Annotated in this window: 111 protein-coding genes, 3 pseudogenes, 1 riboswitch and 1 other annotated feature (1 of these 116 running past the window's edge); of the genes and pseudogenes, 95 read left to right on the forward strand and 19 right to left on the reverse strand. The window is 45.0% G+C overall.

From position 1 onward, the window contains the following. Positions 1–76 precede the first annotated feature (76 nt). Positions 77–679: a TetR/AcrR family transcriptional regulator gene (locus AC3WTJ_RS16645; protein ID WP_492522716.1), complete on the reverse strand. Its 603-nt coding sequence runs from the start codon at positions 677–679 to the stop codon at positions 77–79. Between the two features lie 128 nt (positions 680–807). Here AC3WTJ_RS16645 and AC3WTJ_RS16650 point away from each other — a divergent pair, with 128 nt between their 5' ends. The 15 genes from AC3WTJ_RS16650 (at position 808) to AC3WTJ_RS16720 (ending at position 15781) form a co-directional block, all read left to right on the forward strand. Then, positions 808–1998 (forward strand): MFS transporter, encoded by a 1191-nt coding sequence (locus AC3WTJ_RS16650; RefSeq protein ID WP_492522717.1) that lies wholly within the window; start codon positions 808–810, stop codon positions 1996–1998. Between the two features lie 110 nt (positions 1999–2108). Further along, on the forward strand, positions 2109–3008 hold the full coding sequence (locus tag AC3WTJ_RS16655; RefSeq protein WP_492522718.1) for an SDR family oxidoreductase: 900 nt from the start codon (positions 2109–2111) through the stop codon (positions 3006–3008). A gap of 84 nt (positions 3009–3092) precedes the next feature. Continuing rightward, positions 3093–3821, forward strand: a complete 729-nt coding sequence (locus AC3WTJ_RS16660; protein ID WP_492522719.1) for a carboxylesterase family protein — start codon at positions 3093–3095, stop codon at positions 3819–3821. Next, positions 3818–4405: a DUF2441 domain-containing protein gene (locus tag AC3WTJ_RS16665; protein ID WP_492522720.1), complete on the forward strand. Its 588-nt coding sequence runs from the start codon at positions 3818–3820 to the stop codon at positions 4403–4405. Before AC3WTJ_RS16660 ends, AC3WTJ_RS16665 begins: the two co-directional genes overlap by 4 nt. A gap of 88 nt (positions 4406–4493) precedes the next feature. After that, the gene (locus AC3WTJ_RS16670; RefSeq protein ID WP_492522721.1) at positions 4494–5453 is read left to right on the forward strand and encodes an alpha/beta hydrolase; all 960 of its coding nucleotides are present in this window, start codon (positions 4494–4496) and stop codon (positions 5451–5453) included. Between the two features lie 84 nt (positions 5454–5537). Then, entirely contained in the window at positions 5538–6038 is a 501-nt protein-coding gene (locus tag AC3WTJ_RS16675; RefSeq protein ID WP_492522722.1) for a CBO0543 family protein, read from the forward strand. Positions 6039–6104: 66 nt separating this feature from the next. Continuing rightward, positions 6105–6184: riboswitch (ZMP/ZTP riboswitch) on the forward strand. Between the two features lie 49 nt (positions 6185–6233). Beyond that, entirely contained in the window at positions 6234–7310 is a 1077-nt protein-coding gene (locus AC3WTJ_RS16680) for a GNAT family N-acetyltransferase (protein ID WP_492522723.1), read from the forward strand. A gap of 74 nt (positions 7311–7384) precedes the next feature. Continuing rightward, complete coding sequence (locus tag AC3WTJ_RS16685) at positions 7385–8482, forward strand: Gfo/Idh/MocA family protein (RefSeq protein WP_492522724.1); 1098 nt, start codon at positions 7385–7387, stop codon at positions 8480–8482. Positions 8483–8504: 22 nt separating this feature from the next. Further along, positions 8505–8867, forward strand: coding sequence for a hypothetical protein (locus AC3WTJ_RS16690; protein WP_492522725.1), 363 nt, complete (start codon positions 8505–8507; stop codon positions 8865–8867). A gap of 230 nt (positions 8868–9097) precedes the next feature. Beyond that, positions 9098–10174: a metallophosphoesterase family protein gene (locus AC3WTJ_RS16695; RefSeq protein WP_492522726.1), complete on the forward strand. Its 1077-nt coding sequence runs from the start codon at positions 9098–9100 to the stop codon at positions 10172–10174. 103 nt (positions 10175–10277) lie between these two features. Then, positions 10278–11300, forward strand: coding sequence for an ROK family transcriptional regulator (locus tag AC3WTJ_RS16700; RefSeq protein WP_492522727.1), 1023 nt, complete (start codon positions 10278–10280; stop codon positions 11298–11300). Positions 11301–11424: 124 nt separating this feature from the next. Continuing rightward, positions 11425–12822: a spore germination protein gene (locus AC3WTJ_RS16705; RefSeq protein ID WP_492522728.1), complete on the forward strand. Its 1398-nt coding sequence runs from the start codon at positions 11425–11427 to the stop codon at positions 12820–12822. Continuing rightward, a complete protein-coding gene (locus tag AC3WTJ_RS16710) occupies positions 12819–13979 on the forward strand; it encodes a Ger(x)C family spore germination protein (protein ID WP_492522729.1) in 1161 nt (386 codons plus the stop codon). The genes AC3WTJ_RS16705 and AC3WTJ_RS16710 overlap by 4 nt, the downstream gene beginning before the upstream one ends. Further along, positions 13976–15067 (forward strand): GerAB/ArcD/ProY family transporter, encoded by a 1092-nt coding sequence (locus tag AC3WTJ_RS16715; RefSeq protein WP_492522730.1) that lies wholly within the window; start codon positions 13976–13978, stop codon positions 15065–15067. The genes AC3WTJ_RS16710 and AC3WTJ_RS16715 overlap by 4 nt, the downstream gene beginning before the upstream one ends. Before the next feature lie 123 nt (positions 15068–15190). Then, complete coding sequence (locus tag AC3WTJ_RS16720; protein WP_492522731.1) at positions 15191–15781, forward strand: TetR/AcrR family transcriptional regulator; 591 nt, start codon at positions 15191–15193, stop codon at positions 15779–15781. 72 nt (positions 15782–15853) lie between these two features. On the opposite strand, the gene AC3WTJ_RS16725 is transcribed toward AC3WTJ_RS16720, so the two are convergent. Next, a complete protein-coding gene (locus AC3WTJ_RS16725; protein WP_492522732.1) occupies positions 15854–16285 on the reverse strand; it encodes a MarR family winged helix-turn-helix transcriptional regulator in 432 nt (143 codons plus the stop codon). A gap of 165 nt (positions 16286–16450) precedes the next feature. On the opposite strand from AC3WTJ_RS16725, the gene AC3WTJ_RS16730 reads away from it, so the two are divergent. Then, positions 16451–17416, forward strand: a complete 966-nt coding sequence (locus AC3WTJ_RS16730) for a quinone oxidoreductase family protein (RefSeq protein WP_492522733.1) — start codon at positions 16451–16453, stop codon at positions 17414–17416. 218 nt (positions 17417–17634) lie between these two features. Then, a complete protein-coding gene (ppsA, locus tag AC3WTJ_RS16735) occupies positions 17635–20238 on the forward strand; it encodes a phosphoenolpyruvate synthase (protein ID WP_492522734.1) in 2604 nt (867 codons plus the stop codon). Positions 20239–21151: 913 nt separating this feature from the next. Here ppsA and AC3WTJ_RS16740 read toward each other — a convergent pair. After that, positions 21152–21955: a hypothetical protein gene (locus AC3WTJ_RS16740; protein WP_492522735.1), complete on the reverse strand. Its 804-nt coding sequence runs from the start codon at positions 21953–21955 to the stop codon at positions 21152–21154. Between the two features lie 93 nt (positions 21956–22048). Here AC3WTJ_RS16740 and AC3WTJ_RS16745 point away from each other — a divergent pair, with 93 nt between their 5' ends. Continuing rightward, on the forward strand, positions 22049–22885 hold the full coding sequence (locus AC3WTJ_RS16745; RefSeq protein ID WP_492522736.1) for an aminoglycoside phosphotransferase family protein: 837 nt from the start codon (positions 22049–22051) through the stop codon (positions 22883–22885). Positions 22886–22938: 53 nt separating this feature from the next. On the opposite strand, the gene AC3WTJ_RS16750 is transcribed toward AC3WTJ_RS16745, so the two are convergent. After that, positions 22939–23847 (reverse strand): LysR family transcriptional regulator, encoded by a 909-nt coding sequence (locus AC3WTJ_RS16750; RefSeq protein ID WP_492522737.1) that lies wholly within the window; start codon positions 23845–23847, stop codon positions 22939–22941. A 151-nt stretch (positions 23848–23998) separates the two neighbouring features. Between AC3WTJ_RS16750 and ilvB the strand changes: the two genes are divergently transcribed. From ilvB to AC3WTJ_RS16765, 3 genes and pseudogenes are all read left to right on the forward strand, one after another. Continuing rightward, entirely contained in the window at positions 23999–25744 is a 1746-nt protein-coding gene (gene ilvB, locus AC3WTJ_RS16755; RefSeq protein ID WP_492522738.1) for a biosynthetic-type acetolactate synthase large subunit, read from the forward strand. Next, positions 25741–26016: pseudogene (ilvN, locus tag AC3WTJ_RS16760) on the forward strand (acetolactate synthase small subunit); the annotation flags it as partial. The gene ilvB and the pseudogene ilvN, both read left to right, overlap by 4 nt. Positions 26017–26021: 5 nt before the next feature. Beyond that, on the forward strand, positions 26022–26222 hold the full coding sequence (locus tag AC3WTJ_RS16765; protein WP_492522739.1) for a hypothetical protein: 201 nt from the start codon (positions 26022–26024) through the stop codon (positions 26220–26222). A gap of 56 nt (positions 26223–26278) precedes the next feature. Here AC3WTJ_RS16765 and AC3WTJ_RS16770 read toward each other — a convergent pair whose 3' ends face one another. Beyond that, a complete protein-coding gene (locus tag AC3WTJ_RS16770; RefSeq protein WP_492522740.1) occupies positions 26279–27190 on the reverse strand; it encodes a LysR family transcriptional regulator in 912 nt (303 codons plus the stop codon). A 277-nt stretch (positions 27191–27467) separates the two neighbouring features. On the opposite strand from AC3WTJ_RS16770, the gene AC3WTJ_RS16775 reads away from it, so the two are divergent. The 9 genes from AC3WTJ_RS16775 (at position 27468) to AC3WTJ_RS16815 (ending at position 36631) form a co-directional block, all read left to right on the forward strand. Beyond that, on the forward strand, positions 27468–28451 hold the full coding sequence (locus AC3WTJ_RS16775; RefSeq protein WP_492522741.1) for an SLAC1 anion channel family protein: 984 nt from the start codon (positions 27468–27470) through the stop codon (positions 28449–28451). 47 nt (positions 28452–28498) lie between these two features. Continuing rightward, a complete protein-coding gene (locus tag AC3WTJ_RS16780; RefSeq protein WP_492522742.1) occupies positions 28499–29407 on the forward strand; it encodes a hypothetical protein in 909 nt (302 codons plus the stop codon). A 25-nt stretch (positions 29408–29432) separates the two neighbouring features. After that, the gene (locus AC3WTJ_RS16785) at positions 29433–29765 is read left to right on the forward strand and encodes an ArsR/SmtB family transcription factor (protein WP_492522743.1); all 333 of its coding nucleotides are present in this window, start codon (positions 29433–29435) and stop codon (positions 29763–29765) included. Positions 29766–29857: 92 nt separating this feature from the next. Next, positions 29858–30111 (forward strand) — a binding site (T-box leader). Positions 30112–30180: 69 nt separating this feature from the next. Continuing rightward, entirely contained in the window at positions 30181–31866 is a 1686-nt protein-coding gene (locus AC3WTJ_RS16790; protein WP_492522744.1) for a glutamine--tRNA ligase/YqeY domain fusion protein, read from the forward strand. Positions 31867–31907: 41 nt separating this feature from the next. Next, complete coding sequence (locus tag AC3WTJ_RS16795; RefSeq protein ID WP_492522745.1) at positions 31908–32747, forward strand: helix-turn-helix transcriptional regulator; 840 nt, start codon at positions 31908–31910, stop codon at positions 32745–32747. Between the two features lie 105 nt (positions 32748–32852). After that, positions 32853–33848 carry a quinone oxidoreductase family protein gene (locus tag AC3WTJ_RS16800; protein ID WP_492522746.1) on the forward strand — a complete coding sequence of 332 codons (996 nt, stop codon included), beginning with the start codon at positions 32853–32855 and terminating at the stop codon, positions 33846–33848. A gap of 157 nt (positions 33849–34005) precedes the next feature. Beyond that, the gene (locus AC3WTJ_RS16805; RefSeq protein ID WP_492522747.1) at positions 34006–34953 is read left to right on the forward strand and encodes a 5,10-methylenetetrahydrofolate reductase; all 948 of its coding nucleotides are present in this window, start codon (positions 34006–34008) and stop codon (positions 34951–34953) included. A gap of 163 nt (positions 34954–35116) precedes the next feature. After that, positions 35117–36028: an SDR family oxidoreductase gene (locus tag AC3WTJ_RS16810; RefSeq protein ID WP_492522748.1), complete on the forward strand. Its 912-nt coding sequence runs from the start codon at positions 35117–35119 to the stop codon at positions 36026–36028. 15 nt (positions 36029–36043) lie between these two features. Then, positions 36044–36631, forward strand: coding sequence for a TetR/AcrR family transcriptional regulator (locus tag AC3WTJ_RS16815; protein ID WP_492522749.1), 588 nt, complete (start codon positions 36044–36046; stop codon positions 36629–36631). A 57-nt stretch (positions 36632–36688) separates the two neighbouring features. On the opposite strand, the gene AC3WTJ_RS16820 is transcribed toward AC3WTJ_RS16815, so the two are convergent. Beyond that, on the reverse strand, positions 36689–37300 hold the full coding sequence (locus AC3WTJ_RS16820) for a TetR/AcrR family transcriptional regulator (protein WP_157322199.1): 612 nt from the start codon (positions 37298–37300) through the stop codon (positions 36689–36691). A 121-nt stretch (positions 37301–37421) separates the two neighbouring features. On the opposite strand from AC3WTJ_RS16820, the gene AC3WTJ_RS16825 reads away from it, so the two are divergent. The 6 genes from AC3WTJ_RS16825 (at position 37422) to AC3WTJ_RS16850 (ending at position 46620) form a co-directional block, all read left to right on the forward strand. Further along, complete coding sequence (locus tag AC3WTJ_RS16825; protein ID WP_492522750.1) at positions 37422–37988, forward strand: cysteine hydrolase family protein; 567 nt, start codon at positions 37422–37424, stop codon at positions 37986–37988. Positions 37989–38038: 50 nt separating this feature from the next. Continuing rightward, positions 38039–39250 carry a multidrug efflux MFS transporter gene (locus AC3WTJ_RS16830; RefSeq protein WP_492522751.1) on the forward strand — a complete coding sequence of 404 codons (1212 nt, stop codon included), beginning with the start codon at positions 38039–38041 and terminating at the stop codon, positions 39248–39250. Positions 39251–39269: 19 nt separating this feature from the next. After that, positions 39270–39923 carry an MBL fold metallo-hydrolase gene (locus tag AC3WTJ_RS16835; RefSeq protein WP_492522752.1) on the forward strand — a complete coding sequence of 218 codons (654 nt, stop codon included), beginning with the start codon at positions 39270–39272 and terminating at the stop codon, positions 39921–39923. 533 nt (positions 39924–40456) lie between these two features. Further along, positions 40457–41110, forward strand: coding sequence for a SurA N-terminal domain-containing protein (locus tag AC3WTJ_RS16840; RefSeq protein ID WP_492522753.1), 654 nt, complete (start codon positions 40457–40459; stop codon positions 41108–41110). Positions 41111–41116: 6 nt separating this feature from the next. Continuing rightward, on the forward strand, positions 41117–45091 hold the full coding sequence (locus AC3WTJ_RS16845) for a beta-L-arabinofuranosidase domain-containing protein (RefSeq protein ID WP_492522754.1): 3975 nt from the start codon (positions 41117–41119) through the stop codon (positions 45089–45091). Positions 45092–45117: 26 nt separating this feature from the next. Continuing rightward, positions 45118–46620 (forward strand): cohesin domain-containing protein, encoded by a 1503-nt coding sequence (locus AC3WTJ_RS16850; RefSeq protein WP_492522755.1) that lies wholly within the window; start codon positions 45118–45120, stop codon positions 46618–46620. Positions 46621–46746: 126 nt separating this feature from the next. Here the strand turns inward: AC3WTJ_RS16850 and AC3WTJ_RS16855 are convergent, their stop codons facing one another. Genes AC3WTJ_RS16855 through AC3WTJ_RS16865 form a run of 3 tightly spaced genes read right to left on the reverse strand, consistent with a single transcriptional unit; the run spans position 46747 to position 51162 of the window. Further along, the gene (locus AC3WTJ_RS16855) at positions 46747–47721 is read right to left on the reverse strand and encodes a sugar ABC transporter substrate-binding protein (protein WP_492522756.1); all 975 of its coding nucleotides are present in this window, start codon (positions 47719–47721) and stop codon (positions 46747–46749) included. After that, complete coding sequence (locus tag AC3WTJ_RS16860) at positions 47705–49354, reverse strand: response regulator transcription factor (RefSeq protein WP_492522757.1); 1650 nt, start codon at positions 49352–49354, stop codon at positions 47705–47707. The genes AC3WTJ_RS16855 and AC3WTJ_RS16860 overlap by 17 nt, the downstream gene beginning before the upstream one ends. Next, a complete protein-coding gene (locus AC3WTJ_RS16865) occupies positions 49351–51162 on the reverse strand; it encodes a cache domain-containing sensor histidine kinase (protein ID WP_492522758.1) in 1812 nt (603 codons plus the stop codon). Before AC3WTJ_RS16865 ends, AC3WTJ_RS16860 begins: the two co-directional genes overlap by 4 nt. Positions 51163–51426: 264 nt before the next feature. Here AC3WTJ_RS16865 and AC3WTJ_RS16870 point away from each other — a divergent pair, with 264 nt between their 5' ends. From AC3WTJ_RS16870 to AC3WTJ_RS16925, 12 genes are all read left to right on the forward strand, one after another. Further along, a complete protein-coding gene (locus tag AC3WTJ_RS16870; protein ID WP_492522759.1) occupies positions 51427–52461 on the forward strand; it encodes an ABC transporter substrate-binding protein in 1035 nt (344 codons plus the stop codon). An 81-nt stretch (positions 52462–52542) separates the two neighbouring features. Continuing rightward, positions 52543–54051, forward strand: coding sequence for a sugar ABC transporter ATP-binding protein (locus tag AC3WTJ_RS16875; RefSeq protein WP_492522760.1), 1509 nt, complete (start codon positions 52543–52545; stop codon positions 54049–54051). A 5-nt stretch (positions 54052–54056) separates the two neighbouring features. After that, positions 54057–55088, forward strand: a complete 1032-nt coding sequence (locus tag AC3WTJ_RS16880) for an ABC transporter permease (RefSeq protein ID WP_492522761.1) — start codon at positions 54057–54059, stop codon at positions 55086–55088. Beyond that, positions 55078–56049, forward strand: coding sequence for a galactofuranose ABC transporter, permease protein YjfF (yjfF, locus tag AC3WTJ_RS16885; protein ID WP_407867506.1), 972 nt, complete (start codon positions 55078–55080; stop codon positions 56047–56049). The genes AC3WTJ_RS16880 and yjfF overlap by 11 nt, the downstream gene beginning before the upstream one ends. Before the next feature lie 141 nt (positions 56050–56190). Beyond that, positions 56191–57258, forward strand: coding sequence for an ABC transporter substrate-binding protein (locus tag AC3WTJ_RS16890; protein WP_492522762.1), 1068 nt, complete (start codon positions 56191–56193; stop codon positions 57256–57258). A gap of 117 nt (positions 57259–57375) precedes the next feature. Further along, entirely contained in the window at positions 57376–58827 is a 1452-nt protein-coding gene (locus AC3WTJ_RS16895; protein ID WP_492522763.1) for an MDR family MFS transporter, read from the forward strand. A gap of 163 nt (positions 58828–58990) precedes the next feature. Beyond that, positions 58991–59380, forward strand: a complete 390-nt coding sequence (locus tag AC3WTJ_RS16900) for a zinc ribbon domain-containing protein (protein WP_492522764.1) — start codon at positions 58991–58993, stop codon at positions 59378–59380. A 118-nt stretch (positions 59381–59498) separates the two neighbouring features. Next, on the forward strand, positions 59499–60212 hold the full coding sequence (locus AC3WTJ_RS16905; protein WP_492522765.1) for an FHA domain-containing protein: 714 nt from the start codon (positions 59499–59501) through the stop codon (positions 60210–60212). A gap of 18 nt (positions 60213–60230) precedes the next feature. After that, positions 60231–61523: a UDP-N-acetylglucosamine 1-carboxyvinyltransferase gene (gene murA / locus AC3WTJ_RS16910; RefSeq protein WP_492522766.1), complete on the forward strand. Its 1293-nt coding sequence runs from the start codon at positions 60231–60233 to the stop codon at positions 61521–61523. Positions 61524–61678: 155 nt separating this feature from the next. Continuing rightward, the gene (locus tag AC3WTJ_RS16915) at positions 61679–62131 is read left to right on the forward strand and encodes a MarR family winged helix-turn-helix transcriptional regulator (RefSeq protein WP_492522767.1); all 453 of its coding nucleotides are present in this window, start codon (positions 61679–61681) and stop codon (positions 62129–62131) included. Positions 62132–62156: 25 nt separating this feature from the next. Then, complete coding sequence (gene paiA / locus AC3WTJ_RS16920; RefSeq protein ID WP_492522768.1) at positions 62157–62675, forward strand: spermidine/spermine N(1)-acetyltransferase; 519 nt, start codon at positions 62157–62159, stop codon at positions 62673–62675. 78 nt (positions 62676–62753) lie between these two features. Beyond that, complete coding sequence (locus tag AC3WTJ_RS16925; RefSeq protein WP_492522769.1) at positions 62754–62906, forward strand: hypothetical protein; 153 nt, start codon at positions 62754–62756, stop codon at positions 62904–62906. Positions 62907–62946: 40 nt separating this feature from the next. Here the strand turns inward: AC3WTJ_RS16925 and AC3WTJ_RS16930 are convergent, their stop codons facing one another. Then, positions 62947–63489 (reverse strand): NAD(P)H-dependent oxidoreductase, encoded by a 543-nt coding sequence (locus AC3WTJ_RS16930; protein ID WP_492522770.1) that lies wholly within the window; start codon positions 63487–63489, stop codon positions 62947–62949. 249 nt (positions 63490–63738) lie between these two features. Between AC3WTJ_RS16930 and AC3WTJ_RS16935 the strand changes: the two genes are divergently transcribed. Further along, positions 63739–64101, forward strand: a complete 363-nt coding sequence (locus AC3WTJ_RS16935; RefSeq protein WP_492522771.1) for a winged helix-turn-helix transcriptional regulator — start codon at positions 63739–63741, stop codon at positions 64099–64101. A gap of 67 nt (positions 64102–64168) precedes the next feature. On the opposite strand, the gene AC3WTJ_RS16940 is transcribed toward AC3WTJ_RS16935, so the two are convergent. Then, positions 64169–64597: a MarR family winged helix-turn-helix transcriptional regulator gene (locus AC3WTJ_RS16940; protein ID WP_492522772.1), complete on the reverse strand. Its 429-nt coding sequence runs from the start codon at positions 64595–64597 to the stop codon at positions 64169–64171. A 120-nt stretch (positions 64598–64717) separates the two neighbouring features. Between AC3WTJ_RS16940 and AC3WTJ_RS16945 the strand changes: the two genes are divergently transcribed. Beyond that, entirely contained in the window at positions 64718–65305 is a 588-nt protein-coding gene (locus AC3WTJ_RS16945) for an NAD(P)H-dependent oxidoreductase (RefSeq protein WP_492522773.1), read from the forward strand. Positions 65306–65325: 20 nt separating this feature from the next. Here AC3WTJ_RS16945 and AC3WTJ_RS16950 read toward each other — a convergent pair whose 3' ends face one another. Then, positions 65326–66753: a hypothetical protein gene (locus AC3WTJ_RS16950; RefSeq protein ID WP_492522774.1), complete on the reverse strand. Its 1428-nt coding sequence runs from the start codon at positions 66751–66753 to the stop codon at positions 65326–65328. 427 nt (positions 66754–67180) lie between these two features. Here AC3WTJ_RS16950 and AC3WTJ_RS16955 point away from each other — a divergent pair, with 427 nt between their 5' ends. Continuing rightward, a complete protein-coding gene (locus tag AC3WTJ_RS16955; protein ID WP_492522775.1) occupies positions 67181–67870 on the forward strand; it encodes a YjgB family protein in 690 nt (229 codons plus the stop codon). 66 nt (positions 67871–67936) lie between these two features. Here the strand turns inward: AC3WTJ_RS16955 and AC3WTJ_RS16960 are convergent, their stop codons facing one another. Next, positions 67937–68215, reverse strand: coding sequence for a hypothetical protein (locus AC3WTJ_RS16960; protein WP_492522776.1), 279 nt, complete (start codon positions 68213–68215; stop codon positions 67937–67939). A 251-nt stretch (positions 68216–68466) separates the two neighbouring features. Between AC3WTJ_RS16960 and AC3WTJ_RS16965 the strand changes: the two genes are divergently transcribed. The 21 genes from AC3WTJ_RS16965 (at position 68467) to AC3WTJ_RS17065 (ending at position 92148) form a co-directional block, all read left to right on the forward strand. Continuing rightward, on the forward strand, positions 68467–69417 hold the full coding sequence (locus AC3WTJ_RS16965; RefSeq protein WP_492522777.1) for an AEC family transporter: 951 nt from the start codon (positions 68467–68469) through the stop codon (positions 69415–69417). Between the two features lie 97 nt (positions 69418–69514). Then, positions 69515–70087, forward strand: coding sequence for a TetR/AcrR family transcriptional regulator (locus AC3WTJ_RS16970; RefSeq protein ID WP_492522778.1), 573 nt, complete (start codon positions 69515–69517; stop codon positions 70085–70087). Between the two features lie 17 nt (positions 70088–70104). Then, complete coding sequence (locus tag AC3WTJ_RS16975; RefSeq protein WP_492522779.1) at positions 70105–72792, forward strand: phosphoenolpyruvate synthase; 2688 nt, start codon at positions 70105–70107, stop codon at positions 72790–72792. Between the two features lie 13 nt (positions 72793–72805). After that, complete coding sequence (locus AC3WTJ_RS16980; RefSeq protein WP_492522780.1) at positions 72806–73231, forward strand: NUDIX hydrolase; 426 nt, start codon at positions 72806–72808, stop codon at positions 73229–73231. 232 nt (positions 73232–73463) lie between these two features. Further along, positions 73464–74420 (forward strand): ABC transporter permease, encoded by a 957-nt coding sequence (locus AC3WTJ_RS16985; protein WP_492522781.1) that lies wholly within the window; start codon positions 73464–73466, stop codon positions 74418–74420. Between the two features lie 18 nt (positions 74421–74438). Continuing rightward, the gene (locus AC3WTJ_RS16990; protein WP_407867484.1) at positions 74439–75314 is read left to right on the forward strand and encodes a carbohydrate ABC transporter permease; all 876 of its coding nucleotides are present in this window, start codon (positions 74439–74441) and stop codon (positions 75312–75314) included. Positions 75315–75424: 110 nt separating this feature from the next. Next, positions 75425–76249, forward strand: coding sequence for a hypothetical protein (locus tag AC3WTJ_RS16995; protein WP_492522782.1), 825 nt, complete (start codon positions 75425–75427; stop codon positions 76247–76249). A 33-nt stretch (positions 76250–76282) separates the two neighbouring features. Further along, entirely contained in the window at positions 76283–77845 is a 1563-nt protein-coding gene (locus tag AC3WTJ_RS17000) for an extracellular solute-binding protein (protein ID WP_492522783.1), read from the forward strand. Between the two features lie 22 nt (positions 77846–77867). Next, the gene (locus tag AC3WTJ_RS17005; protein ID WP_492522784.1) at positions 77868–78785 is read left to right on the forward strand and encodes a hypothetical protein; all 918 of its coding nucleotides are present in this window, start codon (positions 77868–77870) and stop codon (positions 78783–78785) included. 100 nt (positions 78786–78885) lie between these two features. Further along, on the forward strand, positions 78886–81183 hold the full coding sequence (locus AC3WTJ_RS17010) for a helix-turn-helix domain-containing protein (protein ID WP_492522785.1): 2298 nt from the start codon (positions 78886–78888) through the stop codon (positions 81181–81183). 20 nt (positions 81184–81203) lie between these two features. Further along, positions 81204–82259 (forward strand): tartrate dehydrogenase, encoded by a 1056-nt coding sequence (locus AC3WTJ_RS17015; protein ID WP_492522786.1) that lies wholly within the window; start codon positions 81204–81206, stop codon positions 82257–82259. Between the two features lie 59 nt (positions 82260–82318). Then, entirely contained in the window at positions 82319–83539 is a 1221-nt protein-coding gene (locus AC3WTJ_RS17020) for a mandelate racemase/muconate lactonizing enzyme family protein (RefSeq protein WP_492522787.1), read from the forward strand. 183 nt (positions 83540–83722) lie between these two features. Continuing rightward, complete coding sequence (locus AC3WTJ_RS17025; RefSeq protein WP_492522788.1) at positions 83723–84052, forward strand: PadR family transcriptional regulator; 330 nt, start codon at positions 83723–83725, stop codon at positions 84050–84052. 16 nt (positions 84053–84068) lie between these two features. Continuing rightward, positions 84069–84935: a pentapeptide repeat-containing protein gene (locus AC3WTJ_RS17030; RefSeq protein WP_492523265.1), complete on the forward strand. Its 867-nt coding sequence runs from the start codon at positions 84069–84071 to the stop codon at positions 84933–84935. A 12-nt stretch (positions 84936–84947) separates the two neighbouring features. Then, positions 84948–86192 (forward strand): serine hydrolase domain-containing protein, encoded by a 1245-nt coding sequence (locus AC3WTJ_RS17035; RefSeq protein WP_492522789.1) that lies wholly within the window; start codon positions 84948–84950, stop codon positions 86190–86192. A 39-nt stretch (positions 86193–86231) separates the two neighbouring features. Next, positions 86232–86987, forward strand: coding sequence for a cyclase family protein (locus AC3WTJ_RS17040; RefSeq protein ID WP_492522790.1), 756 nt, complete (start codon positions 86232–86234; stop codon positions 86985–86987). Between the two features lie 266 nt (positions 86988–87253). Next, entirely contained in the window at positions 87254–87364 is a 111-nt protein-coding gene (locus tag AC3WTJ_RS17045) for a hypothetical protein (protein WP_492523266.1), read from the forward strand. A 190-nt stretch (positions 87365–87554) separates the two neighbouring features. Then, a complete protein-coding gene (katG, locus tag AC3WTJ_RS17050) occupies positions 87555–89747 on the forward strand; it encodes a catalase/peroxidase HPI (protein WP_492522791.1) in 2193 nt (730 codons plus the stop codon). Positions 89748–89939: 192 nt separating this feature from the next. Next, the gene (locus tag AC3WTJ_RS17055) at positions 89940–90455 is read left to right on the forward strand and encodes a DinB family protein (RefSeq protein WP_492522792.1); all 516 of its coding nucleotides are present in this window, start codon (positions 89940–89942) and stop codon (positions 90453–90455) included. 113 nt (positions 90456–90568) lie between these two features. Beyond that, positions 90569–90919, forward strand: a complete 351-nt coding sequence (locus tag AC3WTJ_RS17060; RefSeq protein WP_492522793.1) for a YciI family protein — start codon at positions 90569–90571, stop codon at positions 90917–90919. After that, complete coding sequence (locus AC3WTJ_RS17065; protein ID WP_492522794.1) at positions 90916–92148, forward strand: RNA polymerase sigma factor; 1233 nt, start codon at positions 90916–90918, stop codon at positions 92146–92148. Before AC3WTJ_RS17060 ends, AC3WTJ_RS17065 begins: the two co-directional genes overlap by 4 nt. Before the next feature lie 66 nt (positions 92149–92214). On the opposite strand, the gene AC3WTJ_RS17070 is transcribed toward AC3WTJ_RS17065, so the two are convergent. Continuing rightward, positions 92215–93099, reverse strand: a complete 885-nt coding sequence (locus AC3WTJ_RS17070) for an AraC family transcriptional regulator (protein ID WP_492522795.1) — start codon at positions 93097–93099, stop codon at positions 92215–92217. A 196-nt stretch (positions 93100–93295) separates the two neighbouring features. Between AC3WTJ_RS17070 and AC3WTJ_RS17075 the strand changes: the two genes are divergently transcribed. The 10 genes from AC3WTJ_RS17075 (at position 93296) to bshB2 (ending at position 99399) form a co-directional block, all read left to right on the forward strand. After that, positions 93296–93634 (forward strand): hypothetical protein, encoded by a 339-nt coding sequence (locus tag AC3WTJ_RS17075; RefSeq protein ID WP_492522796.1) that lies wholly within the window; start codon positions 93296–93298, stop codon positions 93632–93634. A 38-nt stretch (positions 93635–93672) separates the two neighbouring features. Continuing rightward, the gene (locus tag AC3WTJ_RS17080) at positions 93673–94842 is read left to right on the forward strand and encodes an MFS transporter (RefSeq protein ID WP_492522797.1); all 1170 of its coding nucleotides are present in this window, start codon (positions 93673–93675) and stop codon (positions 94840–94842) included. Positions 94843–94945: 103 nt separating this feature from the next. Continuing rightward, positions 94946–95257, forward strand: a complete 312-nt coding sequence (locus AC3WTJ_RS17085; RefSeq protein ID WP_492522798.1) for a DUF1806 family protein — start codon at positions 94946–94948, stop codon at positions 95255–95257. Continuing rightward, a complete protein-coding gene (locus AC3WTJ_RS17090; protein ID WP_492522799.1) occupies positions 95254–95979 on the forward strand; it encodes a PIG-L family deacetylase in 726 nt (241 codons plus the stop codon). Before AC3WTJ_RS17085 ends, AC3WTJ_RS17090 begins: the two co-directional genes overlap by 4 nt. Positions 95980–96076: 97 nt before the next feature. Further along, complete coding sequence (locus AC3WTJ_RS17095; protein WP_492522800.1) at positions 96077–96838, forward strand: SDR family oxidoreductase; 762 nt, start codon at positions 96077–96079, stop codon at positions 96836–96838. Positions 96839–97053: 215 nt separating this feature from the next. Then, positions 97054–97419, forward strand: a complete 366-nt coding sequence (locus tag AC3WTJ_RS17100; RefSeq protein WP_127450574.1) for a DUF2089 domain-containing protein — start codon at positions 97054–97056, stop codon at positions 97417–97419. An 11-nt stretch (positions 97420–97430) separates the two neighbouring features. After that, positions 97431–97862: a hypothetical protein gene (locus AC3WTJ_RS17105; RefSeq protein ID WP_492522801.1), complete on the forward strand. Its 432-nt coding sequence runs from the start codon at positions 97431–97433 to the stop codon at positions 97860–97862. Positions 97863–97867: 5 nt separating this feature from the next. Then, a complete protein-coding gene (locus tag AC3WTJ_RS17110; protein WP_492522802.1) occupies positions 97868–98212 on the forward strand; it encodes a hypothetical protein in 345 nt (114 codons plus the stop codon). 164 nt (positions 98213–98376) lie between these two features. Further along, complete coding sequence (locus tag AC3WTJ_RS17115) at positions 98377–98721, forward strand: YojF family protein (protein WP_407867462.1); 345 nt, start codon at positions 98377–98379, stop codon at positions 98719–98721. 21 nt (positions 98722–98742) lie between these two features. Next, complete coding sequence (gene bshB2 / locus AC3WTJ_RS17120; RefSeq protein ID WP_492522803.1) at positions 98743–99399, forward strand: bacillithiol biosynthesis deacetylase BshB2; 657 nt, start codon at positions 98743–98745, stop codon at positions 99397–99399. 83 nt (positions 99400–99482) lie between these two features. Here bshB2 and AC3WTJ_RS17125 read toward each other — a convergent pair whose 3' ends face one another. Further along, the gene (locus AC3WTJ_RS17125; protein ID WP_492522804.1) at positions 99483–99842 is read right to left on the reverse strand and encodes a MerR family transcriptional regulator; all 360 of its coding nucleotides are present in this window, start codon (positions 99840–99842) and stop codon (positions 99483–99485) included. Positions 99843–99946: 104 nt separating this feature from the next. Here AC3WTJ_RS17125 and AC3WTJ_RS17130 point away from each other — a divergent pair, with 104 nt between their 5' ends. Next, positions 99947–100657: an SDR family NAD(P)-dependent oxidoreductase gene (locus AC3WTJ_RS17130; protein WP_492522805.1), complete on the forward strand. Its 711-nt coding sequence runs from the start codon at positions 99947–99949 to the stop codon at positions 100655–100657. Positions 100658–100751: 94 nt separating this feature from the next. On the opposite strand, the gene AC3WTJ_RS17135 is transcribed toward AC3WTJ_RS17130, so the two are convergent. The 3 genes and pseudogenes from AC3WTJ_RS17135 to AC3WTJ_RS17145 form a co-directional block, all read right to left on the reverse strand. Continuing rightward, a complete protein-coding gene (locus tag AC3WTJ_RS17135) occupies positions 100752–101840 on the reverse strand; it encodes a M24 family metallopeptidase (protein WP_492522806.1) in 1089 nt (362 codons plus the stop codon). A gap of 107 nt (positions 101841–101947) precedes the next feature. Further along, positions 101948–102235 (reverse strand): annotated as a pseudogene (locus tag AC3WTJ_RS17140) (helix-turn-helix domain-containing protein); the annotation flags it as partial. Further along, entirely contained in the window at positions 102231–102524 is a 294-nt protein-coding gene (locus AC3WTJ_RS17145) for an AraC family transcriptional regulator N-terminal domain-containing protein (RefSeq protein ID WP_492522807.1), read from the reverse strand. The pseudogene AC3WTJ_RS17140 and the gene AC3WTJ_RS17145, both read right to left, overlap by 5 nt. A 152-nt stretch (positions 102525–102676) precedes the next feature. Between AC3WTJ_RS17145 and AC3WTJ_RS17150 the strand changes: the two genes are divergently transcribed. The 4 genes and pseudogenes from AC3WTJ_RS17150 (at position 102677) to AC3WTJ_RS17165 (ending at position 105563) form a co-directional block, all read left to right on the forward strand. Further along, positions 102677–103660 carry an oxidoreductase gene (locus tag AC3WTJ_RS17150; RefSeq protein WP_492522808.1) on the forward strand — a complete coding sequence of 328 codons (984 nt, stop codon included), beginning with the start codon at positions 102677–102679 and terminating at the stop codon, positions 103658–103660. Positions 103661–104147: 487 nt separating this feature from the next. Beyond that, positions 104148–104940, forward strand: a pseudogene (locus AC3WTJ_RS17155) (aldo/keto reductase). After that, entirely contained in the window at positions 104856–105038 is a 183-nt protein-coding gene (locus AC3WTJ_RS17160) for a hypothetical protein (RefSeq protein ID WP_492523267.1), read from the forward strand. The pseudogene AC3WTJ_RS17155 and the gene AC3WTJ_RS17160 overlap by 85 nt, the downstream one beginning before the upstream one ends. 39 nt (positions 105039–105077) lie before the next feature. Continuing rightward, positions 105078–105563 (forward strand): DUF1572 family protein, encoded by a 486-nt coding sequence (locus AC3WTJ_RS17165; protein WP_492522809.1) that lies wholly within the window; start codon positions 105078–105080, stop codon positions 105561–105563. A gap of 113 nt (positions 105564–105676) precedes the next feature. Here AC3WTJ_RS17165 and AC3WTJ_RS17170 read toward each other — a convergent pair whose 3' ends face one another. Then, the gene (locus tag AC3WTJ_RS17170; RefSeq protein WP_492522810.1) at positions 105677–106576 is read right to left on the reverse strand and encodes a LysR family transcriptional regulator; all 900 of its coding nucleotides are present in this window, start codon (positions 106574–106576) and stop codon (positions 105677–105679) included. A 143-nt stretch (positions 106577–106719) separates the two neighbouring features. Between AC3WTJ_RS17170 and AC3WTJ_RS17175 the strand changes: the two genes are divergently transcribed. The 8 genes from AC3WTJ_RS17175 to AC3WTJ_RS17210 form a co-directional block, all read left to right on the forward strand. After that, positions 106720–107427, forward strand: coding sequence for an SDR family NAD(P)-dependent oxidoreductase (locus AC3WTJ_RS17175; protein WP_492522811.1), 708 nt, complete (start codon positions 106720–106722; stop codon positions 107425–107427). 175 nt (positions 107428–107602) lie between these two features. After that, positions 107603–108205, forward strand: coding sequence for a histidine phosphatase family protein (locus AC3WTJ_RS17180; protein WP_492522812.1), 603 nt, complete (start codon positions 107603–107605; stop codon positions 108203–108205). A gap of 28 nt (positions 108206–108233) precedes the next feature. Continuing rightward, positions 108234–108803, forward strand: a complete 570-nt coding sequence (locus AC3WTJ_RS17185; protein ID WP_492522813.1) for a suppressor of fused domain protein — start codon at positions 108234–108236, stop codon at positions 108801–108803. 218 nt (positions 108804–109021) lie between these two features. Next, entirely contained in the window at positions 109022–110371 is a 1350-nt protein-coding gene (locus AC3WTJ_RS17190; RefSeq protein WP_492522814.1) for an ABC transporter substrate-binding protein, read from the forward strand. 21 nt (positions 110372–110392) lie between these two features. After that, positions 110393–111499 carry a glucuronyl esterase domain-containing protein gene (locus tag AC3WTJ_RS17195; RefSeq protein ID WP_492522815.1) on the forward strand — a complete coding sequence of 369 codons (1107 nt, stop codon included), beginning with the start codon at positions 110393–110395 and terminating at the stop codon, positions 111497–111499. A gap of 144 nt (positions 111500–111643) precedes the next feature. Next, positions 111644–113017, forward strand: a complete 1374-nt coding sequence (locus tag AC3WTJ_RS17200; RefSeq protein WP_492522816.1) for a TrkH family potassium uptake protein — start codon at positions 111644–111646, stop codon at positions 113015–113017. A gap of 266 nt (positions 113018–113283) precedes the next feature. Further along, positions 113284–114573: a Gfo/Idh/MocA family protein gene (locus AC3WTJ_RS17205; protein ID WP_492522817.1), complete on the forward strand. Its 1290-nt coding sequence runs from the start codon at positions 113284–113286 to the stop codon at positions 114571–114573. A gap of 128 nt (positions 114574–114701) precedes the next feature. After that, positions 114702–115343 carry the 5' portion of an ABC transporter permease gene (locus tag AC3WTJ_RS17210; protein WP_157322183.1) on the forward strand. The gene runs 216 nt beyond the window's last position, so 642 of the gene's 858 nt are visible here — the first part of the coding sequence; the start codon lies at positions 114702–114704; the stop codon falls past the right edge of the window.

A 115343-nucleotide genomic window follows, 5' to 3' on the forward strand; every position in this document is an offset into this window, starting at 1 on the left:
TATCCAAATTTTCACTTTTTCCAATGCTTGAGTCTGTCACGGTAATTATTTAGTAGTTACTTTTGGGACAGCCTCTTCATCGTTGAGAAAAGGCAAAGGAGTCTCCTAGCATTCGCTCCACGACTTGTTGAAACGCCAACTTCTTAAGCTTCAGCGTATCCTCAGACCATGTGAAAATGCCTGGATCAAACATAAAATGAATGCCCATGAGCAAAATTTCCGCGGTTTCCTGCAGGTGCTGAACACGGAAAATACCTTCCGTCACCCCTTGCTCCAATATGCGGATCACGTAGGGTACGCTTTGCTGGACTGTCTGTACAAGAACCTTTTGATGAATAAATGCGTTATTCTCGTGATGCAGGAACTCAAGCATCTTACTTTCTTCCTCACCAGGTTCTTCTCCCCAAATGATCTTATGGAGTTTATCTTCCGTCGTCAGTTTGCTATCGGTTAAGGCGCTGATCGTATTCACTTTTTCGGTGACCAAGCTTTCTATAATAGCTGCCATAATGTCGCTTTTTGTCTTGAAATGATAATAAAATGTCCCTTGGGCAACTCCTAATTTTTTGACGATATCACTAACAGCTGTTTGTTCATAACCCTTACTGCTAAAAAGCTCTAAAGAAGCATCTATCATTTCTTGCCGTCGAATCTCCGGCTTTTTGGATACTCTTGCCACGGATTTCATTCCTCTCGTTGAATCGCTAATATTATTGTATTGACTGACTGACTGCAAGTCAATATAATGAGAAAGCAATAAGATAACTGACTGATTGTCAGTCAAATAATAAAGAGGAGATGATATTAATGAAACTCAGACTAATCTTGTACGTGATCGGATTCAGTGCCTTTGCCGGATCTCTTGGGCAAAATTTATATACACCATTACTGGCCGAAATGCAGAAAAACTTACACACAACCAGTTACATGATGAGCTTGACTGTTTCTTTATTTCTGGTTGCTCTGGCTGTCATGCAGGTCATATTTGGTTCATTAGCCGATACAAGAGGCAGAAAAAAAATTCTCATACCGGCATTAATTGTTTACGCGGTAGCGTCCTTAGGATGCGCTTTTTCCCATTCCATCGGTCTATTTCTTGTGTTCCGCGTCCTTCAGGGTATTGGTTCAGCAGCCATTCCAGTGGTTGGAGCTGCTGTTATCGGCGATATGTTCCGTGGGAATGAATTAGCCAAAGGGATGGCGACTTATCAGCTAATGCTGCTCCTAGCGCCTGCCGTTGGTCCGCTTCTCGGTGGTATGATCGGAGAGAAATATGGATACCAAGGCGTGTTTCTCTTTTTAACAGCTATCATAGGATTGTTATTGCTAGCCAACATGAAACTATTGGTTGAAACAAAACCTCAGGGAGCGACAGCTAAGCCTTTTGCTTTGAAATCATTCGGTGTGATTTTTCAAAATCATCTTAGTGCAGTCGTCTTGATCTATGGTTTTGCACAAAGCGTTGTGTATTTAGTTTATATCGTATTTCTACCGCATATCTTAGGGAATCTTTATCATGTGGCCGCAGGTAAAATTGGAGTCATCCTATTGGCTATGTCCGCTTCCACCATTATTAGTATTAAAATCGGAAGCTGGATGCGGAATCAGCTAGGTAATAAACCGAGTTTAGTATTCGCATTTTTGTTACAATCATGTACAGTCATCTTGTTTGCTTTAACAGCACACTTTTCTCTGCCGATGTTAATTGGTGATGTCTGTTTATTTGGCTTCGCAATGGGGTTGACCGTGTCGCTTCCTGTGACCATTCTAGCTGAACAATTTCCGGAGGAGCGCGCGACTGCAATTGGCATATACAATCTGGTTCGTTATTTGGGGATGGCGGTAGGACCTGTGATTGGCGCTAGACTTTATTCGGATACGGATCTAAAACCCTTGTTCCTGACCAGCGGTTTAGCATTTCTAGGATTAGTCTTCATTGGCGCGGTATGGATAGGTTTGAAACGTGCAGTGGAACCAAGCTCTTCAATCGTAAAATAAGATAGATTGGAAAGCGGGGGCGCTTGACTGCGGTCCTATTTTTCGAAATGGCACCAATGGTTAAATAGGCGAATACCCTATCTTACAAAGAAGAGCAGGGAGGATTCGCCATGATACCCATGTATCCTTATTTCGGTTATGAGACACGATGCCGTCTGCAGCCGTTAACCTTTCCACCTCAACATCAAAACGTACAGCCCGGATTAGAATATTTGATGAACCCAATCCCAATTTCCGATAACCCTTCTTACAAAGGAAGCGGTAAGTTAGCCGGCAAAGTTGCGATCATTACAGGGGGCGACAGTGGTATTGGCCGTGCTGTGGCAATCGGATTTGCAAAAGAAGGTTCCGATGTAGTCATTGTGTATTTGTATGAAAAAGAAGATGCGCATGCAACTAAGCAAATGGTTGAGTATTACGGTGGTCGATGTTTGTTGATTGAATGCGATTTAAGACAGCCACTGGCCGCTAAAGCGGTTGTGAAACAGACCTTAGAGCATTATGGCCGGTTGGATACGCTTGTATTGAATCAAGGGGTTCAATTCCCGCAGGAAAGCATTCTGGATATTTCGGATGAACAACTGGAAGACACATACCGTACGAATATATTTCCGCTATTTTATATGGCGAAAGCCGCACTTCCTTCCTTGGGGCCGGGAAGTACGATCATCTCTACGGCTTCTGTTACTGCTTATGCCGGGGCTCCGCTGCTTGTCGATTATTCATCAACCAAAGGTGCGATCGTATCCTTTACAAGATCGTTATCTCTCCAATTAGTGAGTAAAGGAATTCGTGTAAATGCCGTAGCTCCAGGCCCAATCTGGACACCGCTTATCGTATCCAGCTACTCTGCGGAGTATGTGAAAACTTTCGGTATGGAAACACCGATGAAACGTGCTGGGCAACCTTTTGAGCTTGCACCGACCTACATTTATTTGGCTTCAGACGATTCGTCCTTTGTGACGGGGCAGGTGCTTCATGTGAATGGCGGCATTATGACGGAAACGTAAGAGTTGAAATTATTTTTAAGAACTGCCGCGTATATTGCGGCTTTTTTATTTCACAAAAAAATTCGCAGAAGGATATAGACGATTATGAAGGAATTAATTGTAAATGATTTTAAAGTAGGAGGTTTCACAATGTCTGTATCCAATCATACTTTTAGCGAAGACATTCCCTTGAAAGTGAATATGAATTATCAATTGTACCTTCCATATGATGATGGAATAAACCGAGACACAAAATACCCTTTAATCGTGTTTTTGCATGGTGTTAAGAAGCGTGGTGAAGATATTAGTTTATTAAATAACTATGGACTTACCTGGATAGCAGAAGGAAAAAGCGATTTTCCATTTATTATCGTTACCCCGCAGTGTCCTACAGGCTCTAATTGGGTACAAGAATTCCATGCTGTTAAAGCTCTGATAGACGAAATGATCATGAATTACCCTGTAGATGCTGAGAGAGTTTATTTAACTGGATTTAGTATGGGCGGGAACGGAACATGGGATTTTGCTTCAAGAGCACCTGAACTTTTTTCAGCCATAGTGCCGATTTCAGGGTGGTTTGAGCCGGGACAGGTAAATCTACTAAAGGATATACCCATTTGGGCATTTCATTGTGTGGACGATGATGTTGTTCGAGTATCCGGGACAGAAGATATGGTTAGATCGATAACAAAGACAGGTGGAAACATCAGAGCGACGTACTACTCCGAACTGGGTCACAGCCATAAAGTTATGGAAGAGACGTATAACAATCAAGAATTATATACGTGGCTTCTGAAACATAAGAACAGCAGTATTCGGAGGATAGGAGAATGAATGATTCGGATGTTTATCACATTGTTACTGGGAATAAGATGGCTCTGGGGCAAGTAATCAATTTTGATCGTGACCAGAAAAACACAGTATACCGTTTCTTTTTTGAAAAAGAACAATTAAATGCCAAAGGCGAAGACTTTATTCAAATTTTCAATGATCATTACACTAATGATGGCTTGAAACTTGATAAAGAAAATGCAGAAGTAGCTGTTAAGTATGTAGGGCAAACAATTAGAGCTATTAGAGAAGCACTAGTTGAGTTGGTTAGACTTCAAGAGTACCCTGAGTATCCTTCAAGATTGACATGTTTATATGCTGCGAAAAGTTATGAAGACGCTTTGAAATGGAAAAACATTTTTGAATCCTATCATCGGAAAGTTTTGCAAATTGTTAGGCTTCGGGTTAATGGAAGTTACTTTGAGGGCGATGGAAATCTATTGCCTAAGGAGGATGCGATCCCTTTTTCCTTAAAAATTGAACAAGCTAGAGAATACTGGAAGGGGAATGTGAGCAACGAACTTCCGGAGCTTTTGATTAATGGAAAAATTGAAGTTATTGAAATAATCGATGAGTTCCCCGCTTAAGGATTTACAAACAAACAGATTACATTCCCCTCAAATGGGTTAATAAATTGGGACCACAAAATGAAACCAAATGAAAGGTGGTTCCAAAATGAAAAAGAAAATCGTACTTGAACAAGCCGCTCAAGATTTCGTAGAAGTTACAGCTAATCCACCATTTCTCTTTGATTTAGGACCGAAGAAAGGAAGGGAAGCCGTTGACGAAGTTCAAGACGGCCCCATAACAAAGCCGCCTGTTGACGTCGAGAATGTAACAATCCCGGGAGGGCCCAAAGGGGACATCTCCCTAACCATTTTTCGTCCACAAAACATCACGGCTTCTCTACCTGTGATTCTCTACACCCACGGCGCAGGCTGGGTCTTCGGAAATGTCCATACGCATGACCGATTAGTTCGAGAATTAGCGGTTGGGTCTCAATCCGCGGTTGTTTTTACAAACTATAGCCTGTCGCCCGAAGCAAAATACCCGGTTGCAATTGAAGAAGTTTTTACAGCTCTAAAATGGGTTGCCGAGCATGGTCATGAAAAGAGACTGCAATCCGACAACATATCAGTTGCAGGGGATAGTGTCGGTGGTAACATGAGCGCTGCCATTACCTTAATAGCCAAAGAGCGCGGCGGCCCTCGGATCCGCAAGCAGGTTCTCTTTTATCCAGTCACTGATGCATCGTTTGAGACGGAATCTTATAAAGATTTTTCAACAGGATATTTCCTTCGCCAGGATGCTATGAAATGGTTCTGGGACCAGTATACAACTGATCCAGGGGAAAGAGCGGAAATAACCGCTTCACCATTAAGAGCTTCCATGGAACAACTGAAAGGACTTCCGGAAGCACTTGTGATTACGGCTGAAGCAGATGTACTAAGGGATGAAGGAGAAGCCTATGCGAATAAACTGAGAGAAGCCGGGGTTCGGGTAACAGCTGTACGCTTCCAAGGTACAATCCATGATTTCGTTATGCTCAATGACTTAGCGGACACAGCTGCAGCTAGAGGGGCTATTCTGCTTGCAACTGCATGGATTCGTGAAAGGGAGAGAAACGTATTATAATCGGACGTGCAGGAAATCTGAATACCTATACATGCATTAGGGGATTATAAAAAGTAAAACGATCCAATTGTATGGGGTATTCGGATGATTTTCATTGCTATGGCTGTATTATCTGTCCTTTCGGCATGGCGTTGGGGAGACTGGAGAAATTGGCAAAAATATCATGCAACAATGTTATATTTCTTGCTTGGAGACGTATTTTATGTTCTGCTGACAAAAGATTACCCGCTATGGCAGCACCAACCCATGCCGCCAATTGATAGTACGATAGGGACTGAAATATGCTGTTTGGCTGCATTTGCAGCTACAACGCTGATATTTCTTGGTTTATACCCCAAAGGAATTGCGAAGGCAGCATTATGGATAGGATTATGGGTCGTCATTTATTCCCTCATTGAGGTCATCTACATGTTTACAGGAGCGATCAAACATTTTCATGGCTGGACCATGCAGTATTCCGTCGTGTTCAATATCATCACGTTCCCCATGCTTCGTTTACATTTTAGTCGGCCAATCCTTACGTATGCGATTTCCATACTATTCGCTATTGGATTATTAGTCATATTCAAAGTTCCAATTAAATAATCCCAGAAAATAATCTTCCTCTTCATCTAGACGCCTTTATTTTTCCTTTGTATAATAAAGGGAAATTATGGTATGCGTAACTGGCGAAACGTAGAGGACTACGGGGGAGCGCATATGGCATATAGCCGATCGCCTGGGCAGAGCGTTTGATCCATTGGGTCAAGTGCTCTTTTTATTTCTGAGGAGATGATGTCGATGAAGAGGACAAGGCATGTCGGAGTTGTGCTGTACGATAAGGTAGATACGTTGGATTTTACCGGTCCCCATGATGTATTTGGGGTAGCCGGGTACTTGGGTAGTCATTTTCACGTTTTTACGGTAGCCGAAAAGGCTACTCCGCTGACTACCGTTAGCGGCATCACGATCACGCCACATTTTAGCTTTGATACTTGCCCAGCCATTGATATTCTCATCGTGCCTGGAGGGTGGGGAGCCCGAACAGAAATAAATAATTTACGTCTGATCAATTGGTTGCGAGAGGTGGCGAACAACGCTGAAATTGTGCTTTCGATATGTACCGGTGCCTTGTTGCTGGCGAAAGTGGATATATTGGAGGGGCTTCGCGTGACAACGAACCGGATGGCGTACGACCTTTTACAAGGCATGCTTTCTCCAGGTACGACGGTTGTGAAGGATGTACGGTATGTGGATAACGGAAAAATTGTCATGTCGGGCGGTGTAACTACAGGTTTCGATGCAGCGTTACATGTTGTAGCCAGGTTGTTCGGAGAAGCATTGGCGATGGAAACGGCAGCACGGTTGGAGTACCTCTGGCAGAGCAAACTGGACATTCGCAGAGCAGAACTGGCAGATGCTGAGTCAGTGCGAGAGCTTTTGGTACATGCCGCAAGGTGGATTGAGCGGACGCAGGGCTTTATACAGTGGCGAGAGGAGAGGTTTTCACAAGCGTATGTGTTCGATTTGATTCAACAGGATGAGTTTTTTGTGGCGCACATGGATGGAGAGCCCGTCGGCTGCTTTTCCATTCAATGGAGGGACGAAGAGATCTGGAGAGAACAGCACCATGAAAATGCTGGCTATGTACACCGATTGGCGGTCTCTCGGGACTATCCAGGCATGGGCATTGGCACGCGGCTGCTCAATTGGGCGGAAAGCTATATCAAAGAACAAGGGAAATCTTGGATACGCTTTGATTGTATGGGAGATAACGCGGCACTCAATAGATATTATTCCCGTGAGGGATTTGCGTTTTGTGGACGCTATGAAGCGCAAGGGTGGGCTGCGCACTTGTATGAACGGCAGATCCTTTAGTAAAATAAAATCTAGCAAAACATGTCACTTTCCTATTATCTTAGTGGCATTTAACGAAAGAGAGGAGAACGGCCATGTCATTAATAGAATTCGGTATTGTCGGCAGAGGGTGGAGAGCCGATTTTTATTTGCGGATTGCCAAAGCGCTGCCCAAGCATTTCGCCGTCCGGGCGATGCTAGTCCGTGACGAGGAACGCGGCAAGGAGATTGAAAAGGAGTGGGGTGTGAAAACCTATCGGGATATGGATTCTTTCGCTTCAAGCGGGTCACTTCAGTTCGCGGTCGTATGCGTTCCATGGGAAGCAGCGCCCGTCTGCACACTGGAACTGGCCGAGCGGGGAATTCCCGTATTGTCAGAGACGCCTCCAGCTAAGGACATTCCTACTATGATCGACTTGTACGAATCGCTGAAAAAGCTGAAAGGACGCGTACAGGTAGCTGAACAATACTTGTATCAGCCGATGCATGCTGCGCGAATTGCTTTTGTGAGATCCGGTAAACTGGGCGACATTTCTCAAGCGCAAGTCTCAGCTGCGCACGGTTATCATGGTATCAGTTTGATACGCAAGCTGCTGGGCATTGATTTCGAGAATGCCGTCATCATGGGACAGAGATTTACGTCGAATCTGGTGAAAGGCCCTGGGCGTAATGGACCTCCCGAAAGTGAAATCATGGCTGATTCTGTCCAAGATATCGTTACTCTTTCCTTCGGAAATAAGCTGGCACTTTTTGATTTTACTGGAGACCAGTACTTTTCTTGGGTTCGCAAAAATCGTATACTCGTTCGTGGAAACCGCGGAGAACTAACAGACGAAACGTTCCGGTATTTACGGGATTTCAAAACACCGATATACGGTGATCTTCGAAGAATGGATACTGGCCATAACGGGAACCTTGAAGGCTATTATCACCGAGGCATTACAGCTAATGATGAATGGGTATATGAAAATCCATTTGTTCCCAGCCGATTATCTGATGATGAGATTGCTATCGCTACGAGTTTAAATAAGATGGCGGACTATCTGCAAGGTGGGCCGGAATGCTATGGGTTGGAAGAGGCCATGCAGGATCATTATTTGTCTATTATGATGCAGGCTTCCATCGAGTCGGGAGAAGAGTTAACGACAACAACGCAGCCTTGGGCGCAAGGCGGTATAAATGCTTCCTCCTAAATGAACGGGTATTGGCGGGATCTTGTACTTACAGGAGGAGCATCCGTTTCTCAATGTCTTTGATGATGCTACCGATGCGACCGAATTGCTCACACGCTATCCTTACTTTCACACGGAAGAGCCCCTTCGAATCGAGGGAATTGTTCCACATTCTGATCCAGCGGCCAATCAGCAGGGTGTTGAATATGTCTGGAGCTACAGTTTCAGCAATATACTGAATGCCTTGATTGCTGCTGACCTGCGATTGGATTATCTTCATGAGTTTCCGTATGGGAACAACCAACGATTCCCTTTCATGGCACAAGGCGAGGACGGATGGTGGCGATGGAAAAACACCGCTAACCATATTCCCCTCACATTCTCGCTGCAAGCCACGAAAGGATGAAAAATAACAACATCGGGAAAAAGCTTGAGAAATCAAGCTTTTTTTATTTTTATACAGAGTCATGTTTCCCTGTAGCTCAGGTCGGATCTTATCGAGTTGTGTGAAAATGTTGTAAAGAGACCTCAGGTTGTTTATATAACCTTAAGGTGCACCAAATTCCCTGTTGACATTCCAACGTTATGGTAATTCATATCGGAATTCATCATGGAAGGAAATGGAGTGTGGTAGGCGTGAAAATAGGACTATTGAAAGTTGGGTTATCGCTTGCTTTATTCACTGTTCCCCTCAATGTTAAAGATGAGGAGAAGCCTAGACTATCCTTCCCCGTTATTAGCGATATACACGTACAGTCATGGGATAAGCAGTCTCAAGATAAGTTTGCAGACGCACTGCAGGACTTAAACGTTCTGAATCCGAGTTCCGATTTGCTTGTAATCAATGGAGATTTAACAAACGGAATGTCAGCTGACTATGAGGCATTAAATGAATTGGTGAAGTCAAATCCGCATCCGAAGAACATGGCTTGGACCATTGGGAATCATGAGTTCTATCAAGCATGGTTCGATCCAAACCGAGTATGGCGCGCAGAATTATTCCCAAATAAGGAGACGGAGCAGGCTTCCATATCCCGATTCTTACAGCTTACAGGTGAAAAACAAGTCTACTATGACAGGTTCATTCAAGGGTATCATTTCATTTTTCTTGGATCCGAGCAATATCGGCAATCCAATGAGGCGAATCTGGAAGATGCTTATTTATCCCAAAAGCAATTGGACTGGTTGAGCACGAAGTTGAGGGATGATGTAGATGCCGGTAAGCCGGTTTTCGTTTTTTTGCACCAACCTTTACCCAATAGTGTGGCGGGCACGCATTTCTGCTGTACGAATAACAGAGCGATCGTTCAGCATGAGGAATTGAAAAAAATATTGTCGGGTTACCCGCAGGTGATCTTCTTCTCCGGCCACACGCATTGGGAATTGAAATCCCCAGATACACTTGTAAAGGATAGATTCACCATGGTCAATTCATCGTCTGTTCAACAGCCATGGACAAACAACGGCAACGGCGGCGAAGTGGCGTTAGGCCCGGAAGAAAGCGAAGGTCTGTATGTTGAGGTCTACAAGGATAAAGTGGCAATTAAAGGACGTGATTTTTATCGTCACCGTTATATTCAAGAGGCACAATTCTTAGTCGCATTGGGGGGAAATGACAAAGAGACAGAACGCTTTCACATCGCGGAAGGATTGCCGCTAGCGGAGCTATTTCATTGGTTAAACATGCTTGGAAAAGACTGGATTAAAGGTTAGGAGGCGTATTGCCCTTTTTTGCAACTTCTGATAAGATGAACCTAAACTTATTAAATACATTTAATAAGTGATATTGTTTTTAATAGGAAAGGTTCTGATCGATATGACAAATGTCTTCAAGACGCCGAAAGAGCTAAACGAACCGTTAATCTACCGTATTCGCGCAGGACTCATCTTATTAGGAAGCGCAACAAAAGCGGAGCTCAGTCAGAGATTGGGGATCAGCTTTCCGACGATTAGCAAATTTATTGCTCAAATGGAGAAGGACGGAGAAATCCGTTATTCCGGCGATGATGATTCCAGCGGAGGCAGGAGGGCAAAGCGGTATACCTATGATCCTGAGTTCATGCTGGGACTAGCCATTTTTATCGAGAAAAATGAAACGAATTATTCGATATTCAACTGTCTTGGGGAGGTCAAAGAGCAGGGGACCAAACCAAGTGTCATACAACAAGATGCTCAATTGCTGGGAGATCTTATTGAAACGTTGATTGAGAAATATCCAAGGCTTCGTTCCATAGCGATTGGAGTGCCAGGCGCGGTCGACAATGGCAAAATTATTTTTATCCCCCCCTATCAGCAGTACTTTAACTATGATCTGAAAGGGGAGTTCGAATCCAAATTTCAGATACCGGTCGTGGTTGAAAATGATATGAATGCATCGGTGCTTGGCTATGCGTCAAACTACGAGATAGAGAATGAATCGCTGATCTATCTATATTTCGGCCAGAACGGACCAGGGTCCGGCATTATGATCAATGGCGACGTTGTGCGGGGCAGTACCTTCTTCTCAGGTGAAATTTCATTCGTACCCCAGTATGAGAATAAGACGTTCCTGCAAGCCTTGAAAAATGGAGGCAGCAACCATCGAATGTTATTAGCTGAAGAGGGGCAGATTGATGCGATCGCACGATTAATTGCCACATTCACTGCGATTATCAACCCTCAGACAGTCGTTTTCTGTGAGGATGAAGTAGACGAAGCGCTTTTGGATAAGATTGCAGCTAGAAGCTCGGCCTACATTCCGCAAGAACATTTGCCTCAACTCTTAAGGAGCAATTGGAGAGAGGACTACCTGGCCGGCTTGCAGAATTTAGCATTAAATTTGATGATTACGGATAGTTAAGAACGGAACGAAAGAAGCGCTGCTACAGTCATTCTGAGCAGGGCTTCTTTTCTATTTTATGGAATAAAACGGCGTGAAATCACGCATGATATAAACCGAGACTTAAGGAAAGGGGGGAAGTGGCATGGATGAGAGCATTCCTGCGGATGTACACGAAAATGTACAGATGAATTACGATGCGCTGCAGCATATTTTTCATAATTGTTCGGATATCGTATTTAGACCGTTAAAACTGATGGATCACTCGAATATTCTACTCGTTTATATTGAAGAAATGACAGACTCGGATCGATTGGAACAGATTATTTCGGCCTGTATGATGAGCCGCGATTTTACTAGGCTGACACAGTATACACCCGTTTATCAATTATCAAAAATTGTTGCAGAAGTCTTGAAAGGTTGTACGGCTATTTTTATAGACGGTGAGCCATTTGCTTATATGGCAGATCTGACGGACATCAAACAACGCGCAATTAATGAACCATCGAATGAAGCATCGATTCGTGGACCGCGTGAGGGATTTACCGAAGATCTGAGAACAAATTTGAGTATGATTCGAAGAAAAATAAGCCATTCCACCTTAAAGTTCGAAATGCATCAAGCAGGAGATTTGACCAATACCGATTTTGTCGTGGCCTATATCGAAGAGCAAGTGAAACCGGAGTTGCTTCAGGAAGTCAGACGAAGACTTCATTCTTTTCAAACGAATCAACTGCTAGATTCTGGCTATATCGAAGAATTTATCGAAGATAAGTCCTTATCTTTTTTTCCGCAAATCCAAAATACAGAGCGTCCAGACACCGTATCCGCAAGTCTGCTAGCAGGCAGAGTAGCCATAATCGTCGACGGTTCTCCGAACGCTTTATTGCTGCCCATGACATTTTGGTCTGGCTTTCAAGCAGCAGAAGATCATTATGAACGCTTCTTATACGTATCGGCAGTCAGAATTATACGTTTCTTGCTAACCCTTGTGTCTTGCTTACTGCCTTCCGTGTATGTTGCGCTTACGACGTTTCATCCGCAAATGATTCCACTAGCGTTAATGCTTAGTATATCGGTATCTAGAGAAGGCATACCGTTTCCAACCGTGATTGAAACATTATTAATGGAACTGATGTTTGAGGGATTGCGGGAAGCCGGTCTCCGCTTGCCGAAAGCCATAGGTTCCGCTGTGAGTATCGTAGGGGCGCTAGTTATCGGGGAAGCTGCCGTGCAAGCGGGGTTTATCTCAGCTCCGATTGTCATGATCGTTGCCGGTACAGGAATCGCATCGTTTGCTTTTCCGAGCTATAGTTTGGCATTGCCGTATCGAATACTTAGATTCCCACTTCTCATAATGGGCGGATTCTTAGGTTTGTATGGTGTTGCCATCGGGATCATGTTCGTCATGATTCATCTGGTGACACTGAAGTCATTCGGTGTTCCTTATTTAAGCCCGGTAACGCCATTTGGAAAAAAATTCTGGAAGGACACGCTTATACGCATGAATAGAAAATACGTATCAGCGTCGCGAAAACAATGAGGAAATTGTGTTTAATTCTGTCTTTGACAGTAACTCTATTCATCTCCGGTTGTTGGGATAGGAATGAAATTAATGATTACGCTTTCTGGATAGGAACTGCCCTAGATCTATCAGAGAACGGTAAACTTACCAAAAGCGCACAGGTTGCAGTTCCTGCTGATTTTAAAAGCAGTAAAGGCGGAGGGGGATCTGAAAAAAGGGCTAACATTGTCCTCACAGCTTCCGGAACTACCATCGGAGATTTGACACAACAAATTCAAGACAAGCTTCCCAGGAAAGTTTTTCTTGGTCACCGCAGGTCTATTTTTATTGGCGAAAAGCTAGCAAAAAAAGGCTTGGTTGATATTATGGATCAATTTACACGAAATACCGATACACGAATGCGCACGGATATTTTCGTTGTAAATAATGGAGAAGGAAAAGACGTTTTGAAAATCAATAGTCCGTTTAGTCAGTTCTCGGCGATTGTGGCTGTTGATCAAGACCGGTTTTGCCGGTTAGGGGACACGGCATTAAGAGACGTCTTACTTGATATTGGAAGGGATGGCATCCGGCCATCCATGCCGATGGTTGAAATTTCGCCGAACAATGAACAAGAGAAAAATGAAATCATCGAAGTGAAATCCGTAGCCATTTTTAATAAAAACTTGGCTATGGTCGGAGAAGTGAGCGGAAGAGAGTCGCTGGAATTGTTCTGGGTGAAAGGCGTGTTAAAGGATCAATTTCTTACCGAAGAAACCGAGGAAGGCAGTATATCTTTATACGAATCTAACCTAAAAAAATCCATTCGTACGGAAATCAACGGCAATAAAATTAGAGCCTACGTGAAACTGGAGGGAACAGGGAGGGTTCTTGAAAACAATACGGATATCGATATTTCCGTTTCGTCAGAGCGTATTCCGTTGGAGCGTAAGCTCAATGAAATGAAAGCTAGGAAAGTTGAAGCAACAATTAAGAAAATGCAACAACAGCATGGTCAAGATGTGTTTGGGTTCGGTGAGGAAATTCATAGAGACCATCCTTACCAATGGAAGGAAATTCGGGATAAATGGGATCAACTATTCCCGACTGTTGAAGTATCTGTGTCGGTTAAGTTGAAAATTCAGAATACGGGGGATATTGGCAAGCGAATCCCGGGAATAGGAGATAGAACGTGAAAATTACGCGTTGGCAATTGTTTTGGATGTTCACAACATTAGAAATTTCAATGAGTATTTGGCTCACGGTATCTCCTACGATTGAGACGGCCAGACAGGATGCTTGGATATCACTGCTATTGGCAGGCGTAATTGGCATTGCTGTGACATTGATTCTAGTCCTCATTAGCCAGCGGCATTCAGCTTACACACTGGTCGAGTTTGCACAGAAGCTGTGTGGAAAGTGGGTGGGAAAGTTAATCGCTGCGTTGTACATTATGGTATGGTTTTCAGTATCTGCGGATATATTGCGAATATTCTCCTTATTTATTAAGCAGTTTCTATTTCACGACACACCGATTTGGGTCATTGCAATTTTGATGGTCTCCGCTATGGTCTACATCAATTATGCGGGTAACATCGAAGCGATTGCTCGCTTCAGTGAAATGGCCGGCCCCTTGCTGCTAATCGGCATTCTCATCACTTTCGGATTAAATGTAACGAATTTACATCCAGAACTAATTTTACCCGTATTTGCAGACTCAGGGTCTGTGCCAATTCTGAAGGGTTCATTCGTGAACGCATCATTTCTTGGAGAGTCTATGATGATCATGATGTTAACGCCTTTTATCGCGAACTCGCAAAAGATGCTGAAACCCGCACTGCTAGCAATTTGTGTTTCATCCTTGGTTGCTGTTCTGACGGCAATTTTTGTTATTATGACATTTGGAACGAAGATCGGATCAACCTTAATCTATCCGTACTTTAGTATGGTTCGATTTATTAATTATCTGGAGTTCATTCAAAATATGGATGTCTGGATCATGTTTATTTGGATTTTCAGCGTTTTCGTCAAGTTAGCCATTTACTTGTTTATTAACAGTTATGGAACTGCGCAATTACTAGGCGTCAAGAACTGGCGAATCCTCATCGGATTTGTTGCGATTGTCATTTTTGTTATTTCCTTAACACCTGCGAATATCATAGGTCTATTGGATTTCGCGAAGTTGGTATGGATCATTTACATTTTCCCAATTTTCATTGTGGGCTTGCCGATCCTTTTATTGTTTATTAGCTTCTTAAGAGGCCGCTCGCTCGCACATGAATAGCAAGAGATTGCTAAGAATTATTGATAGCTAACGGGGATAGATGCAGAGTTGACTAATAGGAAGATGAAGTGTATTTTAAAATAGATTGATCGTTCAATTCATGAATGGGAAAGGAGGAGCAGAATGTTTGGTGAATACAACAAGGTGCAACAGGCCGTTCTGGAAACAACACTTAATATCATCATTCAGAAGGAACTACAAGCGACTTCCATGGCGTTAATAGCCAAAGAATCCGGTGTATCGACAGGGAACATTTATCATTACTTTAAAAGCAAGGAAGATATTGTCAACGAACTCTATAAAGCAATCGTCACTTTTAATGGACATTATGTACGCGAAGGTTTAAAACAGGGTACAACGATCCGAGAGAAGTTTGAGCTGGGCTGGAAAAGGGTCATTGATTTGGGTAAAAAATATCCGCAGGGGTTTCAATTTATCGAGCAGTATTCGTTCTCACCCTACATCTATGATGAGGTGAAGCGAGAGGTTTATACAGGTGGTTGGTGTGATCCCATGAATCAATTATATGAAGAAGCCATTAAACAAAAGTTGTTTGTGCCGATGGATGCGCAAATGATGGTTCAAATGCACTATGGATCGTTCGTCTATATGTTAAAAGGTCAATTGTATGGGATATTCGAGTTAACGAATGAAAGTATCAACGATGCTATCTGTTCCTGCTGGAATGCCGTTTCTCCTAAGGATGACTTGTGAATACAATGGGGTCTTCTCTTTAAAATAGAATGTCAAAAATAGCCGCGAATCGCGGCTATTTTTTATGACAAATTAATGATTTAGAATTTTGTTGGCAAGAGCGGTAAGCTGCGAACGTTCAGCTTGGGTTAGATTTGCGGTGATGGCATGGATTTGATTCTTAATCTCCTGACTCGCTACTTGAATAAGTTGCTTACCGGCAGGAGTCACACTCACATGAAATCCACGTCGGTCGACCGGAGAAATTGTCCGTTGGACGAGCCCTCGGCGTTCAGCGCGATCGATTAGACCAGTAATGCTGGATTTATCAAGATTAAGGTACTGGGCTAGCTGCATCATGCTAGGTTCTCGATCCCGCAGAATGCCAAGCAAGCGAATTTGAATGATTGACAGATCATGCTCTGCTCCGGCTTGGCCAAGAATAGAGTGAATGGTGAAAGAGAGTTGTACCAGTCCATCAAGGAACGATGAATCAATCGTATGAGTTGTTGGGTCGTTATCCATTATTATTTCACTCCAAAATGTACAAGATTATAAGGACTATCAGCTGATGCGGCTGTGAATTCATCTTGTATTTTATCATAAAAGATATTGATTTTGCATGCCAGACGAGCTATATTGGTTTGTGAGACAAACTAAATTTATGTGAACGTGAATGGAGGTTTTACTATGCATGCTGCTGTTGTGCGTTCGTTCGATACTGCTCCGAAATATGAAATTTTCGATACTCCCGTACCTTCTGAAATAAATGAGGTTCTTATAGATGTGATTGCTGCAGGTTTGCACCCCCGCGTGCGATCACAGGCCAATGGTTCCCATTATACAAGTTCCGATAAGCTGCCGGTAGTTCCTGGCATCGATGGCGTTGGACGTATGGCTAATGGACAATCAGTCTATTTTGTTGCACCTGACTCAGCCTTAGGGACGTTTGCAGAAAAGGCCGTCATTGACCCTCGTCGAAGTGTAGCCTTGCAGGATGGTGTCGATCCGATCCTGATTGCTGCAGCAATGAATCCGGCCATGTCATCTTGGGTAGCCATGCGTCGTAGAATTGATTTTCAGCAGGGACAAAAGGTTCTTGTTCTTGGTGCAACGGGGAATTCTGGACAGATGGCTGTTCAGATCGCAAAGCTTCTCGGTGCCAGCGAGGTGATCGGTGCTGGGCGAGATGAGAATCGCCTTAATGGTTTAAAGGATCTGGGAGCAGACGCGACAGTTTCCCTTGCGGGCGATCCGGAGGAAGCTGCTGAGCGACTAGGGGAGATCGCCTCCGAAGTCGACGTCGTCATCGACTATTTGTGGGGAAAGCCGGCAGAGCTTGCGATGTACCCCTTGCTTAAAAATAGATCGGATCGAAGCCGGGCATTGTCATGGATTCAGATAGGGTCCATTGCAGGACCTACGGCTGCTGTACCTTCCGCCGCGCTCCGATCAGCCAACTTTTCTCTGCTGGGTAGCGGGCAAGGTTCAGTCTCAACCTCAGGTTATGTGGCCGAGCTGCCAGCTTTAATCGACGTTATTGCGGCAGGCAAGCTTAAGGTGAACTCGGTATCTGTGCCTCTTTCCAAAGTTGAAGACGTATGGAACGACTCTGCTTATGCCGGGCAGCGGGTAGTATTTGTACCTTCGAAGTAGATGGAGGGTCTTTAAGCGGCTAAGGAAGATCAAAAAGAACCTGATAAAATATCAGGTTCTTTTGTATTGCATATAGACGCTCACGATGTTATAATCGGAAGACGAATGTTTTGTTGTTGTTTACAAGTCATAGTTAATTCATCTTACACTCTAAGTGTACCATGGCGTCAATCCCTTGTCAAATGTTTTCTCAATTTAATGGTTAGGAGAGATGTAGAATGAGTTCTTTCGTTCTCGGTTTTCAGGAAATGGAGAAAACGCAGCTTACGCTTGTTGGCGGAAAAGGTTTAAATTTAGGGGAACTATCCAAAATACAAGGCATACAAGTACCAGAAGGATTTTGCGTGACAACTGTGGGATATCAACAAGCGATTGAGAAAAACGAGTCTTATCATGCTTTGGTTGATCGCCTAAACACGCTGAAAGTTGGAGATCGAGATCAAATAAGTGAGATCAGCAGAAAGATCCGACAACTTATTATAGAAGTGGAGATATCAAGTGATGTAGAGAAAGAAGTCGCTCATTATCTTGCCAAGTTTGGCGAAGAGCATGCCTATGCGGTGCGTTCCAGTGCGACTGCGGAAGATTTACCACATGCCTCTTTTGCCGGTCAACAAGACACCTACTTAAATATTATCGGCAAGGAAGCCATCTTGCTGCATATCAGTAAATGTTGGGCCTCCTTATTTACGGACCGTGCGGTCATCTACCGTATGCAAAATGGATTTGATCACAACCAAGTTTATTTATCTGTTATCATTCAGCGGATGGTCTTTCCGCAGGCTTCTGGAATTTTATTTACGGCTGATCCAATAACTTCTAACCGAAAACAGCTATCCATCGATGCCAGTTTTGGGCTTGGCGAAGCGTTGGTCTCCGGCTTGGTATCTGCCGATAGTTATAAAGTAAAAGAGGACGAAATCGTCGATAAGCTGATCTCAACCAAAAAATTGGCTATCTATGGTCGCAAAGAAGGCGGAACAGAAACACGAACAATCGATCCCGATCAGCAAAAGGCACAAACCCTTACTGAACCACAAATTTTGCAATTGGCGCGCATCGGAAGACAAATTGAAGCCTATTTCGGTTCTCCACAAGATATCGAGTGGTGTTTGGCTGAGGGTACATTTTATATTGTCCAGAGTCGGCCAATCACAACCATATTCCCGATACCAGAAGCGGATGATGAAGAAAATCACGTTTATTTATCCGTCGGGCATCAACAAATGATGACCGATCCCATTAAACCATTGGGATTGTCTTTTTACTTGCTAACGACGCCAGCACCCATGCGTAGAGCCGGTGGGAGATTGTTTATTGATGTCACCAATCATCTGGCTTCACCTTCTCGAAGAGATCACTTGATTAATGTGCTCGGACCCTCGGATCCGCTCATTAAAGACGCACTAACGACGATTATTAACCGTGATTTCATCAAATTGGCTCCTGATGAAGAAAAAAATCAGACTCCTGCTAACAGCAACAAAGTTATACCATCACCGTCACAAGTCGATTTCGAACCATCAATCGTTTCAGAATTGATTACAAAGAATCAAACGTCGATAAGCGCCTTAAAAGAAAACATCCAATCGAAATCAGGCGTGGCTTTACTTGATTTTATTCTGGAAGATTTTCAGGAATTAAAGAAGGTTTTATTTGACCCACAAAGTTCGGCTGTCTTTATGGCTGCTATGAATGCTTCATCAAGAATCAATGAAAAAATGAACGAGTGGTTGGGCGAAAAGAATGTTGCAGATACGCTTTCGCAGTCTGTGTCAAACAATATTACTTCGGAAATGGGTTTGGCGCTCATGGATGTCGCGGATGTCATTCGTCCTTATCCAGAAGTCATTGACTATTTACAGCAGGTAAAAGAGGATAACTTTTTGGATGAGCTTGTTAAAATTAATGGTGGGCAGGAAGTCCGAGACGCCATCTCATCTTATCTTCATAAATACGGAATGCGATGCGCCGGAGAAATCGATGTGACGAGAACCCGTTGGAGTGAAAAGCCAAGTATGCTTATCCCTTTGATTCTCGGGAATATCAAAAATTTTGAACCGAATGCTGCCTCTCGTAAATTTGAGCAAGGGCGACAGGAAGCTTTGGAAAAAGAGAAAGAGCTAATAGATCGACTGAAACAATTACCGGATGGGGAAGAAAAAGTCGAAGAGACCCAGCGAATGATCAGCCTGATCCGAAATTTCATCGGTTATCGTGAATACCCCAAATACGGTATGATTAGCCGCTATTTCGTATATAAGATGGCTTTACTGAGAGAGGCTGAACAACTCGTGCAAGCTAACCTTATCCGAGAAAAAGAAGATATCTATTATCTCACATTTCAAGAACTTCACGAGGTCGTCCGTACGAATGAACTGGATTATCAGATCATCAACAAACGGAAGGACGATTACAAATTTTTTGAAAAACTCACTCCTCCGCGTGTCATGACGTCTGATGGTGAAATCATTGCAGGTGAGTATAAACGTGAAAATCTGCCAACCAATGCCATTGTAGGTCTACCTGTTTCTTCCGGAGTTATCGAAGGCAGAGCGCGTGTCATTTTAAACATGGAAGAGGCTAATCTTGAAGAGGGAGATATTCTGGTCACTTCTTTTACTGATCCTGGCTGGACACCCTTGTTTGTATCGATAAAAGGACTAGTCACCGAAGTTGGGGGACTGATGACTCATGGCGCTGTTATCGCGCGGGAATATGGCTTGCCGGCCGTTGTCGGCGTAGAAGATGCGACCAAATTGATAAAAGATGGGCAGCGCATCCGTGTGCATGGGACAGAAGGGTATATTGAAATATTGTAATAGCTGTATACAATAGGGGAGTGAAGGGCGGTCATTTTGACCGTCCTTTTTTTGATACTATGCCAATTTAGGACTTGAGGGGAACTACGATCCCTTATTTAGGTGAAAATGTACGTTTTCTTTTTGTAGGGGAACTACAGTTCACTAATTGCCGATTTCTCTGGGGAATCGTGCCATGGAGCACAAATAAGTCCCTGTAGTTCCGCTCGTAAGGGGAAACAGCTCGTTTTATGTAAAATAGGGGACGCCAGTTCCCTTTCATTTGAAAATTGGGGGTAAAAGCACGTATATATGTAGCCCATTCAGTTCCATTATGTGGTAATATGTTGAGTAATTAGCTCCTATTTTGTGAGGAGGACAAAGATGAAGTACGCGGCACATTTGGGCATACTCGCGTCGTTAGTATCGTTAGCGCTTTGGCTGATTTTTGTCTTTTATAATCCGTACAATTCTGAGCAAGCAAGTAATGACGTTTTACTGAGAACAGGCTTGTTTCTTTTAGCCCCTGCATGTTTAGCGTTGATAGGTTCAATAATTAGAAATCGAATTATAATGTTCATAGCATTCATCTGGTCACTTCCTATAAGCCTATATGTAGCTATGACACCCAGCTTCTTTAAATTGTTCCTCGTTACTTCAATTTGCTACCTATTTAGTGCAATATGGATGAGAAAAAATCGTCAGAAAAAACAGATGGATACGACCCGAACATATGGAAACCGTTGGCGATAAGTCAGTATCCTGGAGAAGGCATTTTATATAAAACGACAATGTCGGTAAACAATCTCGGAAAGATTGATGTTTACGAGTATATTTATTTCCTATGTCAGCATGCCAAACGTCATATTGCTCAAATGGAAAGTGTAAGAGATGAGTATAGTAGATTCAAGATTGATGAATAGAACAGGATAACTCATTGAAGCAGCGTAAGCATCTGATAAACTTGACGTTGATCACCTTTCAACCGGACATAGCGGCACTGCATTTGAGAAGAACCGTCACCATCCAAATAGATGCCGTCTACTAATCTTCGGTCGCCTAATTTTTCGAGAATGGCTGCCCGGAACTCTGCAATTGTACAATTGGTAGGGGTAACAATCATGTACACGTTTTCTTGGCTGTCATAAACAATGGCCGAACGCATACGACTTTCGTCATAAGCTGGCATCTCTTCTAGAATCATATCGTTCTCCCAACCTAAAGGATCGTTAAGTCTCATACTAACGCCGCCTTGGGCCCAATAATGGCGCTTATCTGTGACGGACAACTCGCCGGCATGTGTGACTACTTGAATCGAGAAGTGTTTCGTGATGTCATCCCAAACGAGTGTTCCACGTTTTAAATTCGTGTCAATGCCCGTGTTGTACCAGCCAGAGCCGTAATCACCTGGTAATCCTTTCAGAGGTTGATCGTTAATAACCGCGATGCTCAACAAAGCTCCTTCCCAGAAAAATCCACCGTTAATACCGTAGAATGGAGTTTTCGTTACATTCGTATCGATGGCTTGAAGTCGAATATTATCCGGAGTAGTTCGCATTGTATGTAAGACGACACCGTTAGAAGCTTTTTTCTTTTCATAATGATAATGATGGGGCAGATTGAAATCCGTTTGAAAGTAACTAATGAATGAAACAAGCAAAATTGCAAAGGCCATAAGCATCATGTGAAAACGATTGAATTTGGTTAATAACAGTTGCGAGATTCTCGAAAGGTTCACTAGTTACTCCTTATTGGATCATTCTATCGATGTCCCAAGAATATCATGAACTAGCAATAGATGTATATAAAAGGCTGAGAGAGGTGTTTGATATTGCTTGGTAAACGTATTGGTTTGGGTTCGAGTTGTGAAGTATACGAATGGATGGACAGCAATAAAGTTGTGAAACTTTTTAATTCGGACACGCCATCGGGAGCCGTTCAACGTGAATTTCGCAACTGCTACATTGCCTGGGAGAATGGACTTTCAACAGGCCGTCCCTTTGAACAAGTAAGCTGGGAGGGAAGGCACGGTATCGTTTTCGAAAAGATTGAAGGAGAAACGTTTTTGCATCGTATTTTTGAGCAACTGTATGCTCTTCGACCGTTTGATTTTCACGAACCCAATCATGATCTGCGAAAACTAGCGGCAGTTCTGAATGATATTCACCAGGTCACAGTCACAGGCATAGATACCGAACAAATTAAGCACTTAAAATCAATAATTGGCCATCCTGCGGTGTTAACTGACGACGAATTATTTGCAATCCATACCTATATGGACCAGTTACCTGTAAAACAGCAATTCTGTCATGGCGATACGAACCCAGGAAATGTCATCATAAAAAACAATAAAATGTATATGGTCGACTGGATGCATGCCTCCATCGGCAATCCCGCCGCGGATGTCGCGGAAGTTTGTGTAATGATTGAATTTGCCGTATTACCGCCAGAAACCCCGGTTGAAGTCAAAGACTTCTTTGAGACTTCACGACAAGTCGCCCTTAACATTTTTATAGATGAGTACTGTAAGTTATCGGGGCTTACTGAGCAAGAAATACGAGCCTGGTACATACCGGCTGCAGCTCGTTCCATCTCATCGGGAGCATTGGCCGAAGAACAAGTTGCTAAGCTGGTAACTATGATACGAAATGTTCTATATACCTCCTAAAAAAGGCTGTCGGCACAGGACCGGCAGCCTTTTCCTTACACAGTCAAAGATGATCAAGCTTCAGAAATGGTCTCATTAGAATAACTATCCAGCACGAAAGACTTGAACATTTGGGCTGGGAAATTTAATTCCCTATCTTTATTTACAATAATGCCATGGGTTGAAAAAATCCCGGTGGGCAAGGGCAACGATTGGAAGTCCCCTTGTTCTAACTCTTTTTCGGCTGCTATTTTTGGAATCAGGGCAAAACCAATCCCACACTTCACAGCTTTTTTAATCATTTCGATACTAGGATATTGGATTGCCCCACTTGTCTCAACCCCAGTTTCCTCTAAAATCATATTGGCATGCGTATGATACAAGCAACTGTTACCAAAGCTGATCACGGCTTCATGGTTTAGCACGTTTAAACCGTCAACTTCCACTTTTTCCGTTAATTCATGCGAGGCAATAAAAATTAATTCTTCCTGCAGCATTGGATAATAAATAATGTCATCCCGCCCAGGATCACGAGGTACAATGCCAAAATCAACGACATACTGAGAAACATCGTCAATCACATCTTGATGGTAGCCTGTTTCCAGCTTAAATTTAACCATTGGATAATCAAGGCGAAATCTCTCGATGAGCGAAGCCATTCTGGTCACAAAAAAAGATTCATGCATACTTAGGTGGATGGTTCCTTTGGGTTGATTCGATTCATTCATGGCTTCCTCTAATGTCAGCCCTAAATGTACAAATTGATGGGCAAACTTAGCCAGTTTTAGGCCTGCTTCCGTTGGCTTTACTCCTCTAGATAAGCGGTAAAAAAGTTTCTGGCCACATGCCCGCTCAAGTAATTGAATATGGTTGGTAACTGTAGATTGCACATATCCTAATTTCTCTGAGGCACGATTAAAGCTTTTTTCCTCCATCACAGCAATAAATGTTTTGAAAAATCTCCCCTCTAGCAAGTCAATCATAGGTGGACCTCTCCTTAGTTATCAGGTTTCGAAATAACAGATATTGAATCTTTCCATAACTGAAATAGATGAGCCTATGATAACATAACGTCTAAGCAAAACAAACGGATTACAAGTTTTATTATTGGAGGCAAAATGGGAGGGAGATAGGATGAAGACGATTGAGGGGCTGCATGCAGAGAAAGAAAGGTTTGCCAAGCTTTTGAAGAACGATAGGGTGACAGGTTCAGAGGCGATTGTCAGAAGTTTGCTTATTGAAGGTGTGGAGTGTGTCTTTGGGATTCCTGGAGGAAGCGTCTTGAACATTTACGATGCCTTTCACGATCTCCCGGAATTAAAACATATTTTAACCCGCCATGAGCAAGGGGCTATTCATGCGGCGGACGGTTATGCACGTGCTACAGGAAAAGTTGGGGTTTGTTTTGCAACATCCGGACCTGGGGCGACGAATCTGGTTACGGGAATCGCCACCGCGAATATGGATTCTATTCCTTTAGTTGTGATTACAGGTAATGTTTCTACAGTTTTACTTGGTACGGATGCATTTCAGGAAGCGGATATTACGGGAATCACCATGCCGATTTCAAAACATAACTTTTTAGTTCGTGACGTGAATGAGCTGCCGAAAATTATGCATGAAGCCTTTTATATTGCATCTACTGGAAGAAAAGGTCCGGTCTTGATCGATATTCCGAAAGATGTAACGAGTCAACAAATGGAATTTCAATATCCATTAGACATGCCTGAAATTCGCGGCTACCAGCCATATGTTCAGCCAAATTTAACGCAAATCGAAAAGCTGCTCATGGCGATCGAAAAAGCGGAGCGTCCTGTTATTCTGGCCGGCGGAGGCGTTATCTATTCGGATGCTTCCAAGGAGCTGCTCGAATTTGTAGAGAAAACCCGGATCCCCGTTACAACAACGTTACTTGGATTGGGAGGCTTCCCAAGTGCACATGAATTATGGATGGGTATGCCGGGTATGCATGGAACATACACTGCGAATAAAGCCTTGCAAAATTGCGATCTGCTTATTAGCATTGGCGCACGTTTTGACGACAGAGTCACGATGAAAACCAGCGGATTTGCTCCAAAGGCGAAGGTAATTGCTCATATCGATATCGATCCAGCAGAAATCGGGAAAATCATGCAAACGGCGATCCCTTGTATCGGCGATGTAAAATCTGTACTACAAAAGGCAAACATTCAGGCGAAACCGTGCAAATCAGAGGCTTGGTTGACAGAAATCCAGGAGAACAAAAGAGAGTTTCCGCTTCGCTATACGGATTCAGAAGCAACTCTAAAACCGCAATTCGTTATTGAAATGATCAGCGAAACCAGCGATGGTGAAGCAATTGTTACGACGGATGTCGGCCAGCATCAGATGTGGGCCGCTCAATTTTATAAATTTAAACACCCGCGTTCCCTGATTACCTCAGGTGGCTTAGGGACAATGGGTTTTGGCTTACCGTCCGCGATAGGGGCACAAGTGGGCAACCCCGAGCGACTCGTGGTTTCCGTCAACGGTGACGGAGGGATTCAGATGTGTACACAGGAACTTGCGATTTGTGCAACTCATAACATACCCGTGAAGATCGTCATTCTGAATAATCAAGTTCTAGGCATGATCAGGCAATGGCAAGAAATTATTTACGATAATCGGTTTAGTCATATGGAGCTCTCTGGCAGTCCGGACTTCGTGAAATTAGCGGAAGCCTATGGGGTTACAGGACTCAGGGCAACAAATAAAGAAGAGGCTCGTGAAGTGTGGAAAAAAGCGAGGGCTATTCAAGGCCCTGTACTCATTGATTTTGTGGTGAATCAAGAAGAGAATGTTTATCCGATGGTTGTCCCAGGCGGTACGATAGATGAAATGATCATGGGGGACGAAAAATGAAACGACACACGCTTTCAGTACTTGTAAACAATCATCCGGGCGTTCTACAGAGAGTTGCGGGATTATTCGGGCGTCGCGGCTATAACATTGAGAGTCTCGCTGTAGGTCAAACAGAAGATCCTGAATTGTCACGTATGATCATTGTGACGTCGGGGGATGATCACACGTTTGAACAAATACAAAAGCAGCTAAATAAACTCATCGACGTTATACAAATTGTTGAATTACCTGAAACAGCATCAGCCCGTTCATCTCAGATAATGGAGGTAGATCAACCATGAAAACACTTCAACATGATACGGAGTTTGAGAATGCTAGGTTATTTTATCACTATGTCATGGTTATGAAGGAGGGCAAAATGATCGGAGGAGGCCTTATTGAAGCCTATAATGACTTTGAGATACAAATAGGGAACAAATTATATGAACGTGAAAATGCGAGCTTTATTGAAGCAACGGCTCCTCAAGCCTCTATTTAGTGATACTTACGCAAGAAAACTTGAATAAGGAACCACCTTTGGCGGTCCCTTTTCGATTAATTTGATACGATCATACCTTCCGCAAGCTTTAATTCAACAATATGATTGGCTAATAGGTCCATGAATAACCGGGCAGCTTGACTTAGGTATTTATCCTTATGGTGGATGATGGCAATTTCTCTGCTCAGCGTTGGATTTTCGATTTTTATGGCTTTTAACTGCGTGTCGTTATACAAATTCAAGTACGTTCTGGACAGGGCAGTGACTCCGGCATCAGCTTTGACAAGGCTTATAATGGTTTCAATAGCGGTCGTCTCGATGATGGGTTCAATATGAAAGCCAGAAGTGCTGCTCGTTAGATCAATAATTTGGCGGCATTTGTGCGTTTGAGGAAACATGATGAAGGGATGCTTACTGATTTCGTCAAAGTTAATGCTTTCTTGCTCGGCCAGAACATGATCCTTAGAAACTGTCAAATAAATATCTTCCTTGTATAAAGGATATTTGACAACCCGATCATCTTCGACAGGAAGAATGGTGATGGCCAGATCAATTTGATTTTGTATGACTCTTTCCACAACATCATCAAAATTAACGATTTTGATCTGTACTTCAGGATAGATCTGGTGAAAATCGATCAACAAAGATGAAACGAGCTGCGTGAGCTCTCCGGGGAGTGCGCCTATGGATAAAGTTCCTCTTGTGACCTTTTGGAGCTCCATAATTTGCACTTTGACATTTTTCAAGGATGAAAATATGACTTTGCATTCGTTTAAAAGAATGTGACCTGCTTCGGTTATGGCAATTTTTTTGCCGATCCGGTCAAATAAGGGGACTCCGAGCTCATCTTCCAGCATCTTAATTTGATGACTCAGGGTCGGCTGGCTCATCCCCAGCTTCTCCGCAGCCCTTGTGAAATGCAATTCTTCACAAATGGCCGCGAAATATTCCAGTTGTCGAAACTCCATCTAGGTTACCTCACTTTGATGTTCATCTGGACATTATTAGTATGTACGATGTGAAAATGATTCATTTAACGAATGATAACAATAGAATATTGCATATTGATCCTTTTCATCAATTCATCAATAATGTTACTTAAGTTGGTGGAAGGAGTGATTTTTTCATTTATACAACGTATACCCTTAAAATGCAAGATCAATGTAATGGGGATCAAATCATCTACCTTTTAATAGGTAAAAATAAGAGATGAAATCAAATTTTAGAAAGTAGTGACTATTCTACATGCAAACCATAACTGCCGTACAAAAACAAAAAGGCATCGGTTCCGTTCAATTTTTACCCGTTAATCTATTTGCGTCGGTTATGGGAATATCAGGACTGGCATTGGCTTGGAGACAGGCAAGTAAGCTATTTGGAGCTTCACTTCTTATCGCTGATATAATTGGGATCATTGCAGTTCTAGCATTTATCCTATTAAGTATAGCTTATATTTCGAAATGGGTTCTATACCCGCACAAAGTCAAAGCCGAATTCACGCACCCCATTATGGGCAATTTTTTCGGTACGATTACAATTGCTATTCTATTGTTATCTTCCGTTATAGGTACTTACAGTCATATCGTAGGGCAAGTGGTTTGGGTAATCGGGACCGTAACGACATTAGTGCTATGTTTTATCATTGTTACACGCTTGCTGAACGGGAATATTGAGCATGGTCACGCGGTGCCTGCTTGGTTGATTCCTGGGGTGGGGACCCTTGATATTGCCGTTGCCGGCGGGTCAATGCCATTCCCATGGGCACATGAAGTTAATTTGATTTCGCTGGCGATAGGCGGAATAGTTGCCCTTATTTTTCTTACCATGATCTTATCCAGATTGATCCACCATGCTCCTATGCATACAGGATTAACGCCCTCGATGCTTATTATGATTGCGCCGTTCGAGGTTGGTTTTCTCGGTTATGTGAACTTCGAGCAACGGATTGATCAATTCGCGTCCATTTTATATTACTTTGGTTTATTTCTGTTCATCGTTTTGTTCTTCAAAGTATTCAAAAAATCGATCCCATTTGGAGCTTCTTGGTGGGGCGTAAGCTTTCCGCTTGCAGCACTCAGCAATGCCGCTTTACAATATGCCATGTTTGTAAATTCCTGGCTGTTGATTGCCGTTTCCGCCGTAATTCTGGTCGTGCTAAATATCGTACTGCTCGTATTATTTATTCGCACACTGAAGGCTTTATTTAATGGGAATTTACTAAAAGGCTAATAATAAAAATGTCATTGATCGGATTTGTCGAAAGGAGAACGATAGAAATGATCTGGAATACCCTACGATCAAAAGGATTTTTGTCAGCATACCTGTTAGTTATTCTTATGCTTGTTGCTGCCGTAGTGCTGAAGCAGAGAGATATACTGTTCCCGGAAATTGCCGGTATGGCGATGGGGGTCATGGTTTTTCCTGTCGCTCACTGGATTAAGAAGCCTGTTCATCTGTGGCTTGCTCCAACCATAGGAGCTTTCATTGGCACTGCATTGAACGGTTTGACGCTAAATACGCAGCTCAAAATATTGCTTGGTCTTGTGATTATTGTCATTTTAATGCACCTATTTCGCGTCAATTTTGGACCGACGATACCTGCAACACTGCTGCCGATTTTTTTAGGCTTGCATGATTATGTTTTTGCAACAACAACAGCTGTATTTACGTTTGTGATTATGTTAGCCGCTTTTAGAATGAGAAAATTGCAAAAGCTGCCTGATGGCCCTCAAAAGTTTCGTAAAAAAACAGATACGGTCATCATCACCATTATTTTAGCGCTCTGGATTGGACTAGCTTTCGCAACGAATCTACCAGTGATTGTGGTTCCACCGGTATTTGCGCTCATTTTTGAGGTGTTTCATACAGATGGTTTTAATTGGAAATTAATCCCGCCTCGTTTAGCTGTATTGACGGCAACCGCGATTCTTTCCGTCGGGGTCTTACATTTACTGGCTGGCTCTATTATTTGGGTTGGTGTTATCAATGTTGTAATTACACTCATTCTCTGTAAATGGTTTAAAGCACCTGTTCCAGTTGCCTTTGGTGTCTCACTGATGCCGCTCATCTTCCCGGCATGGGGGACTTGGGGGTTTCCAGTAGGTGTTTTTGCGACAACAGGCGTGTTGATGTATATTTCTGCGGCATACCGGCAGTTGAGAAAGAGACAAGCGGTACAAGATTAAGCAAATCAGAAAAGAGTGTCGTGTCATGAACAATGAGAATATGCTCGCCGTGCTAAAAGCTTTATCGAATGAAACCCGGCTCAATATCCTCTGCTGGCTGAGTGAACCGGACAAGCTGCACAAGAATTTGCCCAGCGAAATTCAAGTTGAATTTCCTGGGGGAGTTTGTGTGGCGGACATTCAAGAAAAAGCCGGTTTAGCACAGTCCGTTATATCCACTTACTTGTCATCTATGCAAAAAATCGGATTGTTGGAATCGCGCCGTTATGGGCAATGGACTTACTATAGACGTAATGAGGAAGCGATCGGAAACTTTATGGTGGACTTTGCCGCGGGGATGCATGCTAAGAAACTTTAGGGTTCTGCGGTGACAGACATATGTTTAGTGGATTTCACAAGTAGAATGCCGGTTTACAAAAAAGGGAATCATTTGATATCATAAGGTCAATATTGAACGCGATGATTAGAAGAGTAATGGAAAATGATCTTGCACAGAGAGCTCCGGCAGCTGAGAAGGAGTAAAGAGCTTTTCCACGAAACAAGTCTATGAGCAGCATGTCGGAACCTGCAAGGGGGGTGGCATGACGGGAGCTCCCGTTATAGAGCTAGAGTATAAGCATTGCCTGCAATGCCGTACTTGAAGAGGTTAATATGGCGACATATTAATGAACCTGGGGTGGTACCACGAAAATTTCGTCCTCAAGACTGAAGGTCTTGGAGGTGAAGTTTTTTTTATTTTTAAACCACTTTGCGTTGATTAGGAGGAGACTGTATTGAACAATAAGCAGGAACAGTTGGCGGAAAATTTTATTTTAAAGTTAATTCATGAAGAAATTGATGAAAAAGCATTCGGCAGGGAGATGTGCACAAGATTTCCCCCTGAGCCTAACGGCTATCTTCATATTGGAAGCGCCTATGCGATAAACACGAATTATACAGTAGCCCATAAGTTTAACGGGACATTTTATTTACGCTTTGACGACACGAATCCTCTAAAGGAGGATATCAAGTATGTGAATGCAATCATAGAGGACATCAAGTGGCTTGGTTACGATCCGGGGGAACATATCTACTATGGTTCGGACTATTCGAACCAGATCTACGCCGCCGCTATCACCTTGATAAAACGTGGGAAGGCCTATGTCTGTGATTTAACGCCAGAGGAAGTAACCGCGTATCGAGGCACTTTGACGGAACCAGGCATAGATAGCCCTTACAGGAACCGGACCATAGAGGAAAATCTAGAGCTTTTTGTGAAAATGAAAAATGGGGAATATCCGACTTCATCAAGGGTGCTTCGCGCCAAAATCGATATGCGTTCATCCAATTTGAATTTAAGGGATCCTGTCCTTTATCGTATCATTCATGCGAAACATTATAGAACGGGAGATGACTGGTGCATCTATCCGATGTATGATTTTGCTCATCCTATTCAAGATGCCATTGAAGGTATCACTTATTCTTTGTGTTCTATTGAATTCAAAGATCACAGGCCCTTATATGAGTGGATCTTAAATGAGTTGGAGATCTCTGAGCCTCCGCGGCAAAGGGAGTTCGGTCGGTTGAATTTAACTGGTGTCGTGACGAGTAAACGGTTTTTGAGGCAGCTGGTAGAAGGGGGATATGTGGATGGTTGGGATGATCCCAGACTTCCCACCCTTCGAGGATTGCGCAGAAGAGGCTTTACACCAGAAAGTATTCGCACATTTATTGAGGAAATTGGCAGCATTCGAACTCAGAGCACGGTGGACATTTCCCTATTGGACCATTGTCTGAGACGGGATTTAAAAGAAAAGACCGTCACGGTTATGGCTGTTCTGCAACCCCTGAAGGTGGTCATCACCAACTATCCGGATGATGTCGAAGAAATGTTGTTGATTGAAAATAACAGTGAAAACGAGGCGCTTGGAAAAAGAGAGGTTCCTTTCTCTAAAAACATTTATATCGAACGCGAAGATTTCATGGAAGTACCCTCTAAGGGTTTTCACCGGCTTAGTCTTCATGCTGAAGTAAGGTTGAAGGGAGCCTATTTCATACGCTGCGAAGAAGTTATAAGGGATCATGCTTCGGGAGAAATTACAGAACTTCGTTGTGCCTATGATCCGGAGACCAAAAGCGGTACGGGGTTTACTGGGCGTAAGGTAAAAGGGACGATTCACTGGGTTTCAAGCGAGCACGCTGTTAAGGCTGATATCCATCTCTATGAGAAGCTGCTGCTTGATCAGGAAGTTGGGAAGGACAGCGAAGATTGGACGGAATTGATAAACCCCAACTCGATGGTTACTATTCAGGATGCATGGATGGAACCTTATATTCAAAAAGCACAACCCGAACAAAAATTCCAGTTTCTGCGGCATGGTTATTTTTCGTTAGACCCCAAAAACCGTGGAACCAGTGATCGACTTGTCTTTAACCGTGTCGTATCATTAAAAGATGCTTGGAGCAAAAAGGAGAGATGAACATCCGATCCGAATGCTTCTAACTATCGAGGAGGGATCGCGTGGCTGCTGATCATAACAAGCTGAAGGTTCTGGGAGACTACCTGAAGTCAAGAAGGGAGCGATTGCATCCCGAGCAAGCGGGGATTCAGCATTCATATGGACGCAGGAGAACACCAGGACTTCGGAGGGAAGAGGTCGCTATATTGGCAGGAGTTAGCGTAACCTATTACACATGGTTGGAGCAAGGACGAGAGGTGACGGCTTCCAGGGAAGTTATAGAAAGCATTGGAAGAGCACTGCAATTGTCTTCGGATGAGAGGCTGCATTTGCTGCGTTTGTGGAGTCCAGAAAACACGGCTGCACCTCAGAGACAAGAGCGTATAAAGCCTGAATGGCAAAGCATTATCGACCAAATGGCTTTCCCCGCTTATATCGCGAATGACAGAACAGAAGTCATCGCCTGGAACCAAGCGGCATGCGAGATCATCACCGATTTTTCTTCGATGTCCAATCCAGAACGTGTCCTTATGAGGATTTTTTTCATAGACCCCTATTTTCGCAATCAGATGATGAATTGGGACGAATTTGCGCGGTACTCCGTAGCGGTCTTTCGATCGTATTTTGAACGGAATGATGGTGATGTTTGGTTTAAAGAAACGGCTGATCGCTTGGCAACGGAGAGTTCTGAGTTTGACTCGCTTTGGCGAATGCATGATATCCAGTTGAAAAAGACGAGCCAATTCCATCTAAACCACCCTGGAGCGGGCGAGCTGGCCTTCGAAATCAATTCCTTCGTCAGCATGGATGCCGACTCAGATCTTCATTTCTGCATTTTTACACCGATAACGGGTACGCCAACAGAGAAGAGATTAAAGGATTTTCTTGATAAGGTTTTATAAAATCAAATTATCCTAGTAATCTGGTTACCCTTATAAACATACTGTGGCTACCTCCTTTTGCGTTGACTATACTGAGTTCACAGTCAACCGAAGGAGGTTTTTTATATGAAAGCAATTGTGATCGATCGGCCATGCGAGGCTGCAGACCTTGTCGTGAGGGAACTGCCGGACCTCCAACCGGCACCAGGCATGCTCACTATAGATGTTGCCTATGTAGGAGTTGGATATGTGGATGTCCTGCTGCGCCGAGGGGAATTTGGGTCTATAATCCCAATGCCGGTTGTACCGGGACTCGAGGTATCGGGGTATGTGAAAGCAATAGGAGATGGCGTGAAAGATTTCTATATCGGGCAGCCGGTAGCGGCGATGACACTAATGGATATGGGCGGATATGCATCGGTAGCCCAGGTAAGGCCGGAGTTGACCGTCCCTTTGGATCAATTGGGAGGGGAACTTGATCTGGCATCGGCGGCCGCAGCAATCGTCAACTTGACGACGGCTTACATGACAATCAAGAACGTAGCCAGGATGCGAGCAGGAGAAACCGTGTTAGTTCACGCGGCAGCAGGGGGGCTTGGCAGCTTTTTGGGACAAATGGCCAAAGTTTTCGGAGCAGGCAAGGTCATCGGCACAGTCGGGAGTATCGAAAAAACAAAGTTAGCCGCATCTTTAAGGTACGATGAGCTGTTGCTTCGATCTGATTTCATTGAGCCAATCAATCAGATGCTAGGTCCACGCAAAGTTGATATCGTTCTGGACCCGGTAGGCGGCGATATGCGTATTCTTAGCCAAGAGCTGCTGCGTCCAATGGGACAAATCATCATGCTGGGAAATGCCAGCGGCAAAGACGATGTCCCGCAATCTTCCAACGATATTTGGTTATCGAACAAATCCATAAAAGGGTTCAATATCGGAGCATATAGCCAGTCCGCTCCTGCTGAAGTCGGTAATTCGGCGAAAGAGGCGCTAACTCTGTTGGCAAAAGGCCAGATCAGGGCGGAAATATTCGGTGTCTTCCCTTTGGAGAAAGTTTCCGAAGCTCATGAGCTTTTAGAGGAGAAGAACACAGTAGGTAAACTTTTGCTGAAAGTGGGAGGGTAAAAGGTCGGTAGGGATTTGCGTGCATCTTGTTATAGCTTAAAGCTATAACAGGATATAGGAATAAAAAGTTACCTTTTCGTGGATAGTCAATGCTATCATTACAATTATAATGAAAATGAGGCATGGGGTATCATAGTTCTGGAGGGTAATGTTAAATATGCTAAAAGAGAAAATAGAAAATAAAGAGGCGGGCATTTTGACCTATGGCATGACGCCTCCGAAGATAACAAATACCTCAGATAAGGTAGCTGAGATTGCACGCAAACAGGTTGAAAGAATAAATGACATCGATATAGATGCATTAATTTTGTATGATGTTCAGGAAGAGACGGATCGAGTTGAACAAGAAAGACCATTCCCGTATTTGCCAACGATGGATCCGGCAACCTATAGCGATGAGTATTTAAATCAATTGCGAGTCCCCAAAATCATCTATCGTTGTGTTGGAAGGTATAGTGAAGAGCAATTCGTAAATTGGGTAAAAGCCGATAGGGAACAGGATCGATACTCCGTTTATGTAGGTGCTTCTTCCAGTAAACAAGAGATTAATTTAGAACTATCTGATGCTTATGATCTAAGCAAGAGATTAAATAACAATTTAACTTTTGGGGGGGTTGTTATCCCTGAAAGACACATGAAAAAAAATGATGAGCACTTACGAGTGAATCATAAGACGCAAAATGGCTGTTCCTTTTTCGTCTCGCAAGCCACTTATAATGTTGAGGCCTCGAAAAATTTCTTATCCGATTACTTCTATTACTATACAAATAATGGGTTGGAAATGGTGCCCATTTTGTTCAATCTTGCGCCGTGCGGTTCTGAAAAAACGTTAGAATTCATGAAATGGTTAGGAATCAGTATTCCGACATGGCTAGAAAATGACTTAAAATATTCGCAAGATGTGCTCGATAAATCATTAAAATTGTCTCTGGGCATTTTTGAAGAGATTTTGGATTTTGCACTGGAAAAAGGGATTCCGATTGGATGTAGTGTGGAAAGTGTCTCCACAAGGAAAGTTGAGATAGAGGCTTCTGTTCAACTTGTTAGAGACATTAGGGCTATGTTGGATAAAAAATTGAATAGAAACGTGCTTACTTCAATCTAGTAGGTAGTGTGAGAGTAGCGCAATAGGGAGCAGTTCTGCAGCAGCAGGATTGCTCTTTTTATTTAGAATCATACTAGTCGCCGATTGACATTTCCTGATTATGGGAATATGATAAATAAAAAATGAATGAACCATTCATTCATCTAAAAGGAGTCAGATCGTGATGGAGCCATTGAAAACTAAGCCGTGGAGTGTGTCAGGGAAGTATGTGCTTATTACAGGAGCAACAAGCGGTATCGGGCTTGCGGCAGCCAAGGAACTTGCGGTTCGAGGAGCAGATTTGGGAATCGTGGCGCGGAGTCAGGTTAGGGCGGATGAAACTGTCGAACAGATCCGGATGTTGACTGGAGGCAAAACGAAAGTAGACGTTTTTCTGGCAGACCTGACTGATCAGAGGTCTATTCGCAGCGTTGCTTCCGAAATTTTGACGCAATGTCCCCGCATTGACGTGCTGATTAACAATGCGGGTGCTATGTTCGTGAAGCGGATCCTTACTCGAGACGGTATGGAGCAAACTTGGGCGGTCAACCATCTCGCACCCTTCCTGCTAACGACGTTACTCCTTGATCGGCTCAAGATGAGCGGTCAAGCGCGAATCATTACCACGTCTTCCCATGGGCATAAGATGGCGAAAACAGGCATTGTTTTTGATGATTTAACCGCTGAGAAGCGCTATAGTTTCCCCCAAGTTCTAATGGGAGGGGCTAATTTTCGGTACGGAGAAACGAAGTTAGCGAATATTTTGTTCACGACAGAGTTAGCCCGTCTCCTTGAAGGAACTGGCGTTGTCGCGAACTGCTTTGATCCGGGGCTTGTCGCTACCAATTTTAATCAGGATAATGGCTTGCTGGCCCGAATGACGATGGCGGTCATGAAACGATTCTCCCGGCCAGTGGAAAAAGGAGCAGAGACGCTCGTCTGGCTTGCGGATTCGAGTGAAATTAGTAGAGAGAGCGGAAAGTACTATGTCGATATGAAGGAAGCGACTCCTACGGTTGCTGCCCAAAGTGAGGAAATTGCGCGTAAACTATGGGAAGTCAGCGAGCGTCAAACTCAGCAATTGAAATTAGGATAAAGGAGAGTCACCAGGATGTCGGAAACGAATCAGACAACGGATCGCAAGAACGATGAAAGAAGAGAGCAAATTAAAAAGGCTGCACTCAAAGTGTTCGCAAGCAGAGGAATTGCCGGCACGAAGATCAGCATGATTGCTGAGGAAGCCCGAATCAGCCAAGGTCTTACTTACCGTTATTTTCAGTCGAAAGAAGAACTATTCACACTCCTAGTTCAGGAAGCTGTAGAAGAGGCGCAAACATCAATACGTAATGTCCCATTGCTTCCCGGAACTCCACTAGAACAGTTCAAAGCGTTGACATGGAACATGCTAGACGACACCAACAAGCACTACTTCTTACTTATTCAGCAAGCTCAAACTGCCGAAGGCGTGCCGGAGCAAGCTAAGTTAGCAATCTCGCGGTATCATCCCCAGGATACGATGGATTTGTTAGTTCCTATTTTTGAAAAAGGGCAGGAACTCGGTGAATTCGGAGAAGGAGATCCACGACAAATGCTCTTCCTTTATTTTTCCGTTGTCACCGGGTTAATGATACAAGAGACTCATGCGGGTAAAGGGTATTGGCAACAAGAAGTGGACCGGTTGATCAAGCTCTTGACCTGATTGTTAGAGAAACCCTCGCCAAATACTGGTGAGGGTTTTTCGTTTGCTTGGTCCAGCTCATGGAAGCAAATGGAACGTTAATCGGATCTGTTCCAAGAACGACTCCGATGAGTAGCCGCGCTCTTCTTTTTGAAACGAGTAAGAATCGCTGCTTAAGGCCATGAGAAGCATATCCGCCTTGAAAATATGGTTAGGCTGGGGCTGCTCCCCGCTGGATAATGCAATTTCGTCGAAAAGCTCGACCAATAATTGCTGCAGCTCGAGATACAGAGGACTCTGCGTTCGAGCCCGAGTTCGATTCGTTGAAGCGGAGTCCTCAACGCCTTTAAGTAATTGCGATTTTTTCTCCCTGAAAGCCATAAACAGCTCGAGAAGACCATTTAATCTTTGGCTTGGCGGAGCGGAGCGGTTTTCCTGCATGTACGCTTCAATATTTTCGAAGAGGAGAACGATGTTCTCTTTCATTAAATCCAGACACAGCTCACCCTTGTTGCGATAGCGGCGATAAAGCGTACCTGGACCGATCTGTGCTTCTGCGGCAATTTGGTTCATACTAACTTGTTCAACGCCATTCTGATCGAATAAGCGATAAGCCGCATCCAAGATGCGCTGGCGATTCTCCGCGGCGTCGCGGCGTTCCGTACGAGGGGGTGTCTCTGAATCAAACATGATCATCATCACTTCCTATTGTGATTGTATTCGTCATATTGACAAGTGGAGAGGTCTCCGTTTATCATAAATGGAGAGGTCTCCGCTTAATAGTATCATAAGGAATAGGAGTGTTCAATACATGCCGAATAACGACAAAAGCTCTTTGTTGATCATGGATTTACAGAATGGTATCGCCTCTCGTTTCGCAGAACAGGATCTGATCCCGTTTCAAAAAGCGATCGAAGCTGCACGCAAAAACGACATCCCGGTTATCTATGTGCGAATTGCGTTTCGCGAAGGTTACCCGGAGCTTAACCCGCGCAACAGTATGGCGGCTAGAATTTCGCAATACGGCGGCATGAGCACCGTAGATGTTGCGACGCAGATCCATGAATCTGTAAAGCCCGAGCCGGGTGAGCCCATCGTTACGAAGCTGCGCGTCAGCGCATTCTCCGGCAGCGATTTGGAGATCATCCTTCGATCCCTTCAAATCGACACCTTGATTCTTACTGGAATTGCAACCAGTGGTGTCGTTCTGTCGACATTGCGGGAAGCGGCGGATCGAGATTATAAGCTGAAGGTACTTGCAGATGCTTGCCTGGATGCTGATCCCGAGGTTCATCGGGTTCTCATGGAGAAGGTTTTCCCTCGTCAAGCAGAGGTTCTGACAACAGAGGCTTGGATCCATTCTTTAGGAGCACACTAACACTAAGGAACAAACACTGCAGCAAGAAGATGGAAAGAAGGCTTGTTACGATGCCAATTTGGAAAAGAAATTTAATCGTTTGCTGGTTTGGCATGTTTGTAACCGGCGTGGGTATGAGTCAGATCGCGCCAGTTTTGCCGCTTTTTATCCAACATCTAGGTGTGTGTCAATCGAGTTTAATCGCCCAATATTCGGGCATTGCCTTTGGGATTACCTTTATTGTATCTGCTATTTTTTCTCCTATTTGGGGGGCAGCGGCGGACAGATTTGGTCGGAAACCCATGTTATTGCGGGCAAGTCTAGGGATGGCTCTCGTGATTGGCAGCATGGGTTTTGCCCCCAATGTGTATGTGTTGATCGGGCTGCGATTATTGCAGGGCATCATAACAGGGTATGGGACGGCTTGCACCACGTTAATTGCTACGCAAACAGAGAAGGACCATGCAGGTTACGCATTAGCTACCTTGTCAACGGCAAGCATCGCAGGTTCATTGCTAGGACCGCTTATTGGCGGATTTCTGGTAGAGAATTTCGGGATGCAAAATGTCTTTTTTATCACAGGCGGGTTGATGCTGCTGGCTTTCATTACGACGGCCATGTTCGTGAAGGAAACATTCACGCGCGAAGACCGACATGTGCAAAGCGCCAAGGAAATTTGGACGCTTATTCCTGAGAAGAGCTTGACGATCACGATGTTCGTCACCTTTTTTATTTTAACCGTGGCGCTTTATTCCGTTGAACCCATTCTCACCGTCTATATTACCCAGCTGACCGACCATCTTAACCATGTAGCTTTAATTGCAGGGCTTACATTTTCAGCATCGGGTTTGGCTAATATCTTTGCGGCTCCAAGACTGGGAAAGCTGTCGGATCGCATAGGGGCGCACAAAGTGATGTTGATTTCGCTTCTTGCGGCAGGCATCATATTCATTCCTCAAGCTTTCGTAACCAATCCTTGGGAGCTGATGATTCTTCGCTTTTTGTTAGGGCTCACGGCTGCTGGTTTGACCCCTACGGTCAATATATTGATCAAGAAAATCACACCGTCAGCCATAACCGGAAGAGTTTTCGGTTTTACGATGTCGGCCGGTTATTTAGGCGTTTTTGCAGGTGCTATTTTAGGCGGACAGGTAGCGGCTTGGTTCGGCAGCAGATATGTATTTCTCGTCACGGGTGCGCTGCTGCTGATCAATGCGGGTTGGGTTTATTTTAACGTGTATAAAAAAATCCAGTCCAAAAGGACGCTGACTATCATTCAGTAAACAAAAGAGGGGCGCGCTTATGAAACTAAAATGGTATGGTCATTCTTCATTCTTACTAACGTCGGAAGCGGGAACGAGAATTCTCATTGATCCGTACTATAAATTTCTTGGCTATCGCATGCCGGTTCCGATTGAATCCGATATCGTCGTCGTTACACACAATCATGCTGATCACAATAAGGTGCAAGCCGCATCTGGCGATTACTTGCTCGTGAATGAGCCGGAATCATATGACCGTGGCGATGTAAGTATCGACGGGTTCAAGACGTTCCACGACAAGGTGAATGGTAAGAAACGCGGGCCCAATATTATTTTTCGATTCAAAATAGATGGGCTAACGGTTTGTCATTGCGGTGATCTGGGACATCTACTTACCGAGGAACAGGTACGGGAAATCGGCAAAGTGGACATTCTCATCGTCCCTGTAGGAGGAAAAATGACGCTTGATGGCGCCGAGGCTGTTCACGTCATGCACCAATTGCAGGCAACTGTTGCAATCCCGATGCATTATCGGACAAAGGCATTAGGCATTCTCGGAAGAATTGTTTTTGCAAAGGTGGATAAGTTCATTGAGGCTGCGGGAACGCGCAGGACAGAAGTGAAGACATTGCAGGTATCAAAGGAAAACCTTGCTCAATTCGCTGGCATCGTAACGATGCAGTATGAAGAGTAGCCACATAAAAACAAACTGAAAAAGTAAAAGTTTATAATTACCAGGAACGAATGATTTTCCCTATAGCGTATTAACGTAAAAGTCGCACCGTTGCGGCTTTTTTTGTTCTAAAAAAAATCAATTTTCGAAATAAAATATTCCATTGAGTTTTAAACTCATTTTTCCTAGAATTGGTTAAAACAGACGCCATACGTTGCGAAAAAGCAGAAGGGAGCGTGGTTATTCCAATGCTTGCACGATTGCTTGTAGACGATTAACGGGGACAAGTAAGGTGGACATTTTTTAGTTGAGTGGACTATTTAAAGGTAAGACAAGAAAAGTCCACAAAACCAAAAACTTTTGAATGTTTTAATGTAAGCGCATTCTATATACTACGGGTAGCAAGAGATGGGAGGTTTGCTATGTAAAAATTCAGCTAAGCCCAAATCTTATCGATCACAATAATGAAGGTAATTTTTAAGATATTTTCTAGAATAAGGTTAAATGATTACTACAGGAGAGGAGGTTCTGCTCTCGAGAAGGGGGAAATTACTTTGGCTGCGACCAGGAAAGAAAATCAACATGTGGCCCTGTGGAAAGGTTTATCGATCGTATCGTTTGTTCTGTTTATTACGACGTTATTGATTGTCTTTCTCTATAAAGGGCGCGACATACCTGTTGCCACTGTAGATGGTGTAAAAATTAGCCAGGACCAGCTATATAAAGCGCTTGTCGATTACGAAGGTCCGAAAATACTGGAGAAACTCATTCTAGAGGATTTAATCATGAAGGAGTCCAAAGCGGCGGGGGTGGTTGTGACCGAAAGCGAGTTTCAAGCTTCCTTCGATAAAGTCAGAACTTCTTATGCTACACAAGAAGAATTTCTGGAAAATCTGAAGAAGGACGGTTATACGGAGCAATCGATGCGTACGGAGCTGAGAACTCAGTTGTATATTCGTAAGATTCTTGAGCCTCGCGTAACGGTCGATGACAATGAAGTGAAAGCGCATTATGCAGAGCACATGTCGCATGATCCGGCGTCCAATACCAAAAGCGAGGCGCAAGTTATTGCTGAAATTCGAGATGAATTGGTGAATAAAGAAATTCTTGATCTCATGGAGCCCTGGTTTGAAGAACTCCGGTCCAAAGCGAATATTGCGATTTCGTTACCGGGGATCCAAATGATTTCCCCAAAAGGAGGAAGCTAAACAACAATGATAACCTACTCATTGAAGCGAACGGTTTCTATTGTTAATATTCTTGTTATTTTTGCTGTGAATTTGCTGCTGGGTTTTACGGATATTACGCCTACTGCCCATGCTGCTGGAACTACGGATGGATTAATTGCGTGGTATAAGTTTGATGATGTGAGCGGAAATGTGATTAAAGATGCTTCAGGTAAAGGCAACAATGCAACAGCAGCAGGAGAAACGTACAGCTTTACGGATTGGGATCAGGGGAAAGCGATTAGCTTGAGCGGTGGAACGAGTGCAGCGGGTGCTAATGTCAAGCTGCCAAACGGGATATTAAATGGCGTTACCAATTTTACAATATCGACTTGGGTAAATATGCGTGCGACAACGAGTTACATGCGTATTTTCGATTTCGGTTCCGGCAACACGACCAGCTACATGTATTTGACGCCTACCGGGAATAATGACGGAGCCAAAGGCCTGGCTTTCGGTATTACGACGAGCGGCTGGTCCAATGAAGAGAAGGCGCAAAAAGGCACAGCATTAACGACAAATGTTTGGAAACATGTGACCGTTGTTTTAAATGGTCATACGGTTACTCTTTATGAAAATGGGTTGAAAGTCGGGGAAAACACCTCGTTGACTTTGAATCCATCAAGTCTGGGCGCAACGACGGCGAACTATATCGGGAAAGGTCAGTTTGCTGATCCTACAATCAATGCTTTGTTCTCCGATTTTCGTATTTATAATAGAGCGCTGGATGCTTCCGAGGTTGCCGGGTTAATCAATAAGCCGGACAGCGAACTCGTGGCAGCTGATATGGCCGCACTACTTGCAGGTGTGAACCTTAGAACAGTAGACACAGACCTTTCATTAATAACCAAGGGGCCGTACGGTTCCGATATTACATGGCAATCCAGCAATACGAATGTGATTGCGACAAATGGCAAAGTCACTCGTCCTGCTCCAGGCCAGTCTGACGCAGCCGTTACGTTAACGGCGACCGTGACAAAAGGAGCAGCGCATGATTCTAAAGTTTTCGAAGCTGTTGTTCTCGCTCAATTATCGGACCAACAGAAACTGCAACTAGATAAGGATGCTATTAGTCTGGGAAGTATTAGCGCAGTGACCAAGAATTTGGATTTGCCTACGGAAGGACGCAACGGTTCCGTGATCACTTGGCAATCCAGCAATACCAGCGTGATCGGTCATGATGGAACGGTCACTCGACCGGCGGCTCGGTCTGGCAATGCTGTCGTGAATTTGACAGCCACGATCAAAAACGGAAACGCTAGTGATACGAAAACCTTCGCGGTGACGGTGTTGGAAGAGCCCTTCGTATTGACATTAAGCAGCATTGATGACGTAAATGTTGATACGGTAATTGGAACGGCGCCGGTCCTGCCGAGTAGTGTCATTGCGGTCTACAATGACGAAGAAACGTCCAGGCAGCTCAGCGTAAAATGGGATGATGTGAACCCGTCGAATTATGCGTCTGAAGGTTCTTTCATTGTGCAAGGAACGGTTGAAGGAACGAGCATCAAAGCTGCTGCCCACATTAAAGTGAGAACACTGAGCTTTCATTCAGAGTTTAATATGAGCAGCTTGCAGGGCAATCAAACGCTTACGGCGACTGTAACCGGAACGAATAAGGGCAGTGCAGCTGTTTCTTCATTGGTAACACTAGCGCTTTATGATGCTGCCGGTAAAATGGTCGACAAATCACAATTGAGCAAAAGTGTGACGCAAGGAGCTCCTGTTACCCTATCCGCAAACCTTACTTTACCTGCTGATGTAACAGGTTATACAGCTAAAGTACTTGTTTGGGATGGCACGGATTTGCAGACTTCGCATTTGCAGCCCCTGAGCGGCGTAGCGGAATTGACAAGCACACCTGGAATTCCTGGTGGCATTACCGCCACACCGTCGACGAGCATTCCTCAAATTGAGATTGCTTGGCAGACTTCAACCGAGGCAGCAAGCTATGATCTGGAAGTGGACGGCACAACCATTAGTAATATCACAAGTCCATTTATCCATCAGGGATTGTTGTATGGTTCCAAGCATACCTATGCTGTGCGAGCTAAGAACACGTCAGGCGTCAGTGCATGGAGTAAATCCATCAGCGCAGACGTGACATCAACGCCAGGCGAGGCCAACCTTGTTGTACAGCCGTTTGGCTTAAGTGATGTGACTTTGCAAGACAGTATCTTTACTAAACTAAGAGACAGTGAATATTTGTATTTGGATGGTTACAATTTGGATAAATTGCTGTTTGCCTTCCGGGCAGCTGCGGGGCTTGATACCAAAGGAGCCACAGCGATGGGCGGATGGGATTCCGCAGCGGGGAAATTAAGAGGCCATTCGACAGGACACTTCTTGTCGGCTTTTGCTCAGGCTTATGCCAGCAGCGGCGAGGCGAAATGGAAAACGAAGATTGACTACATGATCGACGAATTAGCGAAAGTTCAGGATGCATTGGCAACACAACCTAATGGCATGGAGAAATCGAATCTCGGGAAAAATAATCCTGCGCTCGTGGGGAATAACTCTCCAGGTTTTCTTAGTGCCTATGGGGAATGGCAATTCATTTTATTAGAGAATGGTGCTGTGTACAACGGTACAGAGACTGATTTTAATACTATCTGGGCTCCTTACTATACTCTACATAAAATCATGGCGGGCTTACTGGACAGCTATAAAGCGACTGGAAATGCAAAAGCTTTGAGCATTCTTGTGAAAATGTCGGATTGGGTGGATGGCCGTTTGAGCAAATTGCCGCAATCCACATTAAACAGTATGTGGGGCAGATACATTGCCGGCGAGTTTGGCGGTATGAACGAAACGTTAGCGGAGATTAGTGCAATTACAGGTAATAGCAAATATTTAGCAACAGCCAAACTATTTGATAATTCGAAGTTATTTACGCCAACAGCGAATAATCAAGACACCTTAAACGGTATTCACGCCAACCAGCATATTCCACAAATTATTGGAGCTTTGAAAGTATATGATCAAACGAATGACGCTTCCTATTATAAAGTAGCTCAAAATTTCTGGGGCATGGTGACGAATCATCGCCAATTCAGTAACGGCGGCAGTGGCGTAGGCGAGTTGTTCAAGGAATCGGACAAAATTGCCTCCTATATTCTGGAGGGTGGAACCAGCAAAAACAGTCAGGCCGAAGATTGCGCAACGTATAACATGCTGAAACTAACCAGAGAGTTATTCTTCCACAATCCGGATGCCAAATATATGGACTATTATGAGAGAGGTCTGTATAACGGTATACTTGCTTCCAAAGATCAAAGCGCTTCCAACAGTGGTGTTGTTTACTTCATGCCATTAGGTCCTGGCAGCACGAAGGGATACGGCCGTACCAGCTTTACCTGCTGTGCAGGAACGGGTCTGGAAAGCCAAACAAAATACCAAGACTCCATTTATTTCCGCTCCAGCGATAAGAAATCTTTATACGTCAACTTGTATATGCCTTCCACTTTGAATTGGGCTGAAAAAGGAATATCCGTTGTGCAAACAACGAACTTCCCGAGTGAAGAAGGCAGCACGCTTACCGTAAAAGGCAGCGGTCAGCTGGATATTAAGCTTCGCGTTCCTTACTGGGCTGTTAAGGGCTTTACAGTCAAGGTAAATGGAGTTGAGCAAAATGTGACGGCAACACCAAGCACGTATGTCACGCTCAGCAAAGTATGGGCAAACAACGACAAAATTGAGATTTCCATGCCGTATAGCTTACGTGTGGAAAAAACGCCGGACGATCCTGCGATGGGCAGCATATTCTATGGTCCGCTTCTCATGGTTGGCAAAAGCAGCAGCACGAAATTTATCAACTTGAGTTTGAACGAATCCGATCTTTCCCAATCTATAACGCCAGTCGCAGGCACACCACTGAATTTTACAACGAACGGAGTTACGTTAGTGCCAATGTACACCGCTTATAATTTTGCCTATCATGCTTATTTCAAACTTAATCAGTAATGAGTTATCGAGAAGGAGGGGAACGTGTGTCTAAAAGAATCATTTCTGTTGTCGCAACTTTGGCTATGCTCATCTGTATGCTGGCAATTGTTCCTGCGCCCAAAGCAGCAGCAGCTGGAACAACAGCTGAGATCAATCACGTAGAAACTGCGATAGATCAAACAACACAAAAGGTCACTTTTCATGGAGAAATCAGTCTTGGCATGGGCAAGGATGTCACGATGATGGTCAACAATCCTCAGGGACAACTCGAGTATTTGAACCAAACCAACAGTGGAGAGGGTGGACATTTCTCTTTTTCGTACTCGCCAAACGGTTGGTTAGGGGGAACGTATACGTTCAAAATCGGCGGCGAAGGCGTAGCGGTTCCATATGCCGGAAGCTTCCAACTTGCAAGTACGGGATCACCGTCGGCAACATTGACAGGACCTTCTTCTGTCCTAGGCGGTCAGCCTGTCGACTTAAAGCTGGGAGTAAGCAATCAATCCTCTACTTTCTCTATTTTGAATGTCGTATTGAATTATGATCCCAATCTATTGCATTTTGATACGGTGACGGATAATGGGCTTGTCTCCTTGGCGGAGACGTCAATCGGCTCGTTGAAAGAAAACTTCAAGGTACTAGTCACTGGAGTTAAGCCGGAAAAAGGTCAAGTTTTAATCCTGATGTCCAGTATTGGTTCAGGGAACGAGGTAGCTGGCGGTGATTTGCTTAGCTTGCATGCGAAGGCTAATCAAGTAGCCACATCCGTCACTACGAATGTTTATGTCTCTGATGCCGCCGTATCTTCAAACGGTGTTAAAGTAGAGCTGGATGGAGCTTCCTTGTCGCTTCAAATCCATACTTTGGATAAAGAAGCGTTGAGCACCCTGATTGCATCGGCTCAAAGCCAACATGATGCGGCTGTTGAGGGTACTCACATCGGTCAATATCCAAGCGGTTCCAAACAAACGTTGCAGCTTGCTATCAACGATGCGAAAGTTGTTCGTGACAATGCAGCAGCAACAGAAGCGGAAGTGCAATCAGCTCTTAGCAGCTTAGACGCTGCATTAAGAACATTTATTAACTCGGTAATCACTACAACCGATCCTGAACCAGGTCACGCAGACAAAGAAGCCCTTGGCGCATTGCTGGTCAGCGCTCAGAGCAAGCTGGATGCTGTTGTCGTTGGTACGAAGGTTGGCCAATATGCAAGCGAATCCAAAGCCACGTTACAGGCAGCGGTTACACGTGCAAAAGCTGTATTCGATAACGCTTCCGCAACCCAAGCGCAAGTGGATGCTGCGAAAGATGAATTGGCTTCAGCGCTGCAGGTGTTCTCGAACAGCATCATTACGTTGGTGCCTGGCGCAACGAAAATTACGATTAATGACTTGTCTCTGATCGCTAAGTACTACGGAACTACTTCTAATGACGCGAACTGGAGTCTGATTGAAAAAGCAGATATTAATAATTCCAATTCGATTGACATTCAAGATCTGGCAGCAGTTGCTAGAATGATTATTGATGAGTGGCTTACGGAAGAATAAGCAATAATAAGAGACTGCCCCAGCGGTAATGTAGGCTGGGGCAGTTCTTCTTTGTACGAACGAGCCACCCCGTTCGTACAGAAAAGAACCCTTTCCGCCGTGCATTGAAGCGCGGGAAGGGTTCTTTTATTTCAATGCAAGAGAATCTTTCGTCATTTCTTTATTGCCGGTATCCATATAGACAGGAATCGTTTCACCACGTGCTGCGCGCAGCAATTGTCCGATAATATTATCGCCCCATACTTGTTCATTCTGGGAGATAACGGAGGTAATTTGACCGTTGATAAGGGCTTCTTTCACATTGGGCATCATCCCAAAGGACAGGGCATTCCGCTTCAAACCTTTGGCTTTCCATAACAGGATCGAAGCCGAGCTGGATAAAATATCAAGCGTGATGAGCGTGTCAAAGTGTGGGTGGTCATCGATCATACGCTCCATATCAGACAGTGCCTTATCGGAGGAGCCCTCGTTATATCCGACTTCAAGCACTTGAATAGCCGTATTACGAGACAAGTAGTCGAGCATGCCGGAAAGCCGGTTTTTTTGAATAGGTGTTTTAGACATACCTGATTCAACAAGCACCATGCCTTTGCCTTTCATGAGTTTGCTGACGACTTCCCCCATTAAAGCCCCGCCTTTGTAGTGATCTGGACCGATGTAGGAGAGCCGGCGGCTTAAAGGTGCGTCGGTTTCGAAGCAAACAACCGGTATACCGGCTTCCACAGCTTTATTGATAGCAGGGACAAGGGCATCTGGATCGATAGGAGCAATTGCAATGCCGTCTACCTTTTGTTTAATCATGGTTTCCATCATACGTATCTGTTGTTCTAAACTAACCTCTTCCGGCGCCTTGACAATTAACTGAACGGAATTGGAGGCTGCCGTTTTCTCGGCAAGCTGCGTAATGACTTCATAAAAAGAATGCGCCATTGGATATATAATCCCGAATGTATAGGCGGGAGGACGCTCGCTTTTTTGTGGAGAAGGGGTTACGGTAGCGAATAAGGAACCAGGTGAAGAATGAGCATCCGAACAGCCCACAGTTGTAAATAGTGAGAAAAACACGAATAAGAGAAGCGATTTCTTAATAGTAACTGACAAAGCCCTTATGCTCCTCTCTCTCAGATGTAAGCAGGTCTTTGTTCAACTGGCCGCTTTTGCGAAATTCTCTTGTTGTCATACCCGTTACTCGCTTAAAAAGGTTTGAAAAGTAATGAGCATCGTTATAGCCAACGAGGAAAGCAATCTCATAGGATTTGGCCTGCGTCGTCTGAAGCAGTTCCATCGCTTTGCGAATTCTGGTTTGCGTTAAGTATTCGATGAAAGTTTGGCCATTTTCTTGGCTGAACACTTTACTTAAATGACCTGAGCTTAAATTAACATGGTCAGCAGCGTCTTGCAGAGAAAAGTAATCTTTATCATAATGCTCGTGAATGTATTTTTTCACTTTAATCAGCATATCCCCATGCTTATCGGAAGCTTCGGAACGCCACTGCCAATATTGTTCAGCCAGTCTAATCAAATAGGCACGAGACTCATTCAAAGTTCTTATTAATTCTATAGCTTTCTGCAATTCCTGAAGGGTCATGTCGAAGTTAGCTATGTTGGGGTAAGAGTCCCTCGCTGATCGAAATACTTCCAACGTCAAATCGTTTAATATATAGTATCCAATAAGCGAAGATTGCCAATCCGTATGCTGAAGAATGGAAGCGAAAGAATGGATAAAGGTTTCTGCATGGGCAGGTGAGCCGATCTTCAGAAATTCAACAAACATTGCCCGGTCTAAAAAAACAGATTGTTCGAAAGAACCGTTTCTCGATTCCAGCATCGCATGGCGATTCTGACGCGATAAACGGCGCCAGTGCATGTCTTCCATCGCTTCCAGGAAAGAAACATGAATGCCCTGCATCCGGTCTTGAACACTTCCGATGCCAACGGAAATCGAGTAGGAGAGATGTTCCATGGACTGATTTTGCACCTGTTGAACCGTTTCTAGTGCTTGTTTGATTTGTTCTTGCGTTTCATACTTCAGTATCCATACGCATTCCGTCTTACTACGCTTGAACACCAAGTGGTTGTTCCCATCAAGCTTAAGATTCAGCAGGTGTTCGGCATGCTTCATATCCTCTGAGGAGTCATCTGGAACAGAATCGGAAGAAGCTAATTTGCGGAAGTCGGCGGTTACAACAACATAGTAACGAGAGAGAAGGTTTAAGTTCAGTTTAGAACTCAAATGAACGGCTTCCGACGTTGTTATAAATCCACTGCATAAATCATTAAGCAGCTTACTTTGCGTGAAACCGGATTGCCTTTTTTCTTCCTGTTTTAATTGCTCGATCTCCAATTTCTCCAGACGCGCTGCATCGATCTTGCCGCTAACTTGACGTAGGGTTTGGAGCAAATCCGCTGAGCTGATCGGCTTTGTGCAATATTCCTCTACACCCAGACGAAGGGCTGTTCGCGCATATTCGAAATCCCCATGCCCGCTCAAGATGACAATCTTGATATCCGGTGAATTTTTCCTAACAAAGGAACTGAGTTCCAAGCCATCCATGAAGGGCATCTTAATGTCGGTAATGAGAATATCAGGTTGATACTGTTCAATCATCGGCAGCGCAACTTCACCATCGGAAGCATCTCCACAATAAATAAATCCTTCTTTTTCCCAATGGATCGTATCACGAATCGTTTCGCGAATTAAAATTTCATCGTCAACTAGCAGCACTTTTTTCATGGCATGTTACCTCCAGTCATAGGGATTCGAATGGAAACTTTCGTTCCCTCGTTTTGAATGCTGTCAATGCTTACACCGTATTTGTCCCCGTAATAAAGTTTAATTCTTTGTTGTACATTATGCAGGCCGAACCCCCCGGATACTTCATTGCCGGTTTGCTCAGGAAGTTGATCGTTCGCTAAATACTCACGCATCTGCTCAAGCTTCTCCGGCGACACTCCGATCCCGTCATCTTCCACCGTCAGTACAATGTCTTCTTCGTTCTCGATCAGGCCAGTGATTCGAATCATGCCTTTTCTTCGCTTGTTTTTTAAACCGTGATATAAAGCGTTTTCTACGATGGGCTGCAGAATCATTTTCAAGATCGGATACGGATTTAAGCGGGAATCAATCTGAATCTCATAATCCAAAATATCGCGGTAGCGCATTTGTTGAATGACTAAATAACTATGCACATGCTCGACTTCTTTAGTAATGATAATCCAGTCACGGCCTTTGCTTAAAGAGATTCGGAACAGTTTGGATAGCGATTGAACCAACTGAATGACTTGATTATTTTTGCCCGCTTCTGCCATCCAGACGATGGAATCCAGTGTGTTGTACAAGAAGTGGGGATTAATTTGCGCTTGCAAAGCCCGTAATTCCGCCTTTTTAATTTCTTCTTGCTCCTTAATGCTTTGTTCGAGCAGTTTGCGGATTTTACTAAGCATGATGTTAAAACTTTTGCCCAATAAGGCAACCTCATCATTGCCTTTTGGAATCACTTTGGCTTCCAAGTATCCGGAAGCGGCAAGCTGCATTTTACTTTTTAAAAGGTGAAGAGGGTGTATCAAGCGGTTTGAAATGAAAAAATGAAGGGATACGGCAAAGATAAAACTTAACACAACGGTAATGATGATGAGCTGTCGAATGGAATTCGCTTCTTCAACAATTTCTTGTAGCGGCACGTAGCCTACGATACTCCAGCCTGTCATCACCGAAGGAGCTACGTAGACGAATTTTGGCTTGCCTTCGGTTGAGTCGATGTAATTCGTGTCAGTTCCGTTAAGAATGTGTGTTAAATCTGAGGGGAGCGGGAGTTTGACAGTTGCTTTTAACGTTGATGGCTTAAAGATAGGGGTGCCGGATGAATCGACAACAAAGTAGAACCCTGTCTGACCAATTTTAACGTTATCGCAAAATTGAGTGACCACTTTATCATCGACGTCGATGACGATAAATCCAATGACTTCGTGTGTAATTTGTTGTTTCACGGCGGCCATAATGGAGATGACATTCGTGTTGTTATACTGAAAACCGTCGATTCTGTCGAGCGCTGAGGCCTCGGAAGGAGGGACAATGAAAACCTCATCCGGATTTTTGGTCAAATGAGTCAAGTGCAGGTTGCGCAGTGGATTTTTCTCAAGCTGAAACAAACCCTTTCTTTCACTAATGCCTCGGCCATACAAGTTAACCATGGTGATATTGAGAACGCTATCATATTGGTACGTTTGTCTGTAAGAGTCCATGGTTCTTAGGATTTGTTTGGTATCCTCATAAGTATCTTCTTGGGAGAATAAGAATCGAAGCACTTGTGTGTTCTTGCTAATCTCAAGCAGCTTTCTCGTATCAATAAATTGTGTATCCAGATCACGGGCAAGCTGATCTGCAGAAAGCATGGCTGCTGCTTTGCTGTTATTGAAAACCGTTTTAAATGATTTCTGGTAGGAGATGAGTCCAACCGCAATTAGAGGAATGCATGTCAGAATAATAAACATGGTGAGCAATTTGGTTTGCAAGCTCGAGGAAATCCATTGGATTAATCTCATAAATGGTTAAGTAACCTTTCGAATGCGGAGATAGTTGCCTCCATCTTACTATAACAAATTGTGCTGCATGCGGGAATGGTAACGTATACATACAACCACAAATAACAATTTACTCTTATAAAAACAAACTTTTCTCGAAAAAGTCATGGGAAATCACTAAAAAATTTACAAGAAATGAGCGTGAAACTCCGTATAAAAGGCAAGTGAAAGCGTTTTATAATGAGGTCACACCGAACAAGAGGTGAACGATGGGGAGGAAAAAACATGATTATTACGAAAAAAATGGGGGTTCTCGTTGTGGCTTCCTGTCTGATGCTGCTCTCGGCAGCTTGTGGGAACAGCGCTACCACAGGATCAAGCACAACGGCTCCAACAACAAACGCGGGAGCTACGGCAGCACCAGCAGCACCGGCAGCAGGGAAGAAGATCTCGCTTGGTTTTGCTCAGGTTGGAGCGGAAAGCGGATGGCGAACAGCGAATACGAAGTCGATTCAGGATTCAGCCAAAGACGCCGGTTTTGATTTGAAATTCTCCGATGCCCAGCAAAAACAAGAGAATCAAATCAAAGCAATTCGTACTTACATTCAACAAAAAGTGGACGTTATTGCTTTCTCGCCGGTTGTTGAGTCCGGTTGGGATACGGTACTGAAAGAAGCGAAAGATGCGAAAATCCCGGTCATTTTGACAGACCGTGCGGTTGATTCCAAGGATACCTCTTTGTATGTAACTTTTATTGGTTCTGATTTCGTAGAAGAAGGCAAGAAAGCAGGCAAATGGGTTGCGGATAAGTACAAAGATGCGAAGGAAGATGTGAACATTGTTGAGCTTCAAGGAACAACAGGTTCCGCTCCGGCTAACGATCGCAAAGCCGGTTTTGCTGAAGAGATCAAAGGTAACTCACACTTGAAGGTCATTGCCTCTCAAACAGGCGATTTCACTCGGGCAAAGGGGAAAGAAGTGATGCAGGCGTTCCTGAAAGCTCATAAAGATATCGATGTGCTGTATGCCCATAATGACGATATGGCGCTTGGAGCCATTCAAGCGATTGAAGCAGCTGGCCTGAAACCAGGTCAAGACATCACCATTATTTCCGTAGATGCGGTTAAAGATGGTATGACAGCTGCAAGCGAAGGTAAAATCAACTTTATCGTAGAGTGTAATCCATTGCTTGGACCTCAATTGATGCAAGCTGTCAATGATGTGATTGCCGGCAAGCAAATTGAGAAACGGATTGTAACGAAAGAAGGCGTGTTTACTTCGGAAGACGCGAAGAAGGTTCTAGCAGACCGCCAGTATTAATAACTAAAGAGAAAAGAAGAAAGCCACTCCATACAAGTAGCAGGTGGAGTGGCTTTTCTCTATATGGAGAGGAGTCATTCGATGAGTGAACGTCAGCCGATCTTGCAAATGAAAAATATTCACAAACAATTTCCGGGTGTCAAAGCGTTGTCAGGTGTTAACTTCCAGTTGTTCCCTGGTGAAGTTCACGCTCTGATGGGTGAGAACGGGGCTGGAAAATCAACCTTGATTAAGGTTCTCACCGGTGTATATGCCATTGACCAAGGTTACGTAGAAATGGATCAGAATCCAATTAAGATCAATAGTCCTTTGGATGCCCAGCAAGCTGGAATCAGCACGGTGTACCAGGAGGTCAACTTGTGTCCGAACCTTTCTGTAGCGGAGAATATGTTTATCGGCCGCGAGCCACGGCGCTTCGGTCGTATTTTATGGAAAAAAATGAATCTGGAAGCTGCGGAACTGTTGAAGAAAAGAATGAACTTGGAAATTGATGTGACACTGCCTTTGCATCATTATTCGGTTGCTGTACAGCAATTAATTGCGATTGCGAGAGCTGTCAGTATTTCCGCTAAAGTGCTTATCTTGGATGAGCCTACGTCCAGTCTGGACCGAGGAGAAGTCATGCAGCTGTTTACCGTCATGACGAGACTGAAAAAGGAAGGCTTAGCGATTCTGTTTGTGACACATTTTATTGATCAAGTGTATGAAATTTCAGATCGAATAACCATTCTTCGTAATGGAGAATTTGTTGGAGAGTATATGGCTGAGAAGCTCTCTCGCATAGATTTGGTTTCCAAGATGATCGGCAAAGACCTGCATCTGTTGGAAGAACTTCCGAAGAGCGCAAACGTTCAAAGAATGAAAGCGGAAGCATTACTAGAAGCCTATTCACTGGGAAAAAAGGGTTCCATTGAAGCCACCGATTTGACCATTCATAAGGGGGAAATTATTGGTTTGGCAGGGCTTCTGGGATCCGGAAGAACCGAGTTTGCGAGGTTGCTCTTTGCAGCGGATCGGGCAGATTCCGGTAAGCTGAAGTTCACGGATTCGGATGAACCAATCCACTCACCGAGACAAGCGATTGACCAGGGCATCGCCTTCTGCTCCGAGAACCGCAAAACGGAAGGCATCATTGATGATCTGACTATTCGGGAGAATATTATCCTCGCTCTGCAGGCAACACGTGGCTGGTTCAATGCGATTCCCCGCAAACGGCAGAATGAAATTGCGGATGAATATATCCGCGCTTTGAATATTAACCCGCCGAATCCGGAGCATCTTATCAAAAATTTAAGCGGAGGCAATCAGCAGAAAGTGCTCCTGGCGAGATGGCTGCTCATGGAACCTAAGCTGCTAATCTTAGATGAGCCAACTCGGGGGATCGATATCGGGGCCAAAGCGGAAATTCAAAAGCTTGTCCTCTCGCTGTCTCAAAAGGGCATGTCGGTGCTCTTCATTTCGTCCGAGCTTGAAGAAGTACTTCGGGTTAGTGAGCGCATTGCCGTACTGCGGGATCGTAAGAAAGTGATGGAGATGTCCGGCGAAGAAATAAGTCAGCGTAATGTCATGAAAGCGATAGCGGGGGGATGAGGAACATGGTTAAGCATCATTTGTTTTGGCCGGTAAGCATGTTAGCTGTACTGCTGGTGTTCAATTTCATTTATTCGCCCAGTTTCTTCTCCATTCAAATGAAGGATGGGCACTTATATGGCAGTTTAATTGATATTTTGAATTTCGGATCTCCGCTCATTCTCGTGGCTATTGGTATGACCTTGGTCATTGCAACGAAAGGGATTGATCTATCCGTTGGCTCGGTGGTGGCCATTTCCGGCGCGCTATCTTGTCTAACGATTAGCAAAAGCAGTGATCAGAACGCCGTAGGCGCACTTCTGCTATCGATTGCGATTTCACTTGTGTTGTCGCTGCTGCTCGGTTTGTGGAACGGCTTCCTGGTTGCCAATGCGGGCATTCAACCGATCATTGCGACTTTGATTCTCATGGTCGCTGGACGAGGGATTGCCCAGCTAATCACGGGAGGGCAAATCATTACCATCACGAGCTCGACATACAAATATATCGGCGCAGGTTCGCTAGCCACTTTGCCGTTCTCCATCTTTCTGGTCGCAATCGTGTTTGCTGCAGCAGCTTTACTGACGCGTAAAACTGCGCTTGGCTTGTTCATTGAATCGGTCGGCTGCAAACCGACAGCGAGCCGTTTAGCGGGCATTAGTTCTCGTACAGTTATGCTCGCTGTCTATATGTTCTGCGGCGTATGTGCAGGAATAGCCGGTTTGATCTTGAGCTCGAACGTATCGAGCGCTGACGGCAACAACGCCGGTTTGTGGTACGAGCTGGACGCGATTCTTGCCGTCGTTATCGGTGGTACCTCGCTCAATGGGGGAAGATTTTACTTAACCGGCACGCTGATCGGCGCCCTCATTATTCAAACACTGACTACTACGATATACATGATCGGAGTTCCGCCTGAAATTACGCTGGTCGTAAAAGCTTTTGTCGTGCTGGCTGTCTGCTTGATTCAATCCGAGGCTCTCCGCCAATCCATCGTTACCCGCTGGAAGAGTCGCCATTATCCAGCCGAACGGGAGGTCAAACGCCATGTTGCTTAATCGTAAATATATTCCGATCTATGTGACGATCTGTTTATTCGCCTTAATGTTTATCGCAGGTTCTTTCCGTTACGCGGGCTTTTTCTCCTTGCAGGTTCTGCTGAATCTGCTTATCGATAACGCCTTCTTGTTGATAACGGCTGTGGGGATGACCTTCGTCATTGTCTCCGGCGGGATCGATCTCTCGGTCGGTTCTGTGATCGCCTTAACGACTATGATCTCGGCTTCGCTGGTGCAGGCAGGCTGGTCGCCCTTCCTTGTTATTCCGCTCGTTCTCATTTTAGGCGCGCTATTCGGGTGGGGAATGGGAGCTATCATTTACTATTTCAAAATCCAACCTTTCATCGTCACGTTGGCCGGCATGTTCCTAGCGCGAGGGTTATGTTATGTGATCAGCATAAACACGATTACCATCGATAATCCAATATACACGAGCATAGCCCAGACTAAAATTCCGCTGCCTGGCGGCAACTTCATTTCGATTAGCGTCATCATTGCTTTGGTTGTTGTTGCAGTAGGCATGTATATGGCCCATTATACGCGCTTCGGACGCAATGCGTATGCCATTGGAGGAAGTGAGCAGTCGACGATCCTGATGGGATTGCCTGTTGCTAGAACGAAAATGGGTGTGTATGCGTTCAGTGGTTTCTGTTCAGCGCTAGCGGGTGTTGTATTCACGTTCTACATGCTTTCTGGCTATGGCTTGCACGCCATGGGAATGGAGCTGGATACCATCGCTGCTGTTGTGATCGGCGGTACGCTTCTGACGGGCGGAGTTGGTTATATGGCTGGCACTTTCTTTGGGGTTCTGATCCAAGGGGTGATTCAGACCATCGTAAGTTTCGAGGGAACACTTAGCTCGTGGTGGACGAAAATTGCGATCGGCATGCTCCTTTGTTTATTTATTTTACTTCAGAAGGCATTAAGTGAACGGAACTGGTTTACCAGAAAAAGCATGTAATCGGTTTAACCCGAAGGCTTTGAAGGGCAATGAACAATTGTCTAGCAAAGTCTTTTTGCCTGCATATTGTACCTTTATTGAAAGCGTTTTATAATACAAACTAAGGAATTGAAAGGAAATTTTTGTTAAAAGGGGACGCCGATGCTGGGAAGATCATTCCGCTCATTAATGAAAAGTAAATTGTTGATTATCCTGTTTTTGGGCATGATTTCAATTCTATATATGTTTGATTCTGTGCATAATTCCTCCACTGGTTTACCATCTAGCGAGGAGAAAGCCGCTGCTAAAAACGTGGTAAATCACAATGATCAAGATCAAGGTCTCGTTCGTCCGATCGTATTGGGATTCTCACAGTTGGGGTCGGAAAGTGCATGGCGGGATGCGAACACGATATCCATTCGAGAGGCAGCGGAGGAAGCAGGCATCGAGCTGCATTTTGAGGATGCGGATCAATCACAATCCAAGCAATTTGAAGCGATTCGGACTTTTATCAAACAAAAAGTAGATGTGATCGCGATCGCACCGGTGATCGAGTCAGGCTGGGAACCGATCTTGAAAGAGATCAAACAAGCTGGCATCCCGCTGATTATTCTGGACCGATTAGTGAATGTCAGTGATCCATCCTTATATGTGACATATATCGGCTCAGATTTTTACGAAGAGGGCCGCAAAGCCGGGAAATACGTGATTGATAAAATGAACAACCGAAAAGATACCGTCGGCATCGTTGAGCTTGTGGGAACGGAAGGGTCGACCCCCTCCATTGCCAGAGGGAAAGGATTTCGCGATGTCATCAAGGAACATGAGAACTTTAAGATTTTAAAAAGTGAATCGGCCGATTTTACGTTTGCGCAGGGGAAGCAAGTCATGAAGTCCATTCTTAATACGATGAGTCATGAAATAAATGTTTTGTATTCACATAATGACGATATGGCTTTAGGTGCCATCGAGGCGATCGAGGAGTTTGGACTTCGTCCCGGAAAGGATATTATCATTATTTCTGTAGACGGGACGAACAAAGCATTTGAGAAAATGGCTGAGGGCAAAATTAACAGTGTCGTGGAATGCAACCCTTTGCTAGGTCCTAACTTGATGCAAGCTGTCAACGAACTTATGCAAGGACGGAGCTTGCCGAAAAGAATTGTAACCCCTGAGAGCGTGTTTACGGAGACGATGGCTTTGGAAGAGGTCGGCAAAAGGAAATACTGACCTCATACATATATTGACTAATGGGTATGTAGTTGTATAATACATATATTAACAAGGATTGCCTGATACAATCATATCCAAAATAACCATTCGTAAACAGTGAAAAGGGGAGACGAAGTGACGAGCAGCTCATCCGGCAAATCGGCGTTCTGGTTCATTATTTTAGCTATCTTTTTCGGGAACTTTATGTCTATTCTCAGCTCGACCACAATCAACGTGGCATTCCCGATATTTATGAAAGACTTTGGCGCTGAGCTGGGCAAGGTGCAGTGGATGATTACCGGTTTTTTGCTCGCTACGGGGGTAGTCGCTCCAATTGTGGGGTATTTCGGTGACCGGTTCAGCTATAAACGGTTGTATATTTTCGCCTTGTCGGGGTTTACGCTGTTTTCCGCACTTTGCACGGTAGCCTGGAGCATTGATACACTCATACTTTTTCGAATCCTGCAAGGTGTATTCAGCGGTTTAATTATTCCAACGACGCTAACGATGATTTATCAATTTATCGAAAAAGACAGACAACCGTTCGCGATGAGCTTATGGAGCTTATCCTCCATGCTGGCGCCGGCATTCGGACCGACCTTGGGAGGTTTGCTAACAGAATATTTCGGCTGGCAGTCGTTATTTCTGCTGAATTTGCCTCTCGGAATTGCAGCTGTCATCGTGGCGATCAAATGTCTGCCTTATCAGAGTATCAACACGTCGAAGACGTTTGATTTTCCTGGATTTATTACCGTGCTGCTCAGCAGCTCTTTTATTATTCTTTCGTTTACCGAAGGGAACGGCTGGGGATGGACCAATTGGAAAACGCTCATCTGTTTGCTTATCGGGATAGCAACGCTAATTTATTTTATCCGCAGGGAGCTGGGATTGGCTAATCCGCTGCTTAATCTTAGCGTGTTTCGAACGAGCCGTTTTACGTACAGTTTGATCATTAACTGTATCATTACGGCTTCGCTATACTCGGGTACTCTATTGATTCCCGTATTTGTGCAGGACGTCCAGCATTCGACCCCGCTGGTTACTGCTATTGTACTGCTGCCCGGTTCGCTCGTCATGGCGCTTTGTTCCCCTGTAGTTGGCAAGCTCTACAGCCGAACAGGGCCTTTTCCGCTCATCATGGGCGGTGTATTGCTGCTTATCGCTTCCAATTGGGAGTTGAGCCATATCAGTTTGCAAGCTTCGCACGTGTATGTCGCGGGCTGGATGACCCTTCGTTATGTCGGGATTTCGCTGGCCTTCATGCCGGTTATGAATGCGGGGATGTCGTCCATTCCAAAAGAGAGGTCGGGGCATGCCTCGTCTGTGACGAACTGGGTCAGGCAAGCAACAGGGGCGCTTTCAATTGGCGTGTTCAGCTCCTTGCTTGCTGCGAGGTCGCTCGTTCACCAGAAAGAGCTGAGTGGAGCTTCGTCGGCCAACGCTTCGTTCATCCCTGATCAGAGCATGACGCTGGCGGTTCAGGATGTGTTCCTGATTGCCGTATTTATTTGTATCGTGGCAATTCCGCTTACTTTCGTTTTGAAAGAGAAGCGTAATAAGCCGCAGCAGGCGGTTCTTCAGGAGTAATCGATTTTACTTTGGTAATGATACTTTAATAAAAAGGGCGCATGGGAAACCATTGCGTTTTTTTTCTATTTGGGAATCAAAGAGAACAGTAAGTTGTTTTCCAATTTGTGTTAAAATGATGTTGCATGTAAAGTTGCAAGTGAAACCTTTGAAGGGATGATGGATGATGATTGAATGCCCTTGGTGTAATCAACTGGTTCACTTGAGAGATAATGTTTGTCCGAATTGTATGCAAGAAGTTCTTCCTGAGCATATAGAAGATGAACTGGGTTCTATAAAGGAGAGCAAGAGTGTTGATCTTGAAGAGCTTAGCGTTGAGGATGCGATTAGGAATAAATATAAATGCATCAAGTGTGGAACGCAGGAATGTTCTATTAAAGAAGTTGCGATGAACGGCACGGGTCTCAGCAAGATATTTGATATCGAATACAATCACTTTTTATTTGTTTCTTGCTTGAACTGCGGCTTTGTAGAAATCTATAACCCGGATGTGTTAAAAGGACATAAGTCAGGTAAGTTAGGAACCATTATGGATATTTTATTCGGAGGTTAGTTTATGTTACTGAAATGTGAGCGAGGCGTCAGTGTCAAGAGGTTTTAATCCGTCTCATTTTGAGTTACGATAATTATTGGGTTATTTTTCACTAGAAGAAGTAAAGCTGCATTAGCAAATGGAGGGAAGTACACTGGAAAACTTTGCATGCTTATACATCGTACGCGGCGAACCTTATCGACCGGGCACCTGCGTGAATCTAAGTGATGACGAAACACTGGTCGGCAGGGTGTCCAATCAGTTAACTCCGGATTTAGCCTTTACGAATGCATTTATTTCTCGTGAGCATTTTGTCATCCGTAAGGAGCAGGACAAGGCCGTGTTATATGATTTAGGGAGTCGCCACGGAACGGAGATCAACGGCGTACTGCTAACGCCACACACGCCATATACGCTGAAAAATTTCGATATCATTAAGCTCTCTAAGGGGATGACCGTCATCCACTTTTCTTATATGTTTGCCGATCAAACCTTAGAATTCGAACCGCTCAGCATCACCAGTCATCTGGAAGTTCCTGAACTGCCGCTTACGATTCATTGGGAAAGAAGAGAATGTGTCGTGGAGGGCAAGCGAATCCTCATGTCCGAGAAAGAATATTTACTGATTCGCGTACTGCATGATCATGCCAACCGGCTCGTTCCGCTGGAGGAAATTAAATCCAAGGTATGGCCGGAGAGGTCAACGGGTGCAGAAGGCTTCTCCGATGTGACACTGGACGAACTGAATGCCCTGATCTATCGGGTGCGAAAAAAATACGGGAAAGCTACCTTCTTGATTAGCGCAGTGCGCGGAAGCGGCTACATGCTCGAAACGGAACTGAAATCGTCATAAGGAAAGAAGGGACACTTCTTGAAATATATACAGGCTGAGTATTCTGGCCCACTTAACGGAACCGTACATATCCCAGGAGCGAAGAACAGCTCCCTTGCTTTACTTGCTGCTGCTTGTCTGGCAGACAATATCGTCACATTAGAGGGCATTCCATTCATCGATGATGTCAGAATCATTGCGGAGATTGGCCGTGATATCGGATTGAAGCTGCAGCAGGAGGGCGGACAAGTTATTATTGACCCGCGTTGGATTCACAGTTCTGTGATTGATCCAGGCAAAGCTTCGAGCTATCGGGCTTCTTATTATTTTGCAGGATCTCTATTATCCAAATTCGGCAAAGTCACCATCGGGTTGCCTGGCGGGGATGACTTCGTTTCACGGCCCATTGACCAGCACATTAAGGTCTTCAAAGCGCTTGGGGCGCAAGTCCATCTTTTCAAAGATTATTACGTCGTCGAAGCTGCCGAGCTGAAAGGGGCCGACATTTTTTTCGATACCATTACTTCCGGTGCTACGATTAATGCCATGTTAGCCGCTGTGCTGGCCAAGGGACGGACAAATCTGCATAACGCAGCTATGGACCCTGAAGTTTGCGATACGGCAAATTTCTTGAATCGATTAGGCGCTCGCATCTATGGTGCGGGAACGGAACATATCCGAATTGAGGGTGTCTCCTATTTGGATGGGGGAACACACACGGTTATTCCAGACAGGCTGATTGCCGGGGCTTTTCTGATGGCAGCCGGACTCCATGGGGGACAGGTTACGGTCATGGACGTCATTCCGGAGCATCTGGGTTCGTGTTTAGCCAAGTTGCAGGAAATAGGGATGCACGTGGAATGCGGCGATAATCATATTACGGCATATGGAACGAATTCGCTGAAAGCGACACGTATTCGTACGGGTATGTATCCGAGTTTCGCTACGGATTTACAGCAGCCTATGACCGCGCTTCTACTGCAAGCCAAGGGTAAGAGTATAGTAACAGATCGTATCTATCCTAAGCGGCTAGCTCATGTTGCGCAGCTACGACGGCTCGGCGCCGAGATCGAGTTGCGGCAGGAAAGTGCCTTTATTACTGGTGGACGCCCCCTGCAAGGCGGATGGGTGCATGCCTCTGATGTGCGTGCAGGCACTTGTTTGCTGATGGCGGGTCTTGCGGCAGAGGGTTATACGTATATGACCGGCGTTGAGCATATCGAGCGCGGCTACGAAGATGTTATTGGCAGCTTCAGGTCCATAGGGGCCAAACTTTCGATGCACGAGCTGAGCGCGCAAGAGCACCTTGACCAGATTCGTGAATCTCAATGAACTAGATACAAACAGCAATGCACAAACATCGCCTTCAAAACTGGCGGTGTTTTTTTATTTGAACTAATAATTTGCATTATGTTGCAAATACAACAAAAATAATGTACTATTTTTACACCGTCTGAGAAAAATACATGATTAGTGGAGTTGTGAATATGAAAGAAATTTTACGAGAAGTTGGAATGATTGCTCGGGCGTTAGATTCTATCAGTAATATTGAGTTTAAAAAATATGATCTTACAAAAGGGCAATATTTGTATCTTGTCCGTATCTGTGAAAATCCGGGGATTATTCAAGAAAAGTTAGCTGAAATGATAAAAGTTGACCGAACAACAGCTGCCCGTGCGATTCAAAAGCTGGAGATAAATGGATTTATTGAAAAGACAGATGATCAAAATAACCAAAAAATCAAAAAGCTTTTTCCTACAGAGAAAGGGAGAACGGTTTACCCGTATATAAAAAGCGAAAACGATTATTCCAATAACGTCGCACTCGCCGGATTCTCTGATGGTGAAATTGAAACGATTTTTAACCTGCTGCAAAGAGTCAGAAAAAATGTTGAAAAAGACTGGGAGTTTGTAAAAAAAGGAAACAAGCGAATATATTGATTTGGAAAATTGGAGGATTACTATCATGACTACGCATATAAAGCAGTGTACTCTCGAGGAACTAGGATTACTGCAAGAGATTAGCATTGAAACATTTACTGAGACTTTCAAGCATCAGAATTCATCTGAAAAAATGAGAGCCTACCTCGAGAAAGCATTTAATTTGAACCAATTAGAAAAAGAATTGTCAAATATCTCTTCGGAGTTTTATTTTATATATTTCAATGAGGAAATGGCAGGCTATTTAAAGGTAAACTTCCATGATGCACAGACGGAATTCATGGGAAATGATGCTCTGGAAGTCGAAAGGATTTATATACGCAAAAATTTTCACAAACAAGGGCTTGGTAAATATTTATTAAATAAAGCCATTGAAATTGCGAAGCAACGGAATAAAGAGAAGATCTGGCTAGGAGTTTGGGAACACAATGAGAATGCAATAGCTTTTTATCAAAAAATGGATTTTGTAAAAACAGGAGCCCACTCCTTTTATATGGGTGATGATGAGCAAATCGATTTGATCATGACCAAGGTCCTTGGCTAAGATTGGAAAAAGAAGCAACCTTTTCCGATTCCTATAGTCTAATGTCTTAGAATGATGGAGAAGATGGAGGCAAAGAACATGAGAAATCGCAAGGTTGCTGTGATGTTATTGGCTTGCTGCTTCGTAATCTGGGAGGGACGGTCGTTGGCGAAGGCCAGTTCTGTTGGCGATCGGGTTGGTGAGGTGGTTTCCACCGATATCGCCGCTTATGTCAATGGGAAGCAAATATAATACAATCCATGAATATCGCAGGTGAAACGGCTATAGCCGTTTAATGCATAAGCAAGTTTGAATAAGTTTGAATATGTTCAATATATCTTTTAGCTTCCTGAGAGAGGTAGGCATCATTATCCTGAGCAGTTGCTCCATAGGTTACAAAAGCAGGGAGATAAGTTCCATTACATTTAGTAATCGTTCGTTGGATAGGTTTTAAAAACTCGCTGATTGTGAACCAATTGTCTCCACCTGCTCGGTAGCAGTTCTCCGTACCCCCTGTTGTTGTTGCAACAATAAATTCTTTACCCAGCAAATTATCACCACCCGGTCCATAAGCCCAACCATACGTAAATACATCATCGAACCATTTTTTTAAAAGGGGCGGACAACTGTACCAGTACAATGGAAATTGTAAAACAATCCGATCATAGGCCAAAAGTAATTGTTGCTCCTTCTCGATGTCAAACTTCCAATTTGAATATGCTTGATATAAGTTTCGAACATCTAAGTTGGGGTGTTTACTAAGTTCAAGCAGGAATGCTCGATTGGCACGGGATGTCTCTAAATTCGGGTGGGCTACGATCACCATAGTTTTCATTTCTAATCCTCCTGGATCCAACAAGTTAGTTTTTACTACACCTCCATTATTGAGTCGAATGAAAAATTTGAAAAGTACGCTCTTTTTTCATACTAAGTCTTGAAAATCGTACAATTTGAATCTAAAGGACTTGGTAATAGTACGTTTAACCATACTAAGTACGAAATAAGATAGTACTTACGAAATTCAGGATACTTTGGTAAAGTCGAAGCAGGAGCTTTAGATGTTGCGGTAAAAGGAGTTGAAGTCATGGACGTAGATCAATCGTATCGAACACAGGGGATCGTGACCACTTTACAAATGATAGGTGGGAAGTGGAAGCCTTTAATATTGTTTATTTTGATGAAAGGCGGGACCAAACGCTTCGGTGAATTGAGACGTTTGCTCCCCGAAGTCACGCAAGGGATGCTTACGAATCAGCTCCGTGAATTGGAGAAAGATAAGCTCATCGTTCGGCAGGTGTTTCAGACGATTCCTCCAAAAGTCGAATATTCACTTTCGGACCATGGCAAAACATTAAGCGCTATTCTGACTGATATGTGCGGGTGGGGGTTTCACCACATCGATTTTATAAACAAAACGAATGACGTCCAGGATACGAAAACGCACTGAAAAATTCAAAACAAAAAGCCGCTTACGGAAATTAATTTCCAGTAAGCGGCTTTTTTGCGCAATTCATTTAAGAAAATACTTTACTCATTAAAACATCCAGCGCATGTTCGATCTCTTTCAATTCTTCTTTGGATACGTTTCCAATTTTCTGGACGAACTGAGCTTCAACTCGCTGAAAAATGTCGCCCATCATCGCACTTCCTTCTTGCGAGAGCCGGATCGATTGTTTACGACGGTCTTCGGCATCGGTAACCTTCTCGCACAATTGTTTTTCACTTAGTTTTCTAAGCTCACGGCTCGTGTTGGGCATGGACATATGCATGCAGTCACTGATTTCGCTGAGTGTAACGGGCTGGCTGACGGAAATGTATTCTAGAATCTTATATTGAACGGGAGTAAGCGACTCTGATCTCACATCTTTGGTCATCTCATGCGTTACTTGGTGGACTGCGGCCGTGAAGGACACGAATTTCTGAAATAGGACATTGTTCTCCACATGATCACCTCGTATAAAAAATAATAACAAAATAATTATCAATAAACAATTATCATTTGACAACAAAAAACGGAGTATGCTACGATTTACTTATCAAAAGATAAGTAAAGGAGTGCTGAAATGAAAACATTGATTATTTACACGCATCCCAATCATCAAAGTTTAAGTTACGCCTTTTTGCAGAAGGTCGTCCAGGGTAGCAATGAGAATCCGAAAATCAGTGATGTGAGGGTTTTGGATCTATATGAAGAGGGATTTAATCCAGTCCTGGTTTTTAATGAACATAAGCGTAGGAGGGATATGCACGCCGACCCTGATCTTGCCATCTACAGGGAGCAACTCAGTTGGGCCGATAAAATTGTCTTTGTCTATCCGATTTGGTGGGGGCGGCCTCCAGCCATGCTTATGGGTTATATCGACCAGATGTTTTCATCGGGATTTGCTTATAAGGATAAGGGAGGGATGTTGCCGGAGGGGCTTCTGAAAGGGAAGTCGGTGGTGTGTATTTCAAGTATGAAGGGACCGGTCTTATATCCGTTGTATTGGCTTAATAACGCGCATAAAGTTTTAATGAAAAAAGCACTTTTTAACTATGTAGGGATCAAAAAGGTGAAGTTTTTTGAATTTGGCAGCATGGAGAGTCCACAAGGCAAACAGCAGCAGAAGTTAGAGAAAGTCTATGATTATTTTAAAACAATAGAGCGTTAACTGTAGGGAGTGCCGCTGTTTTAATATTTACGTTTTTTAATTAATTGCCGCAGAGAATCAAAGGCCAAACTTATTCCGATGAGGATTCCTGAGATAGCGACTAAGAGAGCAAAATACTGAAAAACCGAATAATCCAGCATGTTTCTCCAGTTAATAGGTCCTTTTAAATCTTCAATGACCTGATTCATTCCGTATATGCCGCTTATCACCGTATAGATCGTCAAAATGCGCAGCAAATAACTGGCCCGTTTATTCGTATAATTGGATTGATATTCAAACAGATCGGTTAGTGTCCGTTTAACTTCAACAAACAGCTCATCGTTCCCATAGAACTTGCGCAGCTGAAGGAAGATTTCTTTTCCTTGGGATTGGGATACAACTTCAATAAAATAATATTTGGCGGAAAAATCAGTAATGGAACGAATCAGTTCATCAATTTTTCCCTGGTTCTGCTCCAAACGGACTTGTGAGTATTGGTTGGAAATTTTGAGAAGTACGATTTTGTGAAACAAATTAAGCAGCAGTCCATAATAATACTCACCGTACATTTTATTGGCTATTTTGACCGCGACAGCATGAGATTGTTTTGTGATACAAGAAAAGGCATTGTCATCCGTAATAAAGTAAGTATCCGGACCCCACCTGTCATAAGAGTGCAGCTCGCTATAGGATTTTATATAGTTCAAATTTGTTGCACCAATGAAAGGTTTGCCTTCTTTATCCAACCCGTCAATGCGAGCAGCTCGATAAATGTCCACTAACGAAATATCGGAGCCTTCAACCAGGGAATAAAAACATGCGACATACATGCATTCATCCAAAAAGAAAGGCAGCTTCTCAAAGTAGACGCCATCCAACCGCCCATGATCTAAAAACGCCGATGTATTTGGCCCTAAAATATGATAAATAAACGATTCACTTTGTTTGAAAGTTTTCTCGTTATATTGAATGTACGATTCGTCATCCTGCTTGTTCATATTTTGAAGGACCCTAAATCGCTTTGCGAATTCCAGCGCCAGGGAATAGTTGATCTCCTCGCATTTTAGTTCTGTACGAATCGTAATGAATCCAAGATCAAAGGGACAAAGAATAACGTCAACCGAATGAATCGTAAACGCTAAGTTGTAATACGGCGAATGAAGGGAGCAGGCTATACTCATCTGTTTGGAATAACGTCTAAAACCTTTCTCATCATTCTCGTGAGGAAATAAGAAGCTGCTAGTGAAAGGAAGATAATAATGCTCCATTTCCCGGTGGGACACACGGTGTTCGCGTCCATAATACGTATCTTCTTGCTTTGTCTCGCCTATTAAAAAAGGAATAAATTCATCTTGGAGCAATTGTTCCTTAAAGCGATTTTGAGAGTTTAGATGGATGGAAAAGGGGAAGATAAATTGATGCAAAGCCACTTGCATGCTTTTTTCAGTTATCGCTACACGGTTCTCCACTTCTAAACCCCCACATTTCAAATGATGATATCTAATATTCCCCACTTAGGGTGAAAATACAAAAATGTGGTCTGAGCTCGAGACAACTATTGTCGGATACGTCAATTGACATTATTGAGGTTGCACCTCCCGCGGAACCGCTACATGCTTTTTGCTGATAGAATTTTCGAAGGCTTGAAAGAAGGCAAACAGGAAATCTGATAGGGCAGCGCTGTCGCTCGATTAGGCATGTCACGAGATGATATCGACAAAGCTACTGAAGCAATATGGCATGCTACAAGAGTTACGATGGACTAAGAAAAGCTTCATAAGGTGAATTAGACATCGGCAGCCGTATTTCGGCTGCCATATTTTTTTGCAACATTTTTAATCCTTTTAGCGTCTGATTATTTGTAGTGATTCAAACTTTCAAGAGAGAAGGCAACTTATGAAAATTTATAGTAAAAAAGCGGCGGTTTATCCAATGTTAATAGCGAGTATGCTGATGTTCACGGCATGCACATCCAATGAAAAACCAGCAGCGAGTGCTGTTGATCCAATAGCCAGCTCATCTCCTAGCCCAGTTGTAGAACCTTCATCAACACCTTCAACTGCACCTAGCGCAACACCGGCTGTTTCTTCCAAGCCGGCATCTACGCCAAGTGGTAACGTGAATGTAACGCCGGTTTCGTCAGAAACGACATCCGTTACTAAGCAAATAAAAGATATGCTAGAATTGGCGAAGTCAGGCAAAGTAGCTGGTATTGAGTTTGCTGCAGAAACTAAATTAATTGACGATGTGGAGAAAGCTTGGGGGAAAGCGGATCATACCGATGTTGTGGCGAGCAATATATATGCAACCTACGCTAAGAAAAATGCCGTTATTGGCTACAATAAAGGCGATCAAATTATCGATATTCGTTCCAGTGATCCAAAGCTGCAAACATTAACGTTGAAACAAATTGAACAAGCGCTAGGAAAGCCATCGGATACGAAAGTAAACGGGGATGACACGATTTATATTTATAAAGCATCGGATATGTTTCAATTAAAATTTATTATTCCTAAATCAAGCGGGAAAGTAGACCATATTTCCGTGTTTGATACCAAACATTCGGTCAATAACATGGCCGGTTAAATGAAAAAGGTTAAATAAAAAAACAAAGGGGTTCGCCCCTTTGTTTTTATTTTTCACTGGAATATCCTATTCGATGAATCTGGAACCTTCCGGTAAAACAGCATCCTTATCAACGGCAACTAATCCTACCCCTCCGGGGATAAAGGCTGCTACAGTATTATCATCTACATTTAAATAATAGCCGGGAACATAAGTACCATGTACATAAGTCTGGATAAAGCCATTATTGTTAATATAGGCTGGCGTATTCTCAGTCTCAGTTGCTGCACTAATGGCACTTGGAAGCATTAAACTCGAACTTGCAACAAGTAAAATCAATTTTGTTTTGAATGAACGCATACGCATAATGTGCACTCTCCCAACGGTATAATTTATTTCAACGCTATAATTCATCTGTAAACAATTTGGGATATATTTGAAACACCTGCGAAAGAAATTCTTGGAACTATTTTTTTCGTATCTGCAGACAATGCGGTATTAAACATTGCTGCGTTCCGATTATTAACTTTACCTATAAAGATAATTTCAATTATATATTGGACCAATAAGTAAATGGCATATATGATAAATGAACTGGAGAAACAGCTATTCCGTAATTGAATTCGACCAGACTAAAGGAGGGAATTGTCATTAACAGCTATGTATCTTTGTTTGGAACGGTCAGTGTACCGATTCTGCTAGCTTGCTTACTTGGTTATCTGTATCAGAAGTTTAAGTCACCCGATACGAAGGTGCTGGCAGACTTAAGCTTGTTTGTGCTTTCACCATGTCTGATTGTAAGTGCCGTATCGAGCAGCGAGTTAAATAGCTCCTCTTTTGCCCATATCGCCATATTTACCGTTATTCAGACTGTTCTCTGTTGGGCGGCTTCCCTTGTTGTTGGAAAATTATTTCGATTTAATGCGCCCTCCTTACGGGCCATGGAACTGACGACGATCTTTGCCAATTCGAATAATTACGGGTTGCCCTTGCTGCTTCTTGCATTTGGAAATGCCGGCTTCGCCATTGGCGTCACGAATGTCATCCTACATATCGTACTAGTGAATACTCTTGGTATGTACATTGCCTCGCGGAGTTCCTTTAGTCCGCGGCAAGCCGGTGCCAAAATGCTGCAGAACCCACTGATTTATGCGGCTGTTGTAGGACTAGTCCTGTATATATTCAAAATTCCGCTGCCCAAAAGCTTGCATGCCGGTTTGGAGCTGATTGGCGGGGCTTACGCTGCCATCGTTTTGCTTATGCTAGGGATGCAGCTCAAAAAAACAAACTGGCGCGCGAGCATGCGACGCGAACTGTGGATTTCTATCCTCATGCGAATTGTGGGTGTGCCGCTTTTATCTTTGCTGACCATTAAATTGCTTGGACTTCATGGTCTTGAAGCTTCCGTTTTATTCGTACAATCCTCCATGCCTTCCGCTATTAATTCTGTCGTGCTTATGGAGAAATACGGGGGCGATAAGGAACTTGTTTCTGTCAATGTAGCGATGACGACGGCAGCCAGCTTTCTGTATCTGCCTGTGCTGATCTATTGGTCAGGCAGCTTCTGAGCGGAGCTTTTCTGCTTGCGATTTGTAATCCCGTTAGGTACAATGGAAACCATAAAAACAAAATTGGTTTCCATTGTGGATGGGAGGAATCGTGCGTATGAAGGATTCGATCCGGTTGCGCATCGTTCAGGAGGCAGCGGATCTGTTTAATGCCAATGGTTATCGCGGCGTAACGCTAAGCGAGCTGGCGACACGTCTTGGGATGAGCAAGAAGACGCTGTATTTGTATTTTAGCGGAAAAGAAGAGATTGCCGAAGCTGTGCTGGAAACTATTTTGAAAGCGATTACAATTCTTGTGAAGGAGCAAATGCAGTCTTCCGATCATCCGCTAGATATTTTTGAACGTGTCTTTATGGGGATTAGGGGAGAAATCGCCAAGCTGCATCCGTTATTTTTAAACGATATCCAGACCTATATCCCCGATTTATGGGCGAAACTGGAGGCATTTCGCAGTGCTCAGCTCACATTCATCGAACAGCTGCTCAAGCGAGCCATGCAGGAGGGGCATATTCGAAACATTAATCCCAAACTGTTAACCGCGATCATGCTGGAAAGCATTGAACGCATGGTCCGCCCGGACGTGGCTGCCAAGTACGGAGTTACGATGGTAGAGATGGGCGAAACATTGTTCGGCCTGTTTATGCACGGTCTTCGCACGGACTCATGCTAAGGGAGGAGCAAGTACCCATGAACGATTATGTGCTTGATTTTAGCCAATTGGATAAAAACAGCCTTCCACTCGTAGGAGGCAAGGGCGCTAATTTAGGCGAAATGACGAAGGCGGGGTTTCCCGTCCCCCCAGGCTTTAGTGTCACGACGGAAGCTTTCTTGTCTTTTCTGAAGCAGAGTGAGGTGATGGACGAATTTTTCCAGCGATTGAATAAAGTTGAGGCGGATCAGCTAGGGGAAATTACGGTGCTGGGGAAGTCCATTCGTGAGCATCTGGTAAGCATGGCGGTTCCTGATAACATTCGGACCTCTATTGTTCAGGCTTGGCAGCATTCCGGAGCGGATCAGGCCTATGCGGTGCGATCGAGTGCCACGGCGGAGGATTTGCCGTCAGCTTCATTCGCCGGTCAGCAGGATACGTATCTGAATGTACGCGGGGAAGAAGCGCTACTCCATGCCGTACGCAAGTGCTGGGCGTCATTATTCACCGATCGGGCGATATCGTACAGGGCTCGCAACGGCTTCGATCATCGTGCTGTGCATCTGTCCGTCGTCGTGCAATGCATGGTTTTCCCGGAGGTGTCCGGCATCATGTTCACCGCCGATCCGATCACGGGCAACAGAAACACGGTGTCAATTGACGCCAGCTTCGGCTTAGGGGAGGCGCTTGTGTCTGGGCTGGTCTCCGCCGACCTGTATCAGGTGCGGTCTGGGAAGCTGCTCACGAAGACGGTCTCCCGCAAGAAGCTCGCTATTTTCGCACTCTCGGAGGGTGGCACCGTGACGAAGGAACTGCCGGAGGCAGAGCAAGTCGTGCAATCATTGGAGGATTCGCAGATCCTGGAGCTAGCTGCCATCGGCGAGAAGATTAAGCGGTATTACGGCTCAGAGCAGGACATCGAATGGTGCTTTGCGCAAGGAAACTTCTACATCGTTCAGAGCCGACCGATCACCTCGTTGTATCCGCTGCTGGAGTTGAGCATTCCACCAGGGGAAAGTCCGCATTTGCTCTTATCCTTCGGCCATCAGCAGATGATGACGGATGCAATGAAGCCAATGGGCTTGTCCGTGCTTCGAACGCTCTTTCCTTTCGGGAAAACAGGCATTCGGGAGATGAACGAGCATACGGCGGCGGTTGGCGGAAGGGTCTATATCGATATTACAAAGCTGTTGACGCTGAAGCAGGCACGTGTTATTTTGCCGAAGGTATTGACCAACATCGACGAAATGATTGGCCTTGGCGTGGCGGAGATGGTGAAGCAGGAAGCGTTCGTTCGACATCTGCCTTCATCACCTGGTGTGAGAAAAGGCGTTATCCGCTTTATTCGTCCCATACTGCTGAGAGTGATGCGCAAGCTGCTCTATGCTCCTGTTACCAATGCACATCCTGAGGTTAATGCGTACATCGAGGCATCGATTCATAAGGGAGAAAGTCAGCTTTCCGGAGTCTATGGCCCAGAGCGGATTGTCCGAATTCAGGAGCATATAGGCTCGCTGCTTTTGACCATATTCCCACAGTTGCTCCCCTATCCGCTGGCTGGAATTATTTCGTCTCGGCTGGTGAATGCACTGTCAATAAAATGGTTAGGCGATACCGATGTCGTGCATGTGCTGAACCGAGGACTGCCAGGTAATATTACGAGTGAGATGGGGCTCATGATCGGTGATTTAGCGGATACGGCTAGACCCTACCCGCAGGTAACAGATCTGATCCTGCACGGCGATCCGCTTCATTTTAGGGAAAAGCTGGAGCAGGTGGAGGGAGGCAGTGTATTCGGGCAGCAATGGGATCGGTTCATGGAGCTTTACGGCATGAGGTGCCCAGGCGAAATCGATATTACGCGCCCCCGGTGGCGTGAGGATCCAAGCACACTGCTGCCATCGATTGGCAGCCATATGCGGAGCATGGCACCTGGGGAGCATCGCGCCAAGTTCGCCGAAGGCACGCTGCAAGCGGAGGCCGCGGCAACAGACTTGTTAAAGCGGCTGCGTGCTCAACCATTTGGCAGATTGAAGGCGAAGCTCATGTCACGGCTTGTGAGCGTGTTCAGAGGATTGATGGGGCTGCGGGAGCATCCGAAATATTTAATGATGCAGCATTTCTACCTCGTGCGCAAAGGGTTGCTTGATGAAGGCAACTCGTTGGTCAAGAAGGGTGTGCTAAAGCGGGCGGATGATGTGTTTTATTTGTCTCTAGACGAGCTGCTGAAACTGGCCGAAGGCGAACATCCCTCCGGAGTTGCGGCGCTGCTCGAGCAGCGGACGGAGGAACTGAAGCGATTCCGCGGCATGACGCCACCAAGGTTGATGACGAGCGAAGGAGAAATCGTTATAGGCCGGCGTAAATTGCAGGATGCTCCCGAGGGAGCCTTCGTCGGTACACCGGTATCCGCCGGTGTCATAGAGGGCATCGCTCGTGTGGTGCTGCGGCCTGAGGAGGCGAAGCTGAACAAGGGTGAGATTATGATCGCCCCATTTACGGACCCAGGCTGGACGCCTCAATTCCATTCCGCCGTCGGGCTGGTTATGGAGGTCGGCGGTTTGATGACACATGGCGCCGTAGTAGCCAGGGAATATGGGCTGCCGGCGGTTGTTGGCATCGACGGAGCGACGACCCTCATTCGCGATGGAGACCGAATTCGCTTGGACGGGACTCGCGGCTATGTACTTGTGTTGGAGCGAAACGATTTCATGAAACTTGACTGAGGAGGTTAATCATATGGTTCCAAAACATATCGTATCAGCAGCAACCATTGTCATAAATGAACGCAACGAAATTCTATTGATAAAAGGACCTAGACGAGGATGGGAAATGCCGGGAGGCCAAGTTGAAGAGGGTGAATCACTGAAGGATGCGGCAATAAGGGAAACCAAAGAAGAGAGCGGAATCGATATTGAGATAACCAAATTTTGCGGCGTTTTTCAAAATGTGAATGCTAGTATTTGTAACACGTTATTTTTAGGAAGACCAACCGGAGGAGAATTAACCACTACAGCCGAGTCTTTAGAAGTGGGATTTTTTCCAATTGAAACAGCATTAGAGATGGTAACGTGGGGGAATTTCAGACAACGAATTGACTATTGCTTGAATGAAGAACATCATCCTTTTTATGTCGAATTCTCTATTCCTCTTAAGGATTGTTAAACCCAATAGAAATTAGAAATGTGGATCCGCAGCCAAGTGCTGGGGGTCTTTTTTTGCTAATAAAAAATGCCTTATAATGATTATCCGATGTTATCTAATGATTATTGGCTGCTAAAAACACCTATATTGTAAGCGTATACAAATGGCTTTCTGATGATTGTATCCGGTTACTCCATACGATGCTATGATCATTTTATTCCAACGCACCATGCAGAAAGGAAGGTCGTCTCTCATGAAGGCAACGACAGTGGACGCCGGCACCAAACGAGAATCTCTTGTAACCTCGAACGTGCTAAAAAAAAGACTGCTCAAAAATCGCTGGCTCTATTACATGCTTACTCCGGGTGTCCTGTATTTCCTTATCTTTAAATACGCGCCGATGTGGGGGGTGCTGATCGCATTTCAGGATTATTCGCCTTTCACCGGGTTCTGGGGGAGTGATTGGATCGGTTTCGAGCACTTTCGGACTTTTTTCAGCGAGCCCGAGTTTGCGCTGTTATTCAAGAATACGTTTATTCTCGCCATCTACAACATCTTTTTCTTTTTCCCGTTACCGATCATTATTGCCCTTATGCTCAATGAGATTCGTAAGGAAGTGTTCAAGCGAACCGTACAAAGTCTCATCTATATCCCGCATTTCATTTCTTGGGTCGTCGTGGTTGGATTGGTCCATATTTTGTTTACAACAGAAGGCGGTATTCTTAACGAAATGATCGCATCGTTTGGTGGAGAGAAGTTGAACATGCTGTTGGATAAAAACTGGTTTAGGCCGTTTATCATTGGCGAAATGATATGGAAAGAAACCGGTTGGGGAACGATTCTGTTTCTTGCAGCACTTGCGGGCGTCGACACGCAGCTGTATGAAGCTGCAAAAATCGATGGCGCCGGAAGGTGGAAACAGATGATCCACGTAACGCTACCGGCCATCCGCAGCACAATTGTTGTCCTGCTGATTCTGAGGCTTGGTTCATTTCTGGATGTTGGCTTCGAGCAAATATTCCTCATGTTAAACCCGATGAACCGCGAGGTTGGCGAAGTCTTCGAGACTTATGTGTACGAGCGAGGCATACAGCAGGGGGACTTCAGCTACTCAACGGCGGTGAACTTGTTCAAATCGGTCATCGGCATTGTATTGGTGGTTGGCGCCAACCATTTTGCCAAAAAAGCAGGCGAGGAAGGCATCTATTAGGAAGAAGGAGGAATCGATATGAAGGAATCGCTAGGCGGCAAATTGTTTGACTTCTTCAATTACACTTTTCTGGGCTTGTTCGGCTTAGTGACCATTCTGCCATTCATTTATGTGGTCGGCGGAGCGTTTACCTCGCCACAGGAATATATCAGCAGAAAGCTGGTCTTGTTTCCCCATACGTTATCCCTGGAGGGATTCAAATACATCTTCTCTACGCCGGTGCTGCTGACGAGCTTGAGTGTTACGATCTTTATTACGATTGCCGGTACGTTGATCAATTTGATTTTCACATGCCTGATGGCGTATCCGTTGTCACGCAAAGATTTGGACGGACGCAAAGTTATTTTGCTGGGCGTCGTTTTCTCGATGCTGTTCAGCGGGGGCATGATTCCGACATTTCTTGTTGTGAAGTCGCTGGGTATGATCGATTCCTTCTGGTCGCTGCTGCTCCCCGGAGCCATCAGTGCGTTCAATCTGATCGTGATCAAAAATTTCTTCCAGCAGATGCCGGACGGTCTTGAGGAAGCCGCCAAAATAGATGGCTGCAACGATCTACGCATTCTATGGCAAATCGTACTGCCGCTGTCATTGCCGGCTATCGCAACGTTCTCGCTGTTCTATGCGGTTAATCATTGGAATTCGTTTTTCTCAGCCATTCTGTATATTAACGATAACTACAAATGGCCGATCCAGGTATGGCTGCGGCAGATCGTCATTCTTTCATCAGGAGGCCTCGGTGATTCTGCGACGTTCGACTCCAATTACATTGTACCGCCAGGACAAATTATCAAAATGGCTGTAATTGTCATCTCCACGGTCCCAATTCTCTGTGTGTATCCATTTTTGCAAAAGCATTTTGCCAAAGGGGCGTTAATCGGATCGGTCAAAGGCTAAATCCAAGGAGGGGCTCATGCTGAATGGACGGGTGCTGGAACGCTCACCCCCCTGATGGGGACTTGTTGCCATAAACACGAATTCCAATATGAAGTAATGGAGGATGAATCATGCTAGAGAGCTTAATCCGGACTGCCTTTGTGGATGATTGTTTGAATATTATGAACGCTTCGGAGGATATTTGCGAAGCCTTTAAAGAAGTGAGTACGACGCACCGAACGTTTGCCCAATTTGGCAGCCTGACACGTTCGGATGATCGGATTGCAATCGAACTTCTGGCTCGTTTTAGGGACGATTGGAAGTCCCATCGCACCGTGAAGGAGGAGGTTGGCTTCCGCTCGGCGCCGCTTGTCCCCAAGACAGAGGCTGAGTCTTCCCTTGCTTTAGCGCTTGGATGGATCGCTCATCGTACAGCGAGGGCGCATTTGACTCCGGAATCAGCGGAGGCAGGGTTGTATCAGGACGCTGAGATGTTCCGCAAGCGATATGTAGGCGGCACAGGCATCAGTCGTGAGGAGCTCACCGAGTTGTTCAGCGTCATGCAGCAGCGCTTTTTTATTGAGATGCACACATTCGTCCCGGATGTTGATGACATCGAGGGATGGTTTGATCGGCTGGACGAGATGATGCGTGAATGGGAGGGGCACATGGCGCAGTTGGCTAGCGCGGTAGTCGCTCCCGATTCAGAGAAAGTACAGCGGAATGTCGATACATTGAAAATCTATGACGAAGAGGATGCGTTGATCCGGTTGGCTGAATCTATTCGCAGAGGTGTGCGGCCTTCTCAGGGCGAAATTGAAGCGGCGCTTTCCGCCGAACCACGGAGCAAGTATGCACGAGGTTTGAATCAGGCGATCAACAGTCTGCGCCGTGCAGACGCATTTTTTACCGGTTCCAGCGATTTAAGGTCGTTCGACGAATTCCTGGCTGTTTAAAAATAAACCACAATAAGCTAAGGGGGATCTTTCATGGCTAATCTTATCAGGAAATCCAGCATTATGGGGATTGTAGGGAGTTTGTTCGTTACTGCCGCTCTTACCGGCTGCAGCAGCACTCCTCCGAAGGCGTCAGAAACGAGCCAGCAGGGCACTGCTGAGAGCACGACACCGGCACAGGAGGAAAAGCCTTTTGTCATTACGATGATGAATCTGTCCGTCCTGTCTGAGCCGCCGAAAGAGAATGACCCCATTATTACAGCGGTTGAGAAGCTGACCAATACGGATCTGCAGATTCAGTGGGTGCCGAACGGTACGTACGAAGAGAAGGTTAACGCCACGATCGCTTCCGGGCAGCTGCCGATGGTCCTGCTAATCGGTACTCCGGTGCAATCCAATATCAAAAATGCCATGAGAGCCGGCCAGTTCTGGGAAATCGGACCTTATCTCAAAGACTACCCGAACTTGCAAAAGGCGTTAAATCCGGAAGTGCTTAAGAGCACAGCGGTTGGCGGAAAATACTATCAAATTAACCGGGCTCGTTCCCTGGTCGGGGACGGCATGATCTATCGCACGGATTGGCTGGATAAGCTTGGTATGAAACCTCCGACAAACCTAGATGAGATGTATGAAGTCATCAAGGCGTTTGCTACAAAGGATCCGGACGGCAATGGAAAAAATGATACGATTGGCCTCGCTGAAGAGAAGAGCATACGCGGATTCAAGCTCATCTTGGCAGCGACTGGCGGAGGTAACGTGTGGGAGATTAAAAACGACCAGGTTGTCCCCGCACATGAAAGCCAAGCTTTTGTAGATGCAATGAACTGGTACAAACGTCTCTATCAGGAGAAGTTGATCAATCAAGACTTCGCCATCGCCGAGCGGGTGCAGAACATTGATAATGGCAACAAAGGATTGTTCGGCTTCCGCCTCGGAGACAATGACTTTATTTCCCGTCACTCGGAGCTATTCAAGATCAATCCAAAGGCTGAAATGGATACCTCCAGTATTCTGAAAGGAGTAAACGGCACCAAGCTGCTGATGGACAGCGGACTATCGGGCAGTTTCGTCATTCCGAAGCAGACGGTGAAAAGCGAGGCCGATTTGAAGCGGATTCTGCAATATTTTGATAAGTTGTCCACTCCGGAAGGCCAGAACATTTTTGAATGGGGTGCGGAAGGCATTCATTATACCGTGAAAGATAGCAAAGCAGACCGGACGCCGGAACAATCGGCCAAGTATGCAGCCGAGGTTATTCAGCTGCAGCAAGCTATGCAGGTCTCTGACGGATCGCTCGCTATGGAAGGAACGTACGATAAATATACAGGCAAATATAAAGCAGCCAAAAAAGAAGCAAGCGCCGTACCGGGTATATTTGTAACAAACCCGGCAGCAGCTTATAATTCGCCGACATTCGATTCGAAGCGCACGCAGCTTGATAAAATTATTAACGATGCCCGTGTTAAGTACATTATGGGTGAGATCGACATAGCTGGCTGGAAGGCTGCGCTTGATAATTGGCGTAAGTCCGGAGGCGATAAAGTGCTGGAAGAGTTAAACAAGGAATATCAGGCTGACCCTAACAAAGGGAAATAAACCAATATACGGAGGATGAGCGATGTCGGAGAATGTAACCCATACCGCAGTCGTGGAAGATTGCTTTAACCTTATGCTCGCATCGGAACGTATTTGCAGCGCTTTTAAGGAGGCCGGCAAGGACCATATCCGATTTATCCAATTCGGCAGCGTAACGCGTTCAGGTGATAAATTTACAGTCAACCTGTTGGATAAATACCGAACGATCTGGCCTGCTCGCAATCGTAATGAAAATGACCGCCTCGGATATAAGCTCGCGTTTGTACTTGGTTGGCTGTGCCATCGCGCAGCTGATCGGCAAATGAAAGTCGTTTTTCGCGAAGCGGAGCCTGAGTCTCGCGAATTCCCGACCGATTGCAGCATCTATCATGATGCATTTATTTTTCGCAAATTATACGACGGCAATGGGAATACGCCATTCCCTTATCGGACAGCTCATTTCGAGAAGGGGCTGGAGAGCTTGTCCGCAGCAGGTGTGATCGATATAGGTGGAGTTACGGATGCCTACCGCTCGATCTGGCAGCAGTCCCTGTTGGGACTCCAGACGTTTATTTCGCAGACGAAGGATCGGGACGGGTGGTTAAACAAGCTGCACGCCAAACATCAGGAGCAAGTCATCCATCTGGACCGCTATGCCGAAGCGGTTGTTACGCCGGTATCCACCAAGACTCAACGTTTTATTACAGATACGAACTTTTACAGCAATGAAGATGCCATCTTGCGGTTGTGCGAGGAGCTGCGCAAAGGTGCGGCACCGTCTCAGAAGGAGATCGATGAAGCCTTCGAGGCGGAACCGACAAGCCACTACGGCCATGCCGTTCGAATGGGGTTTGGCTATCTGATGAGCGCCAGCAGCTATTTTACTGGAGCAATAGATGAAGAGACGCTGAAGGACCAACTCGATGTTGGCAAAAAAGGCAGAGACGGTCTGGCGGTTTAACTTCTCCCTGAAATTATGCTGCACCGGCTCGGCCCATAAGGGGGTCCGGTGTAGTATAATGATGGCGTGCAACAAGAGAAGATGGCTGAGGGGGCGGATTATGTTCAGAATCAACCGGTACCTTACAAAGATGATTGTGTTCTCAATAGGCGTGAGCACGCTGCCTATCATCCTGCTCGGACTATTCTTTTATGTGAAAACGTCTAGTACGATTCAACAGAAAGTCAACGACGGTAATGTGCTGGTGCTAGAGCAGACGCGTCTGCGAATCGAGCAGGTGCTTGGTGCGCTGGATTTGCAAATCGAACGACTTTCAGAGAGCTCCTTTGTGACTGAGGCACTGGAAACTGGCATTACTCCGTCCCAATTTACCCTTGTCCAAAATTTGTTAAGATCGATGTCCCAAGTGCAAACTTTCGATGTCGGTGTCAGGGACGTTCACCTGGTTGATGTTAGCCGGGGATGGATTTTAAATTCGGAAGGCTATAATCCGCTCTCTCCCGAGAAGGCATCTATTATCGACCATTATTTGCACATCGACCGAAATAAGTTTTGGAACGTGGAAAAAACAAGCTTGCTTCGCAGTCGAAATGCGGATAATACCTTGACATTCAGTTTGGTCAAAAAGGTTCCGGCTTTTATCGAAAAACCGCTTGGGATGCTGATCGTCGAAATCAACGGCGGGCAGCTTCGCCATTTCCTGGCCAACAATAATACGCTCGGTGAAGTGATGATCCTGGATGAAGATTACGCTGTACTGACGACTCAAAGTGAAAATAGTAAGGTCGATACGGCAACTTTACAGACGATTGTCGGGAAACTGCGTGGAAATCAGGAAAAGTCCGGCCTGTTTGAGTCGTTGGTCGGAGGCGCCCAGGTCGGTGTGGCGTTTCAACGATCTTCATTTAACGGTTGGATCTATATTTCCTTGATTCCAATTGAACAGATCAAGTTCGAGTCGCGAAGGACAGGATGGATTATCTTAGCTACTTGCTTCACGATGCTGATGCTTGCCGTGTTGATCTCATTGGCTGGTTCACAGCGGATGTATGCGCCTATACATAGGCTTTACCTATCGTTGTTTTCACAGCAGGATCCGGAACGTAAACGCGTAGATGAATTTCGTATCATCAATGAAAGGTTCATGAAAATGCGCAGTGATCAAGTGCAAATGGCCGATCAACTCAGAAGCCATACGCGCCAGCTTGAGGAATATTACGTGTTAAAGCTTGTTCGCGGAGATTTCAAACCGTCCGAAATTCAAGAAAAGCTTGGCGGCATGAACGTAGCAGGTCGGCGCATGGCGGTGCTAACGATTCAGATGGATACGCTTAAAGGTACACGTTACGAGGAGCGGGACAGTGAGCTGCTGTTATTTGCAATCAACAACATGGTCAGCGACCTAATCCCGTCGGCTCAGAGGTTACTGCCGATTGTGTTGCAGTCGTCGCAAGTAACGCTTGTTTTTGAGGAACCGGGCTCGACTGAGGATTTCCGAACTTATATCTATTCGCTAGCTAAACATGTACAGGATACCCTCGAGCAATATTTAAAGCTGCGGATTAGCATTGGAATCAGCAGGTCTTATGACGGGTTGAGGTATGCCAACCAAGCCTATAAGGAAGCGATAGATGCGTTGAAATACCGGGTGATGTATGGACAAAAGACGATCCTGCACATCGATGACGTCCAACCGGCCCATCATGTGACGACAATTTATCCGAAGGATCTGGAGCGGCAAATTCGCGATTCCGTCAAAATGGCGGATCGGGACAAGGCACAGGAACTGTTAAACGAGTTTTTCGAGGAAATTTCCCGTCAGTATCATAATTATAATGATTATCAAATTGCCGTCACGCGGTTATTCGTCAACTTGATCTGGCTGCAGCAGGAGAGCGGTGGTGCGACGATCGATCTTCCCGAAGGGGAGCCACCGCTTCTTGAGCAGTTGAATGCGCTATCATCCGTGGATGAAGTACGGCATTGGTTCAGAAACAAGTTGATCGAGCCGATGATTCTCGTCTATGACGAGCAGAGACGGACGAGGCATAAATCGATCTCCGAAGAGGTCACTCAGCTGATTCATAGCAACTTCGACAGTGAAATCAGCTTGGAGTCGTGTTCCACCTTGCTTAACTATCACCCGAGCTACATTAGCAAGGTTCTGCGACAGGAGCTTGGGATCAGCTTCAGCGACTATCTGCTGCAATATCGTCTGTTGAAGGCAAAAGAAATGCTGGAAGAGACTGACATGAAAGTATCGGAAATTGCCCTGAAACTTCAATATAATAATTCTCAGAACTTCATCCGATCCTTCCGCAAGTTGGTTGGGATCACCCCGGGTGCTTACCGGGAGGAACGGCTTACTAATATGCAATATCGAACATTCAAGCAATAAACAGCGAAGGGGATTAAGCTATGAAACGGTTTGAAATTGCGGTTATTCCGGGAGATGGTATCGGTAAGGAGGTAGTTCCCGCGGCTCTGGAGGTACTAACTGCGGTTGCGGAGGTTCATGGTGGAATCTCGTTTCAGTTTGAGTCCTTCCCTTGGAGCTGCGATTATTATGAACAGCATGGCAAAATGATGCCTGACGATGGATTGCAAACGCTTCAAAACTTTGAAGCAGTGTTTCTCGGAGCTGTTGGGGATCCAACGCGAGTGCCTGATCATATCTCTTTATGGGGCTTGCTCATTAAAATCCGCAGAGACTTTCAGCAGGTGATTAACATCCGTCCAGCCAAATATTTCCTCGGTCTTTCTTCACCGTTGCTTCATCCAAAAGAATTTGATCTTCTCGTCGTAAGGGAAAATAGTGAAGGAGAATACAGTGAAATCGGTGGTCGCATCCACAAAGGCGATGATGAAATTGCCATCCAGAACGCTGTGTTTACACGTAAGGGCACGGAGCGGGCGATGAGGTATGCGTTCGAACTTGCCCGTAAGCGTCGAGGACATGTGACCAGCGCCACCAAGTCTAACGGTATCGTCTACTCGATGCCATTCTGGGACGAAGTGTTTAAGGATGTGCGCAAAGATTATCCCGACATTCAGACAACTTCAACGCATATTGATGCGTTGGCAGCTTTTTTCGTTACAAAGCCGCAGGTGTTTGACGTTGTCGTGGCGAGTAATCTGTTCGGTGACATTTTAACCGATATTGGAGCCGCCATTATGGGGAGCATCGGCATTGCCCCGGCTGCCAACATTAATCTGAACGGTAAATATCCGTCGATGTTCGAACCCGTTCATGGTTCTGCGCCGGACATTTACGGACTCGGCATTGCCAATCCGATCGGTCAGATCTGGACGGCCAAAATGATGCTGGACCATTTCGGCTATCAGGAGCTTGGGCAGCATCTGCTGGATGTAGTCGAGAACGTAACGGATGCCGGAATTAAAACGAAGGATATCGGCGGTGCGGCTACTACGCGAGAAGTGACATCGGAGATTATTCGCCGATTAAAAAAGTGACGAAGATTAATAAAAATTTTTAATCGCATTTTCAGAATCGATTCAGGAGGTAATCTCTTATGGGCAAACCCTATCTTGATTTATCATATTTGTATCTCGACAGCGCGAAGCGACAGGCTGGAAGCCGTGTTTCCACTGCGGAACTGGAAGAAGCAGCAAATTCAAAGGTAATAAATGTGGATGAGATTACAAGTCCTGTAATCATCGAATCCTTGGAGCTGCTGTTTAACAATGGGCTGTATTTTCTGCGTACACGTTCCAAGGACGGTTCCGAGGGGGTAGCGGTAGCCAGTGAGCGGGCGGCTTATTTGTATCCGCTGCTGAAGCAGCTGATCATCCCGTATTTTATCGGCAAGGATGCGCGCGACTTAGAGAAGTTGCTAGACGGCGTCTATGTTTATGAGAGCAATTACAAGCTATCGGGTCTTGCGTTATGGTGCTGTATCTCCTGGGTGGAGGCGAGTCTGCTTGATATGTTGGGACGCATTGTCAACAAGCCGATCGGAGATTTGCTGGGCGGTGTTATCCGCTCAGAAGTGCCGATTTATGTGGCTAGCGGTAACCGGGGCACAACGCCGGAAGAAGAGATCGAGGTGCTGCAGCGACGGATGGCCGAAACAGGGGCGAAGGCGGTCAAGTTTAAGGTTGGCGGCCGAATGAGCAAAAATGCCGACTCCCTCGCAGGCCGCTCGGAGGGACTGATCTATATGGCGCGCCGTGAATTTGGCGATGACATCGCCATCCATGCCGACGGCAATGGCTCATACGACCCTCCGGTCGCGATTGAATACGGCAAGATGCTCGAAGAGATCAATGCCTTCTTCTATGAAGAACCGTGTCCGTTCGAGCATCTGGAGGACACGAAGGAAGTCGCCGACAATCTGGCGATTCCGCTAGCTTTTGGCGAGCAGGAGACGAGCATGCGTCGCTTCCGCTGGATCATCGACAACGATGCCGCTCAGGTTATCCAGCCGGATTTGCAGTACAACGGCGGCTTTATCCGCAATACGCGTATCGCTCGAATGGCAGCGCTGAAAGGTATTCCGGTTACCCCGCATATTTCCGGCGGGTTCGGCTATGTGTACGTGCTGCATTATGCGTCATACATTCCGAACATCGGAAAGTTCCAGGAAGACAAATCAGGCGTTAAGACGACCGGATTTCTGTTCTCTCCGCCGAAGGAATCCAAAAACGGTGTTATCTATGCGCCGACAGGCCCCGGGCTCGGTATGGACGTTGCGACGGTGAATGCCTTGCTGCGCAGAGCTTTACAGATTTGATAGAGTCTCTGGTTACCCACACTGGTAACGTCTATAAGTGATAAAAAGTCCATCCGTGATTTATCGGGTGGCCTTTTTTTTGTGATGTGACATGTAGGAGGAAAGGACATTTGTAGTGCAATCAAAGTAGTACCTTGACAGACACAGTAATATGATTTATTATACAGCCATGGAGGTGATTGTATGAGCGAGAACAAGATCACATCCGACCTGTTACGCGGACATACGGATACGATGATTTTACGGCTCTTGTCCGAAGCTGATCGTTACGGTTACGAGATTGTCAAGTTGATCGCCGAGCGTTCGAGCGGCGAGTATGAACTGAAGGAAGCCACGATGTATTCCAGCTTCCGGCGGTTAGAAGCAGACGGTGACATCGAGTGGTATTGGGGCGATGAGTCACAGGGCGGACGGCGTAAATATTTTAGGATAACGGAAAAAGGGAAGAGCACTTATGATCGCAACAAAAGCAACTGGGAGTATGCCAAACGCGTGTTAGAAAACTTAGTATGAGGAGAGATTTGATATGATGAATCCCAAATTGACGGATTATCTGAATAGCGTTTTTACGCCATACGATGGTGTAAAAAGCGTCTCCGAATTAAAAGACGACCTGCATACCGATTTGCAAGAACGATACCGTGAACTCAAAGCGGAAGGCAAGGACGATGAAACAGCGTTTACGATGACAATTGAAAGTATCGGCGACATCGAGCAAACGATTCTGGAGGTCGCCAACCTCTCCCGTTCGCTGGAACGGCAAGTACTGACAAACTTTAATGGAAGCAACTTGGCGGAAAGCGATTTTGCAGGCGTTAAGGCGCATAAAGGACAGTTTAAAGGTAGCTCACTGCACGGTTCCGACTTTTCCGGCGCCGATTTAACGGGCAGTTCGTTTAAGGCCAGTGACGTGCGCGAAGCCAATTTTGACGGCGCCAATTTAACGGATTGCAGTTTGGACGCGCTGGACCTGTCAAATGCAAGCTTTGATAAGACGATTCTTGTCCGAACCAATTTTAGCAAGTCAGGGCTTGACGGTGCCAAGTTTACAGGCGTGAGACTACTCGATGTGACGTTATCGATGACCGATCTTCGAAAGACGATTTTTGAAAGCTGTCGGTTTGAGGGAGTTGATTTCAAATATACCGATCTCACCCGGCAGCGTTTTGACGGTCAGACGTTTATCGGGGTTAAGTTTGACAAAGCAGCTTTAACCGAAGTTTCATTCAGGGGCGCTACATTTAACAATGTTTCATTCCAGCCCGGGTTTAGTCTCACGAATAAATACTATCGGATGATCAAAACCGTTATTTTCGACGGCGCAACGATGGATAAACTGACGTATGCGGCGCTTAAAGGTATGGGAGCGGATGTATCCAAGGTTACTATTCGATAAGGAGGGAACCAAATGAACAGGATTATAACGGGACAGAGTAACAGCGGCTTCTCCAAAGCAGGGCTAAGTAGATTGCACGATGTACTGGCACGGCATGTTGACTCCGGGAAGATTCCAGGGATTGTCGCTCTCGTCAGCCGGAATGGTGAGACACACGTCGAAGCGCTCGGTACGATGCGCCATGACGGTGGAGTACCGATGAACAGGGACACGATATTCCGGATGGCATCCACTTCCAAGCCGGTTGCAGTCGCACCTGTGATGATCCTGCTCGACGAGTGCAGGCTCCGGCTGGATGATCCGGTGGATGCCTGGCTGCCTGAACTCGCCAACCGGCAGGTGCTGAAACGAGTCGACGGCCCGCTGGACGATACGGTGCCGGCGAGACGGCCGATCACAGTAAGGGATCTGTTGACCTCCACATTCGGGCTCGGCATGGATATTACGCTGCTGGGCACTCCGATTCTGAGTGCGATCTTCGAGCAGGGACTCACGCCCGATCTGCCGACGCCGATGCCCGAACCGGATGAGTGGATGCGCCGACTCGGCACACTTCCGTTGATGTATCAGCCAGGAGAGCGCTGGCAGTACCACATCAGCAACGATCTGCTCGGTGTGCTCGTCGCCAGGGTTACAGGGCAGTCGTTTGAGTCATTCCTGCGCGAACGCATTTTTGATCCGCTTGGCATGAAAGATACCGGCTTCCACGTGCCTGCCGATAAAATCGATCGGATGCCGCCCCTCTACGCGCCCAATCCGCAAACTGGCGAGTTCAATGTGTGGGACGAAGCCAAAGGGGGACGCTACAGCCAGAATCCGGCGTTCCAGGGTGGCGGTGGCGGATTGACCTCAACCGTCGATGATTTTCACGCCTACTTCCGGATGCTGCTGAATCAAGGGAAACACGGGACCGAACGGATTCTATCCCGGCCTGCCGTCCAGTTGATGACCACCAACCGGCTCACACCTGAGCAACAAGCCGTTCGTAACGCCATGGCGACCAACAATGTCCATTTGTCATTCGGGCAAGGGCAGCATGGCGGTTGGGGATTTGGGATGGCGGTACGCACTTATCGTGGCGACTACGCGCCCATCGGCCAATTTGGCTGGGACGGCGGAAGCGGTACCTCGACTTACGCTGATCCAGTCAACCAACTCACCGGAATCCTGCTCACTCAGGTGGGCATGTCAACTCCGGATTCAGCGATGGTTATCCATGATTTCTGGACCACGGTATATCAGGCCATTGAGGATTGATAATTTAATTTCATTGAACAAAGTGAGGTGTGAAGTATAATGAAACTTTATGATTTAAGTGTTCCTATCAGTCCCAAAATTCGTGAACCACTTCCAGCTAAAATTGAATACTCCACCCATGAAGAGGGAGCAATCCAAGCAGCTGCGGCGCTCGGGCTCGCACCCGAGAATTTTCCAGAAAAGAAGGCATGGGCTACAGAGACAGTAACATTAAATACGCACTCGGGGACGCATGTGGACGCGCCATGGCATTACTGGCCCACATCAGAAGGCAAACCATCTAGAACAATTGACGAGCTTCCTTTGGAGTGGTTTTACTCAGATGGCGTGCTGCTTGATTTCAGCAGTAAACCGCCGGGTTATGAAATCACGAAAGATGATCTCATCACAGAGTTGAAGCGGATTAACTATAATTTAAAACCATTCGATATTGTACTCATTCGCAGTGATGCAGATAAACGATTGTACCACGAGCATTATGCGTTCCTGCATGCTGGTGTTTCAGCTGAAGCGACACTTTGGCTGCTCGAATGCGGAATTAAGGTTGTTGGGACGGATGGCTGGGGCTGGGATATTCCATTGAACCTGCAAGCCGAGGATTACCGAAATCAACCAAGAGACGGTGTCCTGTGGGCAGCCCACTATTTAGGTAAGGATCGGGAGTATTGCCAGATCGAAAAACTTGCAAACCTGGATCAATTGCCGAAGCCATATGGTTTCAAAGTTTCCTGTTTTCCAGTGAAGATCGAGCGAGCAAGTGCCGGATGGGCAAGGCCAGTGGCAATTTTTGAATAAAATACCATGCCGCGTGTAAAGCACCGTGCGTTCTAGATAGGCCCTCAGCTACTGCAGTGGGTCTATTATTTTTTGAAAGATAGGCAAGAGATTGTGATAATTCCACTAGTCGCCACCTGCAAGTGGGATAAGTGCGCATGCGGAAGGTGCCGGTACGATAGCAAGTGGACTAAATTCCCACGCAGAGGGGATACTAACAACGTCCAGTGGTACGGCCTCTCATTCGGAAGGAATACAGTGCTGACTTCGCTGAGATTTTTGAACCCATGGATGGTCAGCCTATCGATGTCGGATACATGGTGACCTTGGATGGAGAAGGCGATCGAATGCGCAAAGCTACAAAACAAGGTCGCAGAGGCTGGAATGGGTTGCCGTAGGCCTATTAGGACAAATTCAAAGCTGATGAATAGGTGATGAGATACTAATTTTCACCCGTGCTTCATATGTATGAATTAGGACAAGAATAGGGATCGATTAGCAAAAAAAAGTTGATTTTTATTCCAATTAGCTTTATAACTGTATTTAGAACAATTATTATTTAAAATTTATTATTGTAGGGGTGATATCATGGATCTGACTTCCGGCAGCGAAGGCAAATGCCCGTTTCCGCACGGCAGCGCAACTAGCCACAAATCAAGCGGTACGACGAATAGAAACTGGTGGCCCAATCAGCTCAATTTGTACATACTTCATCAACATGATCAGAAATCAAACCCGATGGGTGCGGATTTTAATTACGCAGAAGAGTTTGCAAAGTTAGATTTCCAAGCGGTTAAACAGGATCTTAAGAATTTAATGACAGACAGTCAAGATTGGTGGCCTGCTGACTATGGACATTATGGTCCATTTTTCATACGTATGGCTTGGCATGCTGCAGGTACTTACCGTACGGGTGACGGTCGCGGCGGTGCCGGAACCGGAAACCAGCGTTTTGCTCCTCTGAATAGCTGGCCAGATAATGGAAACCTCGATAAAGCCCGTCGATTGCTTTGGCCGATTAAGCAAAAGTATGGCAATAAGATCTCGTGGGCGGATTTATTCGTTTTAACAGGTAATGTCGCAATAGAATCTATGGGGGGAAAAACCTTTGGTTTCGGTGGCGGCCGAGTAGACGTTTGGCATCCTGAAGAAGATATTTACTGGGGTGTTGAGACAGAATGGTTGGGGGACAAACGTTACACGGGCGATCGTGAGCTTGAGAATCCGCTTGCCGCTGTTCAGATGGGTCTGATCTATGTGAATCCAGAGGGCCCGAACGGCAAACCAGATCCAGTTGCAAGTGCACGCGACATTCGCGAAACGTTCAAACGCATGGGAATGAATGATGAAGAAACCGTCGCACTCGTAGCGGGCGGCCATACATTCGGCAAAGCACACGGTGCAGGAGATGCTGCGAAAGTGGGGGCAGAACCGGAAGGGGCTCCAGTTGAAGCTCTTGGCTTAGGTTGGATCAATACGCATGGCTCCGGTAGAGGTCGTGACACTATTACCAGCGGTATTGAAGGTGCTTGGACTGCGAATCCGACGCAGTGGGATAATGGCTTCTTCGATATGCTCTTTGGATATGAATGGCAGCTTACGAAAAGCCCGGCAGGCGCCTATCAGTGGGCTCCGGTAAATCCAGATAAAGAGCACCTCGCACCGGATGCGGAAGATTCGTCCATTCGCGTTCCGACGATCATGACGACAGCGGATTTAGCATTGCGCGAAGATCCGGCATATGAGAAGATTTCTCGCCGTTACCATGAGAATCCGGAAGAATTTGCAGATGCTTTTGCTCGCGCGTGGTTCAAACTCACTCACAGAGACATGGGTCCTCGTGTAAGATACCTAGGTCCGGAAGTTCCTGAAGAAGTACTGCTCTGGCAGGATCCTGTAGATGCAGCCAACATCGAATTAACGGATGCGGAAGTTCAAGATCTTAAAACAAAGATCCTAAACTCCGGTCTTACAATCAGCGAACTGGTAACAACGGCGTGGGCTTCGGCAAGCACTTTCCGGGGGACGGATATGCGCGGCGGTGCGAATGGTTCCCGTATCCGACTTGCTCCTCAGAAGGATTGGGAAGTGAATCAGCCTACACAACTTAATAAAGTACTTGCTATCCTGGAAACAATCCAGATTGAACTCGATAAGAAAGTAAGCTTGGCTGACTTGATTGTATTAGGTGGTAGCGCTGCCGTTGAAAAAGCTGCACGTGATGCAGGTTATGATGTAACGGTTCCTTTCACACCTGGCCGCGGCGATGCCACTCAAGAACAAACGGATGTAGAAAGCTTCGCCGTACTAGAGCCGGCGGCCGATGGTTTCCGCAACTATCAGAAGAAGAATTACAGTGTAAATGCTGCTGAGCTCTTAATCGACAAGGCGCATCTGCTTAACCTTACTGCGCCAGAAATGACTGCGCTTGTAGGCGGTATGCGTGTTCTTGGTACAAACTTCGATGGGACAAAACATGGCGTATTCACCGAGCATATAGGTAAACTGACGAACGACTTCTTCGTTAATTTGCTTGACATGAGAGTACAATGGAAACCTGTTAGTGGAGGGATTTATGAAGGATCTGATCGTCAGACAGGTAAAGTCGTGCGTACGGCGACGATCGTTGATCTTGTATTCGGATCAAACTCTATTCTACGTGCCATTGCTGAAGTTTACGCTCAAGATGATAACAAAGAGAAGTTTGTACGTGAATTTATTGCAGCTTGGGTAAAAGTAATGAATGCAGATCGTTATGAGCTAGCTAATACTCAAAAATAACGTCAGTGTAAAAAAGACTCAATCAAGGTTTCTATGAACTTGGTTGGGTCTTTTTTCTATTTTAAAAGCCATTGACAACGGAACGGTCTGTTCGTATGATCCAAGTAGATTGTAAAAAAATGTGAATAGTAGAGCGCATGCGTTTTAAGTTATGGAATTGTTGCGGTTAATAACTAACGGGGAGAGGATCTGATGTTGAACAATTGTGCGGCTATTATCCAACAATACATGGAGAATTTGGACAAATATTCGATAGAGCAGTTGCGATATAAAAGTGAGGAAAACGTGTGGTCAATCGGACAAATGTATATCCATGTGATCGAAGTGGCGAAAGAATATATCGGGCATATTGCAACGTGCACGAAGGCAACTACGGAAGAAGCTGAGGGCAGGACAGGGGATGGAATGAAAGCGTTTGCAGAAAAAGAGTGGCCAAACATCCGTGTGAAACTTGACCAACCGCCAAATGAGACAAGAAATCCCGAGACGAAAGATGAAATCGTAACTGGACTAGAGCAAGTGCTAGTGATGTTGGCCTACTGGGCATGCCGCATAGAGGAAGCGAATCCAGCATGCAAGATTCGCCACGGCTGGTTTGGCTGGCTAAACGCACGTGATTGGTTTGAGTTGGTTGGGATGCACAGCAGGCATCATCTGCGGCAAAAAGAAATACTGGACAAGAAACTGGCGGAGGCAGGGATAAGATAGCCCGAAATAATAATTTTTTTTCATTTGATGTAGAAATTGTGTGATCTGGCTCGTCATTATGGTGAAGACGGCAAGAAGCAATTCCAATATGAACGTTGAAAGGAGCAGTAACGATGAATTACACACTGATCATGTATGAAACAACAGAGGATTTCGCTAAACGTACCGACCCGATACACAAGGAGGCTTATACAGCAAGCTGGGCTCATTATGTCACAGCTTTGCGTGAATCCGGCATTGTTGTAAGCAGCGCAGGTCTCCAATCCCCTGAGACGGGGACCACGTTAAGCCGTAACGGCGGCGAATTGCTTGTTCAGGATGGCCCGATCACGGAAACGAAGGAGCAAATCGGCGGTCTGATCATCATAGACGTGCCGGATATGGACCATGCATTGGAATGGGCGGCACGTTGTCCAGGCAGCTCCGTTGAGGTTCGTCCCAACCTCAAACCGATTACAGAATGATCGATAGGCAAGCTCATCAAATAATTGAACAGACGGCCAGAGAATCCTACGGCCGTCTGGTCGCCTTCCTTGCAGTCCGCTCTCGTGACCTGGCGGCAGCGGAGGATGCGCTTGCGGACGCATTTCTGTCCGCGTTGGTGAAATGGCCGGCGAGCGGAGTGCCGGACAAGCCTGAAGCATGGCTGCTTACGGCTGCGAGACGTCGGTTGATCGATGGCAGCCGACATGCCCGCGTGCAAGCCGGCGCCGAGCATGCTTTGCTATCCCTAGCAGAAGATGCTAGGCGGCGAGTCGAAAACGAGATGCCTTTCCCTGACGAACGGCTGAAGATGCTGTTTATTTGCGCACATCCCGAAATCGATCCTGCTGTGCGCACGCCGCTTATGCTCCAGTCTGTGCTTGGCCTTGACGCGGCCCGCATTGCATCTGCTTTCATCGTTAAACCGGCAACGATGGGTCAGCGGCTCACTCGTGCTAAAGCAAAAATAAAGAGCGATGAGATCAAATTCGATTTGCCCGGTGAGGATGAATGGCCGGAGCGCCTTGGAGCCGTGCTTGAGGCTGTTTATGCAGCCTATGGTAGTGGGTGGGAGGATATTGCCGGCGTTGATTCTCGTAGGAAGGGGCTTGCCGGAGAAGCGATATTTCTGGGAAGGCTGATTGTACGATTCATGCCAGGAGAACCCGAAGCACTGGGATTGCTGGCTTTCATGTTGCACTGCGAAGCGCGCCGTTATACGCGCCGCGATGAGGCAGGCGGCTATGTGCCAATATCCGATCAGGATCATTCAGGCTGGTCGTTCGAAATGATCGAGGAGGCTGAGCACTGCCTCCGAACTGCCGCCAATGGGAGCCGTATCGGACGATTTCAGCTTGAGGCGGCAATTCAATCCGTGCATGCCCAGCGAGCGTGGACGAACCGCACGGAATGGGGAGAGATTGCGCTGCTGTACGAGGGGCTGGTTAGCATTGCTCCAACGATTGGCGCACACGTAGGTCGCGCGGCAGCGGTTGCTGAAGCGTTCGGCGCAGAAGCGGGAAAGGCGCTGTTGGATGCTATACCGGCAGAAGCGGTTAAGAGTTATCAGCCTTATTGGGCGCTGCGCGCTCATTTGTTCAAAAGGATGAAGAGATACGAGGAAGCCCGTGCCTTTTACGGCCGCGCTATCGGGCTGTGCATGGATCCATCCATTCAAGCTTTTCTGGAGAAGCAATCCAATGAATGTTAATTGATTTTATGGTCGAAATGAAAGCAGGGAGTAGATTGCCGAAATGGCAGCTGCTCCCTGTTGTTTTTAATTTAACTGGCTTTTACGATACTGAATGGGCGTAAAGCCTGTGATCTTTTTAAATATCCGACAAAAATAAGGGAAATTAGGTATGCCAACCAATGAACCAATTTGTTCAATAGATTTTGATTCCGTTTTCAACAACCAGCAAGCCTGTCTTACTCTACGTGCAATGACGTATTCAGTGATGCTTCCCCCTGTTTCGGTCCGAAATAACCGCGATACATGATTCTTGGAGAGATGGAGTTCCTTTGCTAATTCAATCAAGTCAAAAGGCTCTGTATAATGCTCTTCGACCCAATTCATTATTTTTTCAGCATGGCTTTCCGGACGTGCGACGCCCCCAAATCCTCCAATGTGCAAGGAGCTAAGATAGTCTAAAATGTTGAGAATCAACATCGACGCTGTCTCGTGGTCTTCATCTTTTTCGTTCCACCCCGTAACCAGATCGTTGAATCTTTCCAGAATGCCCATCATATAAGTCGAATCCCGATCCTCACGAAATACCTGATTGGTCATTTGTCCTTTCCATACCTGATCAAAAAAACGAGACAGTACAGTAAAGTTTTTGAGATGAGGGGCAACGATTGAGGGTTCAAAGGTTAGAACGGTTCGTACATACGGATTTTGAGGAGTGGCATCAAATTGAATGCGATGCAGCTGGAAGGGTTGTAATATCACGACACAGCCGGCCTCTAAATTGTAAATCTTGCGGTTAAGGGTCAAGGTTCCCTTTCCTTGATGGACAAACAAGACCTCAATCCCTTTATGATAATGGTAAGTAATAGGGGGATATTCATAGGATACGGCCCTATATTTAAGCCTTACCCCCCGGTTGTTAAGTACATGAAATACTTGTGCACGTTCATCCACATGTTTTGTGTTTTTCAAAGATGATCACCATCCAACCCGCTTTTCAAAATTATCATTTGAGTGCTATTTTGTGACGGAAGAAGATAACTATTTTAGCCAAAAAATAAGCTATGATAGGAATGTCGAGACCATCTAATTATACGTTGTAGCCATTATTTGTGGCAATGAGGCTTGCAAAGATTATGACTCAATAACCTACGGAGGTGGACATAGAATGACTTTCCCTTTATCGACTCTTAAGGAGGACGAATACACCGAGTTACTGGATGGAATTAAAGATATTTTGAAGGAATGCTATCAAGTTACTGAATACGAGGCGATGTTAGTCATTCATGAGGGTAATGAAAAAGCGCAAGAGTTGTTAAAAGATTATTTGCCTTACATAGATTCCATTCATAAAACGATTTGTGGCATTAGGGACACACTGGAAAATCATATGAATCTAGTATTCCAGGAACAAGAATTGCCAAATAAAATGATCTATGAAGCAGCTGCCTGGCACGCATTTGAATCTGTGAGATGTTACTATAAAAGCACGGTAACTACCGTGTAACGGCAATTTCGACTACATATGAGGAAGGCGAAAATCAGATGGCAAGAAAAACAACCTATGTATACATGTCTATGTATTACTCACTTGTTTTTATGGCGCTAGGCGCTTTCAGCAATTATATTCCTATTTATTACAACGACATCAATCTTGATCATTTTCAGATTGGTTTGCTCTCGACAGCGGGAGCGATTACCGCAATGATCGCTCAACCGCGATGGGGATTGGCCGCCGACAGAGCGGCATCGAAAAACCGTCTGCTGCTTATAGCGCTGCTGCTCACCTCAATTCTCGTCTGGACGTTACCGGCGGCAGGCAGCCAATTCTGGGTGTTATTTGCGTGCACAGTTGTGTTCGGGGCCGTCCAATGCGTGATTAACCCGCTGGGTGACACGATTACACTGGAGATTTCCCGCAAGTCGGGATTTAACTTTTCGCGTATTCGCACAGCGGGATCCGTCGGTTATGCTTTGATGGCGGTTATTGCCGGCTGGCTGCTGGACCGTAATCTGCACTATATGTTCCCGTTGTTCTCCGGGCTCGTATTCGTCGCCTTCCTGCTGGCTTGGGGCATCCCTAAGGTGGAAGGCCATCAACACAAGGCGAAGGTCCAACTGAAACAGCTGTTCACCAGCAGGAAACTTGTTCTGATTTACTTATACACACTTGTGGTCAATTGTACGCTGGGCTTTTTTACGACATTTCAAGCCGTTTATAGTAAAGAGCAGGGAATGAGCACAGCGCTGATTGGCATTGGGGTCAGTATCGGTTCGATCAGCCAGTTTCCATTCATGCTGTTTTTTCAACCGCTTTATCGGAGATTCGGGATTTTTAAAATATTGCTCTGCTCCGGAATTATTCTCGCCGTACGATGGTTGCTGTTCAGCGGTTCACTTAGCCCGGCCGTCTATTTGGCGACGTGGGTGCTGCATGGCGGGACCTTCATGCTCTTTTACTTATGTCTGGCTGAGTATGTGAGTACACATGTGCCCAAAGAGTTGAAAGCAAGCGGACAAATGATGAATTCATTAACGATGAACGCCATAAGCCGTACATTAGGCTCGCTGTTAGGCGGACTGTACGCCGGTTGGTTCGGTATCCGCTCAGGATTTATGGTCAGCTCTATCATTTGTATCGCAGCAGTGGCTTTATTTTGGTATTATTATCGGCCAAATGATGGCGAGAAACTGGAAATGGAAGTGTCTGCCTGAGATAAAAGACTGGCGTGCTTGCTGGCATTTTATTTAAATAATGAGCTGTGATACGATGATATAGAATAGATTATAAATTCCTTCAGAAAAGAGAGTCTAAGCAATGATCACAATAAACCGATCAAAAGTAGAAGATGAGCTTCAAGCCTTCATTGGTAATGATGTTTATATTCACAGTGAAGCAACGTCCTTTGTATTTGTACGCAATTTCAAGGTCAAGGTTACCCATGCGTTTATAGCGGGGGAAGGTCCATTTCGTGCCGCTCTCCGATTTGACGGGCATGGCTGGCTCCGAATGGAAGCGCTCACGCATTATGAGATGGATGCAAATGGCCGTCTTTTATTGGCCGGTTATGATGACAGAGGTCGGATGAATGTTGCGCTGCATGTAGGAAAGGAGCCGTTTCCAGAATGAATATGACACAACATACATCATCGAAAAAGTTGTTAGCGGTGTTTGCACACCCCGACGATGAGTCGTTTATTTGTGGTGGTACGCTCGCCAAATACGCCAGTGAACAGGTCGACATTACTCTAGTGAGCGCAACGCGCGGAGAAATGGGACGACGTATGGGCAATCCGCCTTACCTCAATCGTGAAACGATGGCAGATGCTCGTGAAATGGAGCTAAGGAATGCCTGCGAGAGCTTGGGAATCCGGCAGTTGCAATTTTTGGATATCCGTGATAAAACCGTTGAGTTTGTCGATAAGAATAGCTTGACAACTCGCATTGCGGGTATTATCCAAGAAATTGACCCTGATGTCGTGCTGACTTTTCACGAAAAACTGGGTGGCCATCCCGATCATTGTGCTATAGGGAAGGCGACGACAGCTGCTTTTCAACAATTAGGTCAACGAGGAGCCCTGTATTTTATTACGTTTGGCGATGCGATGGAGCGTCCTGAGCGATACGGGTATTCCCGTAAAGATGTCGTCAAAATCGATGTGCATGCTCACTTGGACGCCAAGCTTGCCGCGTTTCGTGATCACCGGTGCCAGACTGAAATAGACGAATGGGTATGGCTGCCCGACCAAGAAGCAAAAGCCAGATTCGGTAATTATGAATACTTTTTGAAAGCAGATAGGGCGTCTTCCACATTAAATCATGATGATTTATTTATTCCTACACTTGGATAAAACATTAAGTATTGGCAAGTATATACGGAGAAATTAGCAAAAGCTCGAATGTTTTTCTGAAACCCAAGTGTACAAAAACAATTTGGAGGAATCTGTCATGCGTTTGGAAGGTAAAGTTGCAGTCGTTACCGGTGCTGCATCGGGCATGGGCAAAGCCATTGCTATGTTATTTGCCCAAGAGGGCGCTAAGGTCGTCATCTCAGACTTGAATTTGGAAGGCTCGAATGCGGTTGCCGAAAGCATTAAAGCCACTGGTGGCGAGGCCATCGCTGTCCAAACTAATGTTGCCAACTTGGATGATATCAATATGATGATAGATACGGCTGTGAATGAATACGGAACGCTAGATATTTTAGTGAACAATGCCGGCATTATGGATAACATGGCACCTGTCGGCGACGTAACCGATGAAAAATGGGATCAAATTTTCGAAATTAATACGAAGGGCGTTATGCGAGCGATTAGAAAAGCTCTTCCCATTTTCCTCGAAAAAGGAAAAGGTGTCATCATAAATACAGCTTCAACAGGCGGATTTAGCGGTGCTCATGCAGGCGTTGCGTATACGGCATCTAAGCATGCTGTTATCGGGATCACGAAAAATACCGGTTTTATGTACGCTCAAAAAGGCATTCGTTGCAACGCGATTGCGCCAGGGGCGACGATTACGAATATCGCATCAACCATGACTAACGTGAACGAGTTCGGCGCTTCTCGAACCAAGGTTACCCAAGGTGTGATTCCGCGTGCTGGCCAACCGGAAGAAATTGCGCAAGTAGCTCTATTCCTGGCATCCGACGAATCAAGTTTTGTTAATGGCGCAGTGATCGCTGCGGACGCAGGTTGGACGGCCGGCTTCTGAGGAAGCATCCTAGAAATCTTATATGTAAATAATCTTTGAATCCGGGTATTGCTATGTGCAATATCCGGATTATTTGTTTTTAATTGATTTCCATTATATTCAATAAATTAATGATTATATTAAATAAATTAATTTTTAGATTGAATAAATTGATTATTATTGATTTACATTTTAATAATAGTGGATTATAATGTAGGAAAAGAAAGGGGCGGAGTATGAAATATCCCATCATCACACAGTGTCCTGTATGCGACCATCATTTGCACGCTGTCAAGCTGGAGTGCGGACATTGCCGAACAACGATTGAGAACACATTTGAATTATCCAATCTGGCTCTACTCTCGCCCGAACAACTCCATTTTGTGATTACCTTTCTAGTGAACAGGGGCAACATCAAGGAAGTGGAGAAAGAGCTTGGAATATCTTACCCGACGGTGCGCGGTAAGCTGAATGATATCATATCGGCCCTCGGATACGATACGCGGAAGAAGCCAGAAGTCGATGAGAAGAAGGTCATTTCCATGCTGGAGAACGGCGAAATCACAGCAGATGAAGCTGTCAAAATGCTGAAGGATGAATAGGAGGTATCACGATGAAAGAAGAAATCAGCAAAGTATTGTCCATGATGCAGGAGGGTAAAATTGATTCCGTCAAGGCATCAGAGTTAATTGACGCACTTAAGGAGAAACAAACAGCTCCTGCTTCGCATGCCGTACAGATGCTGGGGAAACCTAACTTCTCGAAGAAACCGTCTTCAGCATCCGGTGGTTATTTAGATAAAACATTGAAAATACGGGTCACCTCCCACGAAAATGATAATGTGAACATTAATTTGCCGATTAAACTTGTGAAAGCTGTACTCGCAGCTGGACACAGCATTGCATCCAATATTCCGCAGGCTGCGAAATATGTGAAGGATATCGATATCGACCTTCTAATCGATGCCATAGAGAACGAGCTCGACGGGCAAATCATTGACATCCGCTCAGGTGTATCGGACACAGTCATCGTCGTGATTGAGTGACAGTCATGATGATTGTGAAGGTTAAGAGTAAGGAGCACGCTTTTACGATTCCTGTCCCTTATACCGTACTGCACATGGGGAGCGGTATCCTGACTTCCAATTTCATTCACCGCATATTGAAGGATTGGTTGAACAAATTCGACGGAAAGTCGGAGGGGCATTTGAACCGGAAGCATTATTTCGATTCGGACAGCAGTCGATTCGGGATCGAGCTGGTCCTGTCGATTCTCCAAAGCCGAAGCACGAAGCAAGCGATTAGGCAACTCATTAAGGAGTTGCAGCGTTACAAAGGGATGGTTCTGGTCGATGTCAAAGCTCAGGACGGCACGGAAGTATTGATTAAACTGTAAGCGAGGTTTTAATCTCAATGAATGCCGCATAGGATGTGGCATTTTTTTTATGTTTTCATTTTCATGTCGATATGGATTCGCAGGCAAGATATGCTAAAATAATGACATATCGGTTAAATCTCTTTTTGAAGAACGATATTATGAAGGCAATTGGAGGAAAATACATGCAGCTTATCGACAAAGCCATAGTTCAGCAGTTTATCGATATCCTTATTGATCAGGATTTATATATTCATCTCGAGATGACAACGGGGGCTTATGCAGCGCATCTGGATTCTACGAAACATCCGGCTGCGACCTTTATTTCGAATGCCGTTATTCGTTATTCTCACGGCTCGATTTCGGGCAATGGCCCTTATCGCGTCGGCTTGAAAACGGAGCAAGGTTGGGTATATTCCGAGGGGCTAACTCATTATGAAGAGACGGATTCCGAAAGGCTTATCCTTGCAGGGCATGATACGGCGGGTAAACTTGTCGTGGCACTGCAATTGAGCCGGGAACCGTTCTAAGGTAAAGGAGGATCAACATATATGGAACGACACATTCTAGTTGTGCTTCCACATCCGGACGATGAGGCATTCAGCGCGTCAGGAACGCTTGCCATGCATCTCAGCCAAGGAACAGAAGTCACTTACGCTTGTTTAACTTTAGGTGAAATGGGCCGCAACATGGGCATTCCGCCATTCGCCAATCGGGTCACATTGCCTGTCATTCGCAAACAGGAACTTGAAGCTTCGTGCCGCGCTATCGGCATTCGGGATCTTAGGTTGCTCGGCTTTCACGATAAAATGATCGAGTTCGAGGATAAAGCCAAATTGGATGGAAGCATCGAAGAACTTATCAAAGAGCTTAATCCTTCGTTAGTCCTTACTTTCCACCCCACACTAAGTGTTCATCCCGATCACGAAGCATGTGGAGCGGCGGTAATCCGAACCATTGGCAGAATGCCTGCTGACCGAAGGCCGACTGTGCATTGCATGGCATTCGCCAAAAATCATGAACAAGAAATCGGCAAACCCGATATCGTTAATGACGTTAAAAGTTTCTTGAAACAGAAGATGGCATCTATTCAGTCCCATAAGTCTCAATTCCAAGCCGCTGAATTATTGGGTAGCAAGAAATTATCAGATCCGGAAATTCAGGCGCGTTTCGGGACGGAACGCTTTTGGACGTATCGATTCTCATGAAACATTGTTGAATGAAGCGATGAAGGCAGCCGGCACAAGTCGGCTGTCTTTATTTTTTTACAGGTGAACAGTTGAATTTGCAATTAATAATTTTCCCCGCGATAATAGCGCTTCAGCTTTTCTTCCAAATGAACGAGCTGCGCTTCTTTCTCCGCAATATCTTGCAACAACTTTTCCTTTTGGCCTTCAATTAGTTGGATTCGCTCCGGCAGGGTGGAGGTTCCTTCGTTTACTTTATCATAATACGTTTTGATGTCCTCCACACTCATCCCGGTTTCGCGAAGGCATTTGATAAAAATTAGCCAGTTCAGGTCATTATTTGTATAGAGACGGTTATTTTGCTCGTTTCGGGCAGCAGGTTCCAACAGTCCCTTTCTTTCGTAAAACCGGATGGCTCCAATATTGATTCCGACTTTTTTCGCTACTTCTCCAATCGTTAACATACGACCCCTCTTTTAATGGAAAATTAATTGTTGACCTACATTAAGTGTAGCATAGTAACTTTTAAATAGTTAATAAAATTCAAATATAGGAAAGAAGGATTCGCATGCAAAAGATCGCTTTCGTGACTGGAGCAAATAAAGGAATTGGAATTGAAATCGTTAAGCAATTAGGCGAAGCAGGTTGGAAAGTCATTCTTGGTGCACGAAATGTCGAACGCGGTGAAGCTGCCGTTTCCGAGTTAACTTCCAAGGGGTTTGACATAGAATTTATACAAATTGACATGGGTGATCTGAAAACCATCGAACAGGCAGCCGAAACGATCACCAAGCGTTATCCGGACTTGAAGCTTCTAATTAATAACGCTGGTATGCCTGGCGCTTTCTCACGCTCCTTTATGGATACCAAAGAGGAAGATTTGCGGAATGCGTTCGAAGTTAACTTTTTCGGGACCTTCCGTTTGAACCAACGATTATTCCCTTTAATCAAAGATAACGAAGGTACAGTCGTCAATGTTTCGACCGATATGGCTTCGCTGGACCATATGCAAAATGCTGAGCTTACATTAAATGCATTCGATTATAACTCATCGAAAACGGCCAACAATGCCATGACACTTTCAATGGCCTATGAAGTCAGAAACAGTAAAGCGCAAGTATTCGCGGTAACGCCTGGATTCACATCAACAGATCTTAACGGCAATGCAGCAGGTGGTAAATCGAAAGAAGCCGCAGCAGCGATTATTGTGGGTTATGCGACAGACGGCAAACGCCATAACGCCGAATTTTTGGATGAGAAGGGTGTTTACGCTTGGTAAGCCTTAGCAATTGAAAGAAAAAACTCTTGCCGCCTTTATATGGCGGACAAGAGTTTTTTGCTTTCGAGAAACACAACTGGCTATGTTTGTGTCATTATCCGATGACAGTAAGTTCCTTCGGGAACGAGGTCAACACCTCGACGCCGCTGTCCGTGACGAGCACATCATCTTCGATCCGGACACCGCCGACGCCCGGAACGTAAATGCCCGGCTCGATCGTGAAGACCATGCCGCTGCGCAACAGCTCTTGGTTTTGGCCGTGCACGGATGGATATTCGTGCACATCCATGCCAAGACCATGACCGAGCCGGTGCATGAAATACGCTCCGTAACCAGCGCTTGTGATGTGCTCGCGCGCCGCGTAGTCCAGGCTGGCAAGCGTAGCGCCAGGGCGAGTTGCTTCAATGGCCAACAAGTTCGCCTGCAGCACAGTCTGATAAATTTTCGCTTGTTCTTCCGAAATATCGCCTACCGCGAACGTTCGCGTAATATCGGATGCATATCCGTCTGCATAAACGCCGAGGTCGAACAAGAGCAGCTCTCCTTCACGGATGGCCCGTGAGCCTGGAACACCGTGCGGCATCGCAGATTTCTCGCCCGCTAGTACCATTGTCGCGAAGGAAGGTCCGCTTGAACCAAGTTTTTTCATCTGGTACTCCAGCTCCGCCACAAGCTCAATCTCCGTAACGCCTGGTTTTACTTGCGCGATACCGGCTTGGAGCACGTCTTCGATGATGCGAACCGCATGCTTCATGCGAATAACTTCATCCGGAGTCTTAATGACGCGCATCTCACGCAGCGGTTCGTCAATATCCGCATAGACGGCTGCACCTACAGCTTGGCTGATTGCTTCAAACCGGCTAACCGTCATATAGTCTTTCTCCAGCCCCAGCGTCCGGATGCCGGATGGCAGAAGCTTACGGAGAATTTCGTAGGGATTATCGGTGTCCGTATGAGTATGGATTGCTTTTACGGTCGATGCGGCTTGTGCGGCTTCAAGGTCCAAAGCTGGTACGATTAGCAGCGGTTCAGCTCCGCGCGGAATTAACAACCCTAGAAAACGTTCATGTGGGTCGCTCGCAAACCCGGTTAAATAGTACACATGTTTCGGCATCGTGATCAGCACAGCATCAATCTCTCTCTGGTCCATATATGCAACTAGTTGTTCAATGCGAGATTTCATGAAACAAATCAACCGTCCTTTCGGCGTTTACTGACACTGGGTAAATGAATACATAATGAACTCATTATAATGTCAATAAGCGTCGGGTGACAAGGTCGACAAGGTCGTCACGCATTCAGAGCTCGCAAACGTTTGATATCTTGAATGGGTGAAAGACCGAACATTCTCGTATATTCTCGGCTAAATTGAGAAGGGCTCTCGTAACCTACCCGGAACGCGGCTTCAGCGGCCTCAGCAGGTTCGGATAATAAAAGACTTCGAGCTGCTTGCAATCGCAGGTGTTTTTGAAATTGAATAGGGTTCATAGCGGTTACATCTTTAAAATGCCGATACAATGACGGAACGCTCATATTGGCTATTTCCGCAAGATCATCAATACGCAATGGTTTTTCAAACCACAGAGGCGGCAATATATTCAGCTGATTCGTAGCGATAAAGCTCCGACGCAAGCATGACTTCCTTCTGGCCTTGAAAAACAAAACAGATTGAACGATCATGTACCCCGTGAGTGGGATCCGTCATTTTATTCTGGCGAAAGAGAAACAAAGATAGAATTAAAGTGGGGTGCGAGCCATTACTTTGGCGTGAATGTCGTTCTATTAAATTAGCTATATGTTCACGTAGTTCGAGTTGGCGATCCATCATGTTATCCTCCTTAACATACCCAATAGTTGTTCCAATCATAATATACAGTCACTAGCAACGGTAATGGATGTGATAGGAATAGGCAATCAATTGAGATAAATGTTATACCGATGGGTCTTATATCCGTTGCATAATGTAGAAGCTGAAGCCAAGGCTTTCATGCTAAATCAACAAACGGAGGAGATATCCTTATGACAACTACACAAACTCCTATTGGCTCTGGTTTTGGAGCTACATCAACAGCAGCCGAGGTCATCCAAGGGATCGATTTGACTGATAAAATCATTGTGGTTACTGGCGGCTATTCCGGCATCGGGTTAGAAACCGTTCGTGCATTCCACTCCGCAGGGGCCAAAGTCATCGTGCCCGCTCGCGATATAAATAAGGCTAAGGCTGCTCTCGCTGAAATGCCGGATGTGCTTATAGAATTCATGGATTTGCTTCAACCAGCATCTATAGATGCTTTTGCAGATCGTTTTCTTAGACAATTTGACAAGCTGCACATTCTTGTCAACAATGCCGGCGTCATGGCTGCGCCGCTAGTTCGTGACGAGCGGGGATATGAATCGCAGTTCGCAGCTAACCATCTTGGACATTTTCAGCTTGCCGTACGTCTCTGGCCAGCGTTGGTTCGCGCGGAAGGAGCGCGTGTTGTAGCCCTATCTTCTTATGGCTATATAAGAGGTGAAGTCGACTTTAATGATCCTCATTTCCAACACCGCGAATACCATCCTTGGGTTGCTTATGGTCAGGCGAAAAGCGCAAACGCCTTGTTCGCTGTCACACTAGACTCGATAGGGCAAAGTCAAGGTGTACGAGCTTTCTCGGTTCATCCAGGTGGCATTGCAACGGATTTGCAGAGACATTTGTCACAGACGGAATTGGATGCTGTTAAGCTTTTTGATGAAAACGGGAAGCCAATTATCGATCCTGAAGGTGCAGATAGGAAAACTCCACAGCAGGGTGCGGCAACAAGCGTATGGTGTGCGACTAGTCCTCAATTGGAAGGTATCGGAGGCGTTTATTGTGTAAATTGCGAGATTGCTCCATTGTTACCGAACGATGAGTCTATGGAAAGATTTGGCGTACGCCCTCGCGCGATCGATCCAGTTGCCGCTGGCCGACTATGGAAGCTTAGTGAGCAGCTCACTGGCACAAAAATCATGCCTGTATAAGCTAGCTTTCAGATGATATGGATAGGAAGATTGAAAAAATGAACCAGTCTCGGCAAGGGAACTGCATATCTTTCAACAAGGTTTGACAATTGCACTTCACAGTGTCTATTGGGGGGTCTTAGTACTCGCTGTAATTACGATGCTTGGCACATTATTTTTTACCTGAAACTCGAAATAGGGCAAGATGAAATTCTAGCTATCATTTTTTTAGATGTATAAGATCTCAAATCTGTATTATGAATGATTTCTAGTTTCAATGTATAGTATAAGAATGCTTTACAACATAAGATAATTAATTGTGCTTGCGTATAAATAGATATCCTACCTTTTAATAGTTTCATGGTTCGAAAAAACTTGAGAGGAAGGAAATTACGATGAAAATTGTTGCGTTAGGAACGCAGGGATTGAATTGAAGGACAGCCAAGAAGGTCTGGGTTGTATGGGAATGAGTACTTATATTTATGGTCCTAGCGACGATATAGAAAGCATGGCGACACTTCGGCGGGCAGTCGAACTTGGTATTACGTTCTTCGACACCGCGGAGACCTTTGGGATGGGTCATAACGAAGAATTGGTTGGCAAAGCTCTCACAGGGATACGTGAGCATGTTGTTGTCGCAACCAAGGTCGGATTTGGTTTCACGGACGAAGGCCAGATCCAAGTCGTCGATGGCAAACGTGTCGTAGATGGCAGTCCCCAAAATGTTGTTAGAGCAATAGAAGGATCACTACGTCGTCTGCAAATGGATTATATCGACCTTGTTTACCTTCACCGTATCGATCCAACAGTGCCCATTGAAGAGACAATCATGGCGATGAGTAAGCTAGTAGCCGAAGGTAAAATTGGCCATATCGGATTGTCCGAAGCTGCAGCAGGTACAATCCGCCGCGCTCGCTGTTCATCCGATAAAGGCTGTTCAGACGGAGTATTCATTGTTCGAGCGTGGGGTTGAAGCTAATGGTGTGCTTGATACTGTCCGAGAATTAGGCATCGGATTTGTACCGTACTCCCCATTAGGACGTGGATTCTTGACAGGTCAGTTTAAGACGGACCAACTTCATCAAACAGATTTTCGCAATACGGATCCTCGACTTAGCGGCGATAACCTGGCATCTATTATGCGTATCGTTGAAGCTTTAATCAGATTGCTGATGCTAGAGGAGTCAAACCTTCACAGCTGGCATTGGCTTGGACGATCGCTCAAAGGTGTGTCCCGATTCCCGGAACTCGTCGAATTTCTTATTTGGAGGAAAACGTCGCAGCTGTTGATATTGTACTGACACAAGATGAGTTAACGAAAATTATCGAAGTTGCGCCAATAGGCATCACCGCTAGCGATCGGTATACGAAGGCAAACATGTCTTATGTGAACATTTAAGTAGTGAATCCAACTATAATCTCAAGATGAGGTGCTTTTATGAACGAGATAAAAAACATGTTAAATGACAGATTTGAAGCCATTGAGCGTAGGATCGTTTTAGTTTTGGAACAGTTAGATGATGAACAAGTAAATTGGCGTCCTAATGACACAAGTAATAGTATATCGAATTTAATCGTTCACATTAGCGGTAATATTAACGATCGTATTGGCAAAGGAATGAATAAGAAACCATTCACGAGAGACCGTGATGAGGAATTTGAAGTGCATGTTATAAAGAAGAATGATTTAATCGAGATTATTAAAACATCACTTCGTGAAGTTAAAGTGACATTAATGGCCATGAATAACGATGGATTATTGGAAACTCAAAAAACGGGTAATCGTGAACAAACAAATTTAGAGATTTTTATTCAGAGTGCAACTCATTTCTCGGAACACATGGGCCAGATTTTATATATAGCGAAGATATTGAAAGATGAGAATTATGTGACGACTACTGTTCCAAAGAAGAAACGGGTCTAAATGATATCTGAAAAGAATAGGGATCCCAACTATCCCCCAATTCGTTGTCATTAGAGAAGCCCTACTCAAGGGTAATTCTTATTTGAGGCTGCCATTTGGCAGTCTTTTTTCATCTATGGACTCTGCTGAGATCGTATTTTCTTAATGATTTCTAGAAACTGATAGGCATCTTCAGAAGGATGTATCGGATATAGCAAACCATAGGGGATTGCGAAGTCCAAGTCACTAGGAATTGTTACTAGGGACGGATGAATATCTGCCCATACATCCAATGTTAGTAAGACAACACCACTCTCCTCACATCGATTGAATATATCAATATCATAAAGACGCGGAATATCTTTGATTCGGATTTTAGGGTGGTTCTTTATCATAAAATTACGAATCTCATCAATTACTGCGCTACCTCCGCCATTTACTACAGCCAATTCCTCTCCATACAAATCTTTCACAGAAATAGTTTTTTTAGATGCCAGCCGATGGTTGCGAGATAAAGCAAAGCAGAAACGATTACTTCCCAACTCAAGCACTTGGAAATACTCCTTTAAATTTTCTGTAAGGATTGGTCCTACAATAAAATCATAGTTTTTGCCAATTGTACGATAAGTGGTTGGGAGTGTATGTGAATCATCCTCAAAATGCACGATATTGATTTTGAATTGCGGAAATTGGTTGCTGACTTCATTCCACATATCCAGCAAAACCTTGCAGGGATTAAGCATAGAAGTTCCCACGCGAATTACGAGTTGATTTGCCTGTGCGAATTGACGCATGCGCAGCAGAGCTTCTTCGAAAAATTGCACCATAAATGTCGCATCCTTGACAAAGGATTTTCCCGCTTTGGTCATTTCAATTCCATGGTTAGTGCGGATCAAAAGAGGCATGCCTACATGTTTTTCCAATAGATTCATTTGCTTCATCACCGCGGTAGGAGAAATGAATAGTTTTTCAGCTGCTTTTGAAAAGCTACCGGACTCTACGACTTGAATAAAAGTATTCAATTGTTCTAGCATTCTTTGACCCCCTGTTGCATAAACCAATAGTTGATACCATGCTAACTTATTTGAACTTCCGTATCAAGTTCTCCAACTGTAACATTAGAGATGGAAAGAGCAAAGAACTTTGGCTAATCCCCTCCAAGAAAGGAACATTTATTATGGAAATTCGTGACAAGGTTGTTTTTATAACTGGAGCATCCGCTGGTATCGGCTTAGCTACAGTACGTGAGTTTGCTGCCGCTGGTGCTAAATTAGCACTAGTAGCCCGATCTGCCGATGTATTAAATCATCTCGCCAAGGAATTACAGAACCAGGGTATTGATGCTTTCGCTATTTCTGCTGACGTGAGTGATCCCAGGCAAGTACAACGGGCCATCGAGGAAACGGTGCTCCACTTTGGCCGTCTGGATGTGATCATCAATAATGTAGGACAAGCTGTAGTTGGCAAGGTCGCTGATCTAACTCTAGTTGACTTCCGCAAGATCTTCGAACTCAATGTACTAGGAGCGATAGCGGCAATGCAATCTGCGATCCCTGTCATGCGAAGGCAAGGGGGAGGTCTGATCATCAATATAAGCTCTGTGGTATCTAAGATGCATATTGCTGGATTGGGTGCTTATGCTGCAACCAAAGCCGCTTTGAACATGATTTCCGATACGGCACGAGATGAGTTAGCCTCAGATCATATCCGTGTGATAACCGTTTATCCGCGCTCAACCGCGACGGATTTTGGCAAAAACGCTCTAGGGGCTCATGAGCAACAACCCCAAGGATCTTCTTCTCCAAAAGATACTCCTGAAATGGTCGCAAAGAGAATTTTGATTGCAGCCCTAAATGAGCCAGACGAGCAATATATGGATAATTGAGCTTTTATGGTTAACGGGAAGGAGAGTTTAATTACATCTTGAATATTTCAATCATAGTAGACAGCCAACTAATGGCTGTCTTTTGTATCTTTATGATGATCTAGAAATGTTGTATCATCTAATTAGACGTTAGACTAATTAGATATCTGCCAAAGTTATTTTGGGGAGTGATAAAATGAGCACTGATTTTTACCTTGTTAGGCACGCGATGAAAGAAAAAGATGTTGGTGATGTCTCCATCTCAGTTGAAGGCTTAGAGCAAGCAAATGTAACAGCAAAATTTCTTCAAAATTTTACCATATCAAGAATATTCAGCAGTCCGCTGAAAAGAGCAAAACTAACAGCACAGATCATCGGAAAAGCAGCCAAAATACCAATTGTTGAGGATATTCGTTTGCGTGAGCGTGCCAATTGGGGGGACCTGCCGGGACAAACCTTTGAAGAATTTGTAGCTATGTGGAACCAATGTACGAGGGAAAGAGACTTTTTGCCGCCTATTGGAGATTCTGCAAGAAGGGCTGGTGAGCGATTATCTTCATGCTTGATAGAATTATCAGTTCTATATCCAAATGAAAGTATTGTTATTGTTACTCACGGCGGATTGATAACAGACTTTATGTTAAATGAATTTTCTCATGATGAACTTAATAATACGCGCTCAAATTTCATAAATGAACAAAACAATTTGATTGCAGAATGCTCTATAACTAGAATTAGTTGTGATGGTAAAGCATTTTATTTATATGAGTTTGCAAACATTGCCCACTTATCATGTTAGACGCTGATATAAGGAAATTGGAGGGAACATGAACGACTTCATACGATTTTTAGAAAGGCATCTAGGTACAATCCAATATGGTTGGAGTAAGGATGGAGATGGAAATAAACTACCATTTCAAATTGTGAAATACAGTAATGGTCATCCGTTTTCTGGAACTACGACATATTCAACTTTAGGTTTGAGTAATGACTCGTTAATTTCACCTGTTTCAGGAAAACAGATTCTCCAGGAATTAGTTTTTGTGTCGGATTCAACTTTTGGAGATAAAAATATTCCTGGCATCCTACAAGGAGTAGGTTTAAAGGCGTTTCACAACAAAATGGCGTACTTAAGAGGGGATGTAATTGGTCCATACGGTTCTTTATTTGATAATTCAAGTTTAGAAGCGCTGTATGTTACAGTCCCTGTTTATTTTCCAGGTTCGTTCCATACATTTGATGATTCCGAAAATGTTTCAATTGTAATGTTATGGTTAGTTCCAATTACATCTGGTGAAGCAAATTTTATAAAGTTAAATGGGTGGGATAAGTTTGAGGATAAGCTTGAGGAGCTAGATCCTGATTTGATTGATTTCAATCGCAAAGGCATACTTTAATAAACCATGAATTAGCTAGAACGAAGGATCCGCCGCGGCGGGTCCTTTTGCTATTTGGCACAGAATAAAGCCCGTCTAGCAAATAAAGATGGAATTAATAACCTATAAAAATGAAATAGCCCCCTAATTCATACGAAGTGGATTCGTATTATGGTTAATTCAAGATAGTAAAGCGTTTACAATATTGGATGAATTCCAAATGCGGAGGGATATAATTCATGAAAAAGTTTTTGGCCGTAGTTGCTGTACTAACGTTTATTGCAGGCTGTGAACAGGGCGGGAGTTCAGCTCCGATTGCAGGGGGAGGAGACGGAACAAACAAAACAACATCTGCCACACCGAGTAATGAGTTGTTTATCTATACCGTCAATCCGCCTTATTTCGCCAAGGAAGAAAATTTTGATAAACAAATCGGCGATTTCCTCAAAAAGAAATTCCCAGACGTGAAGATTAAGCATGTTCATTGGGATAACCCTGGTAGACAGTACAAGGATCTTATTGCAGCCGGAACAATTCCAGACCTTATCATTGATAATACGCGCATGAATGTTCAACGTTGGATCTTTGACAATGATCTGCAGTATGATATCCGGGATCTTATTAAAAAGTATAATTTTGATACAACCCAATTAAATCCGTCCCTGATGGCTCAGATGACCAATCTGAAAACGGATGGCAGCATCTATGGTTTGCCTTATAACAATAACGATTTTGTACTTTTTTATAACAAGGACATCTTTGACAAGTTCGGTGTCGATTATCCGAAGAACGGGATGACTTATGATGAGATCTATGAAATCGCAAAGAAGCTAACCCGCGTAGATGGCGAAATCACCTACAAAGGATTTTCTCAAAATCCGGGTCATTATATGAATTATAATCAGCTTTCATTGTCTCCTCTAAGCTTAACGGAGGACAAGGCGAGCCTGAACTCTCCCGAGTGGAAAAATATCGTAGATAACTTACGACGGTTCTATGATATTCCAGCTAACCAGTTTGACACGGTTGAGACTTTTGCGACGAAAGCTAATATTGCAATGGCTGTAGCGACAGTTGATCATTTAGTTACGTACTATGAGCAAAATAAGAATTTGAACTTTGATATTGTATCCGTTCCTTCTTTTAAAGAGGCTATGGATACGAGGTATCAGCCTAATGTGTATTCCATGTATATTACGAAACAATCACAGAAGAAGGATCTTGCATTTCAAGCAATGGCGGCACTGCTATCCGAGGAGCATCAAGTCGATCTTGCGAAAGAGGGCGTTATCGTGCCGACGGAGTCCAAAGCCGTGCAAGCGGCGTTCGGACAAAACTTGTCACAAATGAGGGGCAAAAACACAAGCGCTATCTTTTATGGTAAAACAGCCATGCCGCCTGCTGCACGTGCCAATGGTTTAATGTGGTATGACGTTCCGATGCAGAACGTTTTTGCGCCTCTCATTTTCAAAGAATCGAAAGACACCGTTACGGCACTACGTATGATCGAGGAACAATCGACGAAAGCAATTGCAACTGCCAAAGCTGCGAAAGCGAACACGGAAGCGGCTGCTGAAGCAAAGAAATAAATAGGCGGGGAGAGGGACAGGATGGAGGAGAGAAAGAGATCACTGCCAGAGCTTTTGGAAAGCAGCAGTGGCCGTCGAGTCAAGACCGTTGAGGATTGGAGAAGTTTTAGACATCCTGAAATTATAGAATTATATCGTGAATATGTTTATGGAAGAGAACCGGTTGGCCGTCCTGATTCCTTACGATTTCATGTTGTGATGGAAAGAGTGGTTTTGCAGGGAACAGCTGTACATAAACAGGTCGACATCAATTTTACAGGGCGAGGCGGCGAAGGGCGTATTCGTTTGCAGCTCTATACCCCAATAACCGGGTCTCGCGTACCTACTTTTATCTACGCGGCAATCAAAGGTCAACGTGTGTCCGAAGTGGAATTAGAGGAGTGTTCGTCTTATTGGCCGGTGGAGGATATCGTTTCCCGAGGTTATGCGGCTGTTTCTTATCATGTGGAAGATTTGGACCCGGATTTCTATGATGAAGGCTACCGGAATGGCGTCCACGGTGTATTCGATCCGCCAGATCAATCACGATCGCCGGATGCCTGGGGAGCTATGTCTGCATGGGCATGGGGTGCAAGCCGTGTGATGGACTATTTGGAGACGGATTCCCGAATTGATTCAAATCGGGTAGGTATTGTTGGTTTTTCCAGAAGCGGTAAAGCCTGTTTGTGGGCTGGTGCTTTGGACGAACGTTTTGCCTTAGTTGTCAGTAATGATTCCGGTTGTTCGGGAGCAGCCATTTCGCGAGGCAAGGCAGGGGAGAGGCTCATAAACATTAACCGTGGAAATCCGCACTGGTTTAACGATAACTATAAGAAGTTTAATGAACGGGAGGATGAGCTGCCGATCGATCAACATCTATTGTTATCGCTCATTGCTCCCCGGCATCTTTATGTAGCCAGTGCATCAGAGGACAATTGGGCCGATCCTAAATCTGAGTTTTTAGGTTTACTTCTGGCGCAACCGGTCTATACGCTTTATGGATTCAACGCTCTAGATGCACACCATATGCCGCCTGTGAATTCTCCTGTGAGCAGCGAGAGAGTGGGTTATCATCTCAGAGAAGGAAAGCACGACATTACCCGCTATGACTGGATGTGCTTTATGGATTTTGCGGATAGAAAACTATAGCATGAATATGGGGGCGCTGGTGCATTTATGACGAAAGGGAGCGGACTCCACGGTTAATTGTTGATGATAAGAATAATACAACCGATATATGGGCAAAAAATGGTAGTAATATGCTGCGTCAACAAGTGATTAAGGAGGAGGAACATGCGCTCCGGACGGTCCAGATTAAGAAATTGGATAGAAAAACGATCACCCGCCCAAGTGATTACGGGTTATTACTTTTTGGCAATGATAATTTCCGTGGCATTATTTAGTATCCCGGCTGTGCATAAGCCTGGCATCCATGTTTCTTTCTTCCATACCATCTTTACCGCTGTAAGTGTTGCAAGCGACACGGGACTTGCCGTTTTTAATGTTGCAGAAACCTACAGCGTCTTCGGTTATTTCGTCATCATGCTGGTTTTGCAATTTGGGGGAATCGGTATTATGGCGATGAGCACGTTTTTTTGGCTTCTTCTTGACCGACGAATAGGCTTAACCCAACGCCGTCTCATCATGGCAGATAATAATCAGTTTGAAATGTCAGGTCTCGTACATATGATGAGAGAAATATTAGTGATTACCCTTCTTACAGAGCTTATTGGAGGACTTATTTTCGGAATTCGCTTCTTAGCGTATTATGATCGTTGGCAGGATGCCTTTCTTCAGGGATTATTTGCCTCCATTAGTGCAACGACGAATGCCGGAATGGATATTACCGGACAATCTCTGATTCCGTATGCGAACGATTACTTTGTACAGTTGCTTACAGTTGCCTTAATCATTTTCGGAGCTATTGGTTTTCCCGTGTTAATTGAAGGCAAGGCGTTTCTAACTCATCTAAGAAAACGGTCTAAAGAGATCTTTCGCTTTTCGCTTTTTACAAAAATAACGACGGTTACTTATGGATTTCTTCTTGTACTCGGGACGATCCTTATGCTGCTGTTTGAGAGCGATCATTTTTTAAAAGACATGCCCTTGATGGATAGGTTTTTCTATGCCTTTTTCCAAACCGCAACAACGAGAAGCGCAGGGCTTACAACGATGGACATTAATCATTTATCCGTACCAAGCCTTCTCTTAATGAGCTTTTATATGTTTATCGGCGGATCTCCCAATTCCGTAGGTGGAGGAATTCGTACTACAACGTTTGCATTAAATATGCTTTTCATCTATCAGTTTTCGAGAGGCTACCGCTCAATCAAGATATTTCGAAGAGAGGTGCATCAGGAAGATATTCTGAAATCTCTTGCTATTTTTCTACTTGCCACTATTTTATGCGTGATATCGGTTATAGCCATCTGTAAAGCCAATTATCAACTGCCACTAATCGCGATTATACTGGAGGTATGCTCTGCCTTCGGCACTGTGGGCTTATCTCTCGGTGTAACACCGGATCTTGGCGTGTTCTCTCAATGCATTCTTATGGTGCTCATGTTTCTCGGAAGAATCGGCTTAACCACCTGCTTCTTCTTCCTTCGAGGCAAGCAAGACGACGCCAAATATCGTTATCCCGTCGAACGGATCATGACAGGATAGTGAAGAAACCAGCAAACACTAGTTTGCTGGTTTTTTGCGTTTCAAAATCCATTATCGCAAACCGTTCGTGTATCTATAAAGATTATTAAACGGGATGCTAATGATTATTCGTTAATAAAAATGGACTCCTAGCACACGGAAAGCCCCGTTGATAAACGATTTGAGAAAAAGTCGCTTTAAAGATTGTATCCATTTATTCGGTTCTAAGAAATAATGAGATAAGTTTTACTGCATGACGAAAACTTAATCACAAAAAGAGGTGCATCATGAAACGACGAAGATACGCGATATGCGGTGTCAGCAATCGAAGCGTGAAAATGTATATCGGTCCGATGCTGCAAACTTTTTCGAAGCAGGCTGAGATTGTCGGATTACTCGATGTCGACACAAGGCGGTTTGACGTATGTAAGTCCAAATATCCAGAGCTTTCCGACGTTCCGGAATATGGGGCTGATGATTTCGATAAAATGGTCGAACAAACAAAGCCGGATGTGATTATTGTAACAGGGCGTGATGATACGCACGTGACGTATATCATTAGAGCGCTGGAACATGACTTGGATGTGTTGTCCGAGAAACCCATGGCAACGACAGGGGCGGATTGCCGCCGTATTATCGATGCAGAGAAAAAAAGCAACGGCAAAGTGACGGTAACCTTTAATTACCGGTACACGCCCATTCACAGCCGGATTAAAGAAATGGTATTGGAAGGAAAGGTTGGCAGAGTGACTTCCGTTGACCTGAATTGGTACATTGATACCTACCATGGAGCTAGTTATTTTAAACGTTGGAATCGTATTCGTGAGCATTCCGGAGGACTTTCCATTCATAAAAGCTCCCATCACTTCGATTTGGTCAACTGGTGGATCGGTCAGAGTCCACTGGAAGTCTTCGCCTATGGCGCGCTAAACTACTACGGCCCCGATGGCGAGCTGAATCCGAAGAAGGAGGAAGGACGTTACTGCGGAACTTGCGCGGATAAAGGAGATTGCCATTATTTCATGCGTTGGTCATCGCGGAGCAAGGAAGTGCATGTGAAAGATGACCATGTCGACGTGGGATCAGCTGATGTCCAGGCGCCGTACAGCGCTTACCGGGCCGATGCTTGCATATTCGATTCTGACATCAATATCGAAGATACGTATTCCGCTACCGTTAAATATGACGGCGGTGCATTACTAACGTATTCCGTTAACTTTTCCCTTCCTTACGAGGGTTATCGGCTTGCGATCAACGGCACGAAAGGCCGCATCGAAACCATGGAATACCATTCTCCCAGCAGGGTTCCGTTCCCGGTACCCGAGCAGACGATCGAATACTTCCCGCTCTTCGGCTCCAAGGAAACAATTCATGTTGTTCATCGACAAGGCGGACACGGTGGCGGCGATCCTGCGCTTTTAGAAGATATTTTTCTCGGTCCGGATCCGACTCGGCCCTATGATATATTATCAGGCTCGATCGACGGCGCTAATTCCGTAGGGACCGGCGAAGCTGTTTGGATCTCCGTTAAAGAGAACCGGCCTATCCGTATCAAGGATGTACTTACTTTGACTTAATTACACGCAGCAGAAAGGAGGCGTTAGCCTTGAAAACGGATGTGTCCGTGAGGAAGTCAACGGTTGGCTGGGGGCGCAGCGGGAGTCTTTTCTGGAGAAGACTCGTTAAAAGCCGTTATTTGTATATCATGGTTACACCGGGACTGCTTTATTTTGGCCTTTTTAAATATTGGCCGATGTGGGGAGTACTGATTGCCTTTAAGGACTACTTACCATTTCGCGGTTTTTGGAACAGTCCTTGGGTCGGTTTCAAGCACTTTGATCGCTTTTTCCACGATCCTGTGTTTTGGCTGTTGTTTAAAAACACGTTCGTGTTGGCTATCTACAATATCGTCTTTTTCTTCCCAATCCCGATACTCATTGCGTTGATGCTCAACGAACTGCGTCTGGAATGGTTTAAACGTACAGTACAGACGGCCATCTATATTCCGCACTTTGTATCCTGGGTTGTCGTTGTTGGAATGGCTTACACCTTCTTCTCATTGGAGAACGGTATCTTTACGAACATGCTTGTCCAAGCGGGCATGGAAAAAACCAATTTTCTCATGTCAAATACATGGTTCCGGCCGATGATCATTCTGGAAGTCATTTGGAAGGAATCCGGATGGGGGACAATCATCTTCCTGGCCGCGTTGTCAGGTGTTGATCCTACGTTATACGAGGCAGCAAAAATCGATGGTGCAGGACGCTTCAAACAGATGTGGCACATCACGTTGCCGGCAATTCGTAGTACAATTGTCATTTTGTTCATATTGAGGCTAGGTAACTTT

It is taken from the genome of Paenibacillus sp. FW101-FHT12H11 (genome assembly GCF_058790355.1).

What these genes read in the sequence shown, in the direction of transcription:
- AC3WTJ_RS16750 (WP_492522737.1), bottom strand. Translation starts at nt 23,847, where the DNA reads ATGATTGACTTGCTAGAGGGGAGATTTTTCAAAACATTTATTGCTGTG.
- AC3WTJ_RS16875 (WP_492522760.1), top strand. Translation starts at nt 52,543, where the DNA reads ATGAGTGAACGTCAGCCGATCTTGCAAATGAAAAATATTCACAAACAA.
- AC3WTJ_RS16685 (WP_492522724.1), top strand. Translation starts at nt 7,385, where the DNA reads ATGTCATTAATAGAATTCGGTATTGTCGGCAGAGGGTGGAGAGCCGAT.
- AC3WTJ_RS16720 (WP_492522731.1), top strand. Translation starts at nt 15,191, where the DNA reads ATGTTTGGTGAATACAACAAGGTGCAACAGGCCGTTCTGGAAACAACA.
- AC3WTJ_RS17125 (WP_492522804.1), bottom strand. Translation starts at nt 99,842, where the DNA reads ATGTTAACGATTGGAGAAGTAGCGAAAAAAGTCGGAATCAATATTGGA.
- AC3WTJ_RS17130 (WP_492522805.1), top strand. Translation starts at nt 99,947, where the DNA reads ATGCAAAAGATCGCTTTCGTGACTGGAGCAAATAAAGGAATTGGAATT.
- AC3WTJ_RS17135 (WP_492522806.1), bottom strand. Translation starts at nt 101,840, where the DNA reads ATGAAATCTCGCATTGAACAACTAGTTGCATATATGGACCAGAGAGAG.
- AC3WTJ_RS16860 (WP_492522757.1), bottom strand. Translation starts at nt 49,354, where the DNA reads ATGAAAAAAGTGCTGCTAGTTGACGATGAAATTTTAATTCGCGAAACG.
- AC3WTJ_RS17080 (WP_492522797.1), top strand. Translation starts at nt 93,673, where the DNA reads ATGGCAAGAAAAACAACCTATGTATACATGTCTATGTATTACTCACTT.
- AC3WTJ_RS17150 (WP_492522808.1), top strand. Translation starts at nt 102,677, where the DNA reads ATGACAACTACACAAACTCCTATTGGCTCTGGTTTTGGAGCTACATCA.
- bshB2 (WP_492522803.1), top strand. Translation starts at nt 98,743, where the DNA reads ATGGAACGACACATTCTAGTTGTGCTTCCACATCCGGACGATGAGGCA.
- AC3WTJ_RS16975 (WP_492522779.1), top strand. Translation starts at nt 70,105, where the DNA reads ATGAACGATTATGTGCTTGATTTTAGCCAATTGGATAAAAACAGCCTT.
- AC3WTJ_RS16930 (WP_492522770.1), bottom strand. Translation starts at nt 63,489, where the DNA reads ATGAAAACTATGGTGATCGTAGCCCACCCGAATTTAGAGACATCCCGT.
- AC3WTJ_RS17045 (WP_492523266.1), top strand. Translation starts at nt 87,254, where the DNA reads ATGGATGGTCAGCCTATCGATGTCGGATACATGGTGACCTTGGATGGA.
- AC3WTJ_RS16650 (WP_492522717.1), top strand. Translation starts at nt 808, where the DNA reads ATGAAACTCAGACTAATCTTGTACGTGATCGGATTCAGTGCCTTTGCC.
- AC3WTJ_RS16880 (WP_492522761.1), top strand. Translation starts at nt 54,057, where the DNA reads ATGGTTAAGCATCATTTGTTTTGGCCGGTAAGCATGTTAGCTGTACTG.
- AC3WTJ_RS17010 (WP_492522785.1), top strand. Translation starts at nt 78,886, where the DNA reads ATGTTCAGAATCAACCGGTACCTTACAAAGATGATTGTGTTCTCAATA.
- AC3WTJ_RS16705 (WP_492522728.1), top strand. Translation starts at nt 11,425, where the DNA reads ATGGATGAGAGCATTCCTGCGGATGTACACGAAAATGTACAGATGAAT.
- AC3WTJ_RS17085 (WP_492522798.1), top strand. Translation starts at nt 94,946, where the DNA reads ATGATCACAATAAACCGATCAAAAGTAGAAGATGAGCTTCAAGCCTTC.
- AC3WTJ_RS16980 (WP_492522780.1), top strand. Translation starts at nt 72,806, where the DNA reads ATGGTTCCAAAACATATCGTATCAGCAGCAACCATTGTCATAAATGAA.
- katG (WP_492522791.1), top strand. Translation starts at nt 87,555, where the DNA reads ATGGATCTGACTTCCGGCAGCGAAGGCAAATGCCCGTTTCCGCACGGC.
- AC3WTJ_RS16990 (WP_407867484.1), top strand. Translation starts at nt 74,439, where the DNA reads ATGAAGGAATCGCTAGGCGGCAAATTGTTTGACTTCTTCAATTACACT.
- AC3WTJ_RS16815 (WP_492522749.1), top strand. Translation starts at nt 36,044, where the DNA reads ATGTCGGAAACGAATCAGACAACGGATCGCAAGAACGATGAAAGAAGA.
- AC3WTJ_RS16810 (WP_492522748.1), top strand. Translation starts at nt 35,117, where the DNA reads ATGGAGCCATTGAAAACTAAGCCGTGGAGTGTGTCAGGGAAGTATGTG.
- AC3WTJ_RS16925 (WP_492522769.1), top strand. Translation starts at nt 62,754, where the DNA reads ATGAGAAATCGCAAGGTTGCTGTGATGTTATTGGCTTGCTGCTTCGTA.
- AC3WTJ_RS17185 (WP_492522813.1), top strand. Translation starts at nt 108,234, where the DNA reads ATGAACGACTTCATACGATTTTTAGAAAGGCATCTAGGTACAATCCAA.
- AC3WTJ_RS16955 (WP_492522775.1), top strand. Translation starts at nt 67,181, where the DNA reads ATGAAAATTTATAGTAAAAAAGCGGCGGTTTATCCAATGTTAATAGCG.
- ilvB (WP_492522738.1), top strand. Translation starts at nt 23,999, where the DNA reads ATGAAGACGATTGAGGGGCTGCATGCAGAGAAAGAAAGGTTTGCCAAG.
- AC3WTJ_RS17090 (WP_492522799.1), top strand. Translation starts at nt 95,254, where the DNA reads ATGAATATGACACAACATACATCATCGAAAAAGTTGTTAGCGGTGTTT.
- AC3WTJ_RS16670 (WP_492522721.1), top strand. Translation starts at nt 4,494, where the DNA reads ATGAAAAAGAAAATCGTACTTGAACAAGCCGCTCAAGATTTCGTAGAA.
- AC3WTJ_RS16905 (WP_492522765.1), top strand. Translation starts at nt 59,499, where the DNA reads ATGGAGGGAAGTACACTGGAAAACTTTGCATGCTTATACATCGTACGC.
- AC3WTJ_RS17115 (WP_407867462.1), top strand. Translation starts at nt 98,377, where the DNA reads ATGCAGCTTATCGACAAAGCCATAGTTCAGCAGTTTATCGATATCCTT.
- AC3WTJ_RS17145 (WP_492522807.1), bottom strand. Translation starts at nt 102,524, where the DNA reads ATGATTGGAACAACTATTGGGTATGTTAAGGAGGATAACATGATGGAT.
- AC3WTJ_RS17165 (WP_492522809.1), top strand. Translation starts at nt 105,078, where the DNA reads ATGAACGAGATAAAAAACATGTTAAATGACAGATTTGAAGCCATTGAG.
- AC3WTJ_RS16985 (WP_492522781.1), top strand. Translation starts at nt 73,464, where the DNA reads ATGAAGGCAACGACAGTGGACGCCGGCACCAAACGAGAATCTCTTGTA.
- AC3WTJ_RS17095 (WP_492522800.1), top strand. Translation starts at nt 96,077, where the DNA reads ATGCGTTTGGAAGGTAAAGTTGCAGTCGTTACCGGTGCTGCATCGGGC.
- AC3WTJ_RS17200 (WP_492522816.1), top strand. Translation starts at nt 111,644, where the DNA reads ATGCGCTCCGGACGGTCCAGATTAAGAAATTGGATAGAAAAACGATCA.
- AC3WTJ_RS16970 (WP_492522778.1), top strand. Translation starts at nt 69,515, where the DNA reads ATGAAGGATTCGATCCGGTTGCGCATCGTTCAGGAGGCAGCGGATCTG.
- AC3WTJ_RS16935 (WP_492522771.1), top strand. Translation starts at nt 63,739, where the DNA reads ATGGACGTAGATCAATCGTATCGAACACAGGGGATCGTGACCACTTTA.
- AC3WTJ_RS16655 (WP_492522718.1), top strand. Translation starts at nt 2,109, where the DNA reads ATGATACCCATGTATCCTTATTTCGGTTATGAGACACGATGCCGTCTG.
- AC3WTJ_RS17205 (WP_492522817.1), top strand. Translation starts at nt 113,284, where the DNA reads ATGAAACGACGAAGATACGCGATATGCGGTGTCAGCAATCGAAGCGTG.
- AC3WTJ_RS16865 (WP_492522758.1), bottom strand. Translation starts at nt 51,162, where the DNA reads ATGAGATTAATCCAATGGATTTCCTCGAGCTTGCAAACCAAATTGCTC.
- AC3WTJ_RS17060 (WP_492522793.1), top strand. Translation starts at nt 90,569, where the DNA reads ATGAATTACACACTGATCATGTATGAAACAACAGAGGATTTCGCTAAA.
- ppsA (WP_492522734.1), top strand. Translation starts at nt 17,635, where the DNA reads ATGAGTTCTTTCGTTCTCGGTTTTCAGGAAATGGAGAAAACGCAGCTT.
- AC3WTJ_RS17025 (WP_492522788.1), top strand. Translation starts at nt 83,723, where the DNA reads ATGAGCGAGAACAAGATCACATCCGACCTGTTACGCGGACATACGGAT.
- AC3WTJ_RS17035 (WP_492522789.1), top strand. Translation starts at nt 84,948, where the DNA reads ATGAACAGGATTATAACGGGACAGAGTAACAGCGGCTTCTCCAAAGCA.
- AC3WTJ_RS16710 (WP_492522729.1), top strand. Translation starts at nt 12,819, where the DNA reads ATGAGGAAATTGTGTTTAATTCTGTCTTTGACAGTAACTCTATTCATC.
- AC3WTJ_RS17065 (WP_492522794.1), top strand. Translation starts at nt 90,916, where the DNA reads ATGATCGATAGGCAAGCTCATCAAATAATTGAACAGACGGCCAGAGAA.
- AC3WTJ_RS16780 (WP_492522742.1), top strand. Translation starts at nt 28,499, where the DNA reads ATGATCTGGAATACCCTACGATCAAAAGGATTTTTGTCAGCATACCTG.
- AC3WTJ_RS16960 (WP_492522776.1), bottom strand. Translation starts at nt 68,215, where the DNA reads ATGCGTATGCGTTCATTCAAAACAAAATTGATTTTACTTGTTGCAAGT.
- AC3WTJ_RS17040 (WP_492522790.1), top strand. Translation starts at nt 86,232, where the DNA reads ATGAAACTTTATGATTTAAGTGTTCCTATCAGTCCCAAAATTCGTGAA.
- AC3WTJ_RS16825 (WP_492522750.1), top strand. Translation starts at nt 37,422, where the DNA reads ATGCCGAATAACGACAAAAGCTCTTTGTTGATCATGGATTTACAGAAT.
- AC3WTJ_RS16725 (WP_492522732.1), bottom strand. Translation starts at nt 16,285, where the DNA reads ATGGATAACGACCCAACAACTCATACGATTGATTCATCGTTCCTTGAT.
- AC3WTJ_RS16915 (WP_492522767.1), top strand. Translation starts at nt 61,679, where the DNA reads ATGAAAGAAATTTTACGAGAAGTTGGAATGATTGCTCGGGCGTTAGAT.
- AC3WTJ_RS16900 (WP_492522764.1), top strand. Translation starts at nt 58,991, where the DNA reads ATGATGATTGAATGCCCTTGGTGTAATCAACTGGTTCACTTGAGAGAT.
- AC3WTJ_RS17055 (WP_492522792.1), top strand. Translation starts at nt 89,940, where the DNA reads ATGTTGAACAATTGTGCGGCTATTATCCAACAATACATGGAGAATTTG.
- AC3WTJ_RS16730 (WP_492522733.1), top strand. Translation starts at nt 16,451, where the DNA reads ATGCATGCTGCTGTTGTGCGTTCGTTCGATACTGCTCCGAAATATGAA.
- AC3WTJ_RS17000 (WP_492522783.1), top strand. Translation starts at nt 76,283, where the DNA reads ATGGCTAATCTTATCAGGAAATCCAGCATTATGGGGATTGTAGGGAGT.
- AC3WTJ_RS16770 (WP_492522740.1), bottom strand. Translation starts at nt 27,190, where the DNA reads ATGGAGTTTCGACAACTGGAATATTTCGCGGCCATTTGTGAAGAATTG.
- AC3WTJ_RS16995 (WP_492522782.1), top strand. Translation starts at nt 75,425, where the DNA reads ATGCTAGAGAGCTTAATCCGGACTGCCTTTGTGGATGATTGTTTGAAT.
- AC3WTJ_RS17015 (WP_492522786.1), top strand. Translation starts at nt 81,204, where the DNA reads ATGAAACGGTTTGAAATTGCGGTTATTCCGGGAGATGGTATCGGTAAG.
- AC3WTJ_RS17110 (WP_492522802.1), top strand. Translation starts at nt 97,868, where the DNA reads ATGATGATTGTGAAGGTTAAGAGTAAGGAGCACGCTTTTACGATTCCT.
- AC3WTJ_RS17175 (WP_492522811.1), top strand. Translation starts at nt 106,720, where the DNA reads ATGGAAATTCGTGACAAGGTTGTTTTTATAACTGGAGCATCCGCTGGT.
- AC3WTJ_RS17020 (WP_492522787.1), top strand. Translation starts at nt 82,319, where the DNA reads ATGGGCAAACCCTATCTTGATTTATCATATTTGTATCTCGACAGCGCG.
- AC3WTJ_RS17005 (WP_492522784.1), top strand. Translation starts at nt 77,868, where the DNA reads ATGTCGGAGAATGTAACCCATACCGCAGTCGTGGAAGATTGCTTTAAC.
- AC3WTJ_RS16700 (WP_492522727.1), top strand. Translation starts at nt 10,278, where the DNA reads ATGACAAATGTCTTCAAGACGCCGAAAGAGCTAAACGAACCGTTAATC.
- AC3WTJ_RS17190 (WP_492522814.1), top strand. Translation starts at nt 109,022, where the DNA reads ATGAAAAAGTTTTTGGCCGTAGTTGCTGTACTAACGTTTATTGCAGGC.
- AC3WTJ_RS16660 (WP_492522719.1), top strand. Translation starts at nt 3,093, where the DNA reads ATGAAGGAATTAATTGTAAATGATTTTAAAGTAGGAGGTTTCACAATG.
- yjfF (WP_407867506.1), top strand. Translation starts at nt 55,078, where the DNA reads ATGTTGCTTAATCGTAAATATATTCCGATCTATGTGACGATCTGTTTA.
- AC3WTJ_RS16805 (WP_492522747.1), top strand. Translation starts at nt 34,006, where the DNA reads ATGCTAAAAGAGAAAATAGAAAATAAAGAGGCGGGCATTTTGACCTAT.
- AC3WTJ_RS16665 (WP_492522720.1), top strand. Translation starts at nt 3,818, where the DNA reads ATGAATGATTCGGATGTTTATCACATTGTTACTGGGAATAAGATGGCT.
- AC3WTJ_RS16845 (WP_492522754.1), top strand. Translation starts at nt 41,117, where the DNA reads ATGATAACCTACTCATTGAAGCGAACGGTTTCTATTGTTAATATTCTT.
- AC3WTJ_RS17105 (WP_492522801.1), top strand. Translation starts at nt 97,431, where the DNA reads ATGAAAGAAGAAATCAGCAAAGTATTGTCCATGATGCAGGAGGGTAAA.
- AC3WTJ_RS16765 (WP_492522739.1), top strand. Translation starts at nt 26,022, where the DNA reads ATGAAAACACTTCAACATGATACGGAGTTTGAGAATGCTAGGTTATTT.
- AC3WTJ_RS16680 (WP_492522723.1), top strand. Translation starts at nt 6,234, where the DNA reads ATGAAGAGGACAAGGCATGTCGGAGTTGTGCTGTACGATAAGGTAGAT.
- AC3WTJ_RS16890 (WP_492522762.1), top strand. Translation starts at nt 56,191, where the DNA reads ATGCTGGGAAGATCATTCCGCTCATTAATGAAAAGTAAATTGTTGATT.
- AC3WTJ_RS16830 (WP_492522751.1), top strand. Translation starts at nt 38,039, where the DNA reads ATGCCAATTTGGAAAAGAAATTTAATCGTTTGCTGGTTTGGCATGTTT.
- AC3WTJ_RS16675 (WP_492522722.1), top strand. Translation starts at nt 5,538, where the DNA reads ATGATTTTCATTGCTATGGCTGTATTATCTGTCCTTTCGGCATGGCGT.
- AC3WTJ_RS17030 (WP_492523265.1), top strand. Translation starts at nt 84,069, where the DNA reads ATGAATCCCAAATTGACGGATTATCTGAATAGCGTTTTTACGCCATAC.
- AC3WTJ_RS17195 (WP_492522815.1), top strand. Translation starts at nt 110,393, where the DNA reads ATGGAGGAGAGAAAGAGATCACTGCCAGAGCTTTTGGAAAGCAGCAGT.
- AC3WTJ_RS16775 (WP_492522741.1), top strand. Translation starts at nt 27,468, where the DNA reads ATGCAAACCATAACTGCCGTACAAAAACAAAAAGGCATCGGTTCCGTT.
- AC3WTJ_RS16800 (WP_492522746.1), top strand. Translation starts at nt 32,853, where the DNA reads ATGAAAGCAATTGTGATCGATCGGCCATGCGAGGCTGCAGACCTTGTC.
- AC3WTJ_RS16870 (WP_492522759.1), top strand. Translation starts at nt 51,427, where the DNA reads ATGATTATTACGAAAAAAATGGGGGTTCTCGTTGTGGCTTCCTGTCTG.
- paiA (WP_492522768.1), top strand. Translation starts at nt 62,157, where the DNA reads ATGACTACGCATATAAAGCAGTGTACTCTCGAGGAACTAGGATTACTG.
- AC3WTJ_RS16945 (WP_492522773.1), top strand. Translation starts at nt 64,718, where the DNA reads ATGAAAACATTGATTATTTACACGCATCCCAATCATCAAAGTTTAAGT.
- AC3WTJ_RS17180 (WP_492522812.1), top strand. Translation starts at nt 107,603, where the DNA reads ATGAGCACTGATTTTTACCTTGTTAGGCACGCGATGAAAGAAAAAGAT.
- AC3WTJ_RS17100 (WP_127450574.1), top strand. Translation starts at nt 97,054, where the DNA reads ATGAAATATCCCATCATCACACAGTGTCCTGTATGCGACCATCATTTG.
- AC3WTJ_RS16785 (WP_492522743.1), top strand. Translation starts at nt 29,433, where the DNA reads ATGAACAATGAGAATATGCTCGCCGTGCTAAAAGCTTTATCGAATGAA.
- AC3WTJ_RS17075 (WP_492522796.1), top strand. Translation starts at nt 93,296, where the DNA reads ATGACTTTCCCTTTATCGACTCTTAAGGAGGACGAATACACCGAGTTA.
- AC3WTJ_RS16835 (WP_492522752.1), top strand. Translation starts at nt 39,270, where the DNA reads ATGAAACTAAAATGGTATGGTCATTCTTCATTCTTACTAACGTCGGAA.
- AC3WTJ_RS16820 (WP_157322199.1), bottom strand. Translation starts at nt 37,300, where the DNA reads ATGTTTGATTCAGAGACACCCCCTCGTACGGAACGCCGCGACGCCGCG.
- AC3WTJ_RS17170 (WP_492522810.1), bottom strand. Translation starts at nt 106,576, where the DNA reads ATGCTAGAACAATTGAATACTTTTATTCAAGTCGTAGAGTCCGGTAGC.